Source organism: Streptomyces sp. NPDC047886, from assembly GCF_043204435.1.
Taxonomy (GTDB): Bacteria; Actinomycetota; Actinomycetes; order Streptomycetales; family Streptomycetaceae; genus Streptomyces.
Genome location: NZ_JBIDCF010000004.1, coordinates 305,602 through 415,955, shown reverse-complemented (window position 1 = coordinate 415,955; position 110,354 = coordinate 305,602). Strand labels below are relative to the sequence as shown.

The following is a 110,354-nucleotide window of genomic DNA, read 5'->3' as shown; positions in this document are numbered from 1 at the left end:
GGCCTGGCAGGAGACGATCACCTCGGTGCCGGCCGAGCAGGCGGCCCGGATCGCCCGCGAGTTCGCCCGCAACGCCGAGCGGACCCAGGGCCGGTCGATGATCGCGCTGGGAGCGGGCACCAACCACTGGTTCCACTCCGACACCATCTACCGCGCCTTCCTCGCGCTGACCACGATGACCGGCTGCCAGGGCGTGAACGGCGGCGGCTGGGCGCACTACGTCGGCCAGGAGAAGGTCCGCCCCGTCACCGGGCAGCAGCACCTGTCGTTCGCGTTCGACTGGCAGCGGCCCACCCGGCACATGGCGGGCACCTCCTACTGGTACCTGAACTCCGACCAGTGGCGCTACGAGGCGTTCGGGCCCGACGAACTGGCGTCCCCGCTGGGCCAGGGCCGGTTCAAGGGGAAGGGGTTCGCCGACTGCCTCGCCCAGGCGGTCCGCCTCGGCTGGACGCCCGGCCACCCCGGCTTCAACCGCAACCCCCTCGACCTCGCCGACGAGGCGAAGCGCGAGGGCCGCGCCCCGGCCGATCACATCGTCGACGAGCTGAAGGCGGGACGGCTCAGGTTCGCCGCGGAGGACCCCGACGACCCGGCCAACTTCCCGCGCGTCCTGACCGTGTGGCGCGCCAACCTGCTGGGCTCCTCCGGCAAGGGCAACGAGTACTTCCTGCGCCACCTTCTGGGCACGGACGCGGCGGTCCGCTCCGAGGAGACCCCGCCGGAGCACCGGCCGCAGGAGGTGGTGTGGCGGGACGAGGCCCCCGAGGGCAAGCTGGACCTGCTGGTCACCATGGACTTCCGGATGACCTCGACCGGCCTGCTCGCCGACGTCGTCCTGCCGGCCGCCACCTGGTACGAGAAGGACGACCTGTCCAGCACGGACATGCACCCCTTCGTGCACGCCTTCACCCCGGCCATCGCCCCGCCGTGGCAGGCCCGCACCGACTACGACACGTTCCTGACGATCGCCGACCGGTTCAGCGAGCTGGCCCGCGACCACCTCGGCACCCGCACCGACGTCCTCGCCGTGCCCCTGCTGCACGACACCCCCGACGAACTCGCCCAGCCGGGCGGCGTCGTGAAGGACTGGAAGACCGGGGAGTGCGAGCCGATTCCGGGGAAGACCATGCCCAAGCTGGTCACCATCGAGCGCGACTACGCGGCCGTCGCCGAGAAGATGCGCGCCGTCGGCCCGCTCCTGGACACCCTCGGCACCACCACCAAGGGCGTCACCGTCCACCCGGACCGCGAGATCGACGACCTGCGCCGCCGCAACGGCACGGTCCGCGACGGAGTGGCCGCGGGCCGTCCCTCGCTGGCCACCGCCTCCGACATGTGCGAGGCGATCCTCGCCCTGTCCGGCACCACGAACGGCCGCCTCGCCACCGAGGGCTTCAGGTTCCTGGAGCGGCAGACCGGCAGTGAGGGCCTCGTCGAACTCGCCGCCGAGCGGGAGGCGGAGCGCATCACCTTCGCCGACACCCGCACCCAGCCCCGCTCGGTGATGACGTCGTACGAGTGGTCGGGCAGCGAGACCGGCGGCCGCCGCTACTCGCCGTTCGTCATCAACACCGAGCACAAGAAGCCCTGGCACACCCTGACCGGCCGCCAGCACTTCTTCGTCCAGCACGACTGGATCACCGAACTCGGTGAGCAGCTCCCCGTCTACCGGCCCCCGTTGAACACGCCCCGCCACTACGGCGACGAGCAGTTGCGCGACGGCCGGGCGGAGGTCACCGTCCGCTATCTGACCCCGCACTCCAAGTGGTCGATCCACTCGAACTACCAGGACAACAAGTACATGCTCGACCTGTCCCGCGGCGGACCCACGATCTGGATGTCCACGCCCGACGCCGAGAAGATCGGCGTCAAGGACAACGAGTGGATCGAGGCGTACAACCGCAACGGCGTCGTCGCCGCCCGGGCCGTGGTCACGCACCGCATGCCCGAGGGCACGGTGTACATGTACCACGCCCAGGACCGCAACGTGAACGTCCCGAAGACCGAGGTCAGCGGGAAGCGCGGCGGTATCCACAACTCGCTGACCCGGCTGCTGCTCAAGCCCACCCATCTCGCGGGCGGCTACGCGCAGTTGACGTACGCCTTCAACTACTACGGACCGACCGGAAACCAGCGCGACGAGGTTACCGTCATCCGCCGTCGCTCGCAGGATGTGGAGTACTGACATGGCACGTGGCGAAGCCACCATCGGACGGGTCATGGCCCAGATCGCGATGGTGATGAACCTCGACAAGTGCATCGGGTGCCACACCTGCTCGGTGACCTGCAAGCAGACGTGGACCAACCGGACCGGCGTCGAGTACGCCTGGTTCAACAACGTCGAGACCAAGCCCGGCGTCGGCTACCCCCGCCGCTACGAGGACCAGGAGCAGTGGAAGGGGGGCTGGATGCTCGACAAGCGGGGCCGCCTGGTCCTCCGCTCCGGCGGCCGCGTCAAGCGCCTGCTCTCCCTGTTCTCCAACCCGGACCTGCCGACCATCGAGGACTACTACGAGCCGGTCACCTACGACTACGACAACCTGGTGAGCGCCCCGGCCGGGAAGGACATCCCGGTCGCCCGCCCCCGCTCCGTCCTCACCGGCAAGCCCACCGCCATCACCTGGGGTGCCAACTGGGAGGACGGCCTGGGCGGCGCGCCCGAGCACGCCGGCGCGGACCCCAACCTGACCGGCGAGTGGGCCGAGAAGGTGAAGTTCGAGTTCGAGCAGACCTTCATGTTCCACCTGCCGAGGCTGTGCGAGCACTGCCTGAACCCGGCGTGCGTGTCGGCGTGCCCGTCGGGCGCCATGTACAAGCGGGTCGAGGACGGCATCGTCCTGGTGGACCAGGACCGCTGCCGGGGCTGGCGGATGTGCGTCACCGCGTGCCCGTACAAGAAGGTGTTCGTCAACCACGCCACCGGCAAGGCGGAGAAGTGCACGTTCTGCTTCCCGCGCATCGAGGCCGGCCAGCCGACCGTCTGCTCGGAGACCTGCGTGGGCCGGCTGCGCTATCTCGGCCTGGTCCTGTACGACGCCGACAAGGTGGGTGAGGCGGCGGCCGTACCGGACGAGAAGGACCTGCTGGACGCCCAGCGGAACGTGTTCCTCGACCCGAACGACCCCGAGGTCGCCGCGGCGGCCCGCGCGTCCGGGATCCCCGAGGACTGGATCGCCGCGGCACGCCGCTCCCCCGTACGCGCCCTGATCAGCGAGTACAAGGTGGCGCTGCCGCTGCACCCGGAGTACCGCACGCTGCCGATGGTCTGGTACGTGCCGCCGCTCTCGCCCGTGCTCGACGCGGTCGGCGCGGCGGGCGGCAACCAGGACGACCCGGACCATGTCTTCGCCGCCGTCACCCGGCTGCGCATCCCGCTGGACTACCTGGCCAGCCTGTTCACCGCCGGGGACACCGACGTCGTCGCGGGGGTGCTGATGAAGCTGACCGCGCTGCGCTCGTACATGCGTGAGCGGACCCTGGGCGAGGCGGGTGACGAGGAGCCGCTGAAGGCGGTCGGCCTGACGGCCGAGCAGGCCCAGGACCTGCACCGGCTGCTGGCGGTCGCCAAGTACGAGGACCGCTATGTCGTCCCGGCGGCCCACAAGGAGGACGCCGCCGCGCTCACGGCGATGGAGAGCCGCTGCCCCGTCGAGTCCTCCGGGACGCCCGACGGCGGCGACCGCAAGATCATGCTCGGCCTGCCCCGGCTGCGCCGCGACCCCGCCGGAGAGACCTCATGAACCCCCTGCGCACGCTCGCACGCGGCCGTACCCGCATCCGCCCCGCCGGCCGGCCGGGTCCCCTCACCGCCGAGGAGGCGGAGCGGCGGGCACTGCTGCTGCGGCTGCTGTCCCTGCTGTGGCAGTACCCGGACGCCGAACTGGCCGCGGCCCGGCCGGTGCTCACCGCCTCGGTCGCGGCGCTGCCGCCGTCGGAGGCGGCGACGCACCTGGCCGCCTTCACGGCGTGGTTCGGCGCGGAGGACCCCGACGCGCTGGAGAGCCACTACGTCGAGGTGTTCGACCTGCGCCGCAGGAGCAGCCTGTATCTGACGTACTACCTGCACGGCGACACCCGCCGCCGGGGCATGGCCCTGCTGACCCTGGCGCAGACCTACCGGGCGGCCGGCTGGGACACCGGCACCGGTGAACTCCCCGACCACCTGCCGGTGGTGCTGGAGTTCGCGGCGCTGGCCGGGCCGCGTGCCGGTGAGGCGCCGCTGCGCCGGCACCGGCGCGGTCTCGAGCTCATCCAGCACGCCCTGACGGCCGTGGACTCCCCGTACCGGCATCTGATGGCGGCGCTGCTGTCGCTGCTGCCTCCGGCGAGCGACGCCGACCGCGCGGAGGTGGCCCGGCTCGCGGCCGAGGGCCCGCCGGCCGAGGAGGTCGGTCTCGCCCCTTACGAGGGCGGGGAGTTCGACGCACCGGTCCTGTTCGCGCCACCGGACACGTTCGTCCCGCCGGCGGGTACCCCGGTCCCGCCCATGTCGCCCGCACCGCCACTCCCCTCCTCCTCCCGCACTCTGGATTCGGAGAGCCCCCGATGAGCGCCGCCCCCGCCGTGCCCGTAGCCGCAGCGTCCGGCGTCGACCTGCTGCTGTGGGTCGCCGTCCCCTACATCTGCCTGGCCGTGTTCGTGGTCGGACACGTCTGGCGCTACCGGCAGGACCAGTTCGGCTGGACCAGCCGCACGAGCCAGCTGCTGGAGCACCGCTGGCTGCGCTGGGGCAGCCCGCTGTTCCACCTCGGCACGTTCGCCGTGATCGGCGGCCATGTGGTGGGCCTCGCGATCCCCGCGTCGTGGACGGAGGCCGTCGGCGTCGACGAGGACGCCTACCACACGGCTGCGGTCGCCCTGGGCTCCGTCGCGGGCGCGGCCATGCTCGTCGGTCTCGGCATGCTGTGCGCCCGCCGGCTGCTGGCGCCGCGCATCCGCACCACGACCAGCCGCAGTGACAAGCTGCTGTTCCCGCTGCTCGCGGCCACCGTGCTGCTGGGCATCGCGGCGACGGTCGTCCACAACGTGGCGGGCGGCGGCTACGACTACCGGTCCACGGTGTCCGTCTGGTTCCGGGCGCTGTTCGCGCTGCGGCCCCAGCCGGAGGCCATCGCCGGCGCCCCGCTGCTGTTCCAGTTGCACGCCATCACCGCGTGCCTGCTGTTCGCCGCGTGGCCCTTCACCCGCCTCGTCCACGTCTGGAGCGCCCCCATCGGCTACCTCCGCCGCCCGTACCTGGTCTACCGGCGCCGCACCCCCGCCACGACGCCCCGCTGACCGGCGGCCCTCGGAGGCGGGTCCCGGGGGCGGGGGCCGAACGGCCCATGCGGACGGGAGCGGTGATCGGAGAGGCTGGGAGCAGGCCCTGCCCGAGCGTCGTCCTACGGAGGCGAACCGACCCATGCCTGGCACGATCACCGTCGGACTCGACGGGGCGGACCCCTCGCTGGCCGCCGCCGACTGGGCGGCCGCCGAGGCGGCGCGGCGCGGGCTCCGGCTGCGGCTGGTGCACGTCCGCCGTCCGGACTTCGCGTCGGACGCCGTGACGGACGACGACCGGCGGTGGACGGAGAGCGTCCTGCGGGAGGGCGAGGCACGGATCGCCCGGAGCGTGCACGGGCTGCCGGTGGAGGCCGCCGTGGTGGACGGGGAGCCCGTCGGCGTCCTGGCCGCCGAGGTGTCCAGGTCCGTGATGCTGGTGCTGGGCTCGCGCGGGCACGGCGCGCTCGTCGGGCACCTCCTCGGCTCGGTCTCCCTGGGGGTGCTGCGCGAGGCCCGGGGGCCGGTCGTCGTGGTGCGGGGCCTGCGGCCGTCCGACGCGGCGCGGCGCCGGGACGAGGTCCTCGTCGGTGTCCAGGACACGCGCGGGTCCGGGGCGCCGCTGCTGGAGTTCGCGTTCGCGTCGGCCGCCGCGCGGGGCGCGGTGCTGCGGGCGGTACGGGCCTGGAGCGCGCCGAACACGCTGGCGTGGAGCCCCGGCGCGATCTGGCTCGCGCAGGACCCGGACGGTCTCGCCGCCACGCATCGGCGGGAGCTGGCGGAGGCGCTGCGCCCGTGGCAGGAGAGGTATCCGGAGGTCGACGTGGTGCAGCGGGTGGAGAGCGGCCCGGCGTCAGAGGTGTTGCTGTCGCACTGCCACCGGGCCGCCCTGGTCGTCGTGGGGCGTCGGGCCCGGGACGGAGCACCGCACCGCGTGGGCGCCGTCACCCATGCCGTCCTGCACCACGCGCCCGGCCCGGTCGCCGTGGTGCCGCATCCGTGACGACCCGCGCGAACGACGACCCGCGCGAGACCAGCCGCGCGGACGAAGCACCGCGTACGACGAACAGCGCGTACGACGAATGAAAGGCGTTCCGTTCCGATGAGCCCCTCCGCCGACCGCCCCGTCCCCGCGCCCATGCCGCACGTCGTGGTGGTGGGCGGCGGCATCGCCGGACTGGCGGCCGCCGCCCGGCTCACCGGTGTGACGGGCGACGGGGTGCCCCGGGCCCGCGTGACGGTCCTGGAGGCCGACGCCCGGACGGGCGGGAAGCTGCTGGGCGGGGAGGTGGGCGGCGTCCCCGTGGACCTGGGTGCCGAGTCCCTGTTCGCGGCGCGGCCGGGCGCGTTCGACCTGGCGCGGCGGGTGGGCCTCGGCGCGGACGTGGAGGCGCCGCTCACCTCGGCGGCCGCCGTGTGGACGCGCGGTGCGCTGCGGGAACTGCCCAAGGGGCAGTTGATGGGCATCCCGGGGGACCTGGACGCGCTCGCGGCGTCGGGGGTGCTCTCCCCGGAGGGCGTCATCCGGGCGTGCTGGGACCTGCAACTCCCCCGTACGGAGGTCGGTGAGGACATCGCCATCGGCCCGTACGTGGCCGCCCGGATGGGGCGTGAGGTGGTGGACCGGCTGGTGGAGCCGCTGCTCGGCGGTGTGTACGCCGGGCACGCGGACGCGCTGTCGCTGCGGGCCGCGCTGCCCCGGCTGCTGCCCGTCGCGCGGGAGACGCGCTCGCTGGCCGAAGGGGTGCGCGAGCTGCTGGGCCGGGGCGGGGGGCAGATGCCCGCGGGGGCGGAGCGCCCCGGGTTCCGGACCGTCCGGGGCGGTATGGGCCGGCTGCCGGAGGCGGTCGCGGAGGCGTGCCGGGCGGCGGGGGCGGACATCCGCACGGGCACCGAGGTGCGGGAGCTGTGCCGGACCGGTCGGGGCTGGCTGATCCGTACGGAGGCGTCCCGCGGCGGGGCGGCGGACGGCGGACCGGGCGGCGACGGCGCGGCGGACGGGCTGGTGGCGGACGAGCTGGTGGCGGACGGGGTGGTGCTGGCGGTGCCCGCGCCGGTGGCCGCGCGGCTGCTGGCCGGTGAGGCGCCGGGCGCGGCGGCCGACCTCGCCGCCGTGGAGTACGCCGACATGGCCCTGGTGACGCTGGTGTTCCGGCGCTCCGGCCTCGCCGCGGTGCCGTCCGGGAGCGGTTTCCTGGTGCCGCCGGTCGACGGCCGCACGATCAAGGCGGCCACGTTCTTCTCCAACAAGTGGCGCTGGTCCGCCGAGGCCGCTCCCGACGCCTTCGTCGTACGGACGTCGGTCGGCCGGCACGGCGAGGACACGGCGCGGGTGCTGGACGACGCGGAACTGGTCGCCCGTGCGCGGGCCGATCTGGCGGAGGCGGCCGGGCTGGGATCCGTACCGTACGCGACGGCCGTCACGCGGTGGCCCGCCGGGCTGCCGCAGTACCCGGTCGGGCACTTCGCGCGCGTGGAGCGGATCCGGGAGCTGACGGACAAGCTGGGCGGGCTCGCGCTGTGCGGGGCGGCGTACGACGGGGTGGGCATCGCCGCGTGTGTCGCCGGGGGCGAGCGGGCGGCCGGCACCGTCGTCCCGACGGCCTGACCCGGTCGGGCCCCGGTCGGCGGCCGGTCCCGCAGGGCGCACGCCTCGGAGAGGGCACGCCTCGGAGGCGCCGTCAGCCGAGTACCGCGCGCAACTGGTCGATGTCCGGGGCGCCCTCGACGCGGCCGTCCGTGGACCGGTAGATCCGGCAGGCGACGCCGGTGGCGGCCCCGGGCGGCGCGAACGGGTCCTCGCCGTCGACGAGGAGCGTCGGCGATCCGTGCATGCCGCAGCGCGCCGCGTCGGCCTCGTTGGTGACGACCTGGACCGGGACGGGGGCGGCGCCGGCCGGGAGCACGCGCGCCAGGCGCCGCAGCAGCAGCGGAAGGTTCGGGCAGTCCGGCACGGCGAGAACCCGGAGTTCCCTGGTGGCCTCCATGGCGGCCTCCTCTCCCTGACGTCAGCCGGCCAGATCCCGGAGCGCGTCCTCGACCCCCCGGTGGAAGGTGGGGTAGGCGTACATCATGTGCCGGAGCCGCTCGACCGGCACCTCGGCCTGGACCGCCACCGCCAGCCCGTACAGGACCTCGCCGCCGGCCGGGCCGGCGGAGGTGGCGCCGACGAGGATCCCCCGCCGGGTGTCCTCCACCAGCTTGATCACGCCCTCGTTCCCCGCCTTGTGGATCCAGCCGCGCGAGGACGACGGGACCTGGGCGGTGCCCGTGCGCACGGGGACGCCCAGCTCGCGGGCCGCGTGCTCGGTGAGGCCGACGGAGCCGACCTCCGGGTCGGTGAAGGTGACGCGCGGCAGGGCGCGGTAGTCGGCCTCGGGGCCGGGGACGCCGAGGATGTCGCGGACGGCGACCTCTGCCTGGTACATGGCCACATGGGTGAACGCGCCCTTGCCGGTCAGGTCGCCGACGCCCCACACGCCGTCGGCCGCGCGCATCCGGCCGTCCACGTCGAGCGCGCGGGCGTCCCGGTCCAGGCCGACGGTCTCCAGGCCGAGGCGGGACAGGTCGGCCCGCCGCCCGGTGGCCACCAGCAGCCGCTGGGCGGTCAGCTCGTCGCCGCCGTCCAGGGTGAGCCGGAAGGTGCCGTCGGCGTGGCGTACGCCGGTGGCGCGGGCCCCGGTGCGCACGGTGACGCCCTCGCTCCGCAGGACGTCCGTGACCAGCGCCGACGCCTCGGGTTCCTCCGGGCTCATCAGCCGTTCCATGGCCTCCACGACGGTCACCGCCGTGCCGAAGCGGGCGAACGCCTGCGCCAGCTCGACGCCGATGGCGCCGCCGCCCAGCACGAGCAGTGACGCGGGCGGTTCCTCGGCGGCGACCGCGTCGCGGTTGGTCCAGTACGGGACCCGGTCCAGGCCCGGTACCGGCGGGATCTGCGGGCGGCTGCCGGTCGCGAGGACGACACCGCGCCGCGCGGTGAACACCCGCCCGTCGACCTCGACGCGGCCGGGTCCCGCCAGGCGGGCGCGGCCGCGGACGAAGCGCCCGCCGGTGCCGGTGAAGCGGTCGACGGCCGCCTTGTCGTCCCAGTCGTCGGTGGCCTCGTCGCGGATGCGGGCGGCGACGGGGGCGAAGTCGGGTGCGACCTCGGTCCTTCCGGCCATCCCGGGGACGCGCCGGGCCTCGGCGAGGAGATTGCCGGCCCGGATCATCATCTTGCTGGGGATGCACGCCCAGTACGGGCATTCGCCGCCGACGAGTTCGGCCTCGATCCCGACGACGCCGAGCCCGGATCCGGCGAGCCGCCCGGCGACGTGCTCTCCGCCCACACCCATGCCGATCACCACGACATCGGCGTCGTGTGCCGGATCCTGCCCCATCGGCGGCCTCCTCGGTCCGTGATCCCCCACGCGTCCGTCGCCCTCGCGCCCCAGGGGTTCCCTCCATGCTGATCGTTACGCGCCGGAACCGCTCGTTCCGGGGGCCGGCGGCGTGCCTTCCCGAAGAATCGGGACAAAGAGGGGAGAAATATCTGCACGAAGCGTGCTGGTGCCGTCGGCGGGAGAATCGGATGCGTGTGCTGCTCGTCCACCCGAGTGCCCTGATGTACTCGGAGATCTTCCTCCGTCTGGAACCCCTCGGGCTCGAACGGGTGGCTGCCGCGGCACGCGACGCGGGCCACGAGGTCCGCGTGGTCGATCTCCAGGTCCTCTCCCGCGCCACCCTGGACCGCGAGCTGAGCGCGTTCGCCCCTGAGGCGCTCGGCATCTCCCTGAACTATCTGGCGAACATCCCCGAGGCCATCGAGATCGCCCGGCAGGCCAAGGCCGCCCTGCCGGGGTGCTTCGTCTTCTTCGGCGGTCACAGCGTCTCGTTCATCGCCGACCACGTGCTGGACCAGGCGGGGGGCGCCGTCGACGCGATCGTGCGCGGCGAGGGCGAGCCCGCCGTGGCACCGCTGCTCCAGGCCGCGCGCGACGGCGGGCTCGGCGGCGTCCCCGGAGTCGTCAGCGCGGACGGACGCGGCCCCGCGCCGCTGCTGCTGGAGAGCCTCGACCGGCCGCGTCCCGCACGTGACCTCATGCGCCGGCGCGACCGCTACTTCATCGGCGAGCTCGACCCGTGCGCCTCGATCGAGTTCACCCGGGGCTGCCCCTGGGACTGCTCGTTCTGCTCCGCCTGGACCTTCTACGGGCGCAGCTACCGCAAGTCCTCCGCCGAGGCGGCCGCCGACGAGATGGCGTCCATCAGGGAACCGAACGTCTTCATCGTCGACGACGTGGCGTTCATCCGTCCGGAGCACGGCCACGGGATCGCCGCCGAGCTGGAGCGCCGCCGCATCCGCAAGCGCTACTACCTGGAGACACGCAGCGACGTCCTCCTGCGCAACGAAGAGGTGTTCGAGCGCTGGACGCGGCTGGGGCTGCGCTACATGTTCCTGGGCATGGAGGCGATCGACGCCGAGGGCCTGGACCTGTACCGCAAACGGGTGAGCCCGGACGACAACTTCCGGGCGCTGGAAGTGGCCCGCCGGATGGGCATCATGGTGGCGATCAACCTGATCGTGGACCCGGCGTGGGACGAGGAGCGCTTCCGGCTCGTCCGGGAGTTCGCGCTGGCGGTGCCCGAGATCGTGCACCTGACGGTCATGACGCCGTATCCGGGCACGGAGATCTGGCACACCGAGGCCCGCCAGCTGACGACCCGCGACTACCGCCTCTTCGACATCCAGCACGCGGTCGTCCCGACGAAGCTGCCCCTGGAGGTCTTCTACCGGGAGCTCGTACGCACCCAGGCCGTGCTGAACCGCAAGCACCTGGGACTGCGTACGGCGATCGGCGCCATGGGGGTGCTGGGACGCAACCTGCTGCGCGGGCAGACCAACTTCGCCCGGATGCTGTGGAAGTTCGGCAGCGTCTACAACGTGGAACGCCAGCTGGCGGACCACCGTCGTCCCGTGGAGTACGAGCTGCCGCTCCCCCGGCACCGGGCCACTCCCCCGGCACGGCAGGACCTGTACATCCACACGCGGCCGCCGGCCCCCGTCCGTCACCGCCCGGAAGCGGGCCTCGGCGAAGCCTGACGGGGGCGTGCCCGCCGCCCCCGCACCGGGGCGGCCGCGCTGCCGGTCCGGCCTCCTCACCGTACGGCCGGGGTGCCGGCCGTGCCGTACGCGGCGGCGACCTCGTCGACCTGCCGGTAGCCGGTGCGCAGCAGGAACGTGGCGAGCCGCCCGTAGGACTTGGCGCCCAGGATGAAGAAGTGGCTCTCCGGGGTGCGGAGCCCCTCGATGCCGGAGACCGGCTGGGCGAGGCAGTCCGTGCCGCCGGCCGCGAGGAGCGCCGCCGACAGGTTCATGGGCGCCCCGGTGGCGTAGCACTCGTGGACCTGGAGCTGGCGGTGGAGCGTGGGGTCGCCGGTGTAGCCGGTGAGGGAGACCACATGGTCGGCGAGGACCTCGTGGGGGCCGGACGGGGTGGCGAGGCGGGCGCGGATCCGCCGGCCGTCCGGGGGCAGGGAGCGCACCCGGGTGCCGGTGTGGACGGTGACGCGGTGGTGCGCGCCGGCGGCGAGTGCGCGGGAGGAGTCGACCAGTGCCTGGCGGCCGGGCAGCGTGTCGTTCGGCACGGCGCCCCAGTCGGGCGCCGGGGAGCGGACCGCCCAGACCACGCGGGTGCCGGGGAGTGCGGCGAGGTCGCGGGCGGCGGTCTGGGCCGACTTTCCGGCGCCGACGAGGAGGACGGTGCCGGCCCAGCGGCCGGGGCCGTCCACGGCGGGGAGTGCGCGGACGACCCGGCGGCCGAGTCCGCGTTCGCCCGGGGCGGGGATGCCGCCGTCGCCGAGGGTGTTGGGCCGGCCGTAGGTGCCGGTGCAGTCGAGGACGAGGTCCGCCTCGGCGGTGTCCTCGCCGTCGGGGGTGTCGAGGAGGAGGGTGAAGGGGGCGGCGGCCCGGGTCTCGGTGCCGATCTCCTCGTGCTTGAGGAGCCCGGCGCGGGCGACGCCCGCGACGCGGGTGCGGGTCCTGACGCGTCCGGCGAGCGCGGGCAGGGCGGCGACCGGGTCGAGGAGCCGGTCGGCGAGTTCGGCGCCCGTGGGGCAGTCGCCGCCGTGCGGCGCGCCGGGCAGGTGGGCGCGCATCCGGGGCGAGACGTCGAGGTCCCAGGGGGTGAACAGGCGCACATGGCCCCATTCCCTTTCCGTCCGCCGTTCTCCGGGCGGATCCGGGGCATCGGGCGGTCCGTGTCCCCGCCGGGAAGGTGCCGGGAACGCGCCGGGCGGCCCGTCCCGGGAGTATCCGGCGCGTCACGCGTGAAGAATGGCCTCCAGCAGCACACCTGGTACCCGTCGCGAGGAGATTCCGGTGAGAATGCTCATCAACGTTCCCGAGACCGTCGTCGCCGACGCGTTGCGCGGGATGGCGGCCGCGCACCCCGAGCTGACCGTCGACGTGGACAACCGGGTGGTCGTCCGGCGGGACGCGCCGGTCGCCGGGAAGGTGGCGCTGGTCTCCGGCGGCGGGTCCGGGCACGAGCCGCTGCACGCCGGGTTCGTCGGGCCCGGGATGCTGTCGGCGGCCTGTCCCGGTGAGGTGTTCACCTCACCCGTGCCCGATCAGATGGTGCGGGCGGCCGCCGCGGTGGACAGCGGTGAGGGAGTGCTCTTCATCGTGAAGAACTACACGGGTGACGTCCTGAACTTCGACATGGCCGCCGAGCTCGCCGAGGACGAGGGCGTGCAGGTCGCCAAGGTGCTGGTGGACGACGACGTGGCGGTGTCCGGCAGTCTGTACACGGCCGGGCGGCGGGGTACCGGCGCCACCCTGTTCGTGGAGAAGATCGCGGGCGCGGCCGCCGACGAGGGCGCTCCCCTGGCGCGGGTCGAGGCGATCGCCCGTCAGGTCGTCGCCGGTTCGCGGAGTTTCGGCGTCGCCCTCGGCGCGTGCACGACGCCCGCGAAGGGCAGCCCGACCTTCGACCTGCCGCCCGGCGAACTGGAACTCGGGGTCGGCATCCACGGCGAGCCGGGGCGGGAGCGGCGCCCGATGATGACGGCTCGGGAGATCGCCGACTTCGCGGTGGACGCCGTACTGGCCGACCTCGACCCGCAGGGGCCGGTACTGGTCCTGGTCAACGGCATGGGGGCGACCCCGCTGCTGGAGCTGTACGGGTTCAACGCCGAGGTGCAGCGGGTGCTGGGAGAGCGGGGTGTGGCGGTGGCCAGGACGCTCGTCGGGAACTACGTCACGTCGCTGGACATGGCGGGCTGTTCGGTGACCCTGTGCCAGGTGGACGAGGAGACGCTTCGGTTGTGGGACGCGCCGGTGCGGACGCCCGCGCTGCGGTGGGGGCGGTGACGGCCGTGCTGGACGCGGAACTCTGCCGGCGCTGGATGGCCGCCATGGCGGCGGCCGTGGACCGCGAGGCCGACCGGCTGACGGAGCTGGACGCCGCCATCGGCGACGCTGACCACGGCGCGAACCTGCGGCGCGGGTTCGCGGCGGTGGCGGCCGCCCTGGAGAAGGAGCCGCAGGACACGCCGGGCGCCGTGCTGACGCTGGCGGGACGGCAGTTGATCTCCACCGTGGGCGGGGCGTCGGGGCCGCTGTACGGGACGCTGCTGCGCCGGGCGGGCAAGGCGCTCGGTGACGCGCCGTCGGCGACCAGGGCCGAGCTGGCGGCGGCGCTCGGCGCGGGCGTGGCGGCGGTGGCGCAGCTCGGCGGGGCGACGGCCGGGGACAAGACGATGCTGGACGCGCTGGAGCCGGCCGTCACGGCGCTCGGGGACGTGTCGTTCGCGGCGGCCGCGCGGGCGGCCGGCGAGGGTGCCGTGGCGACCGTACCGATGCGGGCCCGCAAGGGCAGGGCGAGTTATCTCGGTGAGCGGTCCGTCGGGCATCAGGACCCGGGGGCGACGTCGTCGGCGCTGCTGCTCGCCGCGCTCGCGGAGGTGGCGGCATGACGTCCGTCGGAGCGGGCGCGCCGGTGGGTGTCGTCCTCGTCTCGCACAGCGCCGAGGTCGCCGCGTCGGTCGCCGCACTGGCCCGGGGTCTCGCCGGGGGCGGGACGACCGCGCCCGTGGCGGCCGCGGGCGGTGACGTGGACGGCGGGCTCGGCACCAGCGCCGAGCTGATCGCGCGGGCGGCGCGGGCGGTGGACGGCGGCGCGGGCGTGGCGGTCCTGGTGGACCTGGGCAGCGCCGTGCTGACGGTGAAGGCGCTGCTGGCGGAGGGCGACGATCTGCCCGCCGCGACCCGGCTGGTGGACGCGCCGTTCGTGGAGGGGGCGGTGGCGGCGGTGGTGACGGCGTCGGCCGGCGGCGACCTGGACGCGGTGGAGGCCGCGGCGTCGGAGGCGTACCGCTATCGCAAGGAATGAGCAGGTGCGGTTGTGATGTAGCTGGTCATGCCACTAATGTCACAGGGCCTTGGTGTACGGGAAACCGGTGTGGAACCGGTGCGGCCCTCGCCACTGTGATCGGGAAGTCCGGCTCCATCCCCCCGGGAGGCTCTGGGGGAAGCCACTGGACCTCCGGGGGAGACCTCGGTGTCCGGGAAGGCGGAGACCGGGCGGTACGACCCGTCAGCCAGGAGACCGGCCAGGGCGCGTTGTCCATCCACGAGGTGCTGGAGAGGGTCTCCTAACCCATGCATATAGCCGAGGGGTACCTGCCCCCCTTGCACGCGGCCGCCTGGAGCGTCGCGGCCGCTCCCTTCGTCGTCCACGGTGTCCGGGCCCTGACGCGGGAGGTCAGGGCCAATCCGGAGTCGACGCTGCTGCTGGGCGCGTCCGGCGCCTTCACGTTCGTCCTGTCCGCGCTGAAGATCCCGTCGGTGACGGGCAGTTGCTCGCATCCGACCGGTACGGGTCTGGGCGCGATCCTGTTCCGGCCGCCGATCATGGCGGTGCTCGGCACGATCACGCTGCTGTTCCAGGCGCTGCTGCTGGCGCACGGGGGGCTGACGACACTCGGCGCGAACGCGTTCTCCATGGCGATCGTGGGGCCGTGGGCCGGGTACGGGGTCTACCGGCTGGCGCGGCGGTCGGGTCTGTCCCTGATGCCGGCGGTGTTCCTGGGCGCGTTCGTCGCCGACCTGTCCACGTACTGCGTCACGAGCGCGCAGCTGGCGCTGGCCTTTCCCGACCCGAGCAGCGGCTTCGTCGGCGCGCTCGGCAAGTTCGGCGGCATCTTCGCGGTGACCCAGCTGCCGCTCGCGGTCAGCGAGGGCCTGCTCACCGTGCTGGTGACGCGGCTCCTCACGCAGTCCAGCAGGGGTGAGCTCGTCCGGCTCGGGGTGCTGCCCCGGGGCGGCGCCGAGAAGGAGGCCCAGGTCCGATGAGCCGTAACGCCAGGATCAACACGCTGCTGTTGCTGATCGTCGCGGCGCTCGCCGTGCTCCCGCTGGCCCTGGGGCTCGGCGACGGCAAGGAGGAGCCGTTCACGGGCGCCGACGCGCAGGCGGAGGCGGCGATCACCGAGAACGCGCCGGACTACGAACCGTGGTTCACGCCGCTGTACGAACCCCCGTCGGGCGAGGTGGAGTCGGCGCTGTTCTCGCTCCAGGCCGCGCTGGGCGCGGGCGTGCTGGCCTACTACTTCGGGCTGCGCCGGGGCCGTCGGCAGGGCGAGGCGCGGGCCCGCGCCGAGGCGGCGGAGCGCACCGCGGCCGAGGCCGCCGACCGGCCCGTGGCGGAGGAGTAGGCCGGGTGCTGCCCATCGACGTGGCGGCGCACAGCAGTCGCTGGCGCCGCCGCCACCCGTGCGAGAAGGCCGTGCTCGGCCTGGGGCTGACGCTGTGCGCGGTGGCGCTGCCGCCGTGGCCGGGCGCCGTCCTGGTGGCGGTGGCGGCCGTCGCGGTCCTGCTCGGGCCGGCCGGGGTGGCGCCCCGGCGGCTGTGGCGGGCGTGGCGCATCCCGCTCGGGTTCTGTGTGACGGGCGCGATCCCGCTGCTGTTCCAGGTGGGCGGCCCCGGCGGGTTCGTCGCCCTGGCCCCGGACGGCGCCGCGCACGCCGGGCGGTTGCTGCTGCGGACCTCGGCGGCGTCGCTGGGGGTGCTGCTGTTCGCGTTCACGACGCCGGTGTCGGACCTGCTGCCCCGGCTCGTACGGGCCGGGGTGCCGGCGCCGGTGGTGGACGTCGCGCTCGTCATGTACCGGATCAGCTTCCTGCTGCTGGACGCCGTCGTCCGGATCCGGCAGGCGCAGGCGGCGCGGCTGGGGCTGGCCGGCCGGGCGGCGGCGTGGCGGTCGCTCGCGGGCCTCGGCGCGACGGCGTTCGTCCGCGCCTTCGACCGGGCGGCGCGGCTGCAGACCGGTCTGGCGGGGCGCGGCTACGACGGGACGCTGCGGGTGCTGGTGCCGGAGGCCCGGGTGGACCGCCGGTTCCTGGCCGCGACGGCGGCGCTGCTGGCGGGTGTCGTCGCCGGCACCCTCGTACTCGAAAGGTTGCTGTGATGAGCGGGTCCGCCGTGGTCGAGCTGGTGGGGGCGGCGTACGCCTACGAGGACGGGCCGGCCGTGCTGAGCGGGGTCGACTTCGCCGTGCCGGAAGGGCGCTCGCTGGCGCTGCTGGGCCGCAACGGCGGCGGCAAGACGACGCTGCTGCGGCTGCTGAGCGGCGGGCTGCGGTGCGCGAGCGGCGCGCTGCGGCTGGACGGCGAGGACGTGGCGTACGACAGGAAGGGGCTGACCCGGCTGCGGACGACGGTGCAGCTGGTGGTGCAGGACCCGGACGACCAGCTGTTCGCCGCGTCCGTCGGGCAGGACGTGTCGTTCGGGCCGATGAATCTGGGGCTGCCCGAGGCGGAGGTCCGGGCGCGGGTCAGGGAGGCCCTGGAGGCGCTGGACATCGCGGCGCTGGAGGACCGGCCGACGCATCTGCTGTCGTACGGGCAGCGCAAGCGGGCGGCGATCGCGGGGGCCGTGGCGATGCGGCCGCGCGTGCTGATCCTGGACGAGCCGACGGCGGGACTGGACCCGCACGGGCAGGAACGGCTGCTGGAGGCCCTGGACCGGCTGCGCGGTTCCGGGACGACGGTGCTGATGGCCACGCACGACGTCGACCTGGCGCTGCGGTGGGCGGACGACGCGGCGGTGCTGACGCCCGGCGGGCTGCGCACCGGTCCGGTGGCGGAGCTGCTCGGGGACGGGGAGCTGCTGGACGCCGCGCGGCTGCGCCGCCCGTGGGCCATGGCGGTGGCGCGGCTCCTGCGGGGGCGCGGGCTGCTCGGCGCGGACGAGGCGGGGCCGCGCACCCCGGAGGAGCTGGACGCCTGGACGGCGGCGGTCGCCGGCGGCTGAGCGCGGGCGCCGGGGCGGGCTCGGGCGGGCGCCGAGGCGGGCGCCGGAGGGGGCTCGGGCCGGCGGGGGGGCGTTCGGGTCCCGGTGGGGGCTCGGCTCCGGCTCAGGTGGGGGTGCCCGGTGCGATCGGCTCCTCGGTGGTGCCGGCGGGCGCGGCGGGCGCCGCGCCGGGTTCGAAGCCGGCGAGTATCCGCTCCAGCGCCCGCTGGTCGGGCCCGACGAACGGATCGGTGTCGGGGGCGGCGCTGATGGTGTCGAGCATCCGCGAGCCGAGGCCGACGGCCGGCGGCAGATGCGTGGAGAGCACGATCTCCGGGTCCATGTCCCGCAGCGGCCGGACCGTGGCGAGGAACTTGCCGACGTCCACGTTGTGCACCCACGGGCTGTCGATGGCGGCCCACATGAGCTGTCCGGCGCGGAGCTGCTCGGCGACGAGCCCGGCCGCCTCGCCGCCGTCGGCGAGGTCGGCGCTGGGCATGGGGGAGCCGAAGCAGTCGGAGCTGAAGAGGGTGCGCGACCGGTCGTCGTAGAACCCGACCGTCGCCGGGCTGTCGAACAGCGGCGGGCGGAAGGCGGCGAGCGTGCGGTCGCCGACGTCGAGGGTCTGCCCTGGGTTGACCAGGACGACCCGGTCCAGCGGCAGTGGCCGTTCGGTGGACATGATCCCGGCGCCGAGGAACGTGGTCACGACACGTGCGTCGGGAGCGGCCTCCAGGAGCGCGAACAGGCCGCCGGTGTGGTCCCGGTCGGGGTGGGTCAGCCAGATCCACCGCACATCGGCGGGGTCGACGGCCGAGCCGAGCGTCTCCAGGAAGTCCCGGTCGGGGAGGCTGAGACCGGTGTCCACGACGACGGGCTGTTCGGCGTGCAGCACGAACGCGTTGACGGGCAGGAACCCGATGCCCGGGACCTCCAGGCAGTCTCCGAGAACAGTGGTGTCGCGGCCGGCCTTCTGATTGGTCATGGCGGAACTCCGATGGGCCCCCGGGGTTGCGCGTCGCGGCCGCGGACGGGAGGCGGCCGCGTACGCCGCTCTCCCCTCTTTCCCATGGTGCGGCCCCGTGGGGCGTGGCGCAGCTCACGGAGGCGTAGCGCAGCTCACGCCGGGACCTTTATGCAACTTGTTGCACAACGGGGGTGGGGTCGTCTACAACTGGGGCGACGACACTGCGCGAGGAGGCGCCGCCATGACCCCGTACCCGCATCTGCTCAGCCCGCTGGACCTCGGGTTCACCACCCTGCCCAACCGGGTGCTGATGGGGTCCATGCACATCGGCCTGGAGGAGGCGGAGAACGGCTTCGCGCGCATGGCCGCCTTCTACGCGGCCCGGGCCCGGGGCGGCGTCGGCCTCATCGTGACCGGCGGCATCGCGCCGAACGAGGCGGGCCGGCCGTACGACGGCGGTGCCAAGCTCACCACCGAGGAGGAGGCGGCGAAGCACCGGGTCGTGACCGACGCCGTCCATGAGGCGGGCGGGCGGATCGCGATGCAGATCCTGCACTTCGGCCGGTACGCCTACCACCCGCAGCTGGTCGCGCCGAGCGCGATCCAGGCGCCCATCAGCCCGTTCGTGCCGAACGCCCTCACCGACGCCGAGGTCGAGCAGACGATCGAGGACTACGTACGGGCGGCGGAGCTGGCGAAGTCGGCCGGGTACGACGGCGTCGAGATCATGGGCTCCGAGGGCTACCTGATCAACGAGTTCATCGCCGCCGCGACCAACCACCGGGACGACCGGTGGGGCGGCTCGTACGAGAACCGGGTCCGCTTCCCGCTGGAGATCGTGCGCCGGACCCGGGAGCGGCTCGGCGAGGACTTCATCCTGATCTACCGGCTGTCCATGCTGGACCTGGTGCCGGGCGGCTCGTCGCTGGACGAGGTGGTCTCCCTCGCCAAGGAGATCGAGGCGGCCGGGGCCACGATCATCAACACCGGCATCGGCTGGCACGAGGCCCGTATCCCGACCATCGCGACCTCCGTGCCGCGCGCCGCGTACACCTGGGTGACGAAGAGGCTGATGGGCGCGGTGTCCGTGCCGCTGGTCACCAGCAACCGGATCAACACCCCCGAGGTCGCGGAGCAGGTCCTCGCGGACGGCCGCGCCGACATGGTGTCCATGGCGCGCCCGTTCCTCGCCGACCCCGACTTCGTCGCCAAGGCGAGCGAGGGCCGGCCGGAGACGATCAACACCTGCATCGGCTGCAACCAGGCCTGCCTGGACCACACCTTCAGCGGCAAGATCACCTCCTGCCTGGTGAACCCGCGCGCCTGCCACGAGACCGAGCTCGTCCTCTCCCCCACCCGGCGGCGCAAGCGCGTCGCGGTCGTCGGCGCCGGTCCCGCCGGGCTCGCCTGCGCGGTGTCGGCGGCCGAACGCGGCCACGACGTCACCCTGTTCGACGCGGCCGGCGAGATCGGCGGCCAGCTGAACGTGGCCAAGCGGGTGCCCGGTAAGGAGGAGTTCGAGGAGACGCTGCGCTACTTCCGCACCCAGCTGGAGCTGCGCGGGGTCGAGGTACGGCTGAACACGCGCGTCTCGGCGGACATGCTGGGCGGCTACGACGAGGTGGTCGTCGCGACCGGTGTCACCCCCCGCACCCCGGCCATCGAGGGCGTCGACCACCGCAGCGTGGTCGGCTACCTGGACGTGCTGCGCGGCGGCGCGCCGGTCGGCGAGCGGGTCGCCGTCCTGGGCGCGGGCGGCATCGGCTTCGACGTCGCCGAGTTCCTCACGGACGGCGGCGAGGGCGCGAGCCGGGACCCGGAGACGTACTTCCGCCAGTGGGGCGTCGACACCTCGTACGGGGAGCGCGGCGGGCTGGGCGCCCCGGAGCGGCCGAGGCCGCCGCGGCAGGTGACCCTGCTCCAGCGCAAGACGTCCAAGGTCGGCGCCGGCCTGGGCAAGACGACCGGCTGGATCCACCGCACCGAGCTGAAGCACCGGGGCGTGGCGATGGTCGCCGGGGCGTCGTACGACCGGATCGACGACGAGGGCCTGCACATCACCGTCGACGGCGAGGCCCGTACGGTGCCGGTCGACACGGTCGTGCTGTGCACGGGCCAGGAGCCGCGCCGCGACCTGTACGAGGAGCTGACGGCGGCCGGGGTGGCGGCGCATCTGATCGGCGGCGCGGACGTGGCCGCGGAACTGGACGCGAAGCGCGCCATCGACCAGGGCACACGGCTCGCCGCGACCCTCTGAGGCATGCCCGGCATGCCCGGGGCCCCGGGCATGCCGGGCTCGTACGGCTCGGGGCTCGGCGCCCCCAGCCGGGCGCGGCCGGCGTCGTCGCGCCCCGCCGCCCGGCGTGGAGCACCGTGAACGCCCCGGCGACCAGGGCGGCACCGGCCCCGGTGAGCAGCCGTCCCTCCCGCTCCTGGTCGCCGCCCGAGGCCACGTCCTGCCCGCCGTGGGCGGCCCCGCGCCGGGCCTCGGCCAGCAGCTCCACCTCCCAGCCGGGATCCGATGCGGCGGCCCGCGCCGCCGCGAGACGCCCGTCCGCCCGCGCCCGGGTCTCCTGGGCACGGGCGAGTACGACGGATGGCAGCGCCCCCGGCAGCACTCCGGCGACCGGCAGGGCCGTTCCGGCGACCCCCAGGGTCCTACGACTCACCCTCGCCCCTCTCCATAGCGTCCGCGTCCTCTGCGGACGCCCTCGTCCTCCGCAGGCGTCCACATCTCCCGAAGACGTCCGCGTTCTCCGCAGGCGCCCGCGCCCGCCGCGACGTCCGCGCCTTCCCAGGCGTCCGTGGCGGCGGTCAGGTCATTCGCCCGAGCCGCCGCCGTCGCCGCCCAGCCCGCCGTCCCCGCCGCCGAGCCGGCCACCGCCGCTCGTCCGGCGCGGGGGATCCCAGCGGAAGACGCCGTCGTCTCCACGGGAGCCGGTGCGGCCGGTCCAGCCGGCGGTCCACAGCCCGGCGACCACCGTCACGGCGAAGGCCGCGCCGGCCAGCCCGCCGCCCGCCGCGCAGCGGGGGCCGATCTCGATGAGGAAGACCCCGGACAGGAAGGCCGCGCCGAAGCCGACGGCCGCGCAGGTCACCCACAGGACGACCCGCCGGCTCGCCGTGGCGTCCGGCCACGGATCGGCCGCCTCACGCCGCATCACCGCGCCGCGGATGTTCGCGGCGGCCCCGACCGCCAGCCCCCACCGACGAGCGCGACGATCACCAGCGGATCAGACAGACACGCGAGCACGCTTCAACCCTCTGTCTCGGCCGGCGGGACGCCGACGGGAACGGACGGGACAAGGGGTCCCAGGCTAGGGCGTCGCGGGCCGGCCGGCATCGGTAGAAATACGCAGCCGTTCACGGAGGAACGCGCCAGGCGTCCCGCACGACCCACGGGTTCCGGCCACGCCGCCCTCGCGGACCGCACCGCCACGGCCGGAACCGCGCCCCACAGCCGCGGGCAACGGTCCCGGCGGGCGGCTCCTAGGATGCGGGCATGTCTCTCCCCCACGCGATCCTCACCGCTCTGCTGGAGAAGCCGTCATCGGGTCTGGAGCTGACCCGGCGCTTCGACCGGTCGATCGGCTACTTCTGGTCGGCGACGCATCAGCAGATCTATCGCGAGCTGGGGAAGCTGGAACAGGCCGGTCACATCCGGGCCCTCCCGTCCGAGGCACCGGCGCGCGGGCAGAAGAAGGAGTACGAGGTGCTGCCCGCGGGCCGCGCGGAGCTGGCCGACTGGACCCGCCGCGCGGAGGACCCGAAGCCGATCCGCAGCGCGCTGCTGCTGCGGCTGCGGGCCGCCGCGGTGGTGGGCACCGCCGGGATGGCGGACGAGCTGAGCCGCCATCTGGCGCTCCACCGCGCCCAGTTGGACGAGTACCTGGGCATGGAGCAGCGGCAGTTCCCGCCCGAGCGCGACTCGGAGGCCGACCGGCTGCGCCATCTGGTGCTGCGTGGCGGGATCGAGCTGGAGCGGTTCTGGGTGGAGTGGCTGACGGAGGCGCTCCGGGGCGTGGAGGAGGGGGGCGACGGCGCTCCGTAGGGAGAGCCTCCCCGGCCGAAATTGTTAATGGGAATCATTTTCAGGTAGCGTGACCGCCATCCGTACCACCGATGGAGGTCTGTGCCGTCATGGCCGTACCCAAGCGCAAGATGTCCCGCTCCAACACCCGCCACCGCCGCGCGCGGTGGAAGGCGACCACTCCGCAGCTCGTGCCGGTCACCGTCGACGGAGTCGTCCACCAGGTGCCGCAGCGCCTGGTGAAGGCGTACGAGCGCGGCCTCGTCCAGCCGGAGGGCTGAGCGCGATGACGACACCCCGGCCCCTCCTGCCGGTCACCGTGCTGTCGGGCTTCCTCGGGGCCGGCAAGACGACGCTCCTCAACCACGTCCTGGCCAACCGGGACGGGCTGCGCGTCGCCGTGATCGTCAACGACATGAGCGAGGTCAACATCGACGCCGCGCTGGTGCGGGGCGGCGAGGCCGCGCTGTCGCGCACCGAGGAGCGGCTGATCGAGATGACCAACGGGTGCATCTGCTGCACACTGCGGGACGACCTGCTCGAAGAGGTGGACCGGCTGGCCCGCGAAGGCCGGTTCGACTACCTCCTCATCGAGTCCAGCGGGATCTCCGAACCCATGCCGGTGGCCGCCACGTTCGCGTTCCCGCGCGACGACGGCGCGACGCTCGGCGACCTGGCCCGGCTCGACACCATGGTGACGGTGGTCGACGCGGTGAACTTCCTGCCGGAGCTCGACCGCGGCGACGGTCTCGGCGAACGCGGGCTCGCCGCGTACGAGGACGACGAGCGGACGGTCAGCGATCTGCTGGTGGACCAGGTCGAGTTCGCGGACGTCATCGTCCTCAACAAGACGGACCTCGTGGACGCGGCGGCCGCCGCGCGGCTGCGGGCGGCGCTCACCCGGCTGAACCCGGTCGCCCGGCTGCTGACCGCCGAGCACGGCCGCGTCCGCCCCGCCGACATCCTCGGCACCGGCCTGTTCGACCTGGAGCGCGCCCAGCAGGCACCCGGCTGGGTCATGGAGCTGAACGGCGACCACGTACCGGAGACGGAGGAGTACGGCATCTCGTCCACGGTCTTCCGTGCGCCCGGCCGGGCGTTCCACCCCGAGCGCCTGTGGCGGTTCGTCACCGAGGACCTGGACAGCGGCGCCTACGGGCGGGTGCTGCGCTCCAAGGGCTTCTTCCGGCTGGCGGGCCGGGACGGTGTGACCGGACTGTGGTCGCAGGCGGGCGGCGTGGCCGGGTTCGAGCCGTCCGGTACGGCGGCGAGCGGCGGCCACGGCCAGGAGCTCGTCTTCATCGGCACCGGCCTGCGGGCGGACGCCCTGCACCGGGCGCTGGAGGAGTGCCTGGTCGGCCAGGACGAGCCGGGCCCGTGGGCGGACCCGTTCCCGGCGTGGGAGGTCCACGCCACCGGCGACGTCTGCGAGCACGAGGCCGTACCCGCCTGACCCCTGTCCGCCCGGGCCACACGCGGTGGACGGCCCCGTCCAGCTCCTGGACGGGGCCGTCCACCGCATCGGGCGCCTTCGGCCCGGCGCACGCGATCCGCCCCAACGGACCGTGGATACTGGGGAGTCGTAGTCCGTCGACGCGAGGGGGCAGGCATGGCCGACCAGTGGGGGACCGGGCACCGGGCACGGCACGCGGTGGTGATCGGCGGCAGCATCGCCGGACTCCTCGCCGCCCGGGTCCTGGCCGAACACGCCGAACACGTGACCGTCGTCGAACGGGACCGCTACCCCGATGAGCCGGAGTCCCGTCCCGGCGTGCCGCAGGGCCGGCACATCCACGTCCTGCTGGAGGGCGGCCGGCCCGCCCTGGAGCTGCTGCTGCCCGGCATCGTCGAAGAGCTCCGGCGGCAGGGCGCCCCCGTGGTCGGCATGCCCGACGACCTCGTCCAGTGGCAGGACCACCGCTGGTACCGGCGCACGCCCGCCTCCACGCACCTGTTCACGGCCTCCCGCCCCCTGCTGGAGCATCTCGTCCGCCGACGGGTGCTGGCCGACCCCCGGGTGGAGGTCCTGCAGGGGACGGAGGCCGTCGGCCTGGCCGGTGACGCGACGCGGGTGGCGGGCGTCCTGGTGCGGGAGCGCGGCGCGGGCGGCGCCAAGGAGCCCCGGCGGCTGGCGGCCGACCTGGTCGTGGACGCGTCGGGCCGGAGCTCGCACGCCCCCCGCTGGCTGGCCGCGATCGGTGCCGAACCGCCGCACGAGGAGACCATCGACACCGGTCTCGCCTACGCGACCCGGCTCTACCGCAACGACGCCCACGACGACGAGACGGACGGCATGGGGCACTACGTGATCCCCAACCCCCGCCAGACGCGCGGTGTCGTGACCCTGCCGGTCGAGGGCGGGCACTACCTGGTCACCCTGTCCGGGCTGCGCGGCGACGAACCCCCCACGGACCCGGAGGGGTTCGAGGCGTACGCGGCGAAGCTGCCCCACCCCATCACCCGCGACTGGCTGGCGAAGGCGGAGCCCGTGTCGGCGGTCCACGGTTTCCGCGGCACGGCCAACATCCGGCGGCGCTACGACAGGGCGGGGCGGCGCCCCGCCGGGTTCCTGGCGACCGGGGACGCCCTGTGCGCGTTCAACCCGATCTACGGTCAGGGCATGTCGGTCGCCGCCCTGTCGGCGGTGGCGCTGCGCGAGGCGCTGACGGACCCGCGGCGCACCCCCACGACCCGGCGCGTCCAGCGGGCGCTGTTCGCCGTGTCACGGCAGGCCTGGGACATCTCGGCGGGCGCCGACAAGACGATGCCGGGCGCGCTGGGCGACGCGGCACGGGTCCGCCCCGCCGACCGGCCGGCCTCCTGGTACCTGGCACGGGTGCAGGAGCGCGCTCCCGGCGACCCGGTCGTCGGCGCGGCGTTCCGCTCCGTCCTGTCGCTGGCCAGGCCGGTGTCCGCGCTGTTCGCGCCCCCCGTCGCCCGCGCGGTCCTGTTCGGTCCGGTCGGGGACGCGCCGACGCTGCCGCCCACGACCCGGGAGCGGCCGGAGGACTGACCGGTGCGGATACGTGCCGACCGGTTCAGGGACGCAGCACCACCTTGACCGCGCCGTCCTCCTTGCGCTGGAACATCTCGTAGGCGTGCGGGGCGTCGGAGAGCGGCAGGTGGTGCGTGGCGAAACCGTCCACGCCGAGCGGGTCCTCGTCGGTGAGCAGCGGCAGGATGTCGTCGGTCCAGCGGCGGACGTTGGCCTGCCCCATGCGCAGCTGGATCTGCTTGTCGAACAGGGTCATCATCGGCAGCGGATCGGCTACCCCGCCGTAGACGCCGCTGAGGGAGATCGTGCCGCCGCGCCGCACCAGGTCGATCGCCAGGTACAGGGCGGCCAGCCGGTCGGTGCCGGCCTTCTGGTGCAGCCGGGCGGCCCACGCACGGGGCAGCAGCCCGGCGGCCTGCTGCTGGGCCCGCGCGATACGGCTGCCGTGGGCCTCGGTGCCGACCGCGTCGATCACCGCGTCGGGTCCGCGGCCTCCGGTGCGGTCGCGGACGGCCGCCACGAGGGCGTCACGATCGTCGTACGCGGTGAGGTCGAGGACCTCGACGCCTCGGGCGGCCGCGCGTTCCAGGCGTTCCGGTACGAGGTCCACGCCGAAGACCCGCTCGACGCCCTGGTGGAGGGCGATACGGCAGCTCATGTCACCGATCGGGCCCAGCCCGAGCACGGCGAGGGAGCCGCCGGGCGGGACGTCGGCGTACCGGACGGCCTGCCAGGCGGTCGGCAGGACGTCCGAGAGGTAGAGGAAGCGGTCGTCGGGCGGCCCTTCGGGCACCTTGACGGGCCCGAACTGGGCCTGGGGGACGCGCAGGAACTCGGCCTGGCCGCCCGGCACGGAGCCGTACAGCCGGGAGTAGCCGAACAGGGCTGCCCCGCTGCCCTCGTCGGCGACCTGGGTGGTCTCGCACTGGGTGGGCAGCCCCGCGTCGCACATCCAGCAGTGCCCGCAGGCGATCTGGAACGGTATGACGACCCGGTCGCCCGGCTTCAGCCCTGGCACCTCGGCGCCGGTCTCCTCCACGACGCCCATCGGCTCGTGCCCGAGGATGTCGCCGGGCGTCATGAACGGGCCGAACACCTCGTACAGGTGCAGGTCCGATCCGCACAGGCCGGTCGAGGTCACCCGGACGATCGCGTCCGTGGGTCGCTCGATCTTCGGATCGGGCACCGTCTCCACGCGTACGTCGCGCTTTCCCTGCCATGTCACTGCCCTCATCGCGCTCGTCCCTCCACCGGCTCATGGGCGTGCCGCCCGGGGCTCGGGCCGGGTACCCGGGCGCCTCGGCGGTGAATCCGTTTCGGACAGAGTGCGGCGGAACGCCGGGTGGGCTCTTCCAAATAGGTTTAGACCAATGATAGGGATTGCTCACCGACACGGCTCATTCGGCTACGCTGAGCGAAATTTGAGGGTTGAACATGGCTGAGCCTCACGCCCCCGCGGCGCTTCCGCTCTATCTCCAGGTCGCCGCGGCTCTCCGCCGACGACCTCACCCAGCGGCGCATCACCCCCGGCACCCGGCTGCCGTCCGAGCGATCCCTCGCGGACCGGTTCCACGTCAACCGGCAGACCGTGCGCAGCGCGCTGCACCTCCTGCGCGAGGAGCGGCTCGTCGTCACGGAGCGCCGCGGCACGTTCGCCGCGGCCGCCGGCCCCCGCCATCCGGGGCCGGTCCTCGCCCCGGGGCAGCTGCGGTTCCCGTGCGGTGCGCACGCGCCGGGCGTGGTGGCGGAGACCGCGCTGGGCTGGGAGCCCACGCCGCCGGAGCTCGCGGAACCGCTGGGGCTGCGCCCCGGTGAGCCGTCACTGGTCCACCGCCACCGGGTGCCGGGCGCGAGCGGGACGCCCGAGCAGGAGGCGGTCTCGCGGTTCTCGCGCCACGCGCTGGCCGAGGTGCCGCAGCTCACCGGGTACCGGCGGCTCGACTCCCGGCCGGGGCGGCCCGACCTGGGGCTGCTGTACCACTGGATGCACCGCGCGGGGCTGCGGCTGACCCGGCGCGAGTCGATCGGCGTGAGCCGCCCGGCCACCGCCGCGTACCTCACCGTGCACCGTGAGGTGTACGACCAGCACGGCCATGTGCTGGAGCTGACGGACATCCGGTTCGCGCCCGAATGCGCGGACCTGACCTACGAGTTCACCGGCTGATCCCGGGCCACCGCGCCGGGCGCCGCCCGTGCGGCGCCCGGCACCCCGGTCTGGAGCCGGGTCCTCGGCGTTCTAGACGATGCCCTCCGAGATCTCGGCCTGCTCGCGGGCGTTGCCGTACGCGGCGGGCGTGCCGTAGGAGCCGCGTGCGACGTACCACCACACGCTGGCCAGGGCGAGGACCACGACCAGCGCGATGGCGGCGTAGTTCATGGAGTCGATGGTCACGGGGTACTGCTGCGGCAGGCAGAACAGGACGGTGACCACGGCCACCCAGACGACGGCCGTCCAGCCGATCGGCCTGCTCCAGCGGCCCAGGTGCCACGGCCCCGGTGCGAACCGGTTCCCGGCGCGCAGCCGCAGCAGGATGGGGATGGCGTACGCGGGGGTGATGCCGATGACGTTGATGGCCGTGACGGCGCCGTAGGCGGTGGCCGAGTACAGCGACGGCACGGCGAGCAGGCACGGCACGGCGACCGACAGCCACACCGCGTTGGCGGGGGTCTGCGTACGGCTGCTGACCTTGCGCCACAGCGCCGAGCCGGGCAGGGCGTTGTCCCGGCTGAACGCGAACACCATACGGCTGGCGGCGGCCACCTCGGCGTTGCCGCAGAACAGCTGGGCCACGATCACGACGAGCAGCAGGGCGGTGGCGCCGGCCGTGCCGAGCGCGTCCAGCAGGATCTGCGCGGGCGGCACACCGGTGACGCTGTTCTGCGTGCCCGCGTAGTCCTGGATGGCGAAGGTGAGCCCCGCGAGCAGGGCGAAACCGGCGATCCAGGACACCCAGATGGCCCGCACGATGCCCTTGGCGGCCGAGACCGACGCGTTGGACGTCTCCTCGGAGAGATGGGCGGAGGCGTCGTAGCCGGAGAAGGTGTACTGCGCCAGGAGCAGACCGATCGCCGCCACGTAGAACGGGTTGGCCCAGCCTGTGTCGTTGACGAACTCGGTGAAGACGAACTCGACCGACTGGTGGCGGTCCGGGACGAGCACCAGCGCCCCCACGATGAGCGCGACACCGGCCAGGTGCCACCAGACGCTGATCGAGTTGAGGACGCTGACGAGGCGGACGCCGAACAGGTTCAGCGCGGCGTGCAGCAGCAGGATGCAGACGAAGATGGCGAACGTCGAGCCGGGTGTGGGCGCGAAGCCCCACTGGAGGTTCAGGAAGGCGCCGGTGAACAGGGCGGCGCCGTAGTCGATCCCGGCGATGGCGCCGAGCAGTCCGAGCAGGTTCAGCCAGCCCGTGTACCAGCCCCAGCGGCGGCCGCCGAGCCGGTCGGCCATGTAGTACAGGGCCCCGGACGTGGGGTAGGCGCTGGTCACCTCGGCGAGCGCCATACCGACGCAGAGCACGAACAGACCGACACCCACCCAGCCCCACATCATCACGGCGGGGCCGCCGGTGGAGAGGCCGAAGCCGTACAGGGTCATGCAGCCGGACAGGATGGAGATGACGGAGAAGCTGATCGCGAAGTTGCCGAAGCCTCCCATACGGCGGGCCAGCACCGGCTGGTAGCCGAGTTCACGCAGCCGCTTCTCCTCGTCCACGGGCCGGGGGCGCGGCTTGGGCTCCGGATGGGCCCAGAGCGTGCGGGACATGGCGGTACCTCCGAGGGGGGACACGGGGACGGTGGGGACAGGGAGTGGTGCGGCGCGGGGCGGGGCCGTACGGGGGCCGCGCGGGCGGGTCAGTGGGCGCGGGCCGCCGCCAGGCAGCGGCCGCGCGCCCGGACGAAGAGCTCCTCGGCCGCCGCGGGGTCACCCGGTGCGGGGGTGCGGTACACCCATGGCTGCGGCGTGTAGTACGGGCCGAGCGCCTCGAACACCCGGGCGGCGTCGATGAACCGCAGCGCTCCCCACAGGGCGTGCGCCAGATGGTTCAGATCGAGCGGCGACGCGGTCGCGGGCGCCGCGCGGTCGAACCAGCCGTCCAGGGCCCGCCAGGCGTCGCGGGCCGCGTCCTCGGCGACCCAGTGCAGATCGAGGGCCTTCTCCTGGCCGCGTTCGCGGCGGTAGCGCTCCACGCGCGCGTAGAGCGGCAGAACGCGCAGAGGCGAGCCGGGTGGCGCGGCGCCCGCCGCCCACTGGGCGAAGTTGACCGCCTCCGACAGCGACCGGGCCGACCGCCCGCCCCCGGCCCCGGACGCAGACCCGGACCCGGACCCGGACCCGCGCGCGTACAGGAACTGGAGCATGCGGTGGTACGCCTCGCGGTTGTACGGGTCGCGCTTGTCGGCCTCGGCCAGCAGTCCCCACGGGCCGGGCGGCAGCATCGGCCCCGGAGGCCGTTCCCGGTGCTGGGCCATGTGCTGCCGTTCGTCCAGTACGGCGAGGGCGAGGAGACCCACCCAGGGCACCGGATCGGCGGGCGCCGCCGTGCCCGCGAGCCGGCACGCCTCCCACGCCTGCTGCCACAGCTCCCGGGTGCGCCGGTGACCCTCGCGGTGGGCGCGCACGGCCCGTTCCACCGTGACCCGGGCCCGCATGACGGTCGCGGCGACGCTGTCCGGCTCCTCCGCCAGCCATGTCTCGACGACGTCGGAGCCCGCGGCGACGGCCGCCAGCACCTGCGTCCGCCTCGTCCACGGGTCCCAGCCGGTGGTCTCGGCCAGCAGACGGGCCATGGACAGCCAGCGCCCGGCCCTGAGGTCCTGGACGACGGCGCGCAGCGCGTTGTCGTGCCCCGCCGGATGGTAGACCGGCCGGAAGTCCTGACCGGGCATCAGACCGTACCCGGTGGCGGTGTGATCGTCATGCGTCCTCTGAGCGGGGGTGGGGGTTGCGGGCTCACGGGTCACGGGCTTCGGATCGTCGGTTCCGGGTCGTCGGTTCCGGATCGTCGGTTCCGGATCGTCGGTTCCGGTTGCTGAGGCCGGAGAGAGCGTTGTTGAACGATTAAACGATTACCTGGCGTTGATCGGCGATCACTATAGGGCTACCCGAGCACGCGCGGTCCGTTTTTGACGATGAACGCAACCATCCGGCCAATTAAGGAACTTGACTGTCCATCAGGCCACTTCGGCGATCAAGGTGGCGAAGGAACCGACCCCCCGACAGCAGCGCAGGAGTGACGGACGTGGCGACGACGCGTACCCACACGATCCACACCGGGCCCGTACTCGCCGTCGACCAGGGCACTTCGGGCACCAAGGCGCTCGTCGTCTGCCCGGAGCGCGGCGTGATCGGCTCGGGGGCGGCACCCGTCCGTCCACGCCATCTGCCGGGCGGCCGGGTGGAGGCCGATCCGCGCGAGCTGTTCGACTCGGTCGTCCTGGCGGGACGCCGCGCCCTGGCCGACGCGGGGGAACCCGCCGTCGCCGTGGGCCTGGCCAACCAGGGCGAAACGGTGCTCGCCTGGGATCCGGCCACGGGCGAGCCCCTCACCGACGCCATCGTCTGGCAGGACCGGCGCGCCGAGGAGGTCTGCTCCGGCCTCACTCCGCACGCCGACGCCCTGCGCGACGCGACCGGGCTGCCCCTCGACCCGTACTTCGCCGCCCCCAAAATGGCCTGGATCCGCCGCCGGCTGACCGACGACGGCGTCGTCACGACCAGTGACGTGTGGCTGATCCACCGGCTGACCGGCGCGTTCGTCACGGACGCCGCGACGGCGGGACGCACCCAGCTCCTCGACCTGGACACCGTGGCCTGGTCACCGGCGGCCCTGGACATCTACGGGCTGTCCGGGGAGCGGCTGCCGCGGATCGTCGACGCGGCGGGCGAGTTCGGCACCACCACCGCGTTCGGCGGAGAACTGCCGCTGACCGGACTGCTCGTGGACCAGCAGGCCGCGCTGCTCGCGCAGGGCGCGACCGAGCCCGGCGCGGCCAAGTGCACCTACGGGACAGGGGCGTTCCTGCTGGCGCAGACCGGTCCCCGGCCACGGCGCGGCGGATCGGGTCTGGTCAGCTGTGTGGCGTGGCGGCTCGGCGGACGGACCAGCTACTGCCTGGACGGACAGGTGTACACGGCCGCGTCCGCCGTGCGCTGGCTCGGCGATCTCGGGGTGATCTCCGGGGCGGCCGACCTCGACCCGGTGGGGTCGTCCGTGCCCGACGCGGGCGGCGTCACGTTCGTACCGGCGCTCGCGGGTCTCGCCGCGCCCTGGTGGCGTGGCGACGCGCGGGGCTCGCTGACCGGCCTCGGTCTGGGCACGAGCGCCGGGCACCTGGTGCGGGCGCTGTGCGAGGGCATCGCGGCGCAGGTGACGGAGCTGGCGGCGGCGGCCGCGGCCGAGTTGGGCGCACCGCTGACGTCCTTGCGGGTGGACGGCGGTCTCACCCGTTCGGCGCTGCTCATGCAGACCCAGGCCGACCTGCTGCAGCGGCCCGTCGAGGTGTCCGCGCTGCCCGATGTGACGGCGCTGGGCGTGGCCGCGCTCGCCAGGATGGGGCTCGATCCCGCGCTGGAGCCGCACGCGGCGGTTCCGGAGTGGAAACCGGCCGCCGTCTACGAGCCGCGCGTCCCGGCGGACGTCGCGGCCGAGCGGCTGGACCGGTTCCGTACGGCGGTGGCCGCGCTGCCGTCCCGTACGGCGTGACGGTCACGAGGAGCGGCGCCCTCGACGGCGACCGCCCGTACGACGTGGTGGTCGTGGGCGCGGGGGTGGTCGGCTGCGCGATCGCCCGGGAGCTGGTCCGGTTCCCCCTGCGCGTCGCCGTGATGGAGGCCGCCGACGATGTCGGCGACGGCACGTCGAAGGCGAACACGGCGATCCTGCACACCGGTTTCGACGCCGTTCCCGGTTCGCTGGAGGCGGGGCTCGTCCGCGACGGGCAGCGGCGGCTGGCCGCGTTCGCCGCCGATGCGGGCATTCCCGTGGAGCCCGTCGGTGCGCTGCTGGTCGCCTGGGACGAGGAGCAGCTCGCCGCGCTTCCCGCGCTCGCCGCGAAGGCCGCGCGCAACGGCTACCGGGAGACGCGGCCGGTCGGGGCGGCCGAGCTGCGGAGCCGTGAACCGCATCTGGGCCCGGGGGCGCTCGGCGCCCTGGAGGTGCCGGGTGAGAGCGTCGTCTGCCCGTGGACGACGACCCTCGCGTACGCCACCCAGGCCGTACGCGCCGGGGCCCGCCTGCATCTGAACTGCCGCCTGACGGGGGTCGGAACGGCCGGGGACGGGACGCACCTGCTGGCCACCACGCGCGGTGTCCTGCGCGCCCGCCACCTGGTCAACGCGGCCGGTCTGCACGCCGACGACGTCGACCGGCTGCTCGGCCACGACGACTTCACGGTGACGCCCCGGCGGGGCCAGCTCATCGTCTTCGACAAGCTCGCGCGCGGCCTGGTCCGGCACATCCTGCTGCCGGTGCCCACCGCGCTCGGCAAGGGGGTCCTGGTCTCCCCCACGGTGTACGGCAACGTGCTGCTCGGGCCCACCGCCGAGGACCTCGACGACAAGGAGGCCACGGGCACGACCGCCGAGGGGCTGGCGTTCCTGCGGGAGCGGGGCCGCCGGATCCTGCCCGCGCTGCTGGACGAGGAGGTGACCGCCGTGTACGCGGGGCTGCGGGCCGCGACCGACCACGACGACTACCGGATCCGCTGCCACCCCCGGCAGCGGTACGTGGCCGTGGGCGGCATCCGGTCGACCGGGCTGACGGCGTCGATGGCCATCGCCGCCCATGTGGTCGGACTCCTCGCGGACGCCGGGCTGGACACCGGCAGCCCGCGCGAACTGCCGGTGCCCGCGATGCCGAACCTGGGCGAGGCGTTCCCCCGGCCCTACCGCGACGCGGAACGGATCGCCGCCGACCCGGCGTACGGGACGATCGTGTGCCACTGCGAGCGGGTGACGCTCGGCGAGATCAGGGACGCGCTCGCCGCCACGGTGCCGCCCGCGTCGCCGGACGGGCTGCGGCGCAGGACCCGGGCGCGCGGGGGGCGCTGCCAGGGATCGATGTGCGGCGCGGCGGTACGGGCACTCTTCGAACAGGGTTCTGGGCGACGGGAGGGGGGGCGGTGACCGGGGCCGGAGCGGGAGCGGAACGGACGGTGGACGTGCTGGTCGTGGGGGCGGGTCCGGCGGGGCTCGCGGCGGCGGAGCGGCTGGCCGTCCTGGGCGCGGGCCGTGTCGAGGTGCTGGAGCGCGAGCCGGCCGCCGGGGGCGCCCCGCGGCACCGCCACCGCACCGGTCCCGGGCCGGTGGACGCGCCGCGGCGGGCCGAGGCGGCGGTCCGCGCGGGCGCGGCGCTCCGTACGGGTGTCACCGCCACCGGCTGGGCGGGGCCGCTCACCCTCGACACGACCGGTCCCGGCGGGCTGGAGCGGATCACCGCCCGGGCGGTCGTCCTCGCGACCGGGGCACGCGAACGCCCGCGCACGGCACGGCTGGTACCGGGCACACGCCCGGCCGGTGTGCTCACCGCGGGCGGACTCCAGCGGGCCGTCCACCTGTACGGGCAGCGGATCGGCGGCCGCGCGGTCGTGGTCGGAGCCGGTCAGGTCGCCCGCCACGCGGTACGGACGCTGCGGAGCGCGGGCACCGGCGTGGTGGCACTGGTCGCGGAACGGCCGTGCCACGGGCCGTGGCCCGCCGCCGCCGGGGTTCCGGTGCTGGACCGCACGATGGTGACGGAACTCCTCGGCCGGGGACGGCTGTCCGGGGTGCGGGTCCGGCACGCGGACGGGCGCACGGGGGTGCTGGCGTGCGACACCGTGGTGTTCACCGGCGACTGGATCCCGGACCACGAACTCGCGCGGTACGGCGGTGTGGTCATCGATCCGGGAACGCGCGGCCCGGCGGTCGACGCCGCGTTCCGCACCTCCCAGCCGGGCGTCTTCGCGGTGGGGAACCTGCTGCGGGGCGTCGAGAGCGCGGGGCGCGCCGCCGCCGAGGGGCGCGCCGTGGCCGGGCCGGTGCTGGAACGGCTCGCGGGCGCGGCCTGGCCCGGCGCGCGGCCGGTGGTGACGGTCGGCGGGCCGCTGCGGTGGGTGACGCCGAACCTCCTCGACACCGGCGCCGGGGTGGGCGCGAGCGGCTGCGGTATGCCCCGGTGGCGGGGGCGGGGCGCCTTGCTGGTGCGGCCCGTGGAACGGCTGGTGCGGCCCGTGCTGGTGGTCCGTCAGGACGGCCGGGAGCTGTACCGGTCGCGGGTGTGGCGGACCGCCGGGCCCGACCGGTCGGTGGCACTGCCGGGACCGGGGGCGTGGGCGGTACCGGGGGCGTGGGCGGGCGGCGGGGTGGATCCGGCGGGCGGGCCGGTGCGGATCACGGTGGGGTGAGCAGTCCGGCCGTCCGGGCGGCACGGCCGAGTACCTCGGTCACCATGTCGGGGGTGAGCAGGCCCGTGAACGTGTTGCGCTGGCTGACGTGGTAGCAGCCGAACACATCGAGGTCGGGGCCGCCGTCGGCGGCGGCGAGGGTGACATGGGCGCCGTGCCCGAAAACGGGCCGGGGCCGGGGCACGGTCCAGCCGGCGGCGGCGAGCACCGGCAGGACGGCCTGCCAGCCGAACGCGCCCAGGACGACGACCGCGCGGACCGTGGGCCGCAGCAGGCGCAGCTCCCCGGCGAGCCAGGGCCGGCAGGTGTCGCGTTCGGCGGGCGTGGGCCGGTTGGCGGGCGGGGCGCAGTGCACGGGGGCGGTGACCCGTACGCCGTACAGCCGCAGCCCGTCGTCCCTGGACGTCGCGTCGGCCCTGCTGGCCAGGCCGACGCGGTGCAGGGCCGCGAACAGCACGTCGCCTGAGCGGTCGCCCGTGAACATGCGGCCGGTCCGGTTGCCGCCGTGCGCGGCGGGCGCGAGGCCGACGACGAGGAGGGCGGCGTCGTCCGGGCCGTAGCCGGGCACGGGCCGGGCCCAGTACTCCCAGCCGGCGTAGGCGCGGCGCCCCTCGCGCGCCACCCGCTCCCGCCAGGCGACCAGGCGCGGACACGCCCGGCAGTGCGTGACGCGCTCGTCGATGGCCGGTACGGAAGCGGCGCGCGGCGCCTCGTGGGCGGGGAAGCCGGGATCGTCCGTATCCGTATCCATACCGACCGACGGTAGCCGGAACGGGCAGACTCGGCCGTATGACGGTGAAGCGAAGCGCGGGTCTGCTGCTGTTCCGCACCTCCGGGGGGCGGGTCGAGGTGCTCATCGCCCACATGGGCGGCCCGTACTGGGCGGCGCGGGACGTCGGGGCGTGGTCGGTGCCGAAGGGCGAGTACACGGGCGACGAGACGCCCGAGGCGGCGGCGCGGCGCGAGTTCACGGAGGAACTCGGCCTCCCGGCCCCGGACGGCGAACCGGTACCGCTGGGCGAGACGCGGCAGCCGAACGGCAAGGTGGTCACGGTGTGGGCGGTGCGGGGCGACCTGGACCCGGCGTCCGTGGTGCCGGGCACGTTCACGATGGAGTGGCCCCGCGGGTCGGGCGTGGCGCGGGAGTTCCCCGAGGTCGACCGGGTCGCCTGGTGCACGCCCGAGGAGGCCGCGCCGAGGCTCGTCGCGGGGCAGCAGGTGTTCCTGGAGCGACTGGAGGAGTACCTGCGGGGCGTCGGCGAAGGCTGATTGTCAGTGCCGTACGGAAGAGTGGGAGGGACGTCACGAAACCGTCGACAGGGAGCGAGAGATGACGACCACCACCCTCACGGCGCGCGAACGGGCGGCGGCCCAGGCCTACATACGCCTGGTGGAGACGGCACAGGCGGTGATGTCCGACCCCGCGCTGGCCCCGCTGGCCGGGGCGTACCTGTCCAGCTCCATGGCGGAGGCCGACGAGGCGCTGCGCCGCGCGGGCCTGACGGGCAATGAGGCCCGTCTGCTGCGGATGGTCTCCGTCCTCCGCCCCACGGACCCCGGCCCCCGCCCCCGATGACCCCCGGCCGGCCCGGTCGAGACCCTCCGCCGGCGCCCGGGGCCCGGCAGCCCCGGGCGGGGGGCGGGGCCGGGGCAGGGCGGGGGCGGAGGGCCGGGGCGGGGCGGGGCGTCAGCCCTCGACCCAGCCGTGGCTCCGGGCCAGTTCCGCGACCGCCGCGCGGGCGCGCTTCAGCTGGGCCGCCGTGAGAGTGCCGTCGGCCTCGATGAGCACCTCGGTCAGCTCGGCCTGGAACTCGGCCGTGGTGAGCACGTCCAGGGTGTCGTCGTCGGGGTCGGTGTCGCGCCGCACGACCGGTGCGGACACGGCCGGGCGGCGGGCCGGCGGGTCCACGAGCCGGATCTCCGACGCCTTGGGCCCCTTGTCGCCCATCTCCAGGTAGAACTCGACCTCACGACCCGCCTGGTACAGGTACTTGTCGTCCAGCAGGTCGTTCGCGTGCATGAAGACGTCCTCGCCACCCTCCCTGGGGACGATGAACCCATAGCCGCGGACCTCGTCGAACCGCAGGATCTTTCCCATCATCAGCACAGCTCCTACCTCCACACCAACGCCACTGCTGCTCACCGGTACCACCCGGATGCTCACCGGTGCCACCCGGACCGGGCGACACCCTAGTGAGGTGCGCCCGGCGGGTCCGCATCGGGTCCCTGGGGGTGGTGGCGGCCGAGGAGGTCGGCGAGGCCGCGCCGCGTCGCGGCGAGCACGACCCGGTCGTCGGAGCGCAGGACGTAGCCCGGGTGCAGGTCCCAGACGAGGCCCGCGCGCCCCGCCGCGCCGTCCGGGCGCGCGGCCGCCAGGTCGGGGCGGCGTTCGGCCGGTGCGGCGGTGTCCAGCGCGATCACCCGCCAGGCGCCCGGCCGGAACGCCTCGGCGACGGTGCGGCCCGCCAGCTCCGGATGGCCCGCCACGACGACGGCGGCGAACAGCAGGACGCGGCGCTCCACCGGGATGGCACCCAGGATCTGGCGGCCCATCATGGCTCCGGCGAACGCCGGGGCGGCCAGGTGCGACACGCTGCGGCTGCGGGTGAGGGCGTCGGGGTGCGCCGCGCGCAGGGTGCGGTAGACGGCGGTGGCGATGTCGTCGTCGTACAGGCGCAGCGCGACCCGCAGATCGGCCTTGACCGACCTGGCGTACAGGACCGCCTCCAGGTTGGTGATGTCGAGGCTGGTCAGCGCGAGGAGGGAGCGCGCCTTGTGGACGCGGGCGGATTCGAGGACGCCTTCCTCGGTGACGTCGCCGAGGACGACGGGGACCCGCAGCCGGCGGGCGGTGGCGATGCCCCGCGCCTCGGGATCGGACTCCACGCACACCACGGGGATGTCGAGTTCGCGCAGCCGGGTCAGGACGCGGGTGCCGACCTTGCCGAGGCCCAGCAGGACCACGTGCCCGGACAGGCCCCGGGGCGGGCGGCGCAGCGAGGTGGCGGTACGGAACGTGCCGAGTGCCTCCAGCAGGGCGGCGACCAGCACGGGCAGCAGGAGCAGCCCGGCGAAGCCCGACAGGATCTGCAGCAGCTGCCGCTGCACCGGTTCCCCGACGGCGGGGTCGCCGATGGCGAAGATGTCCAGCAGCGTGATGTACGCGGCGTGCAGCGGGTGGTCGCCGGTGGTGAGCCAGGACGCGACGGCGATGGCGCCGACGGCGGCGACCATACCGGCGATCGACCAGCGCAGCCGGGGCGAGAAGAGCGAGGCGAAGGGCACTGACGAGGCAAGGCGGTTGGGGGGCAGGGTGGGGCCCGCGTAGGTGACCGCTTCGAGGGCGACGATGCCCCGGCCGGTGGCGGCGGCGACGGCCCGGTCGTCGGGCAGGAGCCTCGGCCCCTGGTCGCCGCTGTTGTCGGAGCCCTCGCTGCCGGCCGGGTCGTTGGCCGTGGAGGAGAGCAGCGCCAGGGTGCACAGGCCGGGGTCGGCGACCTCGCCCCGCCCCGGCGGGGTGCGCTCCACTGCCCGCAGCAGCAGCCCGTCGGCCTGGACGACCTTGCTGGTCCCGGCGACGGCGGTGGCGGCGAGCGCCGGGGCGGCGGTGTCGGCGTCGGACAGGACGGTGGTGGAGGCGTCGAGGACGTCCGGGTCGATGCCGGGGGTGGCGACCGCGGCCGCCTGGTCCAGCAGCTCTTCGAGGTGCTGGCCGAGCTTGCGGTTGTACATGCGGATGACGAGCCGCAGACGGGGGTTGAGGCGGCGGGCGAGGAGCGCCGTGCGGATGTTGGTCTCGTCGTCCTCGTGGACGAGGGCGAGCGCGGCGGCGTGTTCCACCCCGGCGTCGACGAGGACGGTCTCGTCGACCTCGCCGGTCTCCAGCACCCGGAGGGGCGCGGCGGCCCGGCGGAACTCCCCGCCCGCCCGGCCCGCCTGGACGGCCGCCGGTCCCGGCTGGGGGCCGGCCGACCGGTTCATGACCGAGGTCATCCGGCCGAACAGCGCGAAGGCACCCCGGCCGGGGCCGCGCTCGGGCTGCTGCGGCGACGGGTCGCGCCGGCCGGCGACCACGAGCGTCACGCGCTCGCGGTAGACGTCCTGGAGCTCGTCGGCGAGCCGCTGCGCCAGCGCGTCGTCACCGCAGACGATCATGTGACCGGCGCCGATGACGTGTCGAGGTTGCTGAGGAATGGGAAACACGCCCCACAGCATGCACGGCCCTGATCGGCGTCGCGCCGCCCGGGTGGATCTCGGCGGCGGAAAGACCGGGCAGGTCGGGGTACTTGGCCGCCGATCACGCGCTCCGGGAGATCTCTCCGCACGCTCCGGCGGATCGGGCGGATGCGAGGGATCCGGACGGTCCCGGGCATCCGGCCGGCACGAAGGATCCCGACGGTCCCCGGCATCCGGCCGGCACGAACGATCCCGACGGTCCCCGGCATCCGGCCGGCACGAACGATCCGGACGGTCCCCGCACCCGTCGCCTGGAGCGATCCGGACAGTCCCCGCACCCGTCGCCTGGAGCGATCCGGACGGTCCCCGGCGTCCGGCCACCCCGAGCGATCCCAGAAGCGATCCGGCCGATCCGGCCGCTCCGTACGATCCGGCCGATCCCTGCGATCCGGTTCGGCGATCTCCGTGATGTCACGGCCCGGGTGGCATACGATCACGGCCGGCGGCCCTCCCCCACCCCCGCCGCCCCGCGCCCTTGGAGGTCAACCGTGCTGATGACTGCCGGCGGCAAGCGCCCCCACCGCTCTCGTACCGTCCTCACCGCCCGCGTCGCCGTCTCCGCGGCGGCGCTGCTGCTCGTCGCGGGCTGTGCCTCCGACGACGAGGGGCCGGGCGAGGCCGCAGGCGGCGTGCCCGTGGTGGAGAAGGGCAAGCTGACCACGTGCACGCATCTGCCGTACCCGCCGTTCCAGTTCGAGCGGGACGGCGAGGTCGTCGGTTTCGACGTGGCGCTCGTCGACCTGGTCGCGAAGAACCTGGGGGTCGAGCAGAAGATCCTCGACACCCCGTTCGAGAACTTCAAGACCGGTGCCTTCCTCAACTCCGGCGAGTGCGACCTCGCGGCCGCCGGTATGACCATCACCGAGGACCGGAAGAAGAACGTGGACTTCTCCGTCCCGTACTTCGACGCCACGCAGGCGCTACTGGCCTCCAAGAAGAGCGGCGCCACGACGCTGGCCGACATCAAGGCGAAGAAGCTGAAGCTGGGCGCGCAGGCCGAGACCAGCGGCGAGGACTACGCCAAGAAGCAGGGCTTCGACCCGGTGGCGTTCGAGAGCTCCGACGCCGTACTCAACGGGCTGCGCACCGGTCAGGTCGACGCGGTCGTCATCGACTACCCGGTCGTGCAGGGCTGGCTGAAGGACAAGGCCAACGCCGACGCGTTCGTCCTCGGCCAGAACATCGAGACGGACGAGCAGTACGGCTTCTCGGTGAAGAAGGGCAACGACAAGCTGCGCGCCGCCATCGACAAGGCCATCCAGGACGCCAAGGCCGACGGCACGTACAAGAAGATCTACGAGGAGTGGATCGGTCCGCTGCCGGAGGGTCAGCCGTGACCTCTCGGCTGACCAGGCGTCAGCGCCGCCGCGTCTCGCAGACCGTCCAGTACGCGGTCTTCGTGGCGGTGGTGGTGCTGATCGCCGTCAAGGCCGACTGGGACAGGCTGCAGAACCAGTTCGCCCAGCAGAGGCTGGCCGAGCAACTGTTCCCGGAGATCATCACCACCGCGCTGCGCAACACCGTGGTGTACACCGTGTCCGGGTTCCTGTTCGGCCTGGTCCTGGGGCTGGTCGTGGCGCTGATGCGGCTGTCGTCGGTGGCGCCCTACCGGTGGGTCGCGAGCGTCTACATCGAGTTCTTCCGGGGCCTGCCCGCCCTGCTGATCTTCATCTTCGTGGGCGTCGCGGTCCCGCTCGCGTTCCCGGGGACGGAGATCCCCGGCGGTACGTACGGAAAGGTGGCGCTCGGCCTCGGGCTGGTCGCCGCCGCGTACATGGCCGAGACGATCAGGGCGGGCATCCAGGCCGTGCCCAAGGGGCAGATGGAGGCCGCGCGGTCCCTGGGGTTCTCGCACGGCCGGGCCATGGTGTCGGTGATCATCCCGCAGGCGTTCCGCATCGTGATCCCGCCGCTCACCAACGAACTGGTGCTGCTGTTCAAGGACTCGTCCCTGGTGCTGTTCCTCGGGGTGACGCTGAACGAACGGGAACTGACCAAGTTCGGCCGCGACCTGGCCAGTCAGACCGCCAACTCCACGCCCATCCTCGTCGCCGGGCTCTGCTACCTCCTGGTGACGGTTCCGCTGAGCTTCGTGGTGCGCCGCCTCGAAGCGCGTGCCGGGAAGGCCAGGTGACCCCGCGGTGAACAGCAGCAGTGGCGGCGGCGAGCACGCCGAGATCGAGGTCCGCGGCCTGCGCAAGGCGTTCGGCGAGCACGAGGTCCTGCGGGGCATCGACCTGGAGGTCGCCAGGGGCGAGGTGGTCTGCGTGATCGGCCCTTCGGGCTCCGGCAAGTCGACGCTGCTGCGCTGCGTCAACCTGCTGGAGGAGCCCACGGCGGGCCGGGTCTTCGTGGGCGGCACGGAGGTGACCGACCCCGATGTCGACATCGACGCCGTCCGACGCCGGATCGGCATGGTCTTCCAGCAGTTCAACCTCTTCCCGCACGTGACGGCGCTGGAGAACCTGACACTGCCGCAGCGGCGGGTCCTGGGCCGGAGCAAGGCGCGGGCCGCCGAGGTCGCGCGGGAGAACCTGGCGCGGGTCGGGCTCTCCGAGAAGGCCGACGCCTATCCGAGCCGGCTCTCGGGCGGGCAGCAGCAGCGGGTGGCGATCGCGCGGGCGCTGGCGATGGGCCCCGAGGTGATGCTGTTCGACGAACCCACGTCGGCGCTCGACCCTGAGCTCGTCGGCGACGTGCTCGCCGTCATGCGGATGCTGGCGGCGGAGGGCATGACCATGATGGTGGTCACCCACGAGATGAGCTTCGCCCGGGAGGTCGCCGACCGGGTCGTGTTCATGGACGAGGGGCGGATCGTCGAGGAGGGTCCGGCCGAGCGCGTGGTGGGCGACCCGCAGCACCCCCGCACCCGTGACTTCCTGACCCGGATCCTCGACCCGGCCGCGGCGGAACCCCCCGGCCCGGAGTCCCCCGCCGACGAGGCCAGCCGGGATCACTAGGGCGTGACGGACGCGCCGGCGGCGGGGCGGCATCGTTCGGGCACGGGAGGGTACCCGGACCGCTCCCCGCAGTCCGACGAGGAGGGTGAGCCCCGTGAAGAATCCCGCGCACGACGCCACCCGACCCGGCGGGCCGGGGGACACTCCCGGGCTGCGGCTCGCCGGCGGGCGGGCGTTCGACGACGTGGCCGGGGTCGGGGGCGGTCTCGGCGGGGGCGGGGGTGCCACCGCGCCCCGGCTGCCGGTGGACCGCACCCAGTCCATCCTGGAGGCCACGAAACAGGTGGCGGCGCTGCTGAAGAACGCGGGCCACCCGTTCGCGCTGGCCGGGAGCGTCGCCGCGTACGCGCACGGGGTACCGGCGAACTTCCAGCACGACACCGACTTCGTGATCCTCCGCGAGGACGCCGAGGCGGTGACCGCGGAGTTGGAGCGCGCCGGTGTCGAGGTACGGGTCCCGCCGGAGGACTGGCTGATCAAGGCCACCTGCCGGGGCGAGGACATCGACCTGATCTTCGAGCTGACGCGGCACCCGGTGACCCGGGACCTGCTGGGCCGGGCGGAGATCCTGCCGGTGGACTCGGTGCTCATGCCCGTACTCGCGCCGACCGACCTGATGGGGAGCCTGCTCGCGGCGTTCTCGGAGCACCACTGCGACTTCGGGGCGGTCCTCCCGCTGGCCAGGACCCTGCGGGAGAAGATTGACTGGGATCTGCTGCGCCGCGAGAACGAGGGCGCGCCCATGCCGGAGGCGTTCCTCTACCTCCTGGAGCGCCTGCACGTGATCGAACCGCGCACCGCACCGCACGCCGAACCACATACCGAACCACATACCGAACCGCGCACCCAACCGCGCACCGAACCGAGTATCGGACGGAGGGAGGCATCGTCATGAGCGCCGCCGACACGGCCGAGTACCGCATCGCCCATCTGCGGGACCGGCTGGCGAGCGAGGACATCGCGGAGCTGGGGGTACGGATCGAGCAGCGCGGCGTGAGCGTCATGCTGTACGGCACCGTGTCCAGCGCCGCCTGCCGGGCCGAGGTCCTGCGGATCGCGCACGAGGAACTGGCCGGGCTTCCCCTCCGCGAGGACCTGGTGGTGGCCTCGGCGGACGCGCCCGCACACCCTGAGGAGCTGTCATGATCCGGGTAGCGGCGGTCGGTGACATCCATCTGTCGCCCGAGAGCGCGGGCGTGCTGCGGCCGGCGTTCGAGACGCTCGGCGGCTGTGCGGACCTCCTGCTCCTCGCGGGTGACCTCACCCGGCACGGCACGATCGAGGAGGCCAGGGTGGTCGCGCGGGAGGTCGCGGGCCTCGATGTGCCCGTCGTCGCGGTCCTGGGCAACCACGACTACCAGAGCGACAAGCAGGACGCGGTCACCGCGGTACTCGCCGAGGTGGGCGTGACCGTCCTGGAGGGCGGGGGCACCACGCTGGAGGTGGACGGTACGCGGGTCGGGGTCGCGGGGACGAAGGGCTTCGGCGGCGGTTTCGCGGGACGCAGCGGCGGAGAGTTCGGCGAACCGGAGATGAAGGCGTTCATCCAGTACACCCGGCGCTGTGCGGACGGGCTCGCGGCGGCGCTGCGGGAGCTGGCGGAGGCCGGGTGCGACGTACGGATCGCGCTGACGCACTTCGCGCCGGTGCCGGACACGCTCGCCGGGGAGCCGCTGGAGATCTTCCCGTTCCTGGGCAGCTACCTGCTGGCGGAGGCGGTGGACGAGGCGGGCGCCGACCTGGCCGTGCACGGCCACGCCCACCTCGGCACGGAGCACGGGATGACCAGTGGGGGCGTACGGGTCCGGAATGTGGCCCAGCCGGTGATCGGCCGGGCTTTCGCGGTGTACCACCTGCCGGTCCACGCCCCGGCCGGGGCGCACGGGGACGGTGGCGTACGAGCGGCCTCGGACGGCTCCGGTGCGCAGGCTCCCGGCGCGCGGGAGGCCGCGGGCGCGCACCGGTCCTGAGACCGGGCGCCTGTTCTGATCTGAGCTCTGGCACCGGTTCTGAGGGGCTTCAGGGGCGGCGCCAGGTGTCGTTCTCCAGGTGCGAGCCGGCCTGCGGGCCCATGCGGAGCATGCCGCCGTCGACCACCCACGACGCCCCGGTGACGTACGAGGACTCCTCGCTCGCGAGGAAGCCGATGACGGCCGCCACCTCCCGGGCGTCACCGGGGCGCCCCAGCGGGACGCCGGGGCGGACCTGGTGACGGACGTCCTCGTCCTCCTGGCCGGTCATGGGCGTGGCGATCTCGCCGGGCGCCACGGCGTTGACCGTGATGCCGTACTCGGCCAGTTCCAGCGCCATCACCTGGGTGAGCAGCCCGAGTCCGCCCTTGGCCGCGCAGTAGGGGGCCGCGCCGACGCGCGGCTGGTGCTCGTGCACGGACGTGACGTTCACGATGCGTCCGCCGTCGCCCTGGTCGATCATGCGGCGCGCCGCGAGCCGGCCGCACAGGAACGGGCCGATCAGATCGACGTCGATGACGTCCCGGACGGTCTGGTACTCCATGTCGATGAAGGGCGTGGAGGTACCGACTCCGGCGTTGTTGACGAGGACGTCGAGCCGCCCGAGGTCGCGGGCCAGCTTCTCCACGGCGTCCGCGGCGTCCGGCAGCTCGGTCAGGTCCATCCGGGTCATGGCCGCGCGGCGGCCGTGGGACCGCACCTCATCGGCGGTCCGCTCGGCACCGTCGTGGTCGTCGTGCCAGGTGATGCCGATGTCCATGCCCTGCTGCGCCAGCCGCACGGCGGTGGCCCGGCCGATGCCCGAGTCCGAGCCGGTGACGACGGCGACGGGAGTGCCTTGGTTCATGCGTCCGCCGGTACCACCCGGGCCGGGCGGCAAACCCGGAGGGGGCGTCCGGGCGGTTCCTGGGGCGCGGGTGTGGCGAGGTGCCGGTGAGCGGGCAGGGGAATGGGATGCGTGAAGTCTCAGCCCCCGTCATCAAGCTGGTGCGCCGGTCCACCGAGCCCGTCGCGGCGCAGACACTGCGCTCCACGGCGGCGGCGGTCATCAGCTTCGTCGTGGCGCTCGCCGTGCTGCCGCCCCAGCCCGCCCCGCTGACGGCTCCGCTCACCGCGCTGCTGGTCGTGCAGGTGACCCTCTACGCGACGCTGACGACCGGTGTCCGCAGGGTGAACTCGGTGGTCGCCGGTGTCCTGGTCGCGATCGGCTTCAGCGCCCTGGTCGGTCTGACCTGGTGGAGCCTCGGTCTGACGATCTTCGCCTCGCTGATCGTGGGGCATCTGGTGCGGGTGAGCGAGTTCGTACCGGAGGTGGCGATCAGCGCGATGCTGGTCCTGGGGGTCTCCCAGGTGACGTCGACGGCGTGGCACCGGGTGCTGGAGACCCTGATCGGCGCGGGTGTGGGGCTGTTGTTCAACCTGCTGTTCGCGCCGCCCGTGTGGGTGCAGACGGCCGGGGCCTCCATCGACGGTCTGGCCCGCGGGATGGGCGGGATGCTGCGCGCGATGGGCGACGACATCGCCGGTCTCGGGCACATTCCGGTGCCGCACGCGGCCGCCCGGCTGCACGCGGCGCGGCGGCTCGACCACGACATCGTGGAGGTCGACGCGTCGCTGCGGCAGGCCGAGGAGAGCCTGATGCTCAATCCCCGGGTCCGGCAGGGGCTGTTGTCGCGGGTGGTGCTGAGGACCGGTCTCGACACGCTGGAGATCTGCGCCGTGGTGCTGCGGGTGCTGTCCCGGACGCTGACGGACCTCGCCACGCACCGCACGGAGGAGACGCTCTTCCCGGCGGACGTGGCGGCCCTCCTGAGGGAGTTGTTCGGGCAGATGGCCGACGCCGTGGAGAGCTACGCCCGGCTGGTCACCACGTCGGTGACGTCCGGTGCGGAGGAGGCGGAGGACCGGCTGAGCGCCGCGCTGGCCGCCAGCCGGACGACCCGCGACCGGGTGGCCGACCTGCTCCTGGAGGACGTGCAGGAGCATCCGCGTCAGTGGCAGCTGCACGGTGCGCTGCTCAGCGAGATCGACCGGATCCTCGACGAGCTGGACGTCGACCGGCGCACCGAGCGCCTCACCCAGGAGCTTGACCGCCGCGCCGCCGAGCTCGGCGAGCGTCATCCCCGGCTGGTCGCGCTGGGCCGAAGGCTGCGCGGAACGGACACGGAACCGCCCCGTCCGGGCGTGGAGACATGAACGCGGGCGCCGGGACGGGAGGGCGCCCGGTCAGCCCGGGGAGCCGTCGACGCGCAGGCGCACCTCGTCCTCCAGGCGGCGCAGGCTGCGGTCGAGGGCGTCCTCGACCGCCCTGCCGCCCGGGTCGTGGCTCTCGTCGAAGAACGACAGGTGCACCGTCACCTCGCTGGCGCCGCTGCCGATCCCGGCGACCTGGAGCCAGCCGGTGTAGCTGCCGTCGTCCCTGGTCCCCCACTCCAGCCGCATCTGCTCCTTGCGGGAGCGCAGCAGGGCGCGGGTGTCCTCGTCGGTGCGGTCCTCGTGGACGGTGACGGCGGGTGGTTCCTCCGCGTGGACGTGGAGCTCGCGGGGCAGCCACTGCTCCAGCCGGCCGAGGTCGGCGACCTGGTCGTAGACCTGCTCGGGGAGGGCGGGCATCGTGCGGGAACGTTCGTATTCGGTCATTCCTCCCCAGTTCCTCGGCACGGCCCGCTCATTCCGGATACGGCCTTCCGGATACGGCGTCCGGATACGGCCGGGCAAAGGGAAAGCCCCGGCTGGACGGGGGAACCAGCCGGGGCAGCTCACGCGATGTGTGAAGGCGCCTTCACAACCGCATAGGTGAACGATAAACCATTCATGCGTGTTCGAGCCAATCGGCCCGGGGGTACCCGGCGCCGGTGGACTCCATGAAGCCCCTGGCCGTGGTGACCGGCGCCTCCAGCGGCATCGGCCGTGAGCTGGCGGGGCAGTTCGCCGACCACGGCTTCGACCTGGTGATCTGCGCCGAGGAACGCGCGCTGGACCGGGCCGCCGACGCTCTGCGCGCCCGGGGCGCGGACGTCTCGGCCGTACGGGCCGACCTCGCCACGTACGACGGGGTCGAGCAGCTCTGGCAGGCCGTCGTCGCCACGCGCCGCCATGTCGCGGCGGCCGCGCTCAACGCGGGCATCAGCAAGGGGGGCCCGTTCCTCGGGAACGACCTCGCCGACGAGGCCAGGGTCATCGACCTGAACGTGATGTCGACCGTGCACCTGGCCTGGCGACTGCTGCCCGGCATGATCGACGCGGGCGGCGGACGGCTGCTGATCACCTCGTCCGTCGCCTCCCTGGTGCCCGGCGCGTACCAGGCGGTCTACAACGCGACGAAGGCGTTCCTGCAGTCCTTCGCCGAGGCCCTGCGCGACGAGCTGAAGGGCACCGGCGTGACCGTCACGGCGCTGCTGCCGGGGGCCACCGAGACCGAGTTCTTCCACCGTGCCGGGCTGGACGACACCCTGCTCGGCCGCTCGCGCAAGGACGACCCGGCGCTGGTCGCCGCCCAGGGCTACCAGGCGCTCATGCGGGGCCGCAGGACGGTGTTCGCCGGCTCGCCGCGCACCAGGGCCCGGAGCGTCGCCGCCCGGCTGGTGCCGCACCGGCTCACCGTCCCCGCGTACGGGCGGCGGGTCCGGCCCCTCCCCCACCGGTGAGTCCGCGCCGCGCGGGAGGCCGCCGGGGCGCGCACGGGACCGGCCGTCAGCGGTTCAGCACCTCCGGGTTGGCGCAGTGGGCCAGCGGTTCGCCGCGCAGGAACCTGGCGGCCTCGCCCGCCACGATCCGGGCCGCCTTGTGGGCGACCTCCCGGCTGGCGCCCCCGATGTGCGGGGTGAGGACCACGCGCGGCGCGCTCAGCAGCCGTGCGCCGGCGGGCACCGGTTCGGTCGGGTACACGTCGAAGCCGGCCCCCGCGAGCCGCCCCGACTCCAGGGCGTCGCACACCGCGTCGTAGTCGAGCAGCGCCCCCCGGGCGCAGTTGACCAGGACCGAGCCGCGCGGCATCGACTCGATGCGGGCGCGCCCGATCATGCCCCGGGTCTCGTCCGTCACACGGGCGTGCAGCGACACCAGCCGGGAACGGGCGAGCAGCTCGTCCAGCTCCACGAGTTCGCCGATGCCCGCCACCGCCTCCGGCTCCACGTACGGGTCGTGGACGAGGACCCGCGCGCCGAGCGCGACCAGGGCGCGCGCCACCCGGGAGCCGATCGCACCGAACCCGACCAGCCCGGCGGTCGAGCCGTCGATCTCGATGCCGCAGTTGTCGTAGTCGTAGTAGTCGCCGCGCCAGGAGCCGTGCCGGAGGTCGGTGTGCACGTCACCGACACCGCGGGCGGCGGCGAGCAGCAGGGCGAGCGTGTGCTCGGCGGTGGCGACGGCGTTGCGGCCGGGCGCGTAGCAGACGGCGACGCCGTGCCGGGTGGCGGCGGCGAGGTCGGCGTTGACGGGGCCGCCCCGGCTGACGCAGAAGAGCTCCAGGCCGGGGCAGGCGGCGAGGACACGTTCGGTGAGCGGGGCGAGCTGGGTGACGCAGACCCGTGCACCGCGCAGCGCCTCGATCATCTCCTCCTCGCTGCCGGTGGCCTCGTCCACCTCGGCGACCGGCCCGAACGGCTCGTACGGCCAGGGGAACCGGAGCTCCCGGACGTCCAGGGGATGGTCAGGGAGGGCGGCGCGCAGCTCCTCCGTGAGGAGACGCGGCAGGACGAAGTGGTCCCCGGCGGCCAGGACGGTGGTGGTCACGGTGGTGCTCCAGTGGTCGGTTCAGTGCGGGGGGAGGGAGGTGCGGGCGGTGGCAGGCGTCGCGGGGGCGTTGAGCCGCAGCAGCGACGCCCGGCCCCCGCGCAGCCGGAGTTCGGTGAGGGCGCCGTTCTCCAGGGCGGGGAAGACCTGGCGGTAGCGGGCGAGCGGGATGCCGAGCAGTTCGCACAGCGCGAGGCGGACGAGGGTGGAGTGGGCGACGACGAGGACCCGTCCCTCGGGGAGTTCGGCGGCCACGTCGGTCAGGCAGGCGACGGCGCGGCGGGCCGCGGCGGCCGGGTCCTCGCCGCCGGGCAGGTGGTGCGCCACGGGGTCGCGCAGGAACGCCGCGAGCGCGTCGGGGAACGCCTCGGCCATCTCGCCGCGCGTGAGCCCGTCGCCACGCCCGAAGTCCACCTCGTACAGCCGTTCGTCCACGCGCAGCGGCAGGCCGAGCGCGTCGGCGGCGGGCCGGGCCGTGAGCCGGGCCCTGGACAGCGGCGAGCACAGCACCGCGTCGAGCCGCAGACCGGCCGCCCAGGCGCCGAGGGCGGCGGCCTGCTCGTGGCCGAGCGGGGTCAGCGGGACGTCGGTGCGGCCCGCGTAGCGGTTCTCGGCGTGCCAGACGGTCTCGCCGTGGCGTACCAGGATGAAGCAGGTCACCGTTCGGCCCTTCCGCGCGCGTGCGCCGCCAGGGCCGGGTCCAGCAGGCCGCGGCGGGTCAGTTCGTCCACGAGGTCCAGGTACACGGGGGTCAGCCGGGCCGTACGCGCCGGGTCGGGCCGCAGTTCGCCGCGCGGGCCGGTCAGAGCGGCAGCGGCGGTCGCCAGTGCGGCGCCGGACGCGGTCGCGGCGAGCACCGCCATGCCGACGGCGCTCTCGGCGTGTGCGGGGATCTCCACCGCCCGGCCCAGGACGTCGGCGCGCAGCTGCGACCAGTACCGGTTGCGGGCGCCGCCGCCGGTCAGGGTGAGCGGGCCGTCGACGGGCGCGCCGATGTGGTCGAGGAGGTCGAGGCAGAGCCGCTCGACGCACGCCACGCCGAGCAGGCAGGCGTGGAACAGCTCCGCGTCGCCCGCCGGGTCCCCGAGGACGAACGGGGTGGCGTCGGGCGCCCGGAACGGGAACCGTTCGCCCCGGTCGCCCGCAAGCGGGTAGACGACGGCGGTGGAGCCGGTGGCGGCGGCCCGCTCGGTCAGGGCGGGCAGGTCGGCGCCGGGGAAGCGGCGGGTGAGGACGCCCGCGCCGCTGCCGGAGGCGCCGCCGGGCAGCCAGGTGGCGGCCGGGCCGCGATGGCAGTAGACGACTCCGCCCGGATCGCGGACGAGGTGCGGACTCACGCCCTTGAGCACCAGGGTGGTGCCGAGTACGGAGTTCCAGGCGCCGGGCGTCAGGGCCCCGGCGCCGATCTGGGCGGCGCAGCCGTCGGTCATGCCCGCGACGATCGGTGTGCCGGCGGGGATGCCGGTGGCGCGGGCGGCGTCCGCGCAGACCGTGTCGAGTACCGTGCCGGGCCGTACGACGTCGGGGAGGAGCCCGGCCGGTACGCCGAGCGCGGCGAGTTCGGCGTACGGCCAGCGGTCCTCGATGAGGTGGTAGCCGGTCTTCAGGGCGTTGCTGGTGTCGCTCGCGACCTGCCGTCCGGCGAGCCGCCAGGTGATCAGGTCGGTCTGGTGGAGCAGCCGGAGGCCGTCGGCCGTGCCGGGGGCCGGGCCGTGGTCCAGCAGCCACAGCAGTTTGGGCAGCGCCCAGGAGGGCTGCATGGAGCGGTAGCCGAGGTCGTGCCAGACCCGCGCTCCGGCCGCGTCGACGCGTCCGGTGTAGGCGTGGGCGCGCCCGTCGTCGTACATGAGGCCCGGGGTGAGCGGCCTGCCGCGGGCGTCGGCGATGAGGACGGTGCCGGAGGTGCCGTCCACGGCGAGGTCGCGTACGCGCGCCGGGTCGATGCCGGTCAGCGCCTCGCGGCAGGCCCCTGCGATGGCCGACCACCACTGCTCCGGGTCCTGTTCGTGCCGTACGCCGTCGCGGTGGGCGGTCAGCGGGCGGGAGGCGGCGGCCAGCAGGCGACCGGTTCCGTCCACGGCGACGGCACGGGCGCTCTGGGTGCCGAGGTCGAGACCGAGGTGGACGGCGTCGGCGGACAGTCCGTCGAACGGTCCGTCGGCCAGGCTGCCGGACGCGGTGACGGACGGGGTGCCGGACGGGGCGTCAGGCATACGGCACCCGCCCCCGGTCGGCGGGGTGGGCGGGGGCCGGGGCCCAGCCGAGGGCGCGGGCGGCGCCCCGCCAGGCCAGGAACGCGTCGTACAGCTCGCCGTAGAACGCGGCGCGGTCCGGGTCCGGTTCCCAGGTGGAGCGGACCCGGACGTGGCGGGCGGCGGCCTCCCTAACGGAGGGGACGGCCCCGGTGAGCACCAGCCCCGTCAGGAACGCCCCCTTGGCGCCGAGTTCGCTGTCGGCGGTGCGGGCCGTGGGCACCCCGGTGACGTCGGCGATCAGCCGGCACCAGGCGTCGGCGGCGGAGCCGCCGCCGCACAGCCGCAGCTCCCGGACCTCCGTGCCGGAGGCGCGCAGGCAGTCCCGGACGGCCAGGGAGAGCCCTTCGAAGACGGCACGGGCGATATCGGCGCGGCCGTGGTCGAGGGAGAGGCCCCAGAAGGTGCCGCGCGCGTGCGGGTCGAGGAACGGGGCGCGTTCCCCGGCGGGCGAGAGGTACGGCAGGAAGCCGAGTCCGTGCGCGCCGGGCGGCGCGCCGGCCGCCAGCTCCCCGACGGCCGCGGGCCCGTGGACGCCGAGCAGCCGGGCCGTCCAGTCCAGGACCTCCGTCCCGGAGAGCGTCGGGAAGGCCCGCAGGAGCAGGCCGCGGCCGCCGTAGGCGATGTGGACGCCGCAGGGTTCGCCGCCGGTGTCGAGGCGTCCGGTGACGATCTCCGTGCACAGGGTCGTGCCGAGGATGGCGCACGCCTGGCCGGTGGTGACCGCTCCGGCGCCGCGCGCGGTGGCCGCGATGTCGTACGGGGCCATGACGACGGGCAGGTCCGGCGGCAGGCCGAGCGCGGCGGCGGCGTGCCGGGCCAGCCCGGCGACCCGCTCGTCGTCACCGAGCACGCCGGGCAGGAGCCGCCGGCAGCCGTCCATCCCGAACAGGTCCAGGAGCGCGGGGTCGTAGGCGCCGGTGGCGTGGTCGAGGAACGGCGCGGACGCGTCGGAGTCGTCGATACCGGTGACCCCGGTGAGCCTCAGGAACAGCCAGCCGGCCGCGGTCAGCGCCGTACGGGAGCGGTCCAGGCGCTCCGGGTCGTGCGCGGCCAGCCAGCCGAGCACCGCGTTGGGCATGCCGCCGCAGGTGAGGGAGCCGTTGCGGCGGTACGCCTCGGTGAGGATCCCGTCGGCCGCCCACCGGGTGAGCAGGTCGCCCGCGCGGCCGTCGGACCACAGGATCGCGGGTCCTGTCGGGCGGCCGTCGGCGTCGACGAGCCAGCAGCCGTCGCCCTGGGCGGTGAAGCAGACCATCCGTACCGGCTCGTGGCCGGGACCGAGCCGGGCCAGCGCGTCGCGCGCGGTGTGGACGACGCCGTTCCAGACGGCGTCCATGTCCTGCTCCGCCCAGCCGGGGCGGGGACGCAGCACCTCGGTCCCGATGCGGGAAAGGGCGGTCTCGCGTCCCGCCCCGTCGAACACGACCGCTTTGACGACCGAGGTGCCGACGTCGATGGTGAGAACCGACATGAGGGAATCCCTTCCCCTTCGCCGCGGGCCGTACCGGTCGTGTGGAGTCCGGTGGCGCGGAGTCGGGTGACGCCGAGTCCGTGACGCCGAGTCCGGTGGCGCGGAGTCGGGTGACGCCCAGTCCGGTGACGCGAAGTCCGGTGACGCGGAGTCCGGTGACGCGGAGTCCGGTGACGTGGAGTCCGGTGACGCGAAGTCCGGTCGCTTCGGGCCGGTGCGTGCCGACGCGGACGGATTCCCGCTCACGCCCGGCCGAACCGGCGGGCCCGCCGCCGCGCGCGCCGTGTCCGCACTCTCGCCGCGACGCGCCGGAAAGGGCCGCCGGCGCCCCGCGCGGTCGGCGTGCCGTACCGCCGAGCGGGTGACCTGGCCGTCTCCCGGCGGGGATCTTCCTCGGGCCGCTCGGTGTCGAGGGCGTGATGTGGATCTTCGCGGTGCTGTATCTGGCGAGTGCCGTCCTGACGCTGTTGCTGAAGCTGCCGGACGGGTACTCGACCGGCCACCGCCCGGCGACGCGGGCGCGGAACAACGCACCGGAGGCATGACGATGAGCGAGCAGACCCCCTCCCAGGCGGAGGGCGAGCGGGACGAGGACGTCGGCCGCCCGGACTTCCCCCGGACGACACCCTCCCAGGCGGAGGGCGAGCGCCGGGCCGAGGACGACCGGCCCGACAGGACGGGCGGCCCCGGCCGGACCGCTCCCGAGCGGAAGGGCGACGACGCGCCCGGACCCTGGCGGGCGCCGGAGGCGGGCGAGGAACGGCACCGCTGAGCCGCGGGCCCACGAGCCGTCCCCTGTCGCGGTTCCGCCCGACGGCAGGGGGCGGGGTCCGCCGTGCCGGTGACCGGCCCGACGTGTACTGCGGGCCTCCGACACCTATGCATAAAGTGACGAAAGGTGGGCATTCCGTACGTCCCGCGGAACCGACACCGGAACGGGAGGCGCCGACGCATGATCCCCGCACTCGCCTCGTACGCCGTGGTCGTCCCTACCATCGGGCGGCCCTGCCTCGTCGACTGCCTCACCGCGCTCGCCGCGAGCGAGGGCCCCGAGCCGAGCCGCGTCGTCCTCGTGGACGACCGTCCCGCTCCGTCCCGCGACCGGCTGCCGCTGGACGCGCTCGGCCCGCTCGCGGACCGGGCGTTCGTCCTGCGCAGCGGCGGACGGGGCCCGGCGGCCGCCCGCAACACCGGCATCCGGGTGGTGGACCAGCCGTGGACCGTCCTCCTGGACGACGACGTACGGGTGGGCCCGCACTGGCGCGAGCAGCTCGCCCGGGACCTCGCCGAGGCGTCGCCCGACACCGGCGGCGTCCAGGGCGTGCTGAGGGTGCCGCTGCCACGGGACCGGCGGCCCACCGACTGGGAACGCAACACCGCCGGGCTCGAACGCGCCCTGTGGGCGACCGCCGACATGGCGTACCGCACGGAGGCCCTCAAGGCGGTCGGCGGCTTCGACGAGCGGTTCACGCGCGCCTTCCGGGAGGACGCGGACCTGGCGCTGCGGGTCATCGACGCGGGCTGGCTGATCCGGCGCGGCGAGCGGACGACCGAGCATCCCGTGCGGCCCGCCGACCGGTGGGTGTCCGTGCGCGTCCAGCGCGGCAACGCGGACGACGCGCTGATGGTGCGGCTGCACGGCCCCGGCTGGTGGGCGCTCGCCGCGGCGCCCCGGGGCAGGATCCGGCGGCACGCGGCGACCGCGGCGGCGGGCGCGGCCGCGCTGGTCCTGGCGGCCGGCGGGCGGCGCCGCGCGGCGGCGTGGGCGGCGGCCGGATGGGCGCTCGGCACGGCGGAGTTCGCGCGGGCGAGGATCGCCCCCGGGCCCCGTACCCCCGACGAGATCCTCACCATGGCCGTCACCAGCCTGGTCATCCCGCCGGCCGCCGTCTGGCACCGGCTGCGCGGGGAACTGCGGCACCGGTCGGCCGGGCGGTGGGACGGCGGTGCCGTATGACCCTCGCGACGCGCCGGGACCTGCCCGCCGCCGTGCTCTTCGACCGGGACGACACCCTCGTGGTGGACGTCCCGTACAACGGCGACCCCCGGCGGGTGCGGCTCATGCCGGGCGCGCGGGACGCGGTGCGGCTGCTGCGGGCGCACAGGATCCCCGTCGGTGTCGTGTCCAACCAGTCCGGCATCGGACGGGGGCTGCTCACCGAGAAGGCCGTGCGTGAGGTGAACGCCCGGGTCGAGGCGCTGCTCGGCGGGCGGCTGGACGCCTGGGTGCACTGCCCGCACCTGCCGGACGACGGCTGCGGCTGCCGCAAACCGGAGCCCGGACTGGTACTGGAGGCGGCCCGGCTGCTCGGCGTCCCGGCGCGGGACTGCGTCGTGATCGGCGACATCGGCTCGGACATGGGCGCCGCGCGGGCGGCCGGCGCGCGCGGCGTGCTCGTACCGACCACACGGACGCTCCCGGCCGAGGTCGAGGCCGCCCCGCGCGTGTGCCGCGATCTGACGGGCGCCGTACGCCACGTCCTCGACGGCCACGAGAGCTGAGGAGACCGTGATGAAGGCGCTCGTCGTCCGGCTGGACAGCTTCGGGGACGTCCTGCTCGCCGGCCCGGCCGTCCGGGCGGTGGCCCACCGGGCTGACCGGGTGGCGCTGCTGTGCGGGCCGGTCGGCGCACCGGCCGCGCGGATGCTGCCCGGTGTGGACGAGGTGCTGGTGTGGGCGGCGCCGTGGGTCGGGTTCACGCCCCCGCCCGTGGACCGCGCGGACGTCGGCCGCCTCGTGGACCGGGTCGCGGCGGCCCGTGCCGATGTGGCGCTGATCCTGACGTCGTTCCACCAGAGCCCGCTGCCCGCCGCGCTGCTGCTGCGCATGGCGGGCGTTCCCCGGATCGCCGCCGACAGCGTCGACGCGCCGGGTTCGCTGCTCGACGTGCGCCACCGGCGGGCGCCGCACGCGCACGAGGCGGAGGCGGCGCTCGACCTGGCCGGCGCGGCCGGGTTCCCGCGACCGCCCGGCGACGACGGACGGCTGCGGGTGCGGCACGCGGCGGCCGCGCCGGAGCTGACGGGCGCCCGCCCGTACGTCGTGGTCCACCCGGGGGCCAGCGTCGACGCCCGCCGGTGGAGCCCGGAGCGCTGCGCGCACGCCGTGCGGCTCCTCGCGGACGAGGGTCACCGCGTGGTGGTGACGGGCGGCCCGGACGAGCGGGAGCTGACGCGTCTCGTCGCGGGCGCGAGCGGGCTCGACCTGGGCGGCCGTACGCAGCCGCCGCAGCTCGCGGCGGTACTCGCGGGCGCGGGCGCCGTGGTGACCGGCAACACAGGACCCGCGCATCTGGCGGCGGCCGTCGGCACCCCGGTCGTGTCGCTGTTCTCACCGGTCGTACCGGCCGAACGCTGGGGCCCGTACGGCGTTCCGCACGTCCTGCTCGGCGACCAGGCCGCGCCGTGCGCCGACACCAGGGCCCGGGTCTGCCCGGTGCCCGGCCATCCCTGTCTGGACGAGGTGACGGCCGAGGACGTGGCGGCGGCCGTCGGCAAGCTGCTGGAGGCCGCGCCGTGACCCAGGACGGCGAGGGCACGCCCCGGCTGCTGGTGCTGCGGGCGCTGGGGCTCGGCGACCTGCTGGCCGGGATCCCGGCGCTGCGGGCCCTGCGGCGGGCGTTCCCGGCGTACGAGACCGTGCTCGCCGCGCCCGGGTCGCTGGCGGACGCCGTGGCGGCGACGGGCGCCGTGGACAGGCTGCTGCCCGCGTCGGCGCCCGGCCGCGCCGTACCGGAGCGGCTGGACTGGACGGGGGCGCCACCCGACCTCGCCGTCGACCTGCACGGCAACGGCCCGCCGAGTCACCGGCTGCTCCAGCGGCTCGGCCCTGGCCGGCTGTGGGCGTTCGCGCATCCCGGGACGCCGGAGATCGCGGGCCCGGTGTGGACGGCGGACGAGCACGAGCGGGCCCGCTGGTGCCGGCTCGTGGAGTGGTACGGCGTCCGCGCCGACCCCGGGGACCTGCGGGTCACACCGCCGGACGAGCCGTCCCCCGCGCCGGGGGCGGTCGTCGTGCATCCGGGCGCCGACGCGGGGTCGCGGCGCTGGCCCCCTGAGCGGTACGCGGCGGTGGTACGGGACGTGCGGCGGCGCGGGTACCGGGCGGTGCTGACCGGAGGTCCGGGCGAGGACGCGCTGCTGGCCCGGGTGGCCGGGCCCGCGGGGCTCGCGGACGGTGACGTCCTGGCGGGCGGCCTGCCGTTCCGGCGGCTGGCCGCGCTGTTCGCGGGGGCGGCGGCGGTGGTGTCGGGCGACACCGGCATCGCCCATCTGGCGGTCGCCGTCGGCACGCCGTCGGTCACCCTGTTCGGGCCCGTGCCGCCCCGGTTGTGGGGCCCGCCACCGGGTACACGGCACGTGGCGCTGTGGCACCCGGGCCCCCCGGGCGACCCGCACGCCCGTACCCCGGACCCGAACCTGCTGCGCATCACCCCGGACGAGGTCCTGGCGGCGCTGTACGGCACCGTCCCACGCGACCCGTACGAGACCGACGCGCGTGCGACCAGCCCCTCGGAGGTGTTCCGTCCGTGACCGAAGCATGCCGCACCACCGTGGTGGTCATCACCCATGACCGGCGTGACCAGGTGACGCGGACCCTGGACCGGCTCGCGGAGCTGCCCGAGCGACCGCCCGTCATCGTGGTCGACAACGCGTCCCGCGACGGGACCGCCGAGGCGGTCGCCCGGCGCCACCCCCATGTCACCGTGCTCGGTTCGGCGCGCAACCTGGGCGCGGCCGGCCGGAACCTCGGCGTACGGCACGCGCGTACGCCGTTCGTCGCGTTCAGCGACGACGACTCGTGGTGGGAGCCGGGGGCGCTCCGCACGGCCGAGCGGCTGTTCGACGCCTACCCACGGCTGGGGCTGGTCGCGGCGACCGTGCGGACGGGGAGCGACGGCGCCCCCGACCCGCTGAACGCGACGCTCGCCGGCTCACCGCTCGGCCGGCCCGCCGACCTGCCGGGACCCGAGGTGCTCGGGTTCCTGGCCTGCGCCGCCGTGGCGCGGCGGTCGGCGTACCTGGAGGCCGGCGGCTACCACCCGGCGCTGTTCATCGGCGGCGAGGAGACCCTCTTCGCGTACGACCTGGCGGCCCGCGGCTGGGGAGTCTGCCACGTTCCCGATGTGGTGGCGGTGCACCGGCCGTCGGGCGGGGCCCGCCCCGGGCGGCGTGCCGTGATGCGCCGCAACGCGGTGCTCACCGCCTGGCTGCGCCGTCCGCCGGCGGTCGCGCTGCGCCGTACGGGAGCGCTCGTGGCGGACGCCCGGCGGGATCCGGAGGCGCGCGAGGCGCTGCGCGGTGTGGCGGCCAGGCTGCCGGCGGCGCTGCGGCTGCGCAGGCCGCTCCCGCCCGCCGTGGAGGCGGCCGCCCGCAGGCTGGACACGGCGGCGGGACCCGCGACGACCCCGCACGGCCCCGGCGGGACGGGCGGTGATCTCGCGGTCTCCACCGCGCGCCGGTCCAACGGATGACCGGACGCCGACGACGGGTGCCGACGTCGGACGCGGGGTGACGGGCCCGAGGACCGGCGCGGATGACGGACGGGGATGACGGACGCGGGTGACGGACGCGGCTGAGGGGCCCGAGCGACGGGCGCGGATGACGGACGGGGTCAGCGGCCCGAATGACGGGCGCGGATGACGGACGGGGTCAGCGGCCCGAATGACGGGCGCGGATGACGGACACGAGTGGCGGACACGGGGACGGACGCGCGACTGACGGGCGCCGGTGACCCACCGTAGCGATCGAACGCGGAAATGGTTTTATCCCGGTTCGTTCCTCTTCTCACGGGTACCCGGCGGCACATGATCACTGTTGGGATCGAGGAAGAGTTCCTGCTGGTGGATCCGGTCACCTGCCTCCCCGTGCCGCTCGCCGACCAGGTCCGCGCCGCGGCCGGTCTGGAGCCGATCGTGGACGACCAGGAGATCCAGTCGGAGCTTCTGCAGGCCCAGGTGGAGGTCGCCACACCGGTCTGCACCTCGCTGGACGAGGTGGGCGGTCATCTGCTGCGGCTGCGGCACGCGCTGGGCACCGCCGCCGAGAAGAACAACTGCCGCATCGTGGCGTGCGGCACGGCTCCGTACCGTGAGGCTGCCCCGGTCCCCGTGACGCAGAAGGCCCGCTACCTCGCCATGCGGGCGCAGGCCCCGCAGCTCGTGGCGGAGCAGCTGGTCAACGGCATGCATGTGCATGTGGGCGTGCCCGACCGCACGGCGGGCGTCGCCGTGCTGAACCGTATCCGGGTATGGCTGCCCACGCTGGTGGCGATGGCCGCCAACTCACCGCTGTGGGACGGCCACGACACCGGCTTCGCCAGTTGGCGCACGGTCATCTTCGGCCGCTGGCCGGTGAGCGGACCGCCGCCCGCCTTCGCGGACGAGGAGGACCACGAGAGAAGGGTGCGGGCCCTCCTGGACTCCAGGATCATCTCCGACAGGGGCCAGCTCTACTGGCAGGCCAGGCTGTCGGACCACTACCCGACGGTGGAGGTGCGCTGCACCGACGTACAGCTGCGGGCCGACGCCGCGGTGCTCTTCGCCGGGCTCATCCGGGCCATGGTCGTCACCGCGCTGCGGGACGAGGCGGCCGGGCTGCCGGTGCCTCGGTGCCCGCCCGAGCAGCTCCAGGCGGCGAACTGGTACGCCGCCCGGCACGGCCTGAGCGACCTCCTCGTGGACCCGGAAGGCGTCTGCCGCCGGGCCGGCGACGTGCTCTGCCGGCTGATCGACACCATGACGCCCGCGCTCGAGGACTCCGGCGACGTCCGTGAGGTGACGTCCCTGGTGCACCGGCTGCTCCGCGAGGGCACCCCCGCCGACCTGCAGCGCAAAGCGCTGGACGAGGGCGGTATGGCCGCCCTGACCGATCTGCTCATCACCGAGACCGTCGCACCGTGACGGACGGCCGCAGGGCCGCCGGACACGCTCCGCACATCCCCCGAACGGACTACACCACCGCGCCGGTACCCCCCGTCCGGCCCAGCCTGATCGCAGGGCCCGGGACAGGGGTGGGGAGCGCCCGCCGCCCCTGACGGGCCCATCGACCACCGACGAGGAGACCGAATGAACACCGCATCCCCCCGTACCTGGGAGCACGCCGTCGTCACCGGCGGCGCCGGCTTCGTCGGCTCCCACCTGTGCGCCGCTCTGCTGGCCTCCGGTTCGGCCGTGACCTGCGTGGACGACTTCAGCACGGGCCGTCACGAGAACGTGTCCGCCTTGCTGGACCGGCCCGGGTTCACGCTCCTGGAGGCGAACGTCGCCGAGCCGTTCACCGTGGACCGTCCCCCCGACCTGGTGCTGCACTTCGCCTCGCCCGCGTCGCCCGCCGACTATCTGCGGCTGCCGCTGCACACGCTGGAGACCGGCAGCCTCGGCACCCGGCACGCGCTGGCCCTGGCGCACCGGTCCGGCGCCCGGTTCCTGCTGGCCTCGACGTCGGAGGTGTACGGCGACCCGCAGCAGCACCCGCAGAACGAGCGGTACTGGGGCCATGTGAACCCGGTCGGGCCGCGCAGCGTGTACGACGAGGCCAAGCGGTTCGGTGAGGCGCTGACCACCGCCATGGCCGACGCGTACGGCACGGACACGGGGATCGTCCGGCTGTTCAACACCTACGGTCCGCGGATGCGCGGCCACGACGGACGGGCCGTGCCCACCTTCATCCGCCAGGCGCTGGACGGCGAGCCGTTGACCGTGACCGGCGACGGCGGCCAGACCAGGTCGCTGTGTTACGTGGACGACACGGTGCGCGGCGTTCTCCTGGCGGCGGCGCACGGCATGCGCGGCCCGGTGAACATCGGCAATCCGGCCGAGATCAGCATGCTGGACCTCGCGCGGCTGGTCATCGAACTGACCGGCTCGCGCTCCGAGGTCCGCTTCATCGAACGGCCGACGGACGACCCGGCCGTGCGCTGCCCCGACATCACGCTCGCCCGGGACAAGCTCCAGTGGGAACCGCGGGTGACGGCCGTCGACGGGCTGCGCCGCACCATCGACTGGTTCCGTGCCCGCGGAGACCGTTCCTGACGGAGGGTCATCCCTGCTCCCGTTCCGGGCCGATGCCGCGTTCCGTGCGGCCACCGGCCCTCCCTTCGCCGAAAGGTCTGGCATGCGCATTCTCGGAATCAACGCTCTGTTCCACGATCCCGCCGCCGCGCTGGTCATCGACGGGCGTATCGTCGCCGCCGCCGAGGAGGAGCGGTTTTCCCGGCGCAAGCACGGCAAGCGGCCGGTCCCCTTCTCGGCCTGGGAACTGCCGGACCAGGCGGCGGCCTGGTGCCTGAAACGCGCGGGCCTGCGCCCGCGTGACCTGGACGCCGTGGCGTACTCGTTCGACCCGGCGCTGGCCCGCCCCGCCGACGAGATGGGGCTTCACGACCCCTGGGACCATCTGCGGATCACCTACGCCCGCGAGGCCCCTGGCTTCCTGGGGACCGCCCTGCCGGGCCTGGACCCGGCCGTCGTCCGGTTCGTCCCGCACCACATGGCCCACGCCGCGTCGGGCGCGTTCGCGGTGGACGGCGCCGACATGTCCTCCGTCCTCGTCCTCGACGGGCGCGGCGAACGGACCTCGCACCTGGCTGCGCGCCGCGTCCACGACCGGCTGGAGGCGCTCGCCGCGCAGGAACTCCCGCACTCCCTGGGCCTGGTGTACGAGGAACTCACCGAGCACCTCGGATTCCTGCGCTCGTCCGACGAGTTCAAGGTGATGGCGCTCGCCTCGCACGGCACTCCCCGGATGCTGGACGAGCTGCGCCGGTACGTGTATCCCACCGGCGACGGCGGGTTCCGCGCCAGCGGGGTGCCGTGGCACGAACTGTGCCCGCCGCGCGGCGCGGACGAGCCCTGGACGCGGGACCACGCGGACGTCGCCGCGAGCGCGCAGGCCGTGCTGGAGGAGACGCTGCTCGACCTGGTGCGCTGGCTGCACGGCCAGACCCACGACCAGGTGCTCACGCTCGCGGGCGGTGTCGCCCTCAACTGCGTCGCCAACGCGCGGATCGCCCGCGAGGGCCCGTTCTCGCGCGTGTGGGTGCAGCCCGCCGCCGGTGACGCGGGCACGGCGCTGGGCGGCGCGCTGCTGCTCGCGGCGGGCGAGGGCGACGAGCCGGAGCCGATGAACGGCGCCGACCTCGGCCGCGAGTGGTCGGACGCGGAGCTCGGCGCCTGGCTGAAGACGGCGGCCGTGCCGTTCGACCGGCCCCCGGACATCGCCGCGACCGTGGCGGAGGCACTCGCGGACAACGCGATCGTCGCCTGGTTCCAGGGGCGTTCGGAGTACGGGCCGAGGGCGCTCGGGCACCGCTCGCTGCTCGCGCACCCGGGGCACGCCGGCAATCTGGAGCGGCTCAACGACGTGAAGGGCCGCGAGCAGTTCAGGCCGGTGGCGCCGATGGTGCTGGCGGACCGCGCGGCGGAGATCTTCGAGGGACAGCTGCCCAGCCCGTACATGCTGTTCGTGCACGATGTGGCGGCCGAGTGGCGTGAGCGGATCCCGGCCGTGGTGCACGTCGACGGCACCGCGCGCATCCAGACCGTGGACCGGACCGCGGAGCCGCTGGTGGCCCGGATGCTCACCGAGTTCGAACGCCGCACCGGGCTGCCGGTGGTCGTCAACACCAGCCTCAACACGGCGGGCCGGCCGATGGTGGACGACCCGCGCGACGCCCTGGAGTGCTTCGGCTCCTCCCCCGTCGACCTGCTGGCCATCGGACCGTACGCGGTGCGGCGCGGTGAGTTCTTCGGGTCGGACACGTCGCGGAGGACGGCGTCATGAACATTCTGCTGTGGCATGTGCACGGCTCGTGGACGACGGCGTTCGTCCAGGGACCGCACACCTACCTCGTGCCCGTGCTGCCCGGACGCGGCCCGGACGGGCGGGGCCGGGCCCGTACGTTCTCCTGGCCGTCGTCGGTACGGGAGGCGACCCCCGACGAGCTCCGCGACGCCCCCGTCGACCTGGTGATCCTGCAGCGGCCGCACGAGTTCGACCTCGCCGAGCGGTGGCTGGGCGGACGCCGCCCCGGCCGGGACGTACCGGCCGTCTACCTGGAGCACAACGCCCCCGACGGCGACGTCCCCGCCACCCGGCACCCGTGCGCCGACCGCGAGGACCTGACGCTGGTCCACGTCACCCACTTCAACCGGCTGTTCTGGGACAACGGCGGCACCCGCACCGAGGTGATCGAGCACGGGATCGTGGACCCCGGCCACCTGTACACCGGGCGGCTCGCCCGCGCGGCGGTCGTCGTCAACGAACCGGTGCGGCGCGGCCGCTGGACCGGCACGGACCTGCTGCCCGCGCTGGCCGCCGCTGCTCCCCTCGACGTGTTCGGGATGCGCACCGAGGGGCTCGCCGCGCACCTGGGCCTGCCCGGCGAACGGTGCCGCTCGGCCGACCTGCCGCAGCGGGACCTGCACGCGGCCATGGCGGAGCGCCGGCTGTACCTGCACCCGGTGCGCTGGACGTCGCTGGGGCTTTCGCTGCTGGAGGCCATGCACCTGGGCATGCCGGTCGTGGCGCTGGCCACGACGGAGGCGGCGGAGGCCGTACCGGCAGGTGCCGGAACGCTGTCCACCCGCCCCGAGGTGCTCGCGCGCGCCGCGCGGCGCTACCTGGAGGAGCCCGACGCGGCCGCCGAGGACGGCGCGCGGGCCCGCCAGGCGGCCCTGGAACGGTACGGGCTCAAGCGCTTCCTGTCCGACTGGGAGCGCCTGATCACGGAGGTACGCTGATGACCACCCTCGATCCCCTCGGCTCGGCCCGGTCCCGCACGACGTACGGCGGGCGCGCGCTGTCGATCGCCCTCGTCTCGGAACACGCGAGCCCGCTCGCGGCACTCGGCGGCGTGGACGCGGGCGGCCAGAACGTCCATGTCGCACGGCTGGCCGGGGCCCTCGCCGACCGGGGCCACCGCGTCACCGTGTACACCCGGTGGGACGGGCGCACACTGCCCGACCGGGTGCCGCTGCGCCCGGGGGTAGAGGTGCGTCACGTCCCGGCGGGCCCCCCGGAGCCGGTGCCGAAGGACGGACTGCTGCCGTTCATGGCGGCGTTCGGCCGCCACCTGGCGACCGACTGGCGCGAGAACCCTCCGGACCTGGTCCACTCGCACTTCTGGATGTCGGGCCTGGCATCGCTCCAGGCGTCCCGCGAGACGCACGTCCCGTTCCTGCACACGTATCACGCGCTGGGCACGGTGAAGCGCCGGCACCAGAAGCACGCAGACACCAGCCCGCCCGAGCGGATCGCCTGCGAGCGCGAGGTGGGCCTCGGCTGCGACCGGGTCATCGCCACCTGCCGCGACGAGGTGCACGAGCTGAGCCGGATGCACATACCCGTGGACCGGGTCAGCATCGTGCCGTGCGGCGTCGACACGGAGGCGTTCTGTCCCACCGGGCCGGTCGCGGAACGCGGTGAGGCCCGCTATCGGCTGCTCCAACTGGGCCGGCTGGTCCCGCGCAAGGGCGCCGCCGTGTCCATCACCGCCCTCACCCGGCTGCCCGAAGCGGAACTCCTCGTGGTCGGCGGTCCGCCCGCTGAGGAACTCGCCGACGACCCGGAGGTGCGCAGGCTGCGCGACGTGGCCAGGCTCGCCGGGGTCGCCGACCGGGTCTGGTTCACGGGCGGTGTGGCCGCCGATCAGGTGGCGCCGCTGCTGCGGAGCGCCGACGTGGTGGTGTGCCCGGCGGACTACGAGCCGTTCGGCATCGTGCCGCTGGAGGCCATGGCCTGCGGCAGGCCCGTCGTGGCCAGCGCCGTGGGCGGTCAGCTGGACACCGTCGCCGACCCGCACTGCGGCCGGCTGGTCCCGCCGCGCGACCCGGACGGGCTCGCCCGAGCGGTCGCGGAGCTGCTCGCCGACCCGGCGCTGCGGGCCGGCTGCGGGGCGGCGGGCCGGCGGCGGGTGCTGAGCCGGTACGACTGGTCGCGCGTCGCGGCGGCCACCGAGGCGGTGTACGAGGAGGTGCTCGCGGCGCGGCCGGTCGCGCCAGGGGCGGCGGCCTGACCGTGCCGCGGCTCCCCGCGCATCCGGCCGTACCCGTCGACCCGCCGGACCACCGGCGGACGCCGTGGCCCGGGACCCGTTCCCCGGGTCCCGGCCGAACCCCGAAGCCCGAAGGAGGTGCGGGGCAGCCGCCGTCCCCGAGGGGGCGCGGCGCACCCCGAACACTCATGAGCGAACCCCTTGCCCCTCTCCCCCCGGAAGCCGCGCGGCGGCACCTCCGGTCCCTGGAGGACGCGCTCGCCAGGTTCCGGCGACAGCACCTGGAGCAACTGGCGGACTGGGGCGGGCACCTCGCCGCCGTCCTCCCTGCGGGCGGGCGGCTCCTCGCCGCGGGAAACGGGGGCAGCGCCGCCCAGGCGCAGCACCTGACCGCCGAACTCGTCGGCCGGTACCAGCGGGAGCGGCCCGCGTACTCGGCGATCGCGCTGCACGCCGAGACGTCCAGCGTGACCGCCATCGGCAACGACTACGGCTTCGAGCAGGTGTACTCCCGGCAGGTCGCCGCCCATGGCCGCCCCGGTGACGTGCTGGTGCTGCTGTCCACGTCCGGGCGGAGCGCCAACCTGATCGCGGCAGCGGTGACGGCACGCCGGGCCGGGCTGCGGGTGTGGGCCCTGACCGGGCGCCGGCCCAACCCCCTGGCCGAGGCTGCCGACGAGGCCCTGTGCGTGGACGCGGCGACCACGGCCACCGTCCAGGAGGCCCACCTGGTGGCCGTGCACGTGCTGTGCGAGTGCTTCGACTCGGCGCTCGAGGCCCCGGCGGGGCGGACGGCACGCGCGGCGGGCCCCATGCGGGCGGGCGCCGCGCAGCCGGTCGCGGCGCGGCGGAGGCTGTCATGAGCGCGCGGCAGCCGCTGGTGGTCGTCGGCGACGTCCTGCTCGACGAGGACATCGAGGGCGTCTCCACCCGGCTGGCGCCCGACGCCCCCGCGCCGGTCGTGGACGTCACGGGCGACCACCGCAGGCCGGGCGGCGCCGGACTCGCCGCCGCCCTCGCCACCCGGGGCGACCGGGAGGTGGTCCTCGTGACCGCGCTCGGCGACGACCCCGCGAGCGAGGCGGTACGCCGCACTCTGCGCGGCCGGGTCCGGCTGGTGGAGCTGCCGCTGCGCGGCACGCTGCCGGTGAAGACCCGGGTGCTGGCCTCCGGCCGGCCGCTGGTGCGCATCGACCGGGGCGGCGGCGACCCGGGCGAGCCCGACGACGCGGTGCGCGACACGCTGGCGGAGGCGCACGCGGTGCTCGTCGCGGACTACGGGCGGCACACCGCGAGCGCGGTGCGGGCGCATCTGGCGGCCGTGGCGCCCCGGGTGCCGGTGGTGTGGGACCCGCATCCACGGGGCGACGCGCCGGTACCCGGCGCCCGGATCGTCACCCCCAACGCCGCCGAGACCAGGGCGCTGTGCCCGGGCGACGGCGAGTCGCTGCGGGCCTACGCCGAGCGGGGCGCCGACCTGGCGCAGCGGTGGCGTGCGGCGGCCGTCGCCGTGACGCTCGGCGAGCGGGGTGTGCTGCTGACCCGGCCGGGCGCGGGCACCCCGATGCTGGTCCCGGTCCCGTACCGGGCCACGGGCGACCCGTGCGGCGCGGGTGACTGCTTCGCCGCGGCGACGGCCGCCGCGCTGGCAGACGGGGCGCTGCCGGAGGAGGCGGTGCAGCGGGCCGTCGCCGAGGCCGCCGCGTTCGTCGCCGCGGGCGGCGCGGGCAATCCGGCGCTGTGGCGGGCCCCGTCCGCGGCGCGGCGGGAGGAGCCGGCACCGGCCGACCCCTTCGCCCTGGCGGAGCGGATCAGGGCCCGGGGCGGCACGGTGGTCGCCACGGGCGGCTGCTTCGATCTGCTGCACGCCGGGCACGTGGGCCTGCTGGAGAGCGCGCGGCGGATCGGCGACTGCCTGATCGTGTGCGTCAACTCGGACGCGTCGGTCGGACGGCTGAAGGGGCCCGGCCGGCCGCTGAACCCGATCGCCGACCGGGTGCGGGTCCTCGCGGGGCTCGGCAGCGTCGACGCGGTGGCCGTCTTCGACGCGGACACGCCCGCCGAGCTGCTGGCCCGCCTCCGCCCGGACGTCTGGGTCAAGGGCGGCGACTACTCGGCGGACGACCTGCCGGAGGCGGAGGTGCTCCGCGCCTGGGGCGGCCAGGCCGTGGTGCTGCCCTACCTGGACGGCCGCTCCACCACCTCGCTGGCCCGGCGCGCCGCACGGGCGGCGGAGGTCCCGGCCCGCCGCCCGACACGGTGAGGGGCCGGGCGAGCGGCCCCGCCCCCCGCCGCCCGGGCGGCCGCCGGGGGTCAGGCCGCGGTGGAGAGCGCCGGGCGGTCGGCGACGGCCACCTCGGCGCGGACCGGCGCGCCCGTGACGACCGGTGCCCCCGTGACGACCGGTGCCCCCGTGGCGACCGGCGTGCCCGTGACGACCGGCGCCTCGGCAGGGATCGGGACCGGGGCGGGGGCCGGGGCGCGGCGGCCGCGCAGCAGGTAGCCCGCTCCGATGACGGCGGCGATGAGCAGTCCGCCCGTCACGAGCGCGCCGCGCGCTCCCGCGAACTCCATGAGCAGGCCCAGCAGGGGCGGTCCGGCGAGTCCCCACACCGTGCGGATGCTGCCCCAGACGCCGAGGACGCGGCCGCGCATATGGGCGGGCGGGTCGGTCTGCAGGACGGTGGTGCCCGCCGTGTCGGAGACCGACTCGACGATCGCCATCGGCAGGACGAGGACGAGCAGCACGGCCAGCGAGGGCGACAGGCCCGCCGCGACCTGGAGGAGGGCCCCGGCGGCGGCCAGGGTGCCGACGAGGCGGACGGACGGCTTGCGCAGCCGGGCGCCGAGGACGGCGCCGAGGATGCCGCCGACGGCGAGGACCGTCGAGACGGTTCCGAAGGCCCCGGCCCCGCCGGCGAGCGGCCCGGTGACCAGGACCGCCAGGGTGAGCCCGTAGTTGCGGCCGAAGACGGCGCTGACGCCGGTCACGACCGCGAGCGCGACCAGCCGGGGCCGACGGGCGAAGTAGGCGAGACCCTGCCGTATCGACAGGTCGTCCGGGCCCCGCTCCGGCCGCGAGGCGCCCGATCCGCGCACGCCCTCGGCGGCCTTGTCGGCCTTGCGGGACCGAGAGGTGCCGGCGGTCTTAGCGGCCTCGACGACGCGGGTGGCCCCGGCGACCGGGCGCAGGAAGGGGATGACGGCCGTGACGAACAGGAACGACAGACCGTTCGCGGCGTACGCGGCGGCCGTGCCGAGGAACCCGACGGTGATACCGGCCAGGGCCGCGCCGGCGAGTCGGCCCGCGTTGTGCACGAGCGAGCCGACGCCGATCGCGGACGGCACGTCCTCGGTACGGACGAGGTCGTTGCCGAGCAGCGCGCACGCGGGCCCGTCGATCGTGGCGATGAGCCCGGTGACGGCGGCCAGCGCCATCAGGACACCCACGCCGAGCTGGTCGAAGGCGACGAGGAACGCCGTGGTGAAGGCGACGGCGCCGAGCAGCGCCTGGCTGACGGCGGCGGTGAGCTTCCGGGGCCAGCGGTCTACGGCGGCGCCGCCCACGAGGCTCATCAGGAGGCCGGGCGCGGCCTGCACCGACAGGGAGAGCCCGGTCGCGGCGGCGGAGCCGGTGATCTGCAGCACCAGCAGGTTCTGCACGGTGAGCTGCATCCACGTACCGGCGTTGGACACGAAGTTCGCCACGGACCACCAGCGCATGCTGCGGTACCTGAGCGAACGCCACGGGGAGCGGTCGGCCGACGGCGCGGGAGCGGTTTCGGGGGCAGGGGCGGGGGTCGGCGCGGAGGCCGGGGGAGAAAGAGGCACGGTGAGCTACTGGGGTGCGAGTACGGGACTCGGATGGCGGAATCCGGCGGACTCGGGGCACCGGCTGCTCTGCTCGGTCGCTCCACCGGGAACGGTCTGCGCTGCGGTCCCGCAGCGTCGACCATCGTGGCAGACCCCGCCGGGCGGTGCGGGCGCCCGCACTCCGTGTCCCGTGCCGCGAGACCCCGACTCCCGTGCCCGGCAAGGGAGTCGGCACTTCTGGTGGGCTTGCTCACAGTGACCGTCCGGGGTGCCGGAAGCGGCTCCCGGAGCCACAGTGGGGAGACGTCACGACCGACCGAGGGAAGGCGAGAGCATGAACGGCGGAGTACAGGTCGAGCTACACGGAAAGCAGGCCCTGGTGACCGGCGGGGCGCGCGGACTCGGCGCGTCGATCACCCGCAGGCTGGCCGGGGCGGGCGCGGCCGTCCTGGTGGCGGACGTGCGCAAGGAGCAGGCGCGGGAGCTGTGCGACGCGCTGAACCGGGAGGGCGGCGACGCCCGGTTCGTGGAGATGGACGTACGGGACGCGGAGGCGGTCGCCGGGGTGTTCCGGGAGCTGGAGCAGGACGGCTCGGCGGTGGACGTCCTGGTCAACAACGCCGCCGTCGACGTCTCCAAGCCGATCGAGCACCTGACGGCCGAAGAGGTGACCCGGGTCGTCACGACGAACCTGCTGGGACCGATGTACCTGTGCCTGGAGACCTACCGCCGGATGGTGGCCAGGGGCGGCGGCCACATCGTGAACATCCTCTCCACGGCCGCGAACCGGACGTGGACCGAGGCGGGCCCCTACGCCGCCGGCAAGACGGGGCTGCGCGCGTTCACGCACACCCTGTTCAAGGAGGCGCAGCGGGACTGCCCGGGCATCGGGGTCACCGGGATCATCGCGGGCGGCATGGAGACCCCGTTCATCATGGAGCGGTTCCCGGACGCGGACGTGTCGCTGCTGCAGAGCCCCGACGTGGTCGCCGACGCCGTGCTGTACGCGCTGTCGGTGCCGGCGGGCAGCGCGGCGGCCGAACTCGTCGTGGTGCCGCGCGGCGAACCGTCCTGGCCGTGACGGCCGTGCGGCCTCGTACCGCGCGGTGACGCGCGGGCCGGCCGGGCGCCACGCGGTCCCCGGGCCTCCCGCGCCCGGCACGGCGGCCCCGGGGACGGGGCGCCCTCAAGGGACGGTCGGCGCGGCTCGTGAACGGTCGGCGGCGGGAACGGTCGGCGCGGGGCGGGAACGGTCGGCGCGGGGCGGGCGGGGTCCCGCCCGGGGTCCCGCCGCGGTGGTCAGACCGGCTTCAGGGGGTCGTGCCCGATGTTCATCAGGCTGCGGCGCCAGTCGTCGCCGCCGGCGGTCGGCTCCAGGTCGGGCCCGCGCTGGGTGCGCACGATCTCGCAGACCCGTCGCATGACGTCGACGTCGTCGTCGTTGATGTCGGTGCGCCGCTTGCCGAGGATCTCCAGGACGCGGCGGCCCCTCGGCGGCCCGGCCTTGTCGGGGACCTCTTCCGTCTCCTCGCCCGCCGCCTGGGTGCTCAGCCACTCCTGCAGCTCGCGCGAGGTCATGTTCACGACCGTGTGGAACTCGTCCCACAGTTCGGCGGTGATGTGTTCGGACGCTGCCATGACGTGCCTCCGGCGTTTCGGGGTCCCCCCTCGGGTTGCCGACGCGTGGCCGTGGCAAACCCCCGCCGACCGATCAAGGGGAGGACAGGGGCTGCTCCGCCCAGATGGTCTTGCCGGTGGCGGTGTAGCGGGTGCCCCACTGCTGGGTCAGCTGCCCGACGAGGAACAGGCCGCGGCCGCCCTCGTCCTCGCTGCCGGCACGGCGCGGGTGGGGGGAGGTGTGGCCGGTGTCGGACACCTCGCAGATCAGGTTCCGGTCGCGGATGAGGCGCAGCTGCACGGGGCCTTTCGCGTAGCGGATGGCGTTGGTGACGAGTTCGCTGACGACGACCTCGGTGGTGAAGGAGAGGGCGTCGAGGCCCCAGTCGGCGAGCTGCCGATCGGCCAGTGAGCGGGCGCGGCCCACCTCCTCGGGGCCGGTGGCCAGGTCCCAGGCGGCGACCCGGTGGCGGTCGAGGACACGGGTGCGGACGAGGAGGAGTGCGGCGTCGTCGTCGACGGGCCCGGGCAGCAGGGTGGCGACCGCGCGTTCGCACAGGTCGTCGAGGGGGGCGTGGTGGTCGGCGAGTACGGCGCGCAGCGCGCCGAGCCCCGCCTCGGGGTCGCGGTCGCGGCCCCGGACGAGGCCGTCCGTGAACAGGGCGACGAGGCTGCCCTCGGGCAGCACCATGTCCATGCTCTCGAACGGCAGTCCGCCCAGTCCGAGGGGCGGGCCGCCCGGCACGTCGGGGAAGGAGACCTCGCCGGTGTCGGGGGCGACGACGGCGGGTGCGGGGTGCCCGGCGCGGGCCACCCGGCACACGCCGGTGAGGGGGTCGTAGACGGCGTACAGGCAGGTGGCGCCGAGCGCCTGGTCGTCGGGGAGTTCGAGGGCGCCGGGGCGGGGTCCGGGCTCTGCGCCGGGGCCGGGCGCGTACAGGTGCTCGTGGGCCGCCTGTCCGATGAGGTCGTCCAGCCGGGCGAGGAGCTCGTCGGGGGCGAGGTCCTGCCGGGCGAGGACGCGCACGCTGGTGCGCAGCCTGCCCATGGCGGCGGCGGCTCCCACGCCGTGGCCGACGACGTCGCCGACGACGAGGCCCACGCGGGCGCCGGAGAGGGGGATGACGTCGAACCAGTCGCCGCCGACGCCGGCCCTGGTGTCGGCGGGCAGATAGCGGTGGGCGACGTCGAGGGCGGTGAGCGGGGGCACGTTCCTGGGCAGGAGGCTGCGCTGGAGGAGGAGGGCCGCGGTGTGCTCGCGGGTGAAGCGGCGGGCGTTGTCGATGCAGACGGCGGCCCTGGCGGCCAGCTCGTCGGCGAGGGGCAGGTCGTCGGGTCCGAACGGGTCGGGGTGGCGGTCGCGGGTGAAGGTGACGACGCCGAGGGGGACGCCCTCGGTGCGCAGCGGTACGACGATCCGGGAGCGCGGGGCCGGTTCGCCGCCGTGTTCGGCGTGGCCGGGCGTGCGGTCGAGGACGGAGCGTTCCGTGGCGAGGGCGCGGGCCTGGGGCGAGCCGGGCGGGTGGTCGACGGTCTCGCGCCGCCGGGCCCGCTCGGCGTGGGTTCCGGTGGCGGGCGGTGCCGGACCGGAGCCCGCCCCGTCCACCGGGCCGCCCCACACGCGGACGACGCGGGCGGCGGGCGCGGTGCCGGGCACGGGCTGTTCGCCGTCGAGTACGACGTCCAGCAGGTCGACGGTGACGGCGTCGGCGAACCGGGGTACGGCGACCGAGGACAGTTCGCGGGCCGTGCCGCTCATGTCCAGGGTGGTGCCGAGGACGCCCCCGGCCCGTACGAGCAGGTCGAGGCGCTGTTGGGCGAGGTAGCGCTCGGTGATGTCGACCGTCTCCTCGCAGACCCCGAGCGGAACGCCGTCGCCGCCCTGGAGCCGGTAGTAGGAGCAGGACCAGACGTGGTCGTGGTCGGGATCCGAGGGCGGACGGCCCCGGTAGTGGAGCTCGATGACGGGCTTGCCGTCGGCGAGGACCTGGCGCATGGTCTCCGTCAGGGTGGCCGGCCGGCCGGGGGTCAGGACCTCGCCCTGGGCGACCATCTCGTCCGGGCCGAGCCCGGCGTACTGGGTGGTGCCCATCTCCTCGTACAGGGCGTGGTTGGTCCAGACGACGAGCAGGTCCGTGTCGTAGATGGCGAGGCCGACGGGGGACTGGGTGGCGAGGCCGCGCAGCATCGACTGGAGCGCCTCCCACCGTTCGGTCTCGTCGGCGTCGGCCACCGCGAGGAGCTGGGCGGGGCCGGTGTCTCCCGCCGTGAGGGGCAGCGTCGCGGTGGTGACCCGGACGATGCGCCCGTCGCGGTGGCGCATGTGCCTGACCTGGCGGCGGGCCCTGGCGGCGCCGGGCAGGTCGGTGGCGGCGGCGTAGGCGCCGGCCCGGTCCACGACGAGACCGCCGATGGGGCGGCCGACGATCTCGTGGGCCGGGTAGCCGAGCAGTTCCTGGGCTGCGGGGCCCCAGCCGATGACGGTGCCGTACGCGTCGAGTACGGCGGTCGCGGCTCGGCTGACGTCGAGGGGGCCCCGGAAGTCGGCGCCCGGCGGCACGTCGCTCCTGCTCATGGCCACCGCCTCGTCGGTCCTTGCGGGTGGCGGACGCCGGTCGTCGCGCCCCGGCCGCCCAGGTCGCCGCGGTCGGCGACGGCTGCGGCGTGGCGCGGTGCGCGGGCCGTCACGGCGTCCCCCAGGAGACGCCGGCCTCGTCGCCCCGCCCGCCGTCCGGGCGGCCCGTCGGGCGTGTGGGCCGGTCCTCACGGGTGGGCCCTGCCGGGCGGGGCGGCGGCGCCCCGGTGCCGGGCGTCGGCGTCCCGGGGCCGGCCGCAGGCACGGGATCGGGCGGCGTCTGGCGCCAGCGGGCCGCGAGCAGCAGGGCGATGTCGTCGGGGCGGTCGGTCGAGTCCCGCGCCTCGTCTATCAGCCGGTCGGCGATGGTGGCCAGCGGAACCTGTCCCGCCGCGCCGAGCGCGCCGCGCAGGCGTTCTATCCCGAGGTCGATGTCGGTTCCGGGCGCCTCCACCAGGCCGTCCGTGAAGAAGGCGAGGACACCGCCCGGCGCGAGGTGCAGTTCCGTGACCGGGTACTCGGCGTCCTGGTCGATGCCGAGCACGACACCGCCGGGCAGGTCCAGGACCCGCGTCAGGCCGTCGGGTTCGCGCAGCAGCGGTGGCAGATGACCGGCCCGTACCGCGCGCAGCAGACCCGTCGTGGGATCGAGTACGGCGTAGCAGCAGCTGGCGAACTGGCCGGGGTCGAGGTCGATGAGGAGCCGGTTGGTGCCGCTCACCACCTGCTGGGGCTCGTGTCCGCCGAGGGCGAAGGCGCGCACGGCGCTGCGCAGTTGGCCCATGGTGGCGGCGGCCGCGACACCGTGGCCCTGGACGTCGCCGATGACGAGGGCGAGGCCCTGGCCGGTCTCCACGACGTCGTACCAGTCGCCGCCGACGTCCATGCCCTGGGTGCCGGGGAGGTAGCGCCCCACGGTGTCCACCTGGCGCAGCCTGGGCAGCCGGTTGGGCAGGAGGGCGTCCTGCAGTCCCCGGGCGAGGGCCGCCTCCGTGTCGTAGCGCTGGGCCCGCTGGAGCGCCTGCGCGATGAGCCCGGCGAGCGCGGTGAGGACCGTGCGTTCCTCGGGGCTGAAGCCGCGCGGCTGGTCGAAGCCGAGGATGCAGGAGCCGACCGGGCGTCCTGAGGCGATCAGCGGCAGGAAGGCCCGGGCGCCGACGTGCGCGTCGAGGGGGATGCCGGGGTAGGCGGCGGCCAGGCGCTGCATCGACTCGAAGAAGATGGGCCGCCCGGAGGTGAGGGTCTCGACGCCGGGCAGCCGGGCGTCGAGGCCGACGCCGTCGAACCGGTCGAGGAAGCCCTGCGGGAACCCGGTCTCCCAGGCGAGGTGGAGGTGGCGTTCGCTGAGGAGGTAGATGGCCAGTTGGCGTCCGCCGAAGGCGGGCAGCAGCTCCTCGGTGACCACGGCCGAGACCTGCCGGGCGGTGACGGCCTCGGTGAGGGCGATGGCGAGGGCGACCGGTCGGTACAGCACGGACGCCCGGTCGGCGGGCGAGCCGAGTCCGGCACCGGGCGTGGCGACGGAACCGGGGCTGTACAGGGGGGCCTCGGCGGCGCCCAGGGTGACCGTCAGCCCGTCGTGGCCCGGGTAGAGGGAGACCGACAGCCAGGCGTCGGCGGTGCGGTGGGCGAGGAAGTGGACGGGGTCGTGGGAGATCAGCGCGGCCCGGAAGTGGTCCTCGTAGGCGGGGCGACCGGTCCACGGCAGGACGTCCCACAGGTCGCGCCCGACCAGCTGGGGGCGGCCGTGCCCGAGGAGGGTCTCGGCGCTGCGGCTGACGTAGGTGATCCGGCCGAGCCGGTCGAGGGAGAGGATGCCCTGGGCGAGCCGGTCGGCCGCGGCGGCCACGATGGGCCCGGTTCCGGGGTCGACGATGAAGCCGCTCAGCATCCCGGCGGGGCCGCCGCCGGGAGGGGCCGCCGGATCCCGGCCGTTCTCGTGCCGGGACAGTTCGAGCAGGTAGGGGCGGCCGTCGCGGCCCCGCAGCCAGATCCTGCGCCCGGGCGGCCGGCCGGTCGCGGAGACCTGGCGGGCGACGGTCCACAGCCCGTACACGTCCTCGGGCGCGAGGAGGGCCTCCAGTCCCGCGCTGGTGCGGGGCGTCTCGCCGGGGCCCGCGCCGAGGATGGCGCACAGGTCGTCGTCCACGGTGACGGTGTCGGTGTCCAGGTCCCAGTCGAGGTGGCCGATCCGTACGGGGGGCGTGGCGCCGGCCGGCAGCTGGACGGCGGTGGGTTCGCCGTCCCATGCGACGGTCGTACCGCGCGAGGCGAGGGCGGCGAGGTCGTCGCCGAGCCGCTTGGCTGCGCCCCGCATCCGGCTGCGGTCGTCCGGCGTGACGGGCCGCCCGGGGGTGGCGGAGCGCAGGACCACCAGGACGCCGAACCTCTCGTCGCCGTCGGCGACGGGCGCGTACAGCGAACCGAAGGGGAACGGCAGCCCGGCCATCAGCTGCGGGAAGCGGCGCATGGCCTCCTCGGCGTCGGCGAGATGGACGGCGCGGCCCGAGCGGTAGGCCTCGGCGACGGGGAAAGGCCGGTTCACATGCATGCGCCACCAGGGCCGGAACAGCCGGCCGGGCAGTCCGGCGAGTACGGCGAGACGCAGCAGCCCGGGGGTGCGCGAGCGGAGGTAGACGCCGCCGGCGTAACCGCCGACGGCTTCGATGGTGTCGGCCGTCGCCTGGGCGAGCGGCATGAGCAGGCCGTCCGCGGCGGCCCCGCCGGCGCGCGGTTCCTCCTGCGCGTGCCGCGTCCGGCCGCTCCGCGCGGGCCCGGGCACGCCGTACCAGGTCACACAGCCAGCATGCGCCAGGGCGGCGGGGGCGCGCACGTCGGTCGGCCGGGTACGCCGCTCGACCTCGGCGGCCGGCCCCGTTGGGCTATGTTGAACCACGAGGTGGGACGGGGTGGGACGGAAGGAGACGCACCGGTGCCATCAGGGCAGCAGCGGGCACGCGCGCAGGCGGCCGCGATCACGCCGGGCAGGCAGTCCCCGGAGGCGGAGGCGCCCCCGACGGACCGGGTGCTCGCGCTGTTCGGCGGCCACCGGCTGTCCCCGGCACAGCGGCGCATCGCGCAGTACATGGTCGACCACCTCACCGAGGCCGCGTTCCTCTCCATCACGGATCTCGCGGAGCGGGTCGGGGTGAGCCAGCCGTCGGTGACCCGGTTCGCGACGTCGCTGGGGTACAGCGGTTTCCCGGCGCTGCGGGAGGCGTTGCAGCCGATCGCGCTGAGCGCGGTGGCCGGTTCCCCGGACAGCCGTGAGGAGATCCGCCGCAATGAGCTGCAGGCGGCCATCGACGCCGAGATCGACAATCTGGAGACGCTGCGCCGGGTGCTCGCCGATCCCGGTCAGGTGCTGGAGGTGGGCCGCCTGCTGGCGGACTCGGTGCCGCTGACGGTGCTCGGGCTGCGGATCTCGGTGTCGCTCGCGGAGTACTTCGCCTACGCGGCGCGGCGTATCCACCCGGACGTCCGGCTGGTGACGCGCGGTGGCAGCGTCGCCTATGACGCGCTGCTGCAGTCGCGGGAGGCTGGCGGGAGCTGGGTGCTGGCGTTCGCGATGCCCCGGCACGCCAACGAGACGCTGGCCGCCGTGCGGGCGGCGCGGCGGACCGGGCTGCGTGTGGCGTTGATCACGGACCTGACGTTCGGGCCGCTGGTGGACGAGGTGGATGTGTCGCTCACCGCGCCGACCGGTTCCCGGCTGGTCTTCGACTCGTACGCGGCGCCGGGCGTGATGTCGGCCGCCGTCCTGCAGGCCATGGCAGATGCCAATCCCGAACGTACCCAGACCCGCCTGGAAGGGTACGAACAGATCGCGGAAGAGCACGATTTCTTCCTGGACGGCTGAGCCGCGACGGCGCCAGGGGGCCGGTATCGGCCGTCGCGCCCCGCTCGGCGTGCGACTCGTCAGGGGGCGTGCCGAACCCGGCGCGGCCCCTCCGCCACAGGCGTCCCAGGCGCCACAGGAGGCCCCCTGCGAGCGAAATTTTCCCGCCAGGAACGAGCATGAAATTTTTCATGCCCTTGCTTACTCAACGGTATATATATTTACTGCTCGCACGCCCCGCGCGCACCGCAGTGTGCGACGCGGAGCCCGATGATCGAACACTGAAGGGCGGCGCTCCCTCCTCGCGCCGCCCTGCGTGTTCCCCACCGGGTGGCCCGCTCTCCCCTGCGGGCGCCCGTGGCGGCCCCGGTCTACCCCTGGGCCGGGGCCGCCAGAACCTCTCCCCGCGTCAGCCGGCCGTCGCGGCCAGTCTCGCCCTCGCCGCGGCGAGGGCCTGCTCGAGCTGACGGGTCCCGGTCGTCACGCACAGCGTGTACGTCACGTCGTCGAGTCGCCGTTGCAGATCGGGCGCGAGGGCCAGGCCCTGGGATGCGGCCGCACAGAGGGACTCGTAGCGGGCCACGAGTTCGCGAAGCACTGCGGGATGCGCCAACAGCATGAAGGAACCTGCCTTTCCCACGCCATGAAAAAAGGAAGGGGGCGATACTCCGGCCCCGGTCCGGGACGCTCTCCTCGCACAGGATGTGCCCGCGCTCCCCGGACCTCACACGACATTGTGATGCAACCGTGATGAGTTTGCCCGGCGCGCGCCCGAGGCGTGTGCGCTCCCTAGCGGTGGGGTACCCGCCGGCCCATGAAGGTGAACCCCATCGAAATGCAGAAGAGCCTCGGTGGCGTGAGCTACCCCGCCTCCAAGAAGGACATCGTCGCGCAGGCGGAGAAGCACCACGCCGACAAGAAGGTCCTGGACGCGCTCAAGTCGATGCCCGACAAGGAGTACGACTCGCCCGCGGCCGTGAACAAGGAGGTCGGGAGGGACTGACTCGACGGCCCCCCAGGTGGGCCTTCACCATTCCCCAACCATCGACGCCGCCCCCTCAACCGGGGCGGCGCGCCATGACGACACGGCAGCGGGGCGCCCCGTCGTCACGCCGGCCCAGTTCCTCCAGCGCCGACGTCCCGACCGTGAAGCCGGCCGCCGTCAGGTCGGCCACCACGTCCGGGAGGCGGAAGGTCCGGTAGTACATGACGAAGCGCGGCCGCCACAGCGCGTTCCGGAGCCGCATCGCCAGATCGAAGCCCCACAGCGCCCAGTAGGTCCGCGAGCCGACCGCCGGCGGCGCCCCCACCGGGAAGGCGAACAGGCCGCCCGGCCGCAGTGCCTCGTACACCTGCCGGAACAGCGCGGGTCGTTCGGCCGGCAGGAAGTGGCCGAACGCGCCGAAGCTCACCGCGAGGTCGAATGCCGCACGGAAGGGCAGCGCCCGGGCGTCGGCCCGCACCCAGTCGGTGCGCGGCACCTCCTCGAAGGGCCCTTCGCCGGGCGGCCCGCCCGGCGTGGCGCGGGCCTGGGCGAGCATCCCCGCGCTGAAGTCCACGCCCGTCACCCGCTCCCGGCACAGCGAGCGCAGGACGCCCGTGCCCGCTCCGGTGCCGCAGCAGACGTCGAGGCCGGCGCGGAACGGTCCGTGGGGGCGTACGGCCTCCGCGAACGCCTCCAGCACCCGGTCCGGCGTCCGGAACGGAGTCAGGTCGAACTTGGGCGCGAGCAGGTCGTAGCCGTGCTCGGTGGAGGACAGCGCCTGCACGGCGAGTTCGCGGAAGGTCGGTCCGGTGGGTGTGAACATGGCGGCTCAGCGTAACGGCGCGGCGGCGGGGACGGGGGTCACAGCGGGTCGACGTCCATGACGTCGAAGAGCAGCGGCCCGCCGCCGCCCGTCCCGTACGCCCGGGTGCCGGGCAGCGGCTGTTCGGCCCAGATCACCTTGCCCTGCGCGGTGTAGCGGGTGCCCCAGCGCTCGGAGAGCTGTGCCACCAGGAACAGTCCGCGGCCGCCCTCGTCCATGGTGGCCGCGTAGCGCAGATGGGGCGAGGTGTTGCTGCTGTCGGCGACCTCGCAGGTCAGGACCCGGTCGTGGAGCAGCCGGACGTGCACCGGCGCGGCGCCGTAGCGGATGGCGTTGGTGATCAGCTCGCTGAGGACGAGTTCGGTGGTGAACGCCAGATCGGACAGGCCCCACGCGTCCAGTTGTTCGACGGCGGCGGCGCGGATGCCCGCGACGGCTCCCGGGTGGAACGGCACGTCCCAGCCGGCGACGCGCTCGGGGCCGAGGCTGCGGGTGCGGGCGATGAGCAGCGCCACATCGTCCTTCGGGTGGGCGGGCAGCAGCGAGTCCAGGACCGCCTGACAGCTCTCCTCCGGTGTCCTGCCGGGGTGGGTCAGGGCCTGGCGGAGCAGCTCAAGACCGACGTCGATGTCCCGGGTGCGGTCCTCGATCAGCCCGTCGGTGTAGAAGACGAGCTGGCTGCCCTCGGCCAGTTCGATCTCGGTGGTCTCGTACGGTATGCCGCCGAGACCGAGGGGCGGCCCGGCGGGCAGGTCCGGGAACTCGACGCGTCCGCCGGGGTGGACGAGCGCGGGCATGGGGTGCCCGGCGCGGGCCATCGCGCAGCGCCGCGAGACCGGGTCGTAGACCGCGTAGAGGCAGGTGGCACCGGTCATACCGGCCGGGAGCTCGCCGGCGTCGGCGGACCGGGCCCCGGAGCCGGTGCCGGTGCCGGTCGGACCGAGCAGGCCCTCCGTCTCGTCCTGGTCGATACGGCCGACGAGGTCGTCCAGGCGGCCGAGGAGTTCGTCGGGCGGCAGGTCCAGGGTGGAGAAGTTGTGGACGGCGGTACGCAGCCGGCCCATGGTCGCGGCGGCGTGCAGGCCGTGGCCGACGACGTCGCCGACGACCAGCGCGACCCGGCTGCCGGGGAGCGGGATCACGTCGAACCAGTCGCCGCCGACACCGGACTGGGCGGGCAGGTACCGGTGGGCGACCTCCAGGGCGCTCTGCTCGGGCAGGGCGCGCGGCAGCAGGCTCCGCTGGAGGGTGACGGCCATGGCGTGCTCGCGGGTGTAGCGGCGGGCGTTGTCGATGGCGACGGCGGCGCGGGCGACGAGCTCCTCGGCGAGCGTCAGGTCGTCGTCCTCGAACGGCTCGGGCTTCTCCGACCGCCAGAAGTTGGCGACGCCGAGTACCACTCCCCTGGCCTTGATGGGGACCGCGATCAGCGAGTGGATGCCGTACTCCACGATCCTGCGGGTCGTCTCGGGGTCCTGGGCGTGCCAGCCGGGGGCGTCGGCGAGGTCGGCGACGATCTCGGAGCGTCCGGTGCCGAACCCGCGCGCCTGCGGGGTGGAGGGCACGAACGCGATCATCCGGCCGGTCGGGTACAGCGGGTGGTCGTCGCGGATGCCCGTGGACGCGGTACGGCGCATGTCGGTCCCGCCGCCGGTCGGCTCGTCGCCGCGGAGCACCGGGTCGGCCAGGTCGACGGTCGCGAAGTCGGCGAAGCGCGGTACGGCGACCTCGGCGAGTTCCTCGGCGGTGCGGACGACGTCCAGGGTGGTGCCGATGCCGACACCCGCGTCGTACAGCAGGTTGAGGCGGCTGCGGGCACCTTCGGCGCGGCCGGTCAGGGCGCGCAGCTCGGTGGTGTCGCGGATGGTGACGACGGTGCCGGCGGGGCCGCCGTGGCGGTCGGTGGGCCGCTGGTTGACGGCGAGGAGCCGGTCGGCGGCGGGCACGACCTCGTCGGTGGCCAGCCGGCCGGAGGTGAGCAGTTCGCAGACGCCCGGGTCGAGGCCCGGCAGGTCCCTGATGTCCTGTCCCTCCGCGTCGGGCGGGAGTTTGAGGAGCCGTTCGGCCTCGTCGTTGGCGAGGACGAGGCGCCCGTCGCCGCCGACGATGACCACGCCTTCCCGTACGGCGTGCAGGACGGCGTCGTGGTGTTCGTACACCCGGGTCATCTCGGCGGGCCCCAGGCCGTGCGTCTGGCGGCGCAGCCTGCGGGTGACGAGTGCCGTCCCGGCCGTGGCGAGCGCCAGTCCGGCGGCGCTGGTGCCGAGGATGACGGGGAGCTGGCGGTTGACGACCCCGGTGACGTTGCTGACCTTCAGGCCGGCGGAGACCAGGCCGACGACCGTGCCGTCGGGGTCCGTGACCGGGACGACGGCCTGCACCTCCTCGCCGAGGGGGCCGTCGACGCGTTCGGTGAGGACGCGGCCCGCCAGGGACGGCTCGATGGTGCCGACGAACCGTTTGCCGATGCGGTCGGGCTGCGGGTGGGTGTAGCGGATCCCTTCGGTGTCCATCACCACGATGAAGTCCACGCCGGCCTTCCTCCGGGCCGTCTCGGTGAGCGGCTGGAGCACCGCGGCGGGGTCGGGGGACTCCAGCACCTCAAGGAGGCCGGGGGCGTGCGCGAAGGACTCCGCGACGGCGATCGACCGGTTCCTGGCCTCCCGGTCGCCCTCGGCGCGGGACTGGAGGAGCAGGGCGAGCAGCGCGCCGAGCACGAGCAGCACGACGAGCGCGACCTGAAGGACGAAGACCTGCCCCGCCACACTCCGTGGACGCCTCTCGGTCAGTGACCGAACCGAAGCACTGCGGAATCGGTCGAAGAACTTGACCACGCTCATTTCTAACACCCCGAGGCCGACCCGGCCCCCGCCCGCGCGCCGGAGATGCGGACGGCCGGGGGAGGCACGGGTACGGGGCGGGGCGACACGGCCGTTCGCCGCCCCCGGGCCGACGCGGGGAACGACGCGGCGGCCGCGATCAGGACGAGGTCGACGCGGCGGGGGCGACGCGGGCGGGGTGCGTCCCGGGTGGGAGCGACCTGGGTGGGAGCGACCTGGGGCCTGGAGCAGGAGCGACGCGGCGCGAGCGACGCGGGGGGCGACCCCGGGCGGGAGCGACCCGGGGCGCCGGAGCGGGAACGGCCCGGGGGGCGGCCCGGACGGGCGACCCGAGCAGGGTCGACGCGACCCGCCGACGCGCGCGGCGAACGGGCGGCGCGCGCCCGGGTCAGCGGTCGCGGCGGCGGGCCTCCTCCTCGTGGAACAGGTCGGCCAGCCGCTGGGTCTCCTCGTCCAGGGTGACCGGAGCGCTCTCGTCCTCGTCGTCCGTGATGACGCCGTCGGCGACGAGCTGCTGGTGCTGCACCATCACCGGGAGCTGCGGGTCCGGGTCGGAGGGGCGCGGGCCCTCCGGACCGTCCGGGCCGATCCGTACGAGGCGCTCCACCCGGACGATCCTGAAGCGGCGCCCCTCGACCTCCAGGTCGTCGGCCGGCGCCGCGTCGAAGCGGTCGGCGGCGGCCGAATAAGGGACGCGTTCGGCCGGCTGGAGATTGAGCTCCCACGGGATCATGACCCGCAGGGCGAAGGCGAGGCCGTCGCGGGCCGCCTGCGGGGTGTCGCTCGTGGCGGCGGAGTCAGGCCGCCACCGACCGTTCTCGCACTCGGCGGTCAGGAACGTCGCGGGCAGCAGGACCCCGCCGGGGTGCGTCCGCGCGGCCCGCCGCGAGTCCTCGCGGACATCCTGCGGCACGGTGCCGGCCTTCCGCACGAGGGAGAGCAGCTCCACCTTGAGGATGCCCTCGGACATCCCGGTCGCGGCGACCGGGTCGATCACGAAGCCCTGGATCGGCCGGGGCGCCTTGTAGCCCTCGCCGGGCACGGCCGGGTCGGGGTCGGAGGGCCGCGGGGGTTCGGGACCGTCCGGGCCGGTGCGGATGAAGCGCTCGGCGCGGGCGACCCGGTGGCGGACGCCGAGGACGGTCAGCTCGTCGACGGCCTCCCACTCCATCCGTTCGGCCGCCGCCATCCACACGGCGTGCTGCTCCTCGTCCCCGGCCTGCCGGGCCCCGTGCGCCCGCTCGCGGAACCGGGAGCCCATGACGTCCCGGGCGTCCTGCGGGGTCTGCTCGGCGAACGAGTCCAGGACCTCCCAGCCGCCGTCCTCGCGCTCCCGTACGACGCCGAAGACCGGCCCGCCGGCCGAGAGGAGCTTCGGGTAGGCGTCGCGGGCGCGCCACGCCTCCAGGTCGGCCACCGCCGCGACCGGTTCCTCGGGGGCGGTGACCCGGATGGTCCGGTACGCGGGGACGGTCTCGATGTCGTCGGGCGCCCCGTCGACACCCTCCGCCGGGTCGACGCGCTCCGGCTCGTGGGCCCGGTTCTGCCCGTGGGTCCGGTTCTGCCCGTGGGTCCGGTTCTGCCCATGGGACCGGTACGCGTCCATCCCTTGCGCGTCGATGCCGTGCGCGTCGATGCCCTGCGCGCGCTCGCCGCGGTCGCCGCCCTCACCGGCGCCGCCTGCCTTGTCAGCCGTTTCAGCCATGCGCATGAGCTTGCCGCCCGGCGCGGCGCGCATGCGCCGCTCGGACCAAACACCAGCCGTTGTTGGACATGGACGCATCGGATAATGGTTCACCAGTTCGATTACAGGGTTACTCTTGAGCCATGGAGCCACATGTTCCGGGCCTTCAGGGCTCCCTGTTCGACCAGAGCGACGAGATGCGGCTCGGGCCGCTCACCGGCGTCCGGCGGACCCTCCTCGGGACCGGCGCGTGGATCGATCTGCTGCCGGCGTGGCTGAGCGGCGCCGACGCCCTGTTCGAGGAGCTGGCGGCCGGCGTGCCCTGGCGGGCCGAGCGACGCGTGATGTACGACCACGAGGTCGCCGTACCCCGGCTGCTCGCCTTCTACGGGCCGGGCGATCCCCTCCCCCACCCGGTGCTGACCGAGGCCCGCGCAGCGCTGTCCGCGCACTACGCCGACGAGCTGGGCGAGCCGTTCACCACGGCGGGCCTGTGCTTCTACCGGGACGGCCGGGACAGCGTCGCCTGGCACGGCGACCGGATCGGCCGCGGCTCCCGCGAGGACACGATGGTCGCCATCCTGTCGGTGGGCGAGCCACGTGACCTCGCCCTGCGGCCCGTCGGGGGTGGCGCGGCGACGAGGCGCCTGCCGCTGGGGCACGGGGACCTGGTCGTCATGGGCGGCTCCTGCCAGCGGACGTGGGAGCACGCGATCCCCAAGACGGCTCGGGGCGCGGGTCCGAGGATCAGCATCCAGTTCCGGCCGCGGGGCGTGCGCTGACCGCCGGTCGCGGACGGCGGCGGGCGGCGGTCGCCCACGTGAGACGAGGGGCGATTTCCAGCCGTCGGCCCGGGTATGGCTTGCCGTGTGCGGCCATCCCTCGGCGAGGGGGGACGCGGTGCCGGAGGGGACTGGGGGCGCAGGGTGGTCAAGCGGGAGTTTGAAGAGCGCGGTGTGCGCATCAGGCGGGGCTGGCGGCAGCTGACGACGGCCGGGAGGGTGCGGGTGGCCGAGGGCCGGCTGACGCTGCTGAACAGTCACGGTGGCGAGATCGACAGCGCACCCCTGTCGGAGGTGCGCGTCGGAGAGCCGTGGTACGCGCCGCGCGGCTGCCTGCGTGCGGTGCTCGGCAGGACGGTCTATCTGCTGCGCCTCGGCCCCGCGCGGGCCCGGGAGGTGAGGGAGTTGGCCCATCGGGCCCGGACGTGGCGGCGTACGTGACGACGGGCGCGGGACAGCCCGGGTCAGTAGCACCACCAGGTGCCCTCGGGCGGCTGCGGGATCCAGGTGTAGAGGCCGCCGTCGGCGGGGCCGCGCCGGTAGACGGCGGTCACGGCACCTGCCCGGTACGTCCGCACGCGCTCGGACTTGCCGTGCTGGTCGGTGCGTTCCAGCACGATCTCACCGGCGGCGGTGCGGCCTGCGGCGTCCGCCTCGATCAAGGTGTCCCCGCCGTGGGCGAGTTGCAGCATGAAGACGGCCATGGGGTGTGCTCCGTGTACGTGATGGCGCGAGTGCGTGAGGTGCGTGAGGTGCGGGTAGGTGCGGGTAGGTGCGGAGAGCTCTAGATCCCGACGGGGATCGCGGGCAGGTCCTCCCAGACCTGCCGCAGTTCCGTGTAGCGGCGGTCGGGCAGCTGCTCCAGCACGGCCCGCACCTCGGGCCGGGCGCCGACCGCGGCGATGAGCAGATCGCTCCTGCTCATCGCCCCGTTGGCGAACAGACCGGCAAGGTGATCGGCGATCTCTATCCGGGTGACGTCGTCAGCCATGGCTTTCCCCAGTGTGAACGCGTGCGAACGAGCGGCGGCAAGGTGATGGTGGCGGTGGTGCGTGCGGATGCGAGTGCGGTGCGGGGGCCCGGGTGGCGCGGGTCGGAGACCGGCCGTTCCGGCGGGTGGGGCTCCTCCCACCGCACCGGGCGGTCGCACGGCAACGGTCCACCGGCCACCCGGGAACGGCGTACGGGAGCAGGCCGGCCGGGCCGGCGAGCGGCACCAATCTAACGCAGTGACAGAGTGCCGAAGCAAGTCACCATCCGGCACTGACGAGCATTCGCGCCATGTTCGCGTACAGGAACGATCCATCCATCATCACGACATCGACCGTTCACCCTCACGTCGCGTGAGAGTTGCCGTCGCGGAACGGGCAGGACGGCGAGGGGAGACGAGCGCGTCGGGCGCCGGAGTGCGCGGGAGCACGCACAGCCGACCGGCGCGACCTTCGGTCACACCTTCACGTGACGGTAAGATCGCGCTGAGTGAGGACGGAGGGCAGCCATGTCAACGGTGACGCGGCAGGAGATCAGCGCCTGCACCGGCCGGGCCTTCGGGGCCGGCTGGGTCGGCAGGAACGAACTGTGCGCCGCCGCACGGGCGGCCGGCGCCCGGCCGGAGGTCCTCGCGCTGCTGGAGCACCTTTCTCCGCACGTACGGGTCTGCGGGCTGCCCGATCTGTGGCTACTGCTCCCCGAACTCCCTGACGGCCGCTGACCGGTGACCGCCGGGGGCCGCACCGTCGACGCCGGGCGGCCCCACCTCACTCACGGTGTGTGACCCGTGAACTGCTGGGTCACGACCGGGGCGTGGCCGGCCGGGGGCAGGCGGTCGTCGCCCGAGCCCGGCGGCATCGACAGCAGCACGGTGAGGATGATGCCCAGGAGGGCCACCACCGCCGCCGCGATGGCGGTGATCCTCCGCCAGTCGCGACGCTCCGCGCACTCCCCGCCCCGGGCCCGGTGCCGCCCCCGGACCCGGCTCTCGCCCGGGTCCCCGGGGGCCCCGTCCTCGCCCCTGCCCTCGCTCCGCTCATCGCCCCGGCCCCTGCCCTCCGGTGTGCCTCGTGGGTCGCGGCGGTCGGCCGGGGTGTCCGGGAACTGCCGACCGAGCGCGACCATGCGCTGGGCCAGGTCGGGGTCTTCACGGGTGAGGAGCTTCTCGATCTGGGCCAGCCGGCGGTCCTCGTCCATTCCGGATGCCATGGCGACCACTTCCTCGGACAGCGTTCCGCTTCTGTCGCTTCTGTCGCTTCTGTCGCTTCTGTCGCTTCTGTCAGGGTGCGGCACCGGGCGGTGTCTGCGCGACCCCGGTGGGGTCGGGGGCGGGTCCGGCGACGGCGGGTCCGGCTGCCGGTCCGGGGGCGGCGGGTTGCGGGCCGCCGGTGCTGCCGTCGGGCGACCTGAGCATGTCGACCAGCCGTAGCACCTCCATCGGCAACGGGAAGATCAGCGTGGAGTTCCGCTCCGACGAGATCTCGGCCATCGTGGACAGGATGCGCAGGTGCATCGCCGCCGGGTGGCCCTCCAGCCGCTGCGCGGCGTCCGCCAGGGTCTCGGCCGCCTCGAACTCGCCCTTCGCGTGGATGACCTTGGCGCGCCGGTCGCGTTCGGCCTCCGCCTGCCGGGCCATGGCCCGCCGCATCGACTCGGGCAACTCGACGTCCTTGACCTCGACCAGGGTGACCTTCACACCCCACGGGTTGGTCACGTCGTCGATGATCCGCTGCAGCTTCTGGTTGATCTCGTCCCGGTTGATGAGGAGTTCGTCGAGGTCGACCTGGCCGAGGATGCTGCGCAGGGTGGTCTGGGCGATCTGCGACGTGCCCCTGATGTGGTCCTCGATGGCGAGGACGGACCGGTTCGGATCGACCACGTTGAAGTAGGTCACCGCGTTCACCCGGACCGTGACGTTGTCCTTGGTGATGACGTCCTGGGGCGGGATGTCCATGGTGACGGTGCGCAGCGACACCCGGATCATGCGGTCCACGACCGGGATGATCAAAAAGAGACCCGGTCCCTTGGCGCCGATGATGCGGCCGAGGCGGAAGATCACGCCTCGCTCGTACTCGGGCACGATCTTGACGGCCGCCATCAGGAGCAGCAGCAGGACTCCCGCACCGAAGATGATGCCGACGAGAGCGGAGTTCATGGCGGTTCCTCCTCAGCGGGGTGCCGTTCTCCGGCCGCCCCGGGTCGGTCTCTCTCCACGATGAGTTCCAGTCCTTCGCGACCGACCACGCGGACCCGCTCGCCTTCGCGGACGGGCTCCTCGCGGCCGCGCACCGTCCACCACGCGCCGTCGAGCAGCACCTGGCCGGTAGCGCCGTCGGCGCCGCGTACGGCCGCGACCCGGCCGATCAGGGCCTCCCTCCCGGTCGTCGCCGGTGCCTGCCTGGCCCGCCAGGCGAGGCGTCCCGCGAGCAGCGAGCCGGCGCCCACCACCACGGCGGTCGGCCACAGCACCGCCGGATCCAGTGCGAGTTCCCCGCGGAAGAGAAGAATTCCGGCGAAGACCAGGGAGGCCGTGCCACCGGCGGCGAAGACACCCACGCCGGGCGTGAGGACCTCGCCGACGAACAGGGCGGCCGCGAGGGCGAGCAGCAGGAGCCCCGCCGCGCTGAACGGCAGCACGCTGAGCGCGGTGAACCCGAGGACGAGGAGGATGGCGCCGGTGACCCCGGCGAGCCCCATGCCGGGGCTGGCCAGCTCGTAGATCACCGCGAGCGTGCCGACGGACAGGAAGAGGTAGGCGAGCTCGGGGCTGGCCAGCGTCTGCCGGACCTCGCCGAAGAAGCCCAGGTCGTGGTCGACGCTGGCGGCCCCCGCCGTGCGGAGCACCACGTCCCGGGTCTGGCCCTGCTGGCCGACGGTGACCTGTCGGCCGTCCAGCGCGGCCAGCAGCGCGTCCCGGTCCGGCGCGACCAGGTCGACCGCGCCGACCCGCACGGCCTCCCGGTCCGGCAGGGAGGTGCCCTTGCGGACCATGTCGGTGGCGAAACCGGTGTCGCGGCCCCGCTGCTGGGCGATGGACAGGGCGAACGCCGCCGCGTCGTTGACGACCTTGTCGCTCGCCTTCTCGCCGCCGCCGGTCACGGGCGTGCCGGCGCCGATGTGGGTGCCGGGTGCCATGGCGGCGATGTGCGCGGCCATGGCGATGTAGGCGCCGGCCGAGGCGGCGCGCGCGCCGGAGGGGGTGACGTGGACGACGACGGGCACCTCGGCGGCGAAGAAGTCCCGCACGATGTCCCGGGTGGACTCCAGCAGCCCGCCGGGGGTGTCCGTCTCGACCAGGAACACGGCGTGGCCCTCCCGTGCGGCACGGTCGAGACCGTCCCTGAGATGCTCGGCGACGACCGGCGTGACGGCGTCGTCCATCCGCGCGACAAGCACCGTCGAAGCGCCCGGGGCCGCCCGGCCCGGGGTGGCCAGGGCGCTCAGGGCGGGCAGGGCCACGAGGCACCCCAGGACCCCGGCCAGTCCGACGAGGAGCAGCCGGGTGAGGGCGCGGAACGGCCACGGCGGCCAGGAGCGTCGCGGCATGGACGGCCTCCTCCCTGCCTCCCTGTCCCTCACGGCCCGGCGCGGACGCCGGTGCCGGCCGAGTACCCCGGCACCGTGCGGGGAGACCTGCGGGAAGCGGGTGAGGCCGATTCAGGGACGGGTGGCCGCCTCGAGCCGGGCATGCCGGGTCAGCCGGGCGTCCAGGGACCAGGCGCCCGCGCCGACGAGCAGCAGGAAGAGGGTGCCGCAGAGCTGGGCGAGATCGGTACGGGACGCGTGGGTGAAGTCCCACCATCCGCGTGCGCCGTCGAACAGCGCGGAGCCGCCCCACAGGATGGGCAGCTTGGTGAGGGCCAGCGCGCCCAGCATGTCGACCACCATCGGTACGGCCGCGAGGCGGGTGAGCAGCCCCAGCAGGATCAGCACGCCGCAGACGATCTCCAGCACGCCGTCCAGGGACGCGAAGAACCCGGGCAGGGGGATGCCCGCCCGGTCGAACCTCCCGGCCCCCAGCTCGTCGGGGCGCAGGAACTTCAGCACGCCCTCGGAGGCGAAGACCGCCCCGACGTAGAGCCGGACGAGCACCACGGCGCCGGGCGCCTCGGTATGGAGCAGCCGGGCCGACCGGGTGCTGGGGCCGGCGGACGTCATGACGTTCATCGGTGGGGGGTCCTTCACGGGGCGGGCGGCGAGGCCGGGAGACGGGCTGGACGGCGAGGCGGCGGCGGGGGCGGCGCGGCCGGAACGGCGCGGGTGAACGGGAGGCGCGGGCGGACGGACGGTGCGGGCGGGGCGGCGGGCCGGGGTCGGCGCGGGGCGGACGGACGGTCCGGGCGGGGCGGCGGGACAGGGGCGCTGGGGGTGTGGGGCGTGCCGGTGGCCGACGTGTCATGGTCCGTCGCCGTGGGGGTTCGGCGGAACAGGACTTCACGCCGTTCCCGCGTACGAGTGACCGCGCCGTCACCGGCCCGGTGGCGGCTGTCCGCCGGACGGGGACGACGGCGGGCGGGCGTCAGCGGCCGCGTTCGGCACCGGGACGCGGGCGGGGCTCAGGACCACTGGGGTACGACGGCGACCGGGCAGTCGGCGTAGTGCAGCATCGCGTGGTTGACCCGGCCCAGGTGGAGCCCGACCCGGTCGTGGCGCCGGCGCGCGCCGACGACCAGCAGGTCCGAGGTCACGGAGTGCTTCAGCAGGACGTCACGGGCCGGGCCTTCGACCGCGAGCCTGCGCACGTCGACCGACGGGTGCGCGGCCACCGCGTCCGCGAGCGCCTCGTCCAGCAGGGCACCGGCCTCGGAGCCGTCCTGCGGCTCCACGGTGCCGGGCGCCGGGCAGCACCAGGCGCACACGGCGTCGACGCCGCTGCCCCGCGCGTCCGCCAGCCGGAAGGCGAACCGTACGGCCTCCGAGCTGCCCGCCGCGTCGGCGACACCGAGCAGGATCGTCCCGCGCCGCTCTTCCGCCGTGCCCTGCTCGTCGCGGACGACGACCACCGGGCACTGGGCGCGCGCGGCGACCGCGAGGCTCACGGAGCCGAGCAGCAGCCCGTTCAGCCCGCCGTGCCCGCGCGCCCCGGTGACCAGGGCGGTCGCGTTGGGGGCCTCGTCCATGAGCGCGGCGACCGGGTCGTCCAGTACCGTCCGGGTCTCCGTGCGGACGCCGGGACGGCGTCCTCGGGCCCGGGTCTCGGCGGCGGCCGCGACGTCCGAGCCGGGGGCCTGCGCCGCGTGCACGATCCGTAGCGGCAGATCGAGGTTGGCCGCCTCGTCCACGGCCCAGTCGAGGGCCAGCAGGCTGGACCGTGACCCGTCCACACCTACGACCAGGGGCAACGTCATCGTCCTCACCGCCCTCTCGCCGGTGGAAGACCTGTGTCGATGATCCTGCTTCGCGGGCCCCGTCCTCAAGGGGCCCGCTCAAGGGGCCGGCTCGCGGCACCTCGTATCGGCGGTTCCCATGAGGCCACCGTCCCACGGGCGCCGGGCGGTACGGGAGAGGAGGTCGGGCCCGGGACCAGCGGCCGGCGGGGACGCCCCGCCGGGCCGAACGGCCCTGTACGACGGCCCTCGGGCCCCTGGGCCGGACAGCCGGTCGGCGGGAACGTGGGCGGTGAGGCGACCGCGAGAGGCGGTGGTGACGGTGTCCACCAAGGACCTGACCGTGTCCGGGGCCCTGCCCCCGCCCGTCTGGCGGCGGGGGTGGCGCGACCACCCGCTGCGGCGCCGCGTGGACGTCGCGGAGGCGTGGGCGCTCGTCGTCGTCCGGGCCGGTCTCGGCTCACTGACGCTCGCGGGCGGACTGTTCGCGGGCTGGTCGGTGTACGCGCACGAGAGCGGCGTCACCGACGCGTTGGAGGCGTCCCGCCGGCACGTCGACGCCGAGGTCATCGCCGACACCGGCACCGGCACCGCGCTGACCGAGGAGAACGGGCGGCCCACCCGGGTGTGGACGCCGGTCCGCTGGACCACGCCGGACGGCGGCCGGGCCGAGGGCTCGGCGCTCGTGCCCGTCGGCACGGACCGCGGCGAGCGTACGGCCGTGTGGCTCGACGAGCACGGGCGGATCACCGCACCGCCGCCGAGCCGCATGGACGCCTGGGTCGGGGCGGTGACCGTCGCCGCGACCGCCGCAGCCGTCGGGGCGGGCGCCACGCTCGCGGCCGGCGCGGCCGTGAAGGGCGCTGCCCAGCGGCGGCGCATGGCCCAGTGGGACGAGGAGTGGCGCCGGACCGGCCCTGGCGGGACGTACCCCGCCCTATGAGGCACGCACTGATAGGTACATGACGACTCGATCGAGGAGGCAGGCGATGGCCGCGTCACCGCACACCGTGAGCGACGTCATGACCCACACCGCGGTAGCGGTGGGGCGTCACGCGCCGTACAAGGAGATCGTCGCGCTGATGGAGCAGTGGAAGGTCAGCGCCCTGCCCGTGCTGGAGGGCGAGGGGCGGGTGATCGGCGTGGTGTCCGAGGCCGACCTCCTGCCCAAGGAGGAGTTCCGGACGGACGAGCCCGACGCGCCCCGCCGGTCGCTGTCCGACCTGGCCAAGGCGGGCGCCCTGTACGCGGAGGAGCTCATGTCGAGCCCCGCCGTCACCGTGCACGCGAACGCCACGGTCGCGGAGGCCGCCCGGATCATGGCCCGGCGCGGGGTGAAGCGGCTTCCGGTGGTGGACGCGGTGGGCATGCTGGAGGGCGTGGTCAGCCGGGGCGACCTGCTGAAGGTGTTCCTGCGGTCGGACGGCGACATCGCGGCGGAGATCCGGCGGAGCGTCATCCCCGACCTGCCGGCCACCGCCGCGCTGGAGGTGTCGGTGGAGGACGGCGTCGTCACGCTGGCCGGTCCGCTGCGCGACCGGGCGCTGGTACCGCTGCTGGCGCGGGCGGTCCGCGCGGTGGAGGGCGTCGTGGACATCCGCCTGGACCTGCGGAACGACGGGAACGGGAAGGGGCACGGATACGGCGACGGCGCCGGTCCCGCGCGGTACGCGGAGGTCTGACAGGCCTTCGGTCCGGCGGCCGGGGCCCGTCACCGTACACCGGTGACGGGCCCCGGCGTCTGTGACGGGCCCCGGATTCAGCGTGCCGTGCGGTCCGTGTCGCGGCTCTCGCCGCGGTCCGTGTCGCGGCTCTCGCCGCAGTCCGTGTCACGGCTCTCGTCGCGGTCCGTCGCTCTTGTCTCGGCTCTTGTCTCGGCTCTTGTCTCGGCTCTTGTCTCGGTCCGCGTCACGGCTCTTGTCGCGGCCGCCGAGCCGGGCCGCGGCGAAGCCGAGGAGCCCGACGCCGACCGCGACGGCGAGTTCCCGGGGGGCGAGTGCCGTCGTACGGAGCACCGAGCTCAGGAACGGCAGGTAGACCGCCGCGGCCGCGAGCCCCGCGGAGACGGCGACGGCCACCGGCAGGAACAGGTTCTCCCGCGTCACGAGCCGGTCGCGCAGGCCCAGGACCACACCGAGCTGCGCGGCCAGCAGGGACAGGAACAGGACGCTCTGCCAGGGCGCCCCGAGCTCCCGCGCACCGAGCCCGGCGGCGAGCGACGCCACGGTCACCACGGCCCCGAGGAGCAGGATCCGCTGCCACAGGCCGTCGCCCAGGACGTGCTGACCGGGCGGCCTCGGCGGGCGGCGCATGGCGCCCCGGGCGACGGGCTCGGCTCCCATGGCGACCCCCGTCAGACCGTGCGTCAGCAGGTTGATCCACAGGATCTGGCCGGCGCGCAGCGGCAGGGGCAGCCCGAGCAGCGGGCCGATGAGCATCACCAGGATCTCGGCCGTACCGCCGGCCAGTCCGTAGAGGAGGAACCGGCGGATGTTGTCGTAGACGCGCCGCCCCTCCTCGACGGCGGCGACGACGGTGGACAGCTCGTCGTCCGTCAGGACCAGGTCGGCGGCCTGCCTGGCCACCTCCGTGCCGCGCCGGCCCATCGCGACGCCGATGTCCGCGCGCCGCAGTGCCGGCCCGTCGTTGACACCGTCCCCGGTCATGGCGGTGACGTGGCCTCGGGCACGCCATGCCTGCACGATGTCGAGCTTCTGTTCCGGCTCGGTGCGGGCGAAGACCCGTACCAGGGTCGGGTCCGGCACGTCACCGGCGGCGAGGGCCTGGCCGGTCACGACGTCGTCGGTGGTGTGCCCCGGCTCGCTCCCGAGCCCCGTGCCGGGCTCTTTCCCGGGCTCGTCATACGGCGCGCTTCCCGGGAGCAGTCCGACACGGGTCGCGATCGCCCGCGCGGTCGCCGGGTGGTCCCCCGTGATGAGGACGGGGATGATCCCGGCGGCGCGGCAGTCGGCGAGGGTGGCGGCCGCGGCCGCCTTGGGCGGGTCGTTGAGGGCGGCCAGGCCGAGCAGACGCAGCCCCCGCTCGGCGTCGCGCGCCCGTTCCGGCGCCTCGTCGACGAGCGCCGACGCCACGGCGAGTACGCGGTACCCCTGGGCGGCGAGCCGGGCGGCCGTGGACCGGGCGTGCTCCAGGAGTCGCGGGGGCTCGGCGAGCACGGCGGGGTCGAGTACCGCTTCGGGGGCGCCCTTCAGGCAGACCAGCACCTGACCGTCCGGGGTGTGGTGGAGGGTGGTCATGCGCTTGCGGAGGCTGTCGAACGGCTCCTCGTCGGTTCGCGGGTACCTGCGGTTCAGCGCGCGGCGGTCGTCGCAGCCCGCCTTGGCGGCCGCGGTGAGCAGCGCGGCTTCGGTGGGGTCGCCGAGCGCGCCCCAGCGGGTGTCGTCCTCGGACGGCGGGCGCAGTTCCGCGTCGTTGCAGAGGGCGGCCGCGGTGAGGAGTTCGCGCAGCGGGGCGAGTTCGCCGTCAGTCGCGGGCCGTCCGCCCGTTCCGCCACCGCCCGCGTGGTCCCCGCCGGCCCGACCGCCCCCGTCGGCCCCCGGTACGACGCCGTCGTCACCGCCGGTCCCGTCGATCCGTATCTCGCCCGACGGTTCGTAGCCCGCACCGGTGAGGCGGGCGGCCACCCGGGGCGTCCACACGTGTTCGACCACCATGCGGGCCTCGGTGAGCGTGCCGGTCTTGTCGGTCGCGAGGACCGTGACGGAGCCCAGGGTCTCCACGGCGGGCAGCCTGCGGACGACGGCGTGCCGTGCGGCCATGCGGCGTGCGCCGAGGGCGAGGGCGAGGGTCACGACGGCGGGCAGGGACTCGGGCACGGCGGCCACCGCGAGGCTGATCGCGGTGACGGCCATCAGCCCCGGCGCCGTGCCGCGCAGCAGGCCCAAGGCGAAGACGATCAGGCAGAGCACCACCGTGACGAGCGCCAGGACACGGCCGAGGGCCGCGAGCCGCCGCTGGAGGGGCGTGGGCTCGGGGCGGGTCTCCATCAGGGCGGCGATCCTGCCCAGCGCGCCGGCCTTCCCGGTGGCGGTCACCGAGGCGACGCCTCGGCCGCGTACCACGACGGTTCCGGCGTGCACGCGCGCGTCGTCCGGCGTCCCGGTATGCGGCGACTTGTCGACGGGCACCGACTCCCCGGTCAGCATGGACTCGTCGACGAGCAGCGCCGACGCGTGGGTCAGCCCGGCGTCGGCGGGGACGATGTCGCCCTCCGCCAGGAGGAGCAGATCGCCGGGGACGACGGCCGCCGAGGGGATCTCGCGTTCCTCGCCGTCCCGCCGTACCCGCGCGGTGGGGGCGGACATCGCGGAGAGCGCGGCCACGGCGCGGTCGGCCCGGATCTCCTGCACCACGCCGACGGTCGTGTTCACCACGATGACCAGGGCGATCACGAGGGAGTCGGTGTGGTCGCCGATCAGGACGGTCAGGACGATGGCGCCGAGCAGCACCATGATGAGCGGGTCGCGGAGTTGGCGGCCCACGCGCGCGTAGAGGGGGATTCCGCGCTCGGCGGTGACGGCGTTGGGGCCGTACCGTTCGAGGCGGAGCGCGGCCTCCGCCTCGGTGAGTCCCGGCTCGCGAACGGCGGGCGCCGGCGTCGTGCCGGGCTGGTGGGCTACCACGTGCTCTCTCCCCCGGTCAGATCGGGCTGACGAACGGTCAGGGCTGGTCCGCCGCCGGTGCCTGAGCCGACGCCGGCGGCACCGGCACGGTGATCACGGGGCAGTGCGCCCGGTGCAGCAACCCGTGCACGACCGATCCGAGCCGCATCCCGGTGTAGCCGCCGCGCCCCCGCCGGCCGACGACGACGGCCAGCGCGCCGGATGACGCCAGCGCCAGTTCCTCCACCGGATGGCCGCGCACCACCTCGTGGGTGATCTCCACGTCCGGGTACTCCTCGGGCCGGCCGGCGAGCGCGTCGGCCAGCAGCCGCCGCCGCTCCTCCAGCGCCGGGGAGCCTTCGGCGGGCGGCTCGCGGAAGGGGACGGTGGCCCGCTGCCACACCCATACGGCGTGGACGGCGGCACCGCGCAGGGCGGCCTCCTCCAGGGCGAACGCCAGCGCGGCGCGGGACGCCTCGCTGCCGTCGACGCCGACGACCAGGTGGCCCGCGCCCGCCGCCGGGCGCTCGGGTTCGCCGACCACGACGACGGGGCAGTCGGCGCGGGCGCTGACGGGCACGGCCACGGACCCGGCGCTGAAGAACTCGGCGGCGCGGCCGAGGCGGCGCGAGCCGACCACGAGCAGCCGGGCGCGGGCGGAGCGCGCGCAGAGCACGGCGGCCGGCATGCCGTCGAGGAGTTCGGTGGTGACGGGTACGCCCGTGTGGGCGTCGCGCGCCGATGACGCGGCCTCGGCGAGCGCGCGGGCACCGGCCCGCCGCAGGGCCTCCCGGTGTGCGGGGGCGCCCGCGTGCCGCATGTCCTCCAGGGGCGGTACGGCGAGGACGAGCCGTAGCGCGAGCCCTCGCCGTGCCGCCTCGTCGGCCGCCCAGGCGAGCGCGGGGCGTGACGATCCCAGGGGGTCGACCCCGACGATCAGCTCCCCGGGCTCCCCGGGCCGCGCGGAGTGCCCGCGCGGGTCCGGCTCCGGCGCCCCGCCGGTGACCTGGCCCGTGGCGTCGGCCATCACCGCTCCTCGCCTTCGCTCCCGGTCCCCGCCGCACGCGGGAAGCCGTCGGCCGGTACCACGAGGAGCGGGCAGTGGGCGTGGTGGAGCAGCGCGTGGGTGACCCGGCCGAGTGCGGGGCCGATGCCGATGGGCCGCCGCCGGCCGCCCACGACGTACAGTTCGGCGTCCCGGCTGGCCTCGACCAGTCGACCGGCGACGGAGTGGCCGCCGACCACTTCGGTGGTGACGTCGAGGCCGGGGAACTCGTCCCGGAGGCGGTCGGCGAGTTCGACGGTGCTGTGCACGAGTTCGTGGGCGACCTCGTCGATGTCGTCGAGCATGGCGGCCCGGCCGCCGACCTGGGTGAGGGCGCTCCACACGGTGAGCAGCCGGAGCGACGCCTCGCGCACCTGTGCCTCGCGGGCGGCGTACCGGGCCCAGTCGAGGTCCTTCTCGCCGCGTACGGCCGCGATGACCGTTCCGAGGCGGGGCCGGTCGTGCTCGCCCCGTACGACGACGACGGGCACCTTGGCGCGGGCCGAGACACCGAGCCCGACGGAGCCGAGCATGAGGGCGCCGAACCCGCCGAGCCCCCGGTTGCCGACCACGATCGTGCCGTCGTCGCCGGCCGCTTCGAGCAGGCTGCCGACGGGTTCCCGGCGGCTGAACACCTTGGTCACCCGCAGGTCGGGGAAGCGCTCCTCCACCAGGGCCGCCGTGGTCACGAGCAGGTCGTGACCGGTCTCGCGGGCCCTTTCGATGGTGGCGACCGAGGCGTACAGGGCACGGCCGTCGGTGTCGGCCGCGTGGACGACGATCAGCGGCCGGCCACGGCGGTCGGCCTCCGCGGCCGCCCACAGCACCGCCGTCCGCGCGTGGTCGGAACCGTCGACGCCGACGACGACCTTTCCGAGAGCGGGACCTGCGGACGTGTCGTTGTTCATGGTTCCTCCTGAGGCGATCCTGCGGCGGGGAATCCTGAGGCGCATCTTCACGCTGGCAGCGGGCCGGGGGCGCGGCGAGGGGCCCCGGGGCTCGCCGCCGAGGCCGAAGGTCCCTGCCCTAAACCCGGCGGGCCGGTCCATGCTGGAGGAAGACGGACCATGGGAGCGACAAGCGCGATGCCGGGCATATCGCACGCACTGGACGCACGGGACGCGCTGGACGCACCCGGTGCGATCGAGGCACTGAACGCGGTGAACGCACTGGATCTACGGGATATCGGATATGTCGACTGTGCCGGACGCGATGCCATGTCTGATGTGACGACCACGGACCTGTACGAGGTCACGATGGCCATGTCGTACCTCCGGGAGGGCATGACCGAGCCGGCCACGTTCGGCCTCTTCGTCCGCGACCTGCCTGCCGAGCGGGGCTTCCTGGTCTCGGCGGGGCTGGAGTCCGCCCTGGACTACCTGGCGGGGTTCCGGGTCGGGCCGGCGGACGTCCGGCGGTTCGCCACCGCGCTGGGCAGGCCGGCGGCCGATCTGGAGCCGCTGCTCGGCCTCCGGTTCGACGGGGAGGTGCGGGCCGTTCCCGAAGGGCGTGTCGTCCATGCCGGGGAGCCGTTGCTGGAGGTGACGGCACCGCTGCCGCAGGCCCAGCTCGTGGAGACGTTCCTGCTCAACCGGATCAGCCATCAGACGACGGTCGCGTCGAAGGCCGCGCGGTGTGTGCTGGCCGCGTCGGGGCACCCCGTCGTGGACTTCTCGCTGCGCCGTACGCACGGGCCCGAGGCGGGTTTCCACGCGGCCAGGACGGGCATCCTGGTGGGCTTCGCCGGTACCAGCAACGTGGCCGCGGCGACCCGCCTCGCCGCTCCGGCGTCCGGCACGATGGCGCACTCGTACGTCGAGGCGTTCCCGGACGAGGAGACCGCGTTCCGGGCGTTCGCCCGTGCGCACCCCGGTCCCGTGACCTTCCTGGTCGACACGTACGACACCGAGGCGGGGGTGGCGACGGCCGCCCGGGTCCTGCGGGACATCGGGCGGGCGGAGGGCTGCGCGATCCGCCTCGACAGCGGTGACCTGGGAGCGCTGGCCGTGCGGGCGCGGGCGCTGCTGGACGCGGCCGGGCTGCCCGGCGTCCGGATCATCGCCAGCGGCGGCCTCGACGAGTACGGCGTGGACGCGCTGGTGCGCGCCGGGGCGCCGATCGACGTGTACGCCGTCGGCACCCGGGTCGGCACGTCGGCGGACGCGCCGTATCTGGACTCGGCCTACAAGCTCGTGGAGTACGCGGGACGCCCGGTGATGAAGCTGTCGGCGGCGAAGGCGACCGCGCCCGGCCGCAAGCAGGTCTTCCGCACGCCGGGCGAACCGGATGTGATCGCGCTCTGGGACGAGCCCCGGCCCGACGGCGCCGAGCCGCTGCTGCGGACCGTGATGCGCGGCGGACGCCGCACCGGCCCGCCCGACGACCTCGCGGTCGCGCACCGGCGGTTCCGCGCGGACGTGGCGGCGCTCCCCGCGCCGGCGCGCCGCGTCCGGAACCCGGAGCCGCTCACGCCCACCGTCTCGCCGCGGCTCGCGGCGCTGACGGACTCGGTCCGCCGGCGTCTCCTGGACGCGGTGGCCCCGCAGGGAAGGAGCTGACCCCATGACGCATCCGTCCGGCGCCCGGCCCCCGGGCCCTCCCCCGCCCGGCCCGCCGCACGCGGGACCGCCCCCCGGCTACGCGCCGGTACGGGTGGAGGCCGTGCTGGACAGCCCCCTGTCGCGCTGGCTGTGGCTGGTGAAGTGGATCCTGGTGATCCCGCACGTCGTGGTCCTGTCCTTCCTCTGGGTCGGGTTCGTCCTGGTGAGCGTGGTCGCGTTCGTCGCGATCCTCTTCACCGAGCGTTACCCGCGCCCGCTGTTCGACTTCAACGCCGGTGTGCTGCGCTGGTCGTGGCGGGTGTCGTACTACGCGTACGGCGGTCTGGGCACCGACCGCTATCCGCCGTTCAGCCTCGGCGACGAGCCGGACTATCCGGCGCGGCTGGTCATCGCGTACCCGGAGCGGCTGTCCAGGGGTCTGGTCCTGGTGAAGTGGTGGCTGTTCGCCATCCCCCACTACATCGTCATCGCGTTCTTCACGGGCGGGCTGCGGGCCGGGGTGTGGATGGGCGGGCTGATCACCGTGCTGGCGATCATCGCCGCCGTCGTCCTCGCCTTCACCGAGAAGTACCCGAAGGACCTGCACGATCTCGTCGTCGGGCTGAACCGCTGGACGCTGCGCGTCGCGGTGTACGCCGGGCTGATGACGGACGAGTATCCGCCGTTCCGGCTGGACATGGGCGCCGCCGATCCGGGCGGCCCCCGGTGACCGGGGCAGGGGCCGTTCGGTCCTTACGGGACCCGCACGGCCCCTGCCACGCTCGCCGGTCGCCGGAAACGATGGTTCCGTGTTCCCTGACCGGCGTTCGGTGACGGACGCCGCCGAGGAGGTGCCGGCCATGGCAGGCGATGTGACCGTCGGCGTCGACGGCTCGCCCGAGAGCCTCGCGGCCGCCGACTGGGGTGCCGACGAGGCCGCGTTGCGCGGTGCCCGGCTGCGGCTGGTGCACGTGCGGGAGTGGCCCGCGACGCCGGAGGTCCCGCTCACCTACACGGACGTCCAGGAGCACCACGAGGAGGAGCTGCTGCGCACCGCCGCCGGACGGGCCAGGAGCCGCCATCCGGGGCTGGCCGTCGCGACCCGGACGCCGACCGGCCGGGCGGCCGCCGCGCTGGCCCTTGAGGTCACGGGCCCGATGGGCCGGGACGAGGCGGAGGAGCCGGACGGGGCGGGCGGGCGGACCGCTGCGAGCGCACCCGTCCAAGCGGGCGGGCCGGCCGAGGCGGAGCGGGCGGACGAAGCGGGCGGGTCGGCCGAGGCTGAGCTGTCGGACGAGGCGCGGCGCCGGGACGAGGCGAAGGGGACGGAGCTGCTGGTCCTGGGCTCGCGGGGCCTCGGCGGGATCCTCGGGTTCCTGATCGGCTCGGTCGGGCTGTCCGTCGTCGCCGCCGCCGAGCGGCCCGTGGTCCTGGTACGGGCGCCGGAGCCGGGCGGGGTGGACGTCCGCCGGACTTTCGACACCTACGGCGAGGTCGTGCTCGGCGTGGACATCTTCCACCCCTGCGAGGAGCTGCTCGCCTTCGGGTTCCAGGAGGCCGAGCGCCGCGCCTGCACCCTCCGAGTCGTGCACTGCTGGTCCCTGCCCGCCGTCTACGGCTACGCGTCCGTGTTCGACCCGGACATCGGCCGGGAGGTCGAGCGGGAGATGGCGGGCACCCTGGGCGACCTGCTGGTGCCGTGGCGGCAGCGGTACCCGTCGGTGCGCGTCGCCGAGCGGACGGTGAACGGCTCGGCGGGCGCGGAGCTGATACACGCGGCAGCCGGCGCGGACCTGGTGGTCGTCGGCCGCCGCCGCGCCCGGCTGCCGGTCGGCCCGCACATCGGCCATGTCACGCACGCGGTGATCCATCACTGTGCCGCGCCCGTCGCCGTGGTCCCCCACGACTAGGCCAGATCGGACGGAGGCTGCCATGCCCTCTCGTACGCTCGACGTGGCGACCGTGACGTCCCTCGTCGCGGACGCCGTCACCGCTCCCTCCATGCACAACGCCCAGCCCTGGCTGTTCCGTCACGTGCGGGGCAGCGACACGCTGCGGCTGCGGATGGACCCGGCCCGCACGATGCCGCGCGCCGACCCGACGCACCGCGGCCTGTACGTCGGCTGCGCCGCCGCGCTGTTCAACCTGCGGGTGGCGGCCGCGCACGGCGGCTGGGCGACGGATGTCGCGTCGCTGCCCGACCCGGCCGACCCGGAGCTGCTCGCCGAGGTGCGGTTCACCGGCGACGGGGCACCGGACGAGGCGCTGGCCGCGCTGTATCCGGCGCTGCGCAGGCGCCGTACGAACCGGTCGCCGTTCAGCGACGAACCCGTACCGGATGAGATCAGGGACGAGCTCGGCGGCGCGGCGCTCGCCGAGGGCGCGCGGCTGGTGTTCCTCGGGTCGTGGCAGACGTCGGCCGTCCTGGAGCTGGTGCGCGACGCCGAGTACGCGGAGGCGCTCGCCCCCGAGCTGCAGCGGGAGATCGCCCACTGGACCCGAGGTGACGACGACGCGTCACGGGCGGAGGGCATCCCGGCGTACGCGTTCGGGCCGCACCAGTACAACGGGCACGCGCCCGTACGGGACTTCGCGGCCCACGCGCCGCTGGCGGGCCGCCCGGCGGCCACGTTCGAGCGGGAGCCGTGCCTGGCGGTGCTCGGGACGCGTGAGGACCGTCCCGTGGACTGGCTGACGGCCGGGCAGGCGATGGAACGCGTCCTGCTCCAGGCCACGCTGGACGGGCTGTCGACCACGCTGAACTCGCACGCCCTGGAGTGGCCCGAGCTGCGCTGGGCGGCACGCGACCCGCTGACCTCCATGGGCCATGTCCAGATGCTGATCCGGTTCGGGTACGGCCCCGAGGTCCCGGCGACGCCGCGCAGGCCGGTGTCCGAGGTGCTGGACGTGAGCGACGGCGGGTGACCGGGCCGCGGGTGACCGGTCGGCGGGTGACCGGGCCGCAGGTGACCGGGCCGCGGGTGACCGGTCGGCGCCGCGCCCATGACGCCTCAGGCCCGGTGCCGCCGGCGCCTCAGGCCCGGTGCCTGACCAAGATCCGGCGCCCTGTCACCCGGTGGGGTGACACGGCCACCCACAGGTTCCGGTCGCCGCCGGCCCAGGGAGCGGTGTACGCCCTCGCGTCCAGGTCCCGTACGCCGTCCGGGTCGGTGACCGTGCGGGCCACGCCGACGAGCAGGACGCTCCACCCCTGGCTGGACGCCTCGTCGATGTGGTCCACCTCGAACGCGACCTCCTCGTCCGCCGCCTTGGCCGGCACGGAGTCCGGTGACGTACGGAACGCCACCTCTCCGCCCGCGACCAGGTAGTTGACGGGCAGGATCGCGGGGCCCTCGTGCGTGGTGACGGCGATGCGGCCCACTCCGTGCGTACCCAGCAGGTGCCAGCACTGCTCGGGACCGAGCTCCACCAGCTCCGGGTGCATCGCCGCGTGCCCGACACCGGGCGGCAGGTCGTCGCCGCCGCCGGTCAGGGCCACGACGGTGGTCTCCAGAGCGTCGGCGAGGCGCAGCAGGAAGCCCATACCGGGGGTGGCGGTCTGCTCCTCCAGGTACTGGATGTACCCGGGCGCCGAGCCGGCCCGCAGGGCGACTTCCTCCCGGGACAGCCCGAGCTGTTCCCGCCGCGCGGCCACGCGGCGGCCGATGTCACCCTTCAGGTGCTCGGGTTCGGACATGGCGCACCGTCCCTTCGTCGCTGGGTCCTGGGTGCCGCGGCTGCGGGGCGGACAGTTGGCACGTTAACCAGCCCGCCTCTCCCCCGCACACGCGCACGGCCGTCCGGATGGCGGATCCTCCGCGCCGCACGCGGACGGCTCGCCCTCGTCGCGAGCGGCGCCGCGCCGGACCGCGCGGCAGGCGCGGCGGATGCGGATCGGCGGATCGGCCTCGTCGACGCGGTGTGCGTCTGCCGCGCAGGGGGCCGGGTCGGGGCGGAGACCCACACCCGCACCCGCTCACCGCCGTTCGACGGCCGGCGCGGGACTGGTCAGGGGCGCCGGTGCTGGTGGTGCCGGTTCCGGTTCCGGTTCCGGTTCCGGTTCCGGTGCCATGGTCCGCCCCGGGGCCGCCGACCGGAGCGGGGCCGCCGCCGGGGCTGCTGGTGCCGCCTGCGGGGCTGTGAGCTCGCAGTGGACGGCCACCACCCCCTCGACCGCCCGGGTGAGGCGCTCGGCGACCGGGATCAGCGCCGCGTCACGGACCGGGCCGCTGAGCGTGACCCTGCCCTGGGCCACGTCGACGCGGATGTCGCGGTGGGACACGGCGAACAGCGGGTCGATCACCTCGCGGCGCACCTGGGCCGCGAGGTCCCGGTCCGGCCGCAGGAAGACCTTCAGCAGGTCGGCGCGGCTCACGATGCCCCGGAGCACGCCGTCCTCGTCGACCACGGGCAGCCGCTTGACGCGGTGCCTGGCCATCAGGCCCGCCGCCTCCGACAGCGTGGCGCCGGGGCGCACGGTGACCGGGGGGCTGGACATGGCCTCCCGGGCGGTGACCGCTCCCGCCTTGGCGTAGTCCGGCAACCGCAGCCGCTGGGCCAGCATGGTGGGAACCTCGTCGCGGAGCTCCTCCTTGGGCAGCAGATCGGCCTCGGACACCACACCGACGACGCGCCCCTCGCCCTCCAGGACGGGCACGCCGGTGACGTTCCAGCGCCGCATCGCGGCCACGATCTCCTTGAACCGGGCGTCCGGGCCGACGGCGACGACGGTCCGGGTCATCACCTCGGCCACGGTGCAGGGCGCAGGTCCGATCATCACCACGTCCGTCCCTTCACAGATCGTGCGGTACGACGGCGACCGGGCAGGCCGCGTGGTGCAGCGCGGTGTGCGCGCCCCTGCCCAGTTGCAGGCCGACGAGGCCCTGGCGCCGGCGGGCGCCGACGACCAGCAGGTCGGCGGTGGCCGACCTGGCCACCAGGACCTTTCCGACCGACCCCTCGGGGGTGGCGCGCCGTACCCGGACGTCCGGGTGGGCGCGTACGGCGATGTCGAGCGCCTTGTCGAGGACGGCCCTGGCCCGCTCCTCCTCGTGGCGGCGGGCCGGTTCCCCGCCGAACAGCACGTGGTCGGCGGCGTCGAGCACCGGGCTGCGCCAGGCGCGCACGACGTCCAGGACGCAGTCCCGCGCCTCCGCCTCGCGGAACGCGAACCGCACCGCGGTCGAGTCGACGTCCGCGTCGCCGACGCCCAGCAGCACCCGCCCGTGCGTCCCGGCGACGCTCGCCTCGTCGCCGCGTACGACGATCACGGGGCAGGCGGCGCGGGCCGCCACGGACAGGCTCACGGAGCCGAGCAGCAGCGCGGCCATCCCGCCGCGTCCGCGCGCCCCCGTGACCAGGGCCCTGGCGAGCCTGCCCTCACGCAGGAGGGCGCCCACGGTGTCCTCGGGCAGGATGTCGCACTCGATGGCGAGGTCGGGGGCGCGCCGCCTGGCACGCTCCTCGGCGGCCGTCAGGATCCGCTCCACGAGGACGCGTTCGTCGGGGCGCCGCACTCCCTCGGCGACCGAGGGGCCCTCGTACCGCTCCCACAGGGACGCGTGCACGAGGCGCAGCGGCAGCCCGAGACGCACGGCCTCGTCCGTGGCCCAGTCGGTCGCCCGGAGGCTGGGCTCGGAGCCGTCCACGCCCACGACCAGGGGTGGCTCCATCTCCGCACCACCTTTCAGCGATGTGCTGGGTACGCTCGAATTCACGGTCGCACCGAACGGGACGTCGACGGAAGGGCCGGTAGGTCCCCCGGGCGTGCCCCGCGCGGCCCCTGCGGCCCGGTGCCACGGCGGCCGACGCTGGTGGCCCGGGCGAGGACCGCTGCCCGCCCGCGTGCGCGGGACGGCGCGGTGCCGCGCCCTGCGCCGGTGCGGCCGTCGAGCGGCCGGCGCGGTTGACGAGGAGGCCACATGAAGACCACAGCGCCGAAGGTGAACGCTCTGCCCGTGCCGCACAGGGAGCGGCTGATGAGTTTGGCGAGAGAGGTGGCCTTCCAGCCGGGCCACCGGCTCTTCGACGAGCACCAGCCCGCCGATCGCTTCTGGGTCGTCAGGACCGGCGCGGTGACGCTCGACGCCCAGGTGCCGGGGCATCGCGCCGCCGTCATCGAGATGCTGGGCCATGGCGAACTGGTGGGGCTGTCCTGGATGTTTGCGCCGTACGAGTGGGAACTCGGTGCGGAGGCGATGAGCCTGGTGCGGGCATACGAGTTCGACGCGTCGACGGTCCGCGCGCTGTGCGAGTCGGACCCGAGGTTCGGGGTGGCCGTGACGCAGTGGGTGGGGCAGATCCTGTCCCACCGTCTGCAGGCGACACGGACCCGGCTGCTGGACCTGTACGCGCCGCACGCGAACGCGCCCCGGGTCTGAACCGGGGCGGAGACGACGGGGCCGCAGCCGAGGAGGCCCAGGAGGAGAAGGCCGAAGAGGAGAAGAGAGAGAATTGCGGAAAGGGCTGTCCCGCTTCTCGCGGATCCTGATCGCGTGGTGCGCGGCCCGAAAGCCGCTTCGCCTCGCCCTTGTGAGGCCCTTTCCGCACTTCCATCGAAGCACCCCGCTTCTGCGGTCACCAGGGCCGAACGGCCCGGTTGACCGACGCGGATCCGAGAGGACGACCGGACGATGAGGAACCGCACCGTTGCCGACCTGATGACGCCGGAGGCGATCACCGTACGGCCCGGCACGCCGTTCAAGGAGATCGCACGGCTGCTGGACGAGTACGGCATCAGCGCCGTGCCGGTGGTCGACGAGGACCAGCGGCCGGTGGGCGTGGTGTCGGAGGCGGATCTGCTGCGGCGGCGGGCCGCGCGCGGTGACTCCGCCGACGCGGCGGGGCTGATGTCGAGCCCGGCCGTCGTGGCCCAGCCGGGGTGGAGCGCGGTGCGGGCGGCCCGGGTGATGGAGAGGAAGCACATCAAACGGCTGCCGGTGGTGGACGCGTCCGGCCGGCTCATCGGTGTGCTGAGCAGAAGCGACCTGCTCCAGCTCTTCCTTCGCCGGGACCGGGCGATCCAGGAGGAGATCATCGAGGACGTGCTGACGGTGACGCTCGGCCTGTCGCCGTCGGCGCTCACCGTCGACGTGGCCGACGGGCGCGTGACGCTGAGCGGCACGCTGGAGCACCGGAGCCAGGTGCCGGTACTGGTGCGGTTGTGCGAGACCGTCGACGGGGTCGTGGGCGTGGACGACCGGCTCACGTACCTGCATGACGACACCGAGGTGCCACGCGCCGCGGTGCCGTCCTCCCCCGCCGCGCGCTCCCCGTCCGCCGCGCCCGTCGCGCATGTCACGCCCGGTGCCGACGCGCCGCCGCCCGGGCGGACGGACCTCCCGGGCGGCGGCTGAGCGGTGTGGTCAGGCTCCCGGAGGAGCGGACCATCCGTATGCGCGTTCCTCCTCCTCGCGGCCGCTCGACATGCCCGCTCCGGACTCGCCGATGTCCTTGTAGGCCATGCGCATGAGCTGCCGGGCGAGATCGCTCATCGCGCGGCTCGCCGCCAGTTCGTCGCCGATGATGGGGACGTCCGGGTCCTCCGGGTTGCGGCGTGCGTTGCCGTGGCCGGTGAGCCGCGCGGTGCCGGTGTCCAGGACCGCCCGCGCCTCGGTGGTCCCCTCGTCTTCCAGCATCTCCATGTTGATCTTCCACTCCAGCGTCCTGGTCATGGTGGCCTCCTCGACCGTGTCGGACGGCGGTCGGACCGATGTGCGCGTCGGCCCTGATTACAGGATCCACCCGCCGGGTGCGGTGCGATACGGGGCGGAAGCGCCATGGACCCGACGGGGTGTCCGGGTACCACGATCGGGCCGTACCAGCCTTCCGGCGAGGGGCCGTCGGTCCCGGCGGCCGACCGGGATGCCCCGTGGTCGTCGGCGGCGGCCGGGCGGGCCGGGCTGTGATGCCCGTGCGGCGGGACACCGTTCGGCGGTGCCCGCGTGTTTGTGGCCCAACGGGCGGGGAAGTCGGGTCTACCGGCCCTCTGCCCTCCTACGCCGGTGCGTCGATGCTGAGGGGGCGGCGGACCGGCCGAGGACCGGCCCCGTGATTCCGTGTGCCGACGAAAGCCTTACGAACGCCGACGAACGCCACGAACGCCTACGAACAAGGGAGCCCCATGACTCGCCGGATCGCTGTTGGTGTGGACGGATCCCCGGAGAGCCTGGCGGCGGCCGGCTGGGCCGCCGCCGAGGCGTCGCGCCGCGGTCTGGCGCTGCGCCTGGTGCACGCCTGGCTGTGGCAGCCGCTGGACGTACCGCTCGCCCAGGACAGGGAGACGCAGGCCCGCCGGGCGCAAGGGGTCCTGGACGAGGCGACGGCGGAGGTGTCGGGCCGTTTCCCGGCGCTGACGGTCTCCTCCGACGTGGTGTCCGACACCCCGGTCCCCGCGCTGCTCGCCGCGGCGAAGGACGCCGAGATGCTGGTGCTCGGCTCGCGCGGCCACGGCGCCCTCGTCGGGTTCCTGCTCGGCTCGTACGGGCAGCAGGTCATCGCCGCGACGGAGCGGCCCGTGGTCGCGGTCCGGGCCGAGCGGCCCGCCGACCGGGAGCGGGCGCCGGAGCCCGGGGCGGGTGAGATCGTCGTCGGCCAGCAGGGCGGCCGGGAGGACAGCGAGGCCGTGCTGCGGTTCGCGTTCGAGGCGGCGGCGGCGCGGGGCGCCACCGTACGGGCGGTTCGCGCCTGGAGCCTGCCGCCGCTCTACGCCTACAGCCCCGGGTCGATGCGGCTCGCCGACGAGGCGGGCGGCCTGGAGCCGTTCGAGCGGAAGGCGCTGGAGGAGGCGCTCGCCCCGTGGCGACAGCGCTTCCCCGATGTGCCGGTGGTCGAGCACGTCGAGATCGGCAGCGGCGGGCAGGTCCTGCTGTCGGCGCTGTCCCGCGCCGAGCTGCTCGTGGTGGGCCGCCGGGTGCGCCGCGCGCCGATCGGCGCGCGGATCGGGTCGGTCGCGCACGCGGCGCTGCACCACGCGCCCTGCCCGGTCGCGGTGGTCCCGCACGGCTGAGAACGACGAGAAGGCGACAGGACGCAGGAGACCGGACGAAGGAGAGGAGGGGGCGGGGCCACCGGCCCCGCCCCCTCCTCTCCGCTGGTCGCTCGTCGGCGTGTCTCGTCGCGCTTCGACCGTCAGTGCCGCGGCTGCTGGCCGCCGCCTTCGTTCTGCGTGCCCAGCGCCTGGGTCGCGATCACGGCGGCCTGCACACGGCGCTCCACACCGAGCTTGGCCAGGAGCCGCGAGATGTTGTTCTTCACGGTCTTCTCGGCCAGGTACAGCCGCTTGCCGATCTCCCGGTTGGTGAGGCCCTCGCCGACGAGCGCGAGGATCTCCCGCTCGCGGTCGGTGAGCCCGGGGAGCCCCTGCTGCTGCTCCTCCTGCTTGCCGCCGCCCCTGAGCCGGGCCATGACGCGTGCCGTGGCGCCGGGGTCCAGCATGGACTGGCCCGAGGCGACGGTCCGCACGGCGTTCACCAGGTCGGTGCCGGTGATCTGCTTCAGGACATAGCCGGAGGCACCGGCCATGATCGCGTCGAGTAGTGCTTCCTCGTCGTCGAAGGACGTGAGCATCAGACAGGCGAGGTCGGGCATGCGGGAGCGCAGCTCCCGGCACACGCTGACGCCGTCGCCGTCCGGCAGTCGCACGTCGAGCACCGCCACCTGCGGGCGCAGCGCGGGAACGCGCACCAGTGCCTGTTCGACGGTGGCCGCCTCGCCGACCACGGTGAGGTCGGGTTCGGCGTCCAGCAGGTCGTGCACGCCGCGACGGACCACTTCGTGGTCGTCGAGGAGGAAGACACTGACCGGGGCCTTCGCACCGGGGTCAGTACCGCTGTCCGTCATCACTCACTCCGTATCCGTGGATCGGCCCACGTTCGCGGGCACCAGGGACATCCTGCCTCGGCACAGAGGCGAACGGACAGGGCCGGACGGCCCTATGTGCGCCGGGTGGGCGCACCGCGCTCCGGGGGCGTGCGCCGCAGGGGACCTTCGGCCCGTCGCCGGGGGCCTGCGGACCTGCCGTACGCCGTTCCCCGCTGGTGGAATCGGGCGACGCCACCGGTCGCCGCCCGGACCGGTCCGGCGGAGTACTCGCGCTGTACGCACCCGGGGAGACATCCGATGCGCACGACTCCGATCGCCTTGACGGAACAGCGGCTGGACGATGTCACGGTGACGGTCGCGCTGTCCGGGGAGCTGGACTACGACACGGCGGGCCGTATCGGCCCCACGCTGGAACGGCTGGTCGAGGACCGGCTGGTACTGGGCCGTCCGGCCGGCGGCCGGGAGGGGGAGCTGCTGCTGAACATGTCCGGCATCACCTTCTGCGACAGTTCGGGCGTCGAGCTGCTGCTGCGCCTGCAGCGGCGCTGCGCCGAGGCCGGTGCCCGGCTGCGGCTGTGCCAGGTGCCGCGACGGCCGGGGCGGGTGATCCGTACGCTCGGGGTGCACCGCTCCGTGCCGTGCTCCTTCACCTGAGCGGTGGCGGCGGGTCCGAACGGTGGTGGCGGGTTCGGCTGACCGGCGGTGGCGGGGAACAAATCCTCCGGAGTGGCGGGGAACAGGTCCTCCGGAAAGGACCGTTCGGCCCTGTCGCGGGCGGCCGCCGCCCGGGGACCCTTGCTGTGGGCAGAGCAAAGGGTGTGAATCATGAACGACAAGGCCGCGCGGCAGCCGGTGGAGCTTCGCCACCGGGACGCGGCTCCCCGCCGGATGACGCAGTTGAGCCGCGGCGAGGCGCTGCGGCTGCTCGGCTCCGTGTCCCTGGGACGGATCGTGTTCACGCAGCAGGCCCTGCCGGCGATCCGGCCGGTCAACCACGTCATGGACGGCGAGGACATCGTCGTGCGGCTGCACGACGGGGCGACGCTCGCGTCGATCGCGGCGCCCTCGGGCGCGCCGGGCATCGTCGTGGCGTACGAGGCGGACATCATCGACCCGGAGACGCACCTCGGCTGGAGCGTCGTCGTCACCGGGTACGCGCGGCTGGTCTCCGACCCGGTCGAGCTCGACCGGTATGAGCGGGAGCTCCAGCCGTGGGTGGCGCAGTCGATGAAGCACGCGCTGCGGATCCAGCCGGATCTGGTGACCGGCTTCCAGCTGGTGACGGAGCCGGCGGCGGCCACGAACGGCTCGACGCCCGGCGCGGGCCACGGCCCCGCCGCGCGCGTCTGACCGCCACGGCCCGGTCCGGTGCCGCTCCCGGGCCCGATGTCCACGGACCGGCCGGCCCGCACGCGGACCCGCCGGGCGATCCGGCTCCGGGCTCGCGCCCGGCCGCTCGCCGTATCGAGCCGCCGGTCGGGCGGCGACCCCTCGGCGCCCCACCGGGCGTTACCGAACCACACCCCTGGGGCGGTCGCCCGACCGGCCGTGTCACCGCTCACCGACCGGTCTCGGGTGGCGCCGGACGCCGCCCTCCCCCGCCGTGGACGAACGGCGGCGTTACGGGCGGGTCAGCGGGGCGCGCCAGACGAGGCGGCTGCCGCCGTCCTCGGGGGCCTGGATCTCCATGGTGCCGCCCATGCTCCGCGCGCGTTCCGCGAGGTTGTTCAGGCCGCTGCGGCGCCCTTCGGCGGGGATGCCGCGGCCGTTGTCCGTGACGGTGAGCACGACGTCCTTCGTGGTGGCCTGGACGCTCACCTCCACGCGGGTCGCGTGCGCGTGCCGGGCCGCGTTGCTGAGCATCTCGCTGAGCGCCGCCATCACGTGGTCGGCGATCTCCGGCACCACGTCGGTGTCGAGCAGGCCCTCCATGCTGAGCCTCGGCGGGAAGCCGAGCGTGCCGGCGGCCTCGCCGACGGCGCGGGCGATCCTGGCCCGCAGGCTGGGCCCGGCCTGCTCGTCCCGGGTGCGGAGCCCGAAGATCGTCGAGCGGATGATCTTGATGGTCTCGTCGAGGTCGCCGACCGCCCGCGAGACCCGCTCGGCGGCACCGGGGTTCTCCACGAGCCGGGCCGCGCTCTGCAGGGTCATACCGGTCGCGAAGAGCCGCTGGATGGCGAGGTCGTGCAGGTCCCTGGCGATGCGGTCGCGGTCCTCCAGCAGGGTGAGCTGCTCGGCGTCCCGCCGGCGCTCGGCGAGTTCCAGGGCGAGGGCCGCCTGACCGGCGAAGGCCAGCAGCGGATCAAGTTCGTTCTCGGAGAAGACGGGCTCGTCCTCGGAGCGGGCCAGCAGCAGCACGCCGCGGGTGCCCTCGGCGCTCGTGCCGAGCGGCACGGCCACGGCGGGGCCGAGGCCTTCGAAGCGCCGGGGTCCCGCGTTGTAGCGGTCGTCCTTCGGCAGGTCGTGGGAGGTGACCGGGGTGCCCGCGCGGTAGGCGGCGCCCGAGATG

At 74.7% G+C, this 110,354-nt stretch carries 105 protein-coding genes, 1 pseudogene and 1 riboswitch (2 of these 107 only partly in view); of the genes and pseudogenes, 65 read left to right on the top strand and 41 right to left on the bottom strand.

Annotated elements, in window-relative coordinates:
- The 6 genes from ACGF5U_RS16835 to hemG all read left to right on the top strand — a co-directional run.
- Window positions 1-2,188, top strand: partial view of a nitrate reductase subunit alpha gene (locus ACGF5U_RS16835; RefSeq protein ID WP_392818451.1) — the 3' portion only. The gene continues 1,517 nt to the left of window position 1, outside the view; the window shows 2,188 of its 3,705 coding nt (coding positions 1,518-3,705); the start codon falls outside the window, past its left edge; the stop codon is at window positions 2,186-2,188.
- A gap of 1 nt (window position 2,189) precedes the next feature.
- Window positions 2,190-3,743, top strand: a complete 1,554-nt coding sequence (gene narH, locus ACGF5U_RS16830) for a nitrate reductase subunit beta (RefSeq protein ID WP_392818449.1) — start codon at window positions 2,190-2,192, stop codon at window positions 3,741-3,743.
- Complete coding sequence (gene narJ / locus ACGF5U_RS16825; protein WP_392818447.1) at window positions 3,740-4,552, top strand: nitrate reductase molybdenum cofactor assembly chaperone; 813 nt, start codon at window positions 3,740-3,742, stop codon at window positions 4,550-4,552. Before narH ends, narJ begins: the two co-directional genes overlap by 4 nt.
- Complete coding sequence (gene narI, locus ACGF5U_RS16820; protein WP_392818445.1) at window positions 4,549-5,280, top strand: respiratory nitrate reductase subunit gamma; 732 nt, start codon at window positions 4,549-4,551, stop codon at window positions 5,278-5,280. The genes narJ and narI overlap by 4 nt, the downstream gene beginning before the upstream one ends.
- A gap of 124 nt (window positions 5,281-5,404) precedes the next feature.
- Complete coding sequence (locus tag ACGF5U_RS16815) at window positions 5,405-6,265, top strand: universal stress protein (protein WP_392818443.1); 861 nt, start codon at window positions 5,405-5,407, stop codon at window positions 6,263-6,265.
- Window positions 6,266-6,364: 99 nt separating this feature from the next.
- The gene (hemG, locus tag ACGF5U_RS16810; RefSeq protein ID WP_392818441.1) at window positions 6,365-7,870 is read left to right on the top strand and encodes a protoporphyrinogen oxidase; all 1,506 of its coding nucleotides are present in this window, start codon (window positions 6,365-6,367) and stop codon (window positions 7,868-7,870) included.
- A 73-nt stretch (window positions 7,871-7,943) separates the two neighbouring features.
- Here the strand turns inward: hemG and ACGF5U_RS16805 are convergent, their stop codons facing one another.
- Window positions 7,944-8,249, bottom strand: coding sequence for a hypothetical protein (locus ACGF5U_RS16805; RefSeq protein ID WP_392818439.1), 306 nt, complete (start codon window positions 8,247-8,249; stop codon window positions 7,944-7,946).
- Between the two features lie 21 nt (window positions 8,250-8,270).
- Window positions 8,271-9,644 (bottom strand): dihydrolipoyl dehydrogenase family protein, encoded by a 1,374-nt coding sequence (locus tag ACGF5U_RS16800; RefSeq protein WP_392818437.1) that lies wholly within the window; start codon window positions 9,642-9,644, stop codon window positions 8,271-8,273.
- A gap of 191 nt (window positions 9,645-9,835) precedes the next feature.
- Between ACGF5U_RS16800 and hpnR the strand changes: the two genes are divergently transcribed.
- Entirely contained in the window at window positions 9,836-11,347 is a 1,512-nt protein-coding gene (gene hpnR, locus ACGF5U_RS16795) for a hopanoid C-3 methylase HpnR (protein ID WP_392818435.1), read from the top strand.
- Window positions 11,348-11,403: 56 nt separating this feature from the next.
- Here the strand turns inward: hpnR and ACGF5U_RS16790 are convergent, their stop codons facing one another.
- On the bottom strand, window positions 11,404-12,444 hold the full coding sequence (locus ACGF5U_RS16790) for a hypothetical protein (protein WP_392818433.1): 1,041 nt from the start codon (window positions 12,442-12,444) through the stop codon (window positions 11,404-11,406).
- Window positions 12,445-12,625: 181 nt separating this feature from the next.
- Here ACGF5U_RS16790 and dhaK point away from each other — a divergent pair, with 181 nt between their 5' ends.
- The 7 genes from dhaK to ACGF5U_RS16755 all read left to right on the top strand — a co-directional run bounded on the left by dhaK (window position 12,626) and on the right by ACGF5U_RS16755 (window position 17,560).
- Complete coding sequence (dhaK, locus tag ACGF5U_RS16785) at window positions 12,626-13,618, top strand: dihydroxyacetone kinase subunit DhaK (RefSeq protein WP_392818431.1); 993 nt, start codon at window positions 12,626-12,628, stop codon at window positions 13,616-13,618.
- Window positions 13,619-13,623: 5 nt separating this feature from the next.
- Complete coding sequence (gene dhaL / locus ACGF5U_RS16780) at window positions 13,624-14,223, top strand: dihydroxyacetone kinase subunit DhaL (RefSeq protein WP_392818810.1); 600 nt, start codon at window positions 13,624-13,626, stop codon at window positions 14,221-14,223.
- Window positions 14,220-14,639 (top strand): PTS-dependent dihydroxyacetone kinase phosphotransferase subunit DhaM, encoded by a 420-nt coding sequence (locus ACGF5U_RS16775; RefSeq protein ID WP_392818429.1) that lies wholly within the window; start codon window positions 14,220-14,222, stop codon window positions 14,637-14,639. Before dhaL ends, ACGF5U_RS16775 begins: the two co-directional genes overlap by 4 nt.
- 5 nt (window positions 14,640-14,644) lie before the next feature.
- A riboswitch (cobalamin riboswitch) is annotated at window positions 14,645-14,879 on the top strand.
- A 29-nt stretch (window positions 14,880-14,908) separates the two neighbouring features.
- Window positions 14,909-15,601, top strand: coding sequence for an energy-coupling factor ABC transporter permease (locus tag ACGF5U_RS16770; protein WP_392818427.1), 693 nt, complete (start codon window positions 14,909-14,911; stop codon window positions 15,599-15,601).
- On the top strand, window positions 15,598-15,963 hold the full coding sequence (locus tag ACGF5U_RS16765; RefSeq protein ID WP_392818425.1) for an energy-coupling factor ABC transporter substrate-binding protein: 366 nt from the start codon (window positions 15,598-15,600) through the stop codon (window positions 15,961-15,963). Before ACGF5U_RS16770 ends, ACGF5U_RS16765 begins: the two co-directional genes overlap by 4 nt.
- A gap of 5 nt (window positions 15,964-15,968) precedes the next feature.
- Window positions 15,969-16,715, top strand: coding sequence for a cobalt ECF transporter T component CbiQ (gene cbiQ, locus ACGF5U_RS16760; RefSeq protein ID WP_392818423.1), 747 nt, complete (start codon window positions 15,969-15,971; stop codon window positions 16,713-16,715).
- Window positions 16,715-17,560, top strand: coding sequence for an energy-coupling factor ABC transporter ATP-binding protein (locus tag ACGF5U_RS16755; RefSeq protein ID WP_392818421.1), 846 nt, complete (start codon window positions 16,715-16,717; stop codon window positions 17,558-17,560). The genes cbiQ and ACGF5U_RS16755 overlap by 1 nt, the downstream gene beginning before the upstream one ends.
- A 103-nt stretch (window positions 17,561-17,663) precedes the next feature.
- Here the strand turns inward: ACGF5U_RS16755 and ACGF5U_RS16750 are convergent, their stop codons facing one another.
- Window positions 17,664-18,524 carry an MBL fold metallo-hydrolase gene (locus tag ACGF5U_RS16750; protein ID WP_392818419.1) on the bottom strand — a complete coding sequence of 287 codons (861 nt, stop codon included), beginning with the start codon at window positions 18,522-18,524 and terminating at the stop codon, window positions 17,664-17,666.
- Window positions 18,525-18,747: 223 nt separating this feature from the next.
- On the opposite strand from ACGF5U_RS16750, the gene ACGF5U_RS16745 reads away from it, so the two are divergent.
- Window positions 18,748-20,763, top strand: coding sequence for an FAD-dependent oxidoreductase (locus tag ACGF5U_RS16745; RefSeq protein WP_392818417.1), 2,016 nt, complete (start codon window positions 18,748-18,750; stop codon window positions 20,761-20,763).
- Window positions 20,764-21,325: 562 nt separating this feature from the next.
- Here ACGF5U_RS16745 and ACGF5U_RS16740 read toward each other — a convergent pair.
- A complete protein-coding gene (locus ACGF5U_RS16740; RefSeq protein ID WP_392818415.1) occupies window positions 21,326-21,667 on the bottom strand; it encodes a hypothetical protein in 342 nt (113 codons plus the stop codon).
- Window positions 21,668-22,008: 341 nt separating this feature from the next.
- On the opposite strand from ACGF5U_RS16740, the gene ACGF5U_RS16735 reads away from it, so the two are divergent.
- From ACGF5U_RS16735 to ACGF5U_RS16720, 4 genes are all read left to right on the top strand, one after another.
- Window positions 22,009-22,557, top strand: coding sequence for a PadR family transcriptional regulator (locus tag ACGF5U_RS16735; protein ID WP_392818413.1), 549 nt, complete (start codon window positions 22,009-22,011; stop codon window positions 22,555-22,557).
- An 89-nt stretch (window positions 22,558-22,646) separates the two neighbouring features.
- Complete coding sequence (rpmF, locus tag ACGF5U_RS16730; protein ID WP_392818411.1) at window positions 22,647-22,817, top strand: 50S ribosomal protein L32; 171 nt, start codon at window positions 22,647-22,649, stop codon at window positions 22,815-22,817.
- 5 nt (window positions 22,818-22,822) lie between these two features.
- Window positions 22,823-23,989, top strand: a complete 1,167-nt coding sequence (locus ACGF5U_RS16725; protein WP_392818409.1) for a GTP-binding protein — start codon at window positions 22,823-22,825, stop codon at window positions 23,987-23,989.
- A 156-nt stretch (window positions 23,990-24,145) separates the two neighbouring features.
- Window positions 24,146-25,549, top strand: a complete 1,404-nt coding sequence (locus ACGF5U_RS16720; protein WP_392718941.1) for an NAD(P)/FAD-dependent oxidoreductase — start codon at window positions 24,146-24,148, stop codon at window positions 25,547-25,549.
- A 25-nt stretch (window positions 25,550-25,574) separates the two neighbouring features.
- Here the strand turns inward: ACGF5U_RS16720 and ACGF5U_RS16715 are convergent, their stop codons facing one another.
- Entirely contained in the window at window positions 25,575-26,765 is a 1,191-nt protein-coding gene (locus ACGF5U_RS16715; RefSeq protein WP_392718943.1) for a zinc-dependent alcohol dehydrogenase, read from the bottom strand.
- A 204-nt stretch (window positions 26,766-26,969) separates the two neighbouring features.
- Between ACGF5U_RS16715 and ACGF5U_RS16710 the strand changes: the two are divergent.
- Window positions 26,970-27,119: pseudogene (locus ACGF5U_RS16710) on the top strand (GntR family transcriptional regulator); the annotation flags it as partial.
- Window positions 27,120-27,695, top strand: coding sequence for a GntR family transcriptional regulator (locus ACGF5U_RS16705; RefSeq protein WP_392718945.1), 576 nt, complete (start codon window positions 27,120-27,122; stop codon window positions 27,693-27,695). It begins immediately after the preceding pseudogene.
- A gap of 72 nt (window positions 27,696-27,767) precedes the next feature.
- Here the strand turns inward: ACGF5U_RS16705 and ACGF5U_RS16700 are convergent, their stop codons facing one another.
- Both ACGF5U_RS16700 and ACGF5U_RS16695 read right to left on the bottom strand, forming a co-directional pair.
- Window positions 27,768-29,300 (bottom strand): amino acid permease, encoded by a 1,533-nt coding sequence (locus ACGF5U_RS16700; protein WP_392718947.1) that lies wholly within the window; start codon window positions 29,298-29,300, stop codon window positions 27,768-27,770.
- Between the two features lie 89 nt (window positions 29,301-29,389).
- The gene (locus ACGF5U_RS16695) at window positions 29,390-30,424 is read right to left on the bottom strand and encodes a hypothetical protein (RefSeq protein WP_392718949.1); all 1,035 of its coding nucleotides are present in this window, start codon (window positions 30,422-30,424) and stop codon (window positions 29,390-29,392) included.
- Window positions 30,425-30,777: 353 nt separating this feature from the next.
- Here ACGF5U_RS16695 and ACGF5U_RS16690 point away from each other — a divergent pair, with 353 nt between their 5' ends.
- Genes ACGF5U_RS16690 through ACGF5U_RS16680 form a run of 3 tightly spaced genes read left to right on the top strand, consistent with a single transcriptional unit; the run spans window position 30,778 to window position 34,921 of the window.
- Window positions 30,778-32,241, top strand: coding sequence for an FGGY family carbohydrate kinase (locus ACGF5U_RS16690; RefSeq protein WP_392718951.1), 1,464 nt, complete (start codon window positions 30,778-30,780; stop codon window positions 32,239-32,241).
- Window positions 32,238-33,662, top strand: a complete 1,425-nt coding sequence (locus tag ACGF5U_RS16685) for an FAD-dependent oxidoreductase (RefSeq protein WP_392718953.1) — start codon at window positions 32,238-32,240, stop codon at window positions 33,660-33,662. The genes ACGF5U_RS16690 and ACGF5U_RS16685 overlap by 4 nt, the downstream gene beginning before the upstream one ends.
- Window positions 33,659-34,921 (top strand): FAD-dependent oxidoreductase, encoded by a 1,263-nt coding sequence (locus ACGF5U_RS16680; protein WP_392718955.1) that lies wholly within the window; start codon window positions 33,659-33,661, stop codon window positions 34,919-34,921. The genes ACGF5U_RS16685 and ACGF5U_RS16680 overlap by 4 nt, the downstream gene beginning before the upstream one ends.
- On the opposite strand, the gene ACGF5U_RS16675 is transcribed toward ACGF5U_RS16680, so the two are convergent.
- Window positions 34,908-35,672 (bottom strand): uracil-DNA glycosylase, encoded by a 765-nt coding sequence (locus ACGF5U_RS16675; protein WP_392718957.1) that lies wholly within the window; start codon window positions 35,670-35,672, stop codon window positions 34,908-34,910. The two genes, ACGF5U_RS16680 and ACGF5U_RS16675, sit on opposite strands and share 14 nt — an antisense overlap.
- Window positions 35,673-35,710: 38 nt before the next feature.
- Here ACGF5U_RS16675 and ACGF5U_RS16670 point away from each other — a divergent pair, with 38 nt between their 5' ends.
- Both ACGF5U_RS16670 and ACGF5U_RS16665 read left to right on the top strand, forming a co-directional pair.
- Window positions 35,711-36,190 (top strand): NUDIX domain-containing protein, encoded by a 480-nt coding sequence (locus ACGF5U_RS16670; protein ID WP_392718959.1) that lies wholly within the window; start codon window positions 35,711-35,713, stop codon window positions 36,188-36,190.
- A gap of 61 nt (window positions 36,191-36,251) precedes the next feature.
- Window positions 36,252-36,497, top strand: a complete 246-nt coding sequence (locus ACGF5U_RS16665; protein WP_392718961.1) for a hypothetical protein — start codon at window positions 36,252-36,254, stop codon at window positions 36,495-36,497.
- 111 nt (window positions 36,498-36,608) lie between these two features.
- Here the strand turns inward: ACGF5U_RS16665 and ACGF5U_RS16660 are convergent, their stop codons facing one another.
- Both ACGF5U_RS16660 and ACGF5U_RS16655 read right to left on the bottom strand, forming a co-directional pair.
- Entirely contained in the window at window positions 36,609-37,028 is a 420-nt protein-coding gene (locus tag ACGF5U_RS16660; RefSeq protein ID WP_392718963.1) for a cold shock domain-containing protein, read from the bottom strand.
- Window positions 37,029-37,111: 83 nt separating this feature from the next.
- The gene (locus ACGF5U_RS16655) at window positions 37,112-39,136 is read right to left on the bottom strand and encodes an NAD-binding protein (protein ID WP_392718965.1); all 2,025 of its coding nucleotides are present in this window, start codon (window positions 39,134-39,136) and stop codon (window positions 37,112-37,114) included.
- A 515-nt stretch (window positions 39,137-39,651) separates the two neighbouring features.
- Between ACGF5U_RS16655 and ACGF5U_RS16650 the strand changes: the two genes are divergently transcribed.
- From ACGF5U_RS16650 to ACGF5U_RS16625, 6 genes are all read left to right on the top strand, one after another.
- A complete protein-coding gene (locus tag ACGF5U_RS16650; RefSeq protein ID WP_392718969.1) occupies window positions 39,652-40,494 on the top strand; it encodes an ABC transporter substrate-binding protein in 843 nt (280 codons plus the stop codon).
- A complete protein-coding gene (locus ACGF5U_RS16645; RefSeq protein WP_392818408.1) occupies window positions 40,491-41,291 on the top strand; it encodes an amino acid ABC transporter permease in 801 nt (266 codons plus the stop codon). The genes ACGF5U_RS16650 and ACGF5U_RS16645 overlap by 4 nt, the downstream gene beginning before the upstream one ends.
- A gap of 7 nt (window positions 41,292-41,298) precedes the next feature.
- Window positions 41,299-42,117, top strand: coding sequence for an amino acid ABC transporter ATP-binding protein (locus ACGF5U_RS16640; RefSeq protein WP_392718550.1), 819 nt, complete (start codon window positions 41,299-41,301; stop codon window positions 42,115-42,117).
- A 94-nt stretch (window positions 42,118-42,211) separates the two neighbouring features.
- Window positions 42,212-43,012, top strand: coding sequence for a hypothetical protein (locus ACGF5U_RS16635; protein WP_392718548.1), 801 nt, complete (start codon window positions 42,212-42,214; stop codon window positions 43,010-43,012).
- Window positions 43,009-43,263: a hypothetical protein gene (locus ACGF5U_RS16630; protein ID WP_392718546.1), complete on the top strand. Its 255-nt coding sequence runs from the start codon at window positions 43,009-43,011 to the stop codon at window positions 43,261-43,263. The genes ACGF5U_RS16635 and ACGF5U_RS16630 overlap by 4 nt, the downstream gene beginning before the upstream one ends.
- Complete coding sequence (locus ACGF5U_RS16625) at window positions 43,260-44,087, top strand: metallophosphoesterase (RefSeq protein WP_392718544.1); 828 nt, start codon at window positions 43,260-43,262, stop codon at window positions 44,085-44,087. Before ACGF5U_RS16630 ends, ACGF5U_RS16625 begins: the two co-directional genes overlap by 4 nt.
- A gap of 49 nt (window positions 44,088-44,136) precedes the next feature.
- Here ACGF5U_RS16625 and ACGF5U_RS16620 read toward each other — a convergent pair whose 3' ends face one another.
- Entirely contained in the window at window positions 44,137-44,934 is a 798-nt protein-coding gene (locus tag ACGF5U_RS16620; RefSeq protein ID WP_392718542.1) for an SDR family oxidoreductase, read from the bottom strand.
- 107 nt (window positions 44,935-45,041) lie between these two features.
- Between ACGF5U_RS16620 and ACGF5U_RS16615 the strand changes: the two genes are divergently transcribed.
- On the top strand, window positions 45,042-46,283 hold the full coding sequence (locus ACGF5U_RS16615; protein WP_392718540.1) for an aromatic acid exporter family protein: 1,242 nt from the start codon (window positions 45,042-45,044) through the stop codon (window positions 46,281-46,283).
- A gap of 30 nt (window positions 46,284-46,313) precedes the next feature.
- Here ACGF5U_RS16615 and ACGF5U_RS16610 read toward each other — a convergent pair whose 3' ends face one another.
- Window positions 46,314-46,727 (bottom strand): SRPBCC family protein, encoded by a 414-nt coding sequence (locus ACGF5U_RS16610; RefSeq protein WP_392718538.1) that lies wholly within the window; start codon window positions 46,725-46,727, stop codon window positions 46,314-46,316.
- Between the two features lie 224 nt (window positions 46,728-46,951).
- On the opposite strand from ACGF5U_RS16610, the gene ACGF5U_RS16605 reads away from it, so the two are divergent.
- Window positions 46,952-47,734 (top strand): SDR family NAD(P)-dependent oxidoreductase, encoded by a 783-nt coding sequence (locus tag ACGF5U_RS16605; RefSeq protein ID WP_392718555.1) that lies wholly within the window; start codon window positions 46,952-46,954, stop codon window positions 47,732-47,734.
- A gap of 46 nt (window positions 47,735-47,780) precedes the next feature.
- Here the strand turns inward: ACGF5U_RS16605 and ACGF5U_RS16600 are convergent, their stop codons facing one another.
- From ACGF5U_RS16600 to ACGF5U_RS16585, 4 genes are read right to left on the bottom strand one after another with little or no spacing between them, the layout of a single operon-like run.
- A complete protein-coding gene (locus ACGF5U_RS16600) occupies window positions 47,781-48,821 on the bottom strand; it encodes a 2-hydroxyacid dehydrogenase (RefSeq protein ID WP_392718536.1) in 1,041 nt (346 codons plus the stop codon).
- A 21-nt stretch (window positions 48,822-48,842) separates the two neighbouring features.
- Window positions 48,843-49,481: a histidine phosphatase family protein gene (locus ACGF5U_RS16595; protein WP_392718534.1), complete on the bottom strand. Its 639-nt coding sequence runs from the start codon at window positions 49,479-49,481 to the stop codon at window positions 48,843-48,845.
- Window positions 49,478-51,034 carry an FGGY-family carbohydrate kinase gene (locus tag ACGF5U_RS16590; protein ID WP_392718532.1) on the bottom strand — a complete coding sequence of 519 codons (1,557 nt, stop codon included), beginning with the start codon at window positions 51,032-51,034 and terminating at the stop codon, window positions 49,478-49,480. The genes ACGF5U_RS16595 and ACGF5U_RS16590 overlap by 4 nt, the downstream gene beginning before the upstream one ends.
- The gene (locus tag ACGF5U_RS16585; RefSeq protein WP_392718530.1) at window positions 51,027-52,547 is read right to left on the bottom strand and encodes an FGGY family carbohydrate kinase; all 1,521 of its coding nucleotides are present in this window, start codon (window positions 52,545-52,547) and stop codon (window positions 51,027-51,029) included. The genes ACGF5U_RS16590 and ACGF5U_RS16585 overlap by 8 nt, the downstream gene beginning before the upstream one ends.
- A 416-nt stretch (window positions 52,548-52,963) precedes the next feature.
- Here ACGF5U_RS16585 and ACGF5U_RS16580 point away from each other — a divergent pair, with 416 nt between their 5' ends.
- The 14 genes from ACGF5U_RS16580 to rfaE2 all read left to right on the top strand — a co-directional run bounded on the left by ACGF5U_RS16580 (window position 52,964) and on the right by rfaE2 (window position 66,805).
- Window positions 52,964-53,092: a hypothetical protein gene (locus tag ACGF5U_RS16580; protein WP_392718528.1), complete on the top strand. Its 129-nt coding sequence runs from the start codon at window positions 52,964-52,966 to the stop codon at window positions 53,090-53,092.
- 2 nt (window positions 53,093-53,094) lie between these two features.
- A complete protein-coding gene (locus ACGF5U_RS16575; protein ID WP_392718526.1) occupies window positions 53,095-53,319 on the top strand; it encodes a hypothetical protein in 225 nt (74 codons plus the stop codon).
- 180 nt (window positions 53,320-53,499) lie between these two features.
- Complete coding sequence (locus ACGF5U_RS16570) at window positions 53,500-54,504, top strand: glycosyltransferase family 2 protein (RefSeq protein ID WP_392718524.1); 1,005 nt, start codon at window positions 53,500-53,502, stop codon at window positions 54,502-54,504.
- Window positions 54,501-55,049 (top strand): D-glycero-alpha-D-manno-heptose-1,7-bisphosphate 7-phosphatase, encoded by a 549-nt coding sequence (locus ACGF5U_RS16565; RefSeq protein WP_392718522.1) that lies wholly within the window; start codon window positions 54,501-54,503, stop codon window positions 55,047-55,049. The genes ACGF5U_RS16570 and ACGF5U_RS16565 overlap by 4 nt, the downstream gene beginning before the upstream one ends.
- Window positions 55,050-55,059: 10 nt before the next feature.
- Window positions 55,060-56,067, top strand: a complete 1,008-nt coding sequence (locus ACGF5U_RS16560; RefSeq protein ID WP_392718520.1) for a glycosyltransferase family 9 protein — start codon at window positions 55,060-55,062, stop codon at window positions 56,065-56,067.
- Window positions 56,064-57,080 (top strand): glycosyltransferase family 9 protein, encoded by a 1,017-nt coding sequence (locus ACGF5U_RS16555; RefSeq protein ID WP_392718518.1) that lies wholly within the window; start codon window positions 56,064-56,066, stop codon window positions 57,078-57,080. The genes ACGF5U_RS16560 and ACGF5U_RS16555 overlap by 4 nt, the downstream gene beginning before the upstream one ends.
- A complete protein-coding gene (locus ACGF5U_RS16550; protein WP_392718516.1) occupies window positions 57,077-58,021 on the top strand; it encodes a glycosyltransferase family 2 protein in 945 nt (314 codons plus the stop codon). Before ACGF5U_RS16555 ends, ACGF5U_RS16550 begins: the two co-directional genes overlap by 4 nt.
- A gap of 333 nt (window positions 58,022-58,354) precedes the next feature.
- A complete protein-coding gene (locus tag ACGF5U_RS16545) occupies window positions 58,355-59,449 on the top strand; it encodes a glutamate--cysteine ligase (RefSeq protein WP_392718514.1) in 1,095 nt (364 codons plus the stop codon).
- A gap of 165 nt (window positions 59,450-59,614) precedes the next feature.
- The gene (locus ACGF5U_RS16540; RefSeq protein ID WP_392718512.1) at window positions 59,615-60,580 is read left to right on the top strand and encodes an NAD-dependent epimerase/dehydratase family protein; all 966 of its coding nucleotides are present in this window, start codon (window positions 59,615-59,617) and stop codon (window positions 60,578-60,580) included.
- Between the two features lie 82 nt (window positions 60,581-60,662).
- The gene (locus ACGF5U_RS16535) at window positions 60,663-62,330 is read left to right on the top strand and encodes a carbamoyltransferase (RefSeq protein ID WP_392718510.1); all 1,668 of its coding nucleotides are present in this window, start codon (window positions 60,663-60,665) and stop codon (window positions 62,328-62,330) included.
- Window positions 62,327-63,289 (top strand): glycosyltransferase, encoded by a 963-nt coding sequence (locus ACGF5U_RS16530; RefSeq protein WP_392718508.1) that lies wholly within the window; start codon window positions 62,327-62,329, stop codon window positions 63,287-63,289. The genes ACGF5U_RS16535 and ACGF5U_RS16530 overlap by 4 nt, the downstream gene beginning before the upstream one ends.
- A complete protein-coding gene (locus tag ACGF5U_RS16525; RefSeq protein ID WP_392718506.1) occupies window positions 63,289-64,563 on the top strand; it encodes a glycosyltransferase in 1,275 nt (424 codons plus the stop codon). Before ACGF5U_RS16530 ends, ACGF5U_RS16525 begins: the two co-directional genes overlap by 1 nt.
- 167 nt (window positions 64,564-64,730) lie before the next feature.
- The gene (locus ACGF5U_RS16520; protein ID WP_392718504.1) at window positions 64,731-65,405 is read left to right on the top strand and encodes an SIS domain-containing protein; all 675 of its coding nucleotides are present in this window, start codon (window positions 64,731-64,733) and stop codon (window positions 65,403-65,405) included.
- Window positions 65,402-66,805, top strand: a complete 1,404-nt coding sequence (gene rfaE2 / locus ACGF5U_RS16515; RefSeq protein WP_392718502.1) for a D-glycero-beta-D-manno-heptose 1-phosphate adenylyltransferase — start codon at window positions 65,402-65,404, stop codon at window positions 66,803-66,805. The genes ACGF5U_RS16520 and rfaE2 overlap by 4 nt, the downstream gene beginning before the upstream one ends.
- A 50-nt stretch (window positions 66,806-66,855) precedes the next feature.
- On the opposite strand, the gene ACGF5U_RS16510 is transcribed toward rfaE2, so the two are convergent.
- The gene (locus ACGF5U_RS16510) at window positions 66,856-68,265 is read right to left on the bottom strand and encodes an MFS transporter (protein ID WP_392718500.1); all 1,410 of its coding nucleotides are present in this window, start codon (window positions 68,263-68,265) and stop codon (window positions 66,856-66,858) included.
- Window positions 68,266-68,689: 424 nt separating this feature from the next.
- Between ACGF5U_RS16510 and ACGF5U_RS16505 the strand changes: the two genes are divergently transcribed.
- Window positions 68,690-69,436, top strand: a complete 747-nt coding sequence (locus tag ACGF5U_RS16505) for an SDR family oxidoreductase (RefSeq protein WP_392718498.1) — start codon at window positions 68,690-68,692, stop codon at window positions 69,434-69,436.
- A 218-nt stretch (window positions 69,437-69,654) separates the two neighbouring features.
- Here the strand turns inward: ACGF5U_RS16505 and ACGF5U_RS16500 are convergent, their stop codons facing one another.
- From ACGF5U_RS16500 to ACGF5U_RS16490, 3 genes are all read right to left on the bottom strand, one after another.
- Window positions 69,655-69,993: a DUF3140 domain-containing protein gene (locus ACGF5U_RS16500; RefSeq protein ID WP_392718496.1), complete on the bottom strand. Its 339-nt coding sequence runs from the start codon at window positions 69,991-69,993 to the stop codon at window positions 69,655-69,657.
- Window positions 69,994-70,066: 73 nt separating this feature from the next.
- A complete protein-coding gene (locus ACGF5U_RS16495) occupies window positions 70,067-72,547 on the bottom strand; it encodes a SpoIIE family protein phosphatase (protein ID WP_392718494.1) in 2,481 nt (826 codons plus the stop codon).
- A gap of 109 nt (window positions 72,548-72,656) precedes the next feature.
- The gene (locus tag ACGF5U_RS16490; RefSeq protein WP_392718492.1) at window positions 72,657-75,344 is read right to left on the bottom strand and encodes a SpoIIE family protein phosphatase; all 2,688 of its coding nucleotides are present in this window, start codon (window positions 75,342-75,344) and stop codon (window positions 72,657-72,659) included.
- A 135-nt stretch (window positions 75,345-75,479) separates the two neighbouring features.
- Between ACGF5U_RS16490 and ACGF5U_RS16485 the strand changes: the two genes are divergently transcribed.
- Window positions 75,480-76,406 (top strand): MurR/RpiR family transcriptional regulator, encoded by a 927-nt coding sequence (locus ACGF5U_RS16485; RefSeq protein WP_392718490.1) that lies wholly within the window; start codon window positions 75,480-75,482, stop codon window positions 76,404-76,406.
- Between the two features lie 388 nt (window positions 76,407-76,794).
- On the opposite strand, the gene ACGF5U_RS16480 is transcribed toward ACGF5U_RS16485, so the two are convergent.
- The gene (locus ACGF5U_RS16480; protein ID WP_392718488.1) at window positions 76,795-77,004 is read right to left on the bottom strand and encodes a DUF5133 domain-containing protein; all 210 of its coding nucleotides are present in this window, start codon (window positions 77,002-77,004) and stop codon (window positions 76,795-76,797) included.
- 195 nt (window positions 77,005-77,199) lie between these two features.
- Here ACGF5U_RS16480 and ACGF5U_RS16475 point away from each other — a divergent pair, with 195 nt between their 5' ends.
- Window positions 77,200-77,388 carry a DUF2795 domain-containing protein gene (locus tag ACGF5U_RS16475; RefSeq protein WP_392718486.1) on the top strand — a complete coding sequence of 63 codons (189 nt, stop codon included), beginning with the start codon at window positions 77,200-77,202 and terminating at the stop codon, window positions 77,386-77,388.
- A 55-nt stretch (window positions 77,389-77,443) separates the two neighbouring features.
- Here the strand turns inward: ACGF5U_RS16475 and ACGF5U_RS16470 are convergent, their stop codons facing one another.
- The 3 genes from ACGF5U_RS16470 to ACGF5U_RS16460 all read right to left on the bottom strand — a co-directional run bounded on the left by ACGF5U_RS16470 (window position 77,444) and on the right by ACGF5U_RS16460 (window position 82,738).
- Window positions 77,444-78,193: a class I SAM-dependent methyltransferase gene (locus ACGF5U_RS16470; protein WP_392718484.1), complete on the bottom strand. Its 750-nt coding sequence runs from the start codon at window positions 78,191-78,193 to the stop codon at window positions 77,444-77,446.
- A gap of 38 nt (window positions 78,194-78,231) precedes the next feature.
- On the bottom strand, window positions 78,232-81,033 hold the full coding sequence (locus ACGF5U_RS16465; RefSeq protein ID WP_392718482.1) for a SpoIIE family protein phosphatase: 2,802 nt from the start codon (window positions 81,031-81,033) through the stop codon (window positions 78,232-78,234).
- A 388-nt stretch (window positions 81,034-81,421) separates the two neighbouring features.
- Complete coding sequence (locus ACGF5U_RS16460; RefSeq protein ID WP_392718480.1) at window positions 81,422-82,738, bottom strand: DUF5954 family protein; 1,317 nt, start codon at window positions 82,736-82,738, stop codon at window positions 81,422-81,424.
- Between the two features lie 122 nt (window positions 82,739-82,860).
- Between ACGF5U_RS16460 and ACGF5U_RS16455 the strand changes: the two genes are divergently transcribed.
- Both ACGF5U_RS16455 and ACGF5U_RS16450 read left to right on the top strand, forming a co-directional pair.
- Complete coding sequence (locus ACGF5U_RS16455) at window positions 82,861-83,499, top strand: alpha-ketoglutarate-dependent dioxygenase AlkB family protein (protein WP_392718478.1); 639 nt, start codon at window positions 82,861-82,863, stop codon at window positions 83,497-83,499.
- A gap of 174 nt (window positions 83,500-83,673) precedes the next feature.
- Window positions 83,674-83,940 carry a hypothetical protein gene (locus ACGF5U_RS16450; RefSeq protein ID WP_392718476.1) on the top strand — a complete coding sequence of 89 codons (267 nt, stop codon included), beginning with the start codon at window positions 83,674-83,676 and terminating at the stop codon, window positions 83,938-83,940.
- A gap of 23 nt (window positions 83,941-83,963) precedes the next feature.
- Here ACGF5U_RS16450 and ACGF5U_RS16445 read toward each other — a convergent pair whose 3' ends face one another.
- Together ACGF5U_RS16445 and ACGF5U_RS16440 are read right to left on the bottom strand one after the other, a co-directional pair.
- Entirely contained in the window at window positions 83,964-84,203 is a 240-nt protein-coding gene (locus ACGF5U_RS16445; protein WP_392718474.1) for a hypothetical protein, read from the bottom strand.
- A gap of 80 nt (window positions 84,204-84,283) precedes the next feature.
- Window positions 84,284-84,490, bottom strand: coding sequence for a hypothetical protein (locus ACGF5U_RS16440; protein WP_392718472.1), 207 nt, complete (start codon window positions 84,488-84,490; stop codon window positions 84,284-84,286).
- Window positions 84,491-84,997: 507 nt separating this feature from the next.
- Between ACGF5U_RS16440 and ACGF5U_RS16435 the strand changes: the two genes are divergently transcribed.
- Window positions 84,998-85,210, top strand: a complete 213-nt coding sequence (locus ACGF5U_RS16435) for a hypothetical protein (RefSeq protein WP_392718470.1) — start codon at window positions 84,998-85,000, stop codon at window positions 85,208-85,210.
- Between the two features lie 50 nt (window positions 85,211-85,260).
- Here the strand turns inward: ACGF5U_RS16435 and ACGF5U_RS16430 are convergent, their stop codons facing one another.
- The 5 genes from ACGF5U_RS16430 to ACGF5U_RS16410 all read right to left on the bottom strand — a co-directional run bounded on the left by ACGF5U_RS16430 (window position 85,261) and on the right by ACGF5U_RS16410 (window position 89,837).
- Window positions 85,261-85,698 carry a DUF3040 domain-containing protein gene (locus ACGF5U_RS16430; RefSeq protein ID WP_392718468.1) on the bottom strand — a complete coding sequence of 146 codons (438 nt, stop codon included), beginning with the start codon at window positions 85,696-85,698 and terminating at the stop codon, window positions 85,261-85,263.
- 70 nt (window positions 85,699-85,768) lie between these two features.
- The gene (locus ACGF5U_RS16425) at window positions 85,769-86,644 is read right to left on the bottom strand and encodes a slipin family protein (RefSeq protein WP_392718466.1); all 876 of its coding nucleotides are present in this window, start codon (window positions 86,642-86,644) and stop codon (window positions 85,769-85,771) included.
- Window positions 86,641-88,035 (bottom strand): nodulation protein NfeD, encoded by a 1,395-nt coding sequence (locus ACGF5U_RS16420; RefSeq protein ID WP_392718464.1) that lies wholly within the window; start codon window positions 88,033-88,035, stop codon window positions 86,641-86,643. The genes ACGF5U_RS16425 and ACGF5U_RS16420 overlap by 4 nt, the downstream gene beginning before the upstream one ends.
- 111 nt (window positions 88,036-88,146) lie before the next feature.
- Window positions 88,147-88,656, bottom strand: a complete 510-nt coding sequence (locus tag ACGF5U_RS16415; RefSeq protein WP_392718462.1) for a DoxX family protein — start codon at window positions 88,654-88,656, stop codon at window positions 88,147-88,149.
- Window positions 88,657-89,045: 389 nt separating this feature from the next.
- Window positions 89,046-89,837 (bottom strand): universal stress protein, encoded by a 792-nt coding sequence (locus ACGF5U_RS16410; RefSeq protein WP_392718460.1) that lies wholly within the window; start codon window positions 89,835-89,837, stop codon window positions 89,046-89,048.
- 271 nt (window positions 89,838-90,108) lie between these two features.
- Here ACGF5U_RS16410 and ACGF5U_RS16405 point away from each other — a divergent pair, with 271 nt between their 5' ends.
- Together ACGF5U_RS16405 and ACGF5U_RS16400 are read left to right on the top strand one after the other, a co-directional pair.
- Window positions 90,109-90,759 carry a hypothetical protein gene (locus ACGF5U_RS16405; protein ID WP_392718458.1) on the top strand — a complete coding sequence of 217 codons (651 nt, stop codon included), beginning with the start codon at window positions 90,109-90,111 and terminating at the stop codon, window positions 90,757-90,759.
- Between the two features lie 46 nt (window positions 90,760-90,805).
- The gene (locus tag ACGF5U_RS16400; RefSeq protein WP_392718456.1) at window positions 90,806-91,498 is read left to right on the top strand and encodes a CBS domain-containing protein; all 693 of its coding nucleotides are present in this window, start codon (window positions 90,806-90,808) and stop codon (window positions 91,496-91,498) included.
- 147 nt (window positions 91,499-91,645) lie between these two features.
- Here the strand turns inward: ACGF5U_RS16400 and ACGF5U_RS16395 are convergent, their stop codons facing one another.
- From ACGF5U_RS16395 to ACGF5U_RS16385, 3 genes are read right to left on the bottom strand one after another with little or no spacing between them, the layout of a single operon-like run.
- Entirely contained in the window at window positions 91,646-94,459 is a 2,814-nt protein-coding gene (locus ACGF5U_RS16395; protein ID WP_392818405.1) for an HAD-IC family P-type ATPase, read from the bottom strand.
- A gap of 37 nt (window positions 94,460-94,496) precedes the next feature.
- On the bottom strand, window positions 94,497-95,465 hold the full coding sequence (locus tag ACGF5U_RS16390) for a universal stress protein (protein ID WP_392714703.1): 969 nt from the start codon (window positions 95,463-95,465) through the stop codon (window positions 94,497-94,499).
- Window positions 95,465-96,391, bottom strand: a complete 927-nt coding sequence (locus ACGF5U_RS16385) for a universal stress protein (protein ID WP_392714702.1) — start codon at window positions 96,389-96,391, stop codon at window positions 95,465-95,467. The genes ACGF5U_RS16390 and ACGF5U_RS16385 overlap by 1 nt, the downstream gene beginning before the upstream one ends.
- 309 nt (window positions 96,392-96,700) lie before the next feature.
- Between ACGF5U_RS16385 and ACGF5U_RS16380 the strand changes: the two genes are divergently transcribed.
- The 4 genes from ACGF5U_RS16380 to ACGF5U_RS16365 all read left to right on the top strand — a co-directional run bounded on the left by ACGF5U_RS16380 (window position 96,701) and on the right by ACGF5U_RS16365 (window position 100,948).
- The gene (locus tag ACGF5U_RS16380; RefSeq protein WP_392714726.1) at window positions 96,701-98,041 is read left to right on the top strand and encodes a nicotinate phosphoribosyltransferase; all 1,341 of its coding nucleotides are present in this window, start codon (window positions 96,701-96,703) and stop codon (window positions 98,039-98,041) included.
- Between the two features lie 4 nt (window positions 98,042-98,045).
- Window positions 98,046-98,753 carry a DUF4389 domain-containing protein gene (locus tag ACGF5U_RS16375; RefSeq protein WP_392714701.1) on the top strand — a complete coding sequence of 236 codons (708 nt, stop codon included), beginning with the start codon at window positions 98,046-98,048 and terminating at the stop codon, window positions 98,751-98,753.
- A 130-nt stretch (window positions 98,754-98,883) separates the two neighbouring features.
- Complete coding sequence (locus ACGF5U_RS16370; protein WP_392714700.1) at window positions 98,884-99,933, top strand: universal stress protein; 1,050 nt, start codon at window positions 98,884-98,886, stop codon at window positions 99,931-99,933.
- 22 nt (window positions 99,934-99,955) lie between these two features.
- Window positions 99,956-100,948, top strand: a complete 993-nt coding sequence (locus ACGF5U_RS16365) for an Acg family FMN-binding oxidoreductase (protein WP_392714699.1) — start codon at window positions 99,956-99,958, stop codon at window positions 100,946-100,948.
- Window positions 100,949-101,057: 109 nt separating this feature from the next.
- Here ACGF5U_RS16365 and ACGF5U_RS16360 read toward each other — a convergent pair whose 3' ends face one another.
- From ACGF5U_RS16360 to ACGF5U_RS16350, 3 genes are all read right to left on the bottom strand, one after another.
- Entirely contained in the window at window positions 101,058-101,720 is a 663-nt protein-coding gene (locus ACGF5U_RS16360; protein ID WP_392714698.1) for a helix-turn-helix domain-containing protein, read from the bottom strand.
- A gap of 279 nt (window positions 101,721-101,999) precedes the next feature.
- Complete coding sequence (locus tag ACGF5U_RS16355; RefSeq protein ID WP_392714697.1) at window positions 102,000-102,800, bottom strand: CBS domain-containing protein; 801 nt, start codon at window positions 102,798-102,800, stop codon at window positions 102,000-102,002.
- Window positions 102,801-102,816: 16 nt separating this feature from the next.
- Window positions 102,817-103,695 (bottom strand): universal stress protein, encoded by an 879-nt coding sequence (locus tag ACGF5U_RS16350; RefSeq protein ID WP_392714696.1) that lies wholly within the window; start codon window positions 103,693-103,695, stop codon window positions 102,817-102,819.
- 249 nt (window positions 103,696-103,944) lie between these two features.
- Between ACGF5U_RS16350 and ACGF5U_RS16345 the strand changes: the two genes are divergently transcribed.
- Both ACGF5U_RS16345 and ACGF5U_RS16340 read left to right on the top strand, forming a co-directional pair.
- Window positions 103,945-104,403 (top strand): Crp/Fnr family transcriptional regulator, encoded by a 459-nt coding sequence (locus ACGF5U_RS16345; RefSeq protein WP_392714695.1) that lies wholly within the window; start codon window positions 103,945-103,947, stop codon window positions 104,401-104,403.
- Between the two features lie 252 nt (window positions 104,404-104,655).
- A complete protein-coding gene (locus tag ACGF5U_RS16340; RefSeq protein ID WP_392714694.1) occupies window positions 104,656-105,378 on the top strand; it encodes a CBS domain-containing protein in 723 nt (240 codons plus the stop codon).
- Between the two features lie 9 nt (window positions 105,379-105,387).
- On the opposite strand, the gene ACGF5U_RS16335 is transcribed toward ACGF5U_RS16340, so the two are convergent.
- On the bottom strand, window positions 105,388-105,696 hold the full coding sequence (locus ACGF5U_RS16335; protein WP_392714693.1) for a DUF1876 domain-containing protein: 309 nt from the start codon (window positions 105,694-105,696) through the stop codon (window positions 105,388-105,390).
- Window positions 105,697-106,145: 449 nt separating this feature from the next.
- On the opposite strand from ACGF5U_RS16335, the gene ACGF5U_RS16330 reads away from it, so the two are divergent.
- Window positions 106,146-107,030, top strand: coding sequence for a universal stress protein (locus tag ACGF5U_RS16330; RefSeq protein ID WP_392714692.1), 885 nt, complete (start codon window positions 106,146-106,148; stop codon window positions 107,028-107,030).
- Between the two features lie 122 nt (window positions 107,031-107,152).
- On the opposite strand, the gene ACGF5U_RS16325 is transcribed toward ACGF5U_RS16330, so the two are convergent.
- On the bottom strand, window positions 107,153-107,863 hold the full coding sequence (locus ACGF5U_RS16325) for a response regulator (protein WP_392714691.1): 711 nt from the start codon (window positions 107,861-107,863) through the stop codon (window positions 107,153-107,155).
- 279 nt (window positions 107,864-108,142) lie between these two features.
- On the opposite strand from ACGF5U_RS16325, the gene ACGF5U_RS16320 reads away from it, so the two are divergent.
- A complete protein-coding gene (locus ACGF5U_RS16320; protein ID WP_392714690.1) occupies window positions 108,143-108,499 on the top strand; it encodes an STAS domain-containing protein in 357 nt (118 codons plus the stop codon).
- Window positions 108,500-108,670: 171 nt separating this feature from the next.
- The gene (locus ACGF5U_RS16315; protein ID WP_392714689.1) at window positions 108,671-109,195 is read left to right on the top strand and encodes a pyridoxamine 5'-phosphate oxidase family protein; all 525 of its coding nucleotides are present in this window, start codon (window positions 108,671-108,673) and stop codon (window positions 109,193-109,195) included.
- A 270-nt stretch (window positions 109,196-109,465) separates the two neighbouring features.
- Here ACGF5U_RS16315 and ACGF5U_RS16310 read toward each other — a convergent pair whose 3' ends face one another.
- Window positions 109,466-110,354, bottom strand: partial view of a GAF domain-containing protein gene (locus tag ACGF5U_RS16310; RefSeq protein WP_392714725.1) — the 3' portion only. 800 nt of this gene lie beyond the right edge of the window; the window shows 889 of its 1,689 coding nt (coding positions 801-1,689); the start codon falls outside the window, past its right edge; it ends in the stop codon at window positions 109,466-109,468.

Bases quoted from the DNA above. Each gene is read 5' to 3' on its own strand.
- narH (WP_392818449.1), top strand. From the start codon at position 2,190: ATGGCACGTGGCGAAGCCACCATCGGACGGGTCATGGCCCAGATCGCG.
- narJ (WP_392818447.1), top strand. From the start codon at position 3,740: ATGAACCCCCTGCGCACGCTCGCACGCGGCCGTACCCGCATCCGCCCC.
- narI (WP_392818445.1), top strand. From the start codon at position 4,549: ATGAGCGCCGCCCCCGCCGTGCCCGTAGCCGCAGCGTCCGGCGTCGAC.
- ACGF5U_RS16815 (WP_392818443.1), top strand. From the start codon at position 5,405: ATGCCTGGCACGATCACCGTCGGACTCGACGGGGCGGACCCCTCGCTG.
- hemG (WP_392818441.1), top strand. From the start codon at position 6,365: ATGAGCCCCTCCGCCGACCGCCCCGTCCCCGCGCCCATGCCGCACGTC.
- ACGF5U_RS16805 (WP_392818439.1), bottom strand. From the start codon at position 8,249: ATGGAGGCCACCAGGGAACTCCGGGTTCTCGCCGTGCCGGACTGCCCG.
- ACGF5U_RS16800 (WP_392818437.1), bottom strand. From the start codon at position 9,644: ATGGGGCAGGATCCGGCACACGACGCCGATGTCGTGGTGATCGGCATG.
- hpnR (WP_392818435.1), top strand. From the start codon at position 9,836: ATGCGTGTGCTGCTCGTCCACCCGAGTGCCCTGATGTACTCGGAGATC.
- ACGF5U_RS16775 (WP_392818429.1), top strand. From the start codon at position 14,220: ATGACGTCCGTCGGAGCGGGCGCGCCGGTGGGTGTCGTCCTCGTCTCG.
- ACGF5U_RS16770 (WP_392818427.1), top strand. From the start codon at position 14,909: ATGCATATAGCCGAGGGGTACCTGCCCCCCTTGCACGCGGCCGCCTGG.
- ACGF5U_RS16765 (WP_392818425.1), top strand. From the start codon at position 15,598: ATGAGCCGTAACGCCAGGATCAACACGCTGCTGTTGCTGATCGTCGCG.
- ACGF5U_RS16755 (WP_392818421.1), top strand. From the start codon at position 16,715: ATGAGCGGGTCCGCCGTGGTCGAGCTGGTGGGGGCGGCGTACGCCTAC.
- ACGF5U_RS16750 (WP_392818419.1), bottom strand. From the start codon at position 18,524: ATGACCAATCAGAAGGCCGGCCGCGACACCACTGTTCTCGGAGACTGC.
- ACGF5U_RS16745 (WP_392818417.1), top strand. From the start codon at position 18,748: ATGACCCCGTACCCGCATCTGCTCAGCCCGCTGGACCTCGGGTTCACC.
- ACGF5U_RS16740 (WP_392818415.1), bottom strand. From the start codon at position 21,667: ATGCGGCGTGAGGCGGCCGATCCGTGGCCGGACGCCACGGCGAGCCGG.
- ACGF5U_RS16735 (WP_392818413.1), top strand. From the start codon at position 22,009: ATGTCTCTCCCCCACGCGATCCTCACCGCTCTGCTGGAGAAGCCGTCA.
- rpmF (WP_392818411.1), top strand. From the start codon at position 22,647: ATGGCCGTACCCAAGCGCAAGATGTCCCGCTCCAACACCCGCCACCGC.
- ACGF5U_RS16725 (WP_392818409.1), top strand. From the start codon at position 22,823: ATGACGACACCCCGGCCCCTCCTGCCGGTCACCGTGCTGTCGGGCTTC.
- ACGF5U_RS16720 (WP_392718941.1), top strand. From the start codon at position 24,146: ATGGCCGACCAGTGGGGGACCGGGCACCGGGCACGGCACGCGGTGGTG.
- ACGF5U_RS16715 (WP_392718943.1), bottom strand. From the start codon at position 26,765: ATGAGGGCAGTGACATGGCAGGGAAAGCGCGACGTACGCGTGGAGACG.
- ACGF5U_RS16700 (WP_392718947.1), bottom strand. From the start codon at position 29,300: ATGTCCCGCACGCTCTGGGCCCATCCGGAGCCCAAGCCGCGCCCCCGG.
- ACGF5U_RS16695 (WP_392718949.1), bottom strand. From the start codon at position 30,424: ATGCCCGGTCAGGACTTCCGGCCGGTCTACCATCCGGCGGGGCACGAC.
- ACGF5U_RS16675 (WP_392718957.1), bottom strand. From the start codon at position 35,672: ATGGATACGGATACGGACGATCCCGGCTTCCCCGCCCACGAGGCGCCG.
- ACGF5U_RS16670 (WP_392718959.1), top strand. From the start codon at position 35,711: ATGACGGTGAAGCGAAGCGCGGGTCTGCTGCTGTTCCGCACCTCCGGG.
- ACGF5U_RS16665 (WP_392718961.1), top strand. From the start codon at position 36,252: ATGACGACCACCACCCTCACGGCGCGCGAACGGGCGGCGGCCCAGGCC.
- ACGF5U_RS16655 (WP_392718965.1), bottom strand. From the start codon at position 39,136: ATGCTGTGGGGCGTGTTTCCCATTCCTCAGCAACCTCGACACGTCATC.
- ACGF5U_RS16650 (WP_392718969.1), top strand. From the start codon at position 39,652: ATGACTGCCGGCGGCAAGCGCCCCCACCGCTCTCGTACCGTCCTCACC.
- ACGF5U_RS16630 (WP_392718546.1), top strand. From the start codon at position 43,009: ATGAGCGCCGCCGACACGGCCGAGTACCGCATCGCCCATCTGCGGGAC.
- ACGF5U_RS16625 (WP_392718544.1), top strand. From the start codon at position 43,260: ATGATCCGGGTAGCGGCGGTCGGTGACATCCATCTGTCGCCCGAGAGC.
- ACGF5U_RS16620 (WP_392718542.1), bottom strand. From the start codon at position 44,934: ATGAACCAAGGCACTCCCGTCGCCGTCGTCACCGGCTCGGACTCGGGC.
- ACGF5U_RS16615 (WP_392718540.1), top strand. From the start codon at position 45,042: ATGCGTGAAGTCTCAGCCCCCGTCATCAAGCTGGTGCGCCGGTCCACC.
- ACGF5U_RS16610 (WP_392718538.1), bottom strand. From the start codon at position 46,727: ATGACCGAATACGAACGTTCCCGCACGATGCCCGCCCTCCCCGAGCAG.
- ACGF5U_RS16605 (WP_392718555.1), top strand. From the start codon at position 46,952: ATGAAGCCCCTGGCCGTGGTGACCGGCGCCTCCAGCGGCATCGGCCGT.
- ACGF5U_RS16590 (WP_392718532.1), bottom strand. From the start codon at position 51,034: ATGCCTGACGCCCCGTCCGGCACCCCGTCCGTCACCGCGTCCGGCAGC.
- ACGF5U_RS16585 (WP_392718530.1), bottom strand. From the start codon at position 52,547: ATGTCGGTTCTCACCATCGACGTCGGCACCTCGGTCGTCAAAGCGGTC.
- ACGF5U_RS16575 (WP_392718526.1), top strand. From the start codon at position 53,095: ATGAGCGAGCAGACCCCCTCCCAGGCGGAGGGCGAGCGGGACGAGGAC.
- ACGF5U_RS16570 (WP_392718524.1), top strand. From the start codon at position 53,500: ATGATCCCCGCACTCGCCTCGTACGCCGTGGTCGTCCCTACCATCGGG.
- ACGF5U_RS16565 (WP_392718522.1), top strand. From the start codon at position 54,501: ATGACCCTCGCGACGCGCCGGGACCTGCCCGCCGCCGTGCTCTTCGAC.
- ACGF5U_RS16560 (WP_392718520.1), top strand. From the start codon at position 55,060: ATGAAGGCGCTCGTCGTCCGGCTGGACAGCTTCGGGGACGTCCTGCTC.
- ACGF5U_RS16545 (WP_392718514.1), top strand. From the start codon at position 58,355: ATGATCACTGTTGGGATCGAGGAAGAGTTCCTGCTGGTGGATCCGGTC.
- ACGF5U_RS16540 (WP_392718512.1), top strand. From the start codon at position 59,615: ATGAACACCGCATCCCCCCGTACCTGGGAGCACGCCGTCGTCACCGGC.
- ACGF5U_RS16535 (WP_392718510.1), top strand. From the start codon at position 60,663: ATGCGCATTCTCGGAATCAACGCTCTGTTCCACGATCCCGCCGCCGCG.
- ACGF5U_RS16530 (WP_392718508.1), top strand. From the start codon at position 62,327: ATGAACATTCTGCTGTGGCATGTGCACGGCTCGTGGACGACGGCGTTC.
- ACGF5U_RS16525 (WP_392718506.1), top strand. From the start codon at position 63,289: ATGACCACCCTCGATCCCCTCGGCTCGGCCCGGTCCCGCACGACGTAC.
- ACGF5U_RS16520 (WP_392718504.1), top strand. From the start codon at position 64,731: ATGAGCGAACCCCTTGCCCCTCTCCCCCCGGAAGCCGCGCGGCGGCAC.
- rfaE2 (WP_392718502.1), top strand. From the start codon at position 65,402: ATGAGCGCGCGGCAGCCGCTGGTGGTCGTCGGCGACGTCCTGCTCGAC.
- ACGF5U_RS16510 (WP_392718500.1), bottom strand. From the start codon at position 68,265: ATGCGCTGGTGGTCCGTGGCGAACTTCGTGTCCAACGCCGGTACGTGG.
- ACGF5U_RS16505 (WP_392718498.1), top strand. From the start codon at position 68,690: ATGAACGGCGGAGTACAGGTCGAGCTACACGGAAAGCAGGCCCTGGTG.
- ACGF5U_RS16500 (WP_392718496.1), bottom strand. From the start codon at position 69,993: ATGGCAGCGTCCGAACACATCACCGCCGAACTGTGGGACGAGTTCCAC.
- ACGF5U_RS16495 (WP_392718494.1), bottom strand. From the start codon at position 72,547: ATGAGCAGGAGCGACGTGCCGCCGGGCGCCGACTTCCGGGGCCCCCTC.
- ACGF5U_RS16480 (WP_392718488.1), bottom strand. From the start codon at position 77,004: ATGCTGTTGGCGCATCCCGCAGTGCTTCGCGAACTCGTGGCCCGCTAC.
- ACGF5U_RS16475 (WP_392718486.1), top strand. From the start codon at position 77,200: ATGAAGGTGAACCCCATCGAAATGCAGAAGAGCCTCGGTGGCGTGAGC.
- ACGF5U_RS16470 (WP_392718484.1), bottom strand. From the start codon at position 78,193: ATGTTCACACCCACCGGACCGACCTTCCGCGAACTCGCCGTGCAGGCG.
- ACGF5U_RS16465 (WP_392718482.1), bottom strand. From the start codon at position 81,033: ATGAGCGTGGTCAAGTTCTTCGACCGATTCCGCAGTGCTTCGGTTCGG.
- ACGF5U_RS16460 (WP_392718480.1), bottom strand. From the start codon at position 82,738: ATGGCTGAAACGGCTGACAAGGCAGGCGGCGCCGGTGAGGGCGGCGAC.
- ACGF5U_RS16455 (WP_392718478.1), top strand. From the start codon at position 82,861: ATGGAGCCACATGTTCCGGGCCTTCAGGGCTCCCTGTTCGACCAGAGC.
- ACGF5U_RS16445 (WP_392718474.1), bottom strand. From the start codon at position 84,203: ATGGCCGTCTTCATGCTGCAACTCGCCCACGGCGGGGACACCTTGATC.
- ACGF5U_RS16440 (WP_392718472.1), bottom strand. From the start codon at position 84,490: ATGGCTGACGACGTCACCCGGATAGAGATCGCCGATCACCTTGCCGGT.
- ACGF5U_RS16435 (WP_392718470.1), top strand. From the start codon at position 84,998: ATGTCAACGGTGACGCGGCAGGAGATCAGCGCCTGCACCGGCCGGGCC.
- ACGF5U_RS16430 (WP_392718468.1), bottom strand. From the start codon at position 85,698: ATGGCATCCGGAATGGACGAGGACCGCCGGCTGGCCCAGATCGAGAAG.
- ACGF5U_RS16425 (WP_392718466.1), bottom strand. From the start codon at position 86,644: ATGAACTCCGCTCTCGTCGGCATCATCTTCGGTGCGGGAGTCCTGCTG.
- ACGF5U_RS16420 (WP_392718464.1), bottom strand. From the start codon at position 88,035: ATGCCGCGACGCTCCTGGCCGCCGTGGCCGTTCCGCGCCCTCACCCGG.
- ACGF5U_RS16415 (WP_392718462.1), bottom strand. From the start codon at position 88,656: ATGAACGTCATGACGTCCGCCGGCCCCAGCACCCGGTCGGCCCGGCTG.
- ACGF5U_RS16410 (WP_392718460.1), bottom strand. From the start codon at position 89,837: ATGACGTTGCCCCTGGTCGTAGGTGTGGACGGGTCACGGTCCAGCCTG.
- ACGF5U_RS16400 (WP_392718456.1), top strand. From the start codon at position 90,806: ATGGCCGCGTCACCGCACACCGTGAGCGACGTCATGACCCACACCGCG.
- ACGF5U_RS16390 (WP_392714703.1), bottom strand. From the start codon at position 95,465: ATGGCCGACGCCACGGGCCAGGTCACCGGCGGGGCGCCGGAGCCGGAC.
- ACGF5U_RS16385 (WP_392714702.1), bottom strand. From the start codon at position 96,391: ATGAACAACGACACGTCCGCAGGTCCCGCTCTCGGAAAGGTCGTCGTC.
- ACGF5U_RS16380 (WP_392714726.1), top strand. From the start codon at position 96,701: ATGTCTGATGTGACGACCACGGACCTGTACGAGGTCACGATGGCCATG.
- ACGF5U_RS16375 (WP_392714701.1), top strand. From the start codon at position 98,046: ATGACGCATCCGTCCGGCGCCCGGCCCCCGGGCCCTCCCCCGCCCGGC.
- ACGF5U_RS16370 (WP_392714700.1), top strand. From the start codon at position 98,884: ATGGCAGGCGATGTGACCGTCGGCGTCGACGGCTCGCCCGAGAGCCTC.
- ACGF5U_RS16365 (WP_392714699.1), top strand. From the start codon at position 99,956: ATGCCCTCTCGTACGCTCGACGTGGCGACCGTGACGTCCCTCGTCGCG.
- ACGF5U_RS16360 (WP_392714698.1), bottom strand. From the start codon at position 101,720: ATGTCCGAACCCGAGCACCTGAAGGGTGACATCGGCCGCCGCGTGGCC.
- ACGF5U_RS16355 (WP_392714697.1), bottom strand. From the start codon at position 102,800: ATGATCGGACCTGCGCCCTGCACCGTGGCCGAGGTGATGACCCGGACC.
- ACGF5U_RS16350 (WP_392714696.1), bottom strand. From the start codon at position 103,695: ATGGAGCCACCCCTGGTCGTGGGCGTGGACGGCTCCGAGCCCAGCCTC.
- ACGF5U_RS16345 (WP_392714695.1), top strand. From the start codon at position 103,945: ATGAAGACCACAGCGCCGAAGGTGAACGCTCTGCCCGTGCCGCACAGG.
- ACGF5U_RS16340 (WP_392714694.1), top strand. From the start codon at position 104,656: ATGAGGAACCGCACCGTTGCCGACCTGATGACGCCGGAGGCGATCACC.
- ACGF5U_RS16335 (WP_392714693.1), bottom strand. From the start codon at position 105,696: ATGACCAGGACGCTGGAGTGGAAGATCAACATGGAGATGCTGGAAGAC.
- ACGF5U_RS16330 (WP_392714692.1), top strand. From the start codon at position 106,146: ATGACTCGCCGGATCGCTGTTGGTGTGGACGGATCCCCGGAGAGCCTG.
- ACGF5U_RS16325 (WP_392714691.1), bottom strand. From the start codon at position 107,863: ATGACGGACAGCGGTACTGACCCCGGTGCGAAGGCCCCGGTCAGTGTC.
- ACGF5U_RS16320 (WP_392714690.1), top strand. From the start codon at position 108,143: ATGCGCACGACTCCGATCGCCTTGACGGAACAGCGGCTGGACGATGTC.
- ACGF5U_RS16315 (WP_392714689.1), top strand. From the start codon at position 108,671: ATGAACGACAAGGCCGCGCGGCAGCCGGTGGAGCTTCGCCACCGGGAC.